The 112,008-nt window shown below is 68.5% G+C and carries 110 protein-coding genes (2 of these 110 running past the window's edge); 54 read left to right on the top strand and 56 right to left on the bottom strand.

The features are described from left to right. Nucleotides 1–318, top strand: partial view of an HAD family hydrolase gene (locus ACGFH6_RS11940; protein WP_393382839.1) — the 3' end only. It extends 651 nt beyond the left edge of the window; only the last 318 of its 969 coding nucleotides appear in the window; the start codon falls outside the window, past its left edge; it ends in the stop codon at nucleotides 316–318. 18 nt (nucleotides 319–336) lie between these two features. Here ACGFH6_RS11940 and ACGFH6_RS11935 read toward each other — a convergent pair whose 3' ends face one another. The 3 genes from ACGFH6_RS11935 to ACGFH6_RS11925 all read right to left on the bottom strand — a co-directional run bounded on the left by ACGFH6_RS11935 (nucleotide 337) and on the right by ACGFH6_RS11925 (nucleotide 2,093). Next, complete coding sequence (locus ACGFH6_RS11935; RefSeq protein WP_393382837.1) at nucleotides 337–1,008, bottom strand: GAP family protein; 672 nt, start codon at nucleotides 1,006–1,008, stop codon at nucleotides 337–339. Nucleotides 1,009–1,100: 92 nt separating this feature from the next. Beyond that, a complete protein-coding gene (locus ACGFH6_RS11930) occupies nucleotides 1,101–1,577 on the bottom strand; it encodes a hypothetical protein (RefSeq protein ID WP_393382836.1) in 477 nt (158 codons plus the stop codon). Nucleotides 1,578–1,592: 15 nt separating this feature from the next. Further along, nucleotides 1,593–2,093, bottom strand: coding sequence for a DUF1269 domain-containing protein (locus ACGFH6_RS11925; RefSeq protein ID WP_393382835.1), 501 nt, complete (start codon nucleotides 2,091–2,093; stop codon nucleotides 1,593–1,595). 120 nt (nucleotides 2,094–2,213) lie between these two features. Between ACGFH6_RS11925 and ACGFH6_RS11920 the strand changes: the two genes are divergently transcribed. The 6 genes from ACGFH6_RS11920 (at nucleotide 2,214) to ACGFH6_RS11895 (ending at nucleotide 6,595) form a co-directional block, all read left to right on the top strand. Then, on the top strand, nucleotides 2,214–2,630 hold the full coding sequence (locus ACGFH6_RS11920; RefSeq protein ID WP_393382833.1) for a hypothetical protein: 417 nt from the start codon (nucleotides 2,214–2,216) through the stop codon (nucleotides 2,628–2,630). An 87-nt stretch (nucleotides 2,631–2,717) separates the two neighbouring features. Further along, on the top strand, nucleotides 2,718–4,019 hold the full coding sequence (locus tag ACGFH6_RS11915; protein ID WP_393382832.1) for a hypothetical protein: 1,302 nt from the start codon (nucleotides 2,718–2,720) through the stop codon (nucleotides 4,017–4,019). Between the two features lie 32 nt (nucleotides 4,020–4,051). Beyond that, complete coding sequence (locus ACGFH6_RS11910) at nucleotides 4,052–4,876, top strand: hypothetical protein (protein ID WP_393382831.1); 825 nt, start codon at nucleotides 4,052–4,054, stop codon at nucleotides 4,874–4,876. Further along, nucleotides 4,851–5,510 carry a hypothetical protein gene (locus tag ACGFH6_RS11905; protein WP_393382829.1) on the top strand — a complete coding sequence of 220 codons (660 nt, stop codon included), beginning with the start codon at nucleotides 4,851–4,853 and terminating at the stop codon, nucleotides 5,508–5,510. Before ACGFH6_RS11910 ends, ACGFH6_RS11905 begins: the two co-directional genes overlap by 26 nt. A gap of 145 nt (nucleotides 5,511–5,655) precedes the next feature. Beyond that, nucleotides 5,656–6,090, top strand: coding sequence for a hypothetical protein (locus ACGFH6_RS11900; protein ID WP_393382827.1), 435 nt, complete (start codon nucleotides 5,656–5,658; stop codon nucleotides 6,088–6,090). A 22-nt stretch (nucleotides 6,091–6,112) separates the two neighbouring features. After that, on the top strand, nucleotides 6,113–6,595 hold the full coding sequence (locus ACGFH6_RS11895; protein WP_393382826.1) for a hypothetical protein: 483 nt from the start codon (nucleotides 6,113–6,115) through the stop codon (nucleotides 6,593–6,595). A 33-nt stretch (nucleotides 6,596–6,628) separates the two neighbouring features. Here ACGFH6_RS11895 and ACGFH6_RS11890 read toward each other — a convergent pair whose 3' ends face one another. Next, nucleotides 6,629–7,345 carry a hypothetical protein gene (locus tag ACGFH6_RS11890; RefSeq protein ID WP_393382824.1) on the bottom strand — a complete coding sequence of 239 codons (717 nt, stop codon included), beginning with the start codon at nucleotides 7,343–7,345 and terminating at the stop codon, nucleotides 6,629–6,631. Nucleotides 7,346–7,587: 242 nt separating this feature from the next. Here ACGFH6_RS11890 and ACGFH6_RS11885 point away from each other — a divergent pair, with 242 nt between their 5' ends. From ACGFH6_RS11885 to ACGFH6_RS11870, 4 genes are all read left to right on the top strand, one after another. Beyond that, nucleotides 7,588–7,791, top strand: a complete 204-nt coding sequence (locus ACGFH6_RS11885) for a response regulator transcription factor (protein ID WP_393382822.1) — start codon at nucleotides 7,588–7,590, stop codon at nucleotides 7,789–7,791. A 9-nt stretch (nucleotides 7,792–7,800) separates the two neighbouring features. Further along, nucleotides 7,801–9,105 carry a cation:proton antiporter gene (locus tag ACGFH6_RS11880; protein ID WP_393382820.1) on the top strand — a complete coding sequence of 435 codons (1,305 nt, stop codon included), beginning with the start codon at nucleotides 7,801–7,803 and terminating at the stop codon, nucleotides 9,103–9,105. A 101-nt stretch (nucleotides 9,106–9,206) separates the two neighbouring features. Beyond that, a complete protein-coding gene (locus tag ACGFH6_RS11875) occupies nucleotides 9,207–9,485 on the top strand; it encodes a hypothetical protein (protein WP_393382819.1) in 279 nt (92 codons plus the stop codon). Between the two features lie 130 nt (nucleotides 9,486–9,615). Beyond that, a complete protein-coding gene (locus tag ACGFH6_RS11870) occupies nucleotides 9,616–11,307 on the top strand; it encodes a SulP family inorganic anion transporter (protein WP_393382818.1) in 1,692 nt (563 codons plus the stop codon). On the opposite strand, the gene ACGFH6_RS11865 is transcribed toward ACGFH6_RS11870, so the two are convergent. Next, the gene (locus ACGFH6_RS11865; protein ID WP_393382816.1) at nucleotides 11,301–11,885 is read right to left on the bottom strand and encodes a hypothetical protein; all 585 of its coding nucleotides are present in this window, start codon (nucleotides 11,883–11,885) and stop codon (nucleotides 11,301–11,303) included. The genes ACGFH6_RS11870 and ACGFH6_RS11865 overlap by 7 nt on opposite strands. Nucleotides 11,886–12,061: 176 nt before the next feature. On the opposite strand from ACGFH6_RS11865, the gene ACGFH6_RS11860 reads away from it, so the two are divergent. From ACGFH6_RS11860 to ACGFH6_RS11850, 3 genes are all read left to right on the top strand, one after another. Continuing rightward, nucleotides 12,062–12,970, top strand: coding sequence for an NADP-dependent oxidoreductase (locus tag ACGFH6_RS11860; protein ID WP_393382814.1), 909 nt, complete (start codon nucleotides 12,062–12,064; stop codon nucleotides 12,968–12,970). A 39-nt stretch (nucleotides 12,971–13,009) separates the two neighbouring features. Beyond that, nucleotides 13,010–15,007, top strand: coding sequence for an NAD-dependent DNA ligase LigA (ligA, locus tag ACGFH6_RS11855; RefSeq protein ID WP_393382813.1), 1,998 nt, complete (start codon nucleotides 13,010–13,012; stop codon nucleotides 15,005–15,007). Between the two features lie 113 nt (nucleotides 15,008–15,120). Continuing rightward, entirely contained in the window at nucleotides 15,121–15,876 is a 756-nt protein-coding gene (locus ACGFH6_RS11850; RefSeq protein WP_393382812.1) for a hypothetical protein, read from the top strand. Between the two features lie 56 nt (nucleotides 15,877–15,932). Here ACGFH6_RS11850 and ACGFH6_RS11845 read toward each other — a convergent pair whose 3' ends face one another. Beyond that, nucleotides 15,933–19,748, bottom strand: a complete 3,816-nt coding sequence (locus ACGFH6_RS11845; RefSeq protein WP_393382810.1) for a S8 family serine peptidase — start codon at nucleotides 19,746–19,748, stop codon at nucleotides 15,933–15,935. Nucleotides 19,749–20,037: 289 nt separating this feature from the next. On the opposite strand from ACGFH6_RS11845, the gene ACGFH6_RS11840 reads away from it, so the two are divergent. Next, nucleotides 20,038–21,636, top strand: coding sequence for a DHA2 family efflux MFS transporter permease subunit (locus ACGFH6_RS11840; RefSeq protein ID WP_393382808.1), 1,599 nt, complete (start codon nucleotides 20,038–20,040; stop codon nucleotides 21,634–21,636). Between the two features lie 7 nt (nucleotides 21,637–21,643). On the opposite strand, the gene ACGFH6_RS11835 is transcribed toward ACGFH6_RS11840, so the two are convergent. Together ACGFH6_RS11835 and ACGFH6_RS11830 are read right to left on the bottom strand one after the other, a co-directional pair. Then, on the bottom strand, nucleotides 21,644–22,519 hold the full coding sequence (locus ACGFH6_RS11835) for a hypothetical protein (RefSeq protein WP_393382807.1): 876 nt from the start codon (nucleotides 22,517–22,519) through the stop codon (nucleotides 21,644–21,646). Nucleotides 22,520–22,566: 47 nt separating this feature from the next. Then, nucleotides 22,567–23,397 carry a serine/threonine-protein kinase gene (locus ACGFH6_RS11830; protein ID WP_393382805.1) on the bottom strand — a complete coding sequence of 277 codons (831 nt, stop codon included), beginning with the start codon at nucleotides 23,395–23,397 and terminating at the stop codon, nucleotides 22,567–22,569. A gap of 302 nt (nucleotides 23,398–23,699) precedes the next feature. Here ACGFH6_RS11830 and ACGFH6_RS11825 point away from each other — a divergent pair, with 302 nt between their 5' ends. Both ACGFH6_RS11825 and ACGFH6_RS11820 read left to right on the top strand, forming a co-directional pair. Continuing rightward, nucleotides 23,700–24,692: a calcium-binding protein gene (locus ACGFH6_RS11825; protein ID WP_393382803.1), complete on the top strand. Its 993-nt coding sequence runs from the start codon at nucleotides 23,700–23,702 to the stop codon at nucleotides 24,690–24,692. A gap of 123 nt (nucleotides 24,693–24,815) precedes the next feature. Beyond that, nucleotides 24,816–25,037: a hypothetical protein gene (locus tag ACGFH6_RS11820; protein WP_393382802.1), complete on the top strand. Its 222-nt coding sequence runs from the start codon at nucleotides 24,816–24,818 to the stop codon at nucleotides 25,035–25,037. On the opposite strand, the gene ACGFH6_RS11815 is transcribed toward ACGFH6_RS11820, so the two are convergent. Continuing rightward, nucleotides 25,015–25,641 (bottom strand): hypothetical protein, encoded by a 627-nt coding sequence (locus ACGFH6_RS11815; protein ID WP_393382800.1) that lies wholly within the window; start codon nucleotides 25,639–25,641, stop codon nucleotides 25,015–25,017. The two genes, ACGFH6_RS11820 and ACGFH6_RS11815, sit on opposite strands and share 23 nt — an antisense overlap. Next, nucleotides 25,638–26,525 carry a CPBP family intramembrane glutamic endopeptidase gene (locus ACGFH6_RS11810; RefSeq protein ID WP_393382798.1) on the bottom strand — a complete coding sequence of 296 codons (888 nt, stop codon included), beginning with the start codon at nucleotides 26,523–26,525 and terminating at the stop codon, nucleotides 25,638–25,640. Before ACGFH6_RS11810 ends, ACGFH6_RS11815 begins: the two co-directional genes overlap by 4 nt. Before the next feature lie 139 nt (nucleotides 26,526–26,664). On the opposite strand from ACGFH6_RS11810, the gene ACGFH6_RS11805 reads away from it, so the two are divergent. From ACGFH6_RS11805 to ACGFH6_RS11795, 3 genes are read left to right on the top strand one after another with little or no spacing between them, the layout of a single operon-like run. Further along, entirely contained in the window at nucleotides 26,665–27,954 is a 1,290-nt protein-coding gene (locus ACGFH6_RS11805) for a sensor histidine kinase (RefSeq protein ID WP_393382796.1), read from the top strand. After that, complete coding sequence (locus ACGFH6_RS11800) at nucleotides 27,951–29,981, top strand: hypothetical protein (RefSeq protein ID WP_393382794.1); 2,031 nt, start codon at nucleotides 27,951–27,953, stop codon at nucleotides 29,979–29,981. The genes ACGFH6_RS11805 and ACGFH6_RS11800 overlap by 4 nt, the downstream gene beginning before the upstream one ends. Next, the gene (locus ACGFH6_RS11795; protein ID WP_393382792.1) at nucleotides 29,978–30,652 is read left to right on the top strand and encodes a response regulator; all 675 of its coding nucleotides are present in this window, start codon (nucleotides 29,978–29,980) and stop codon (nucleotides 30,650–30,652) included. The genes ACGFH6_RS11800 and ACGFH6_RS11795 overlap by 4 nt, the downstream gene beginning before the upstream one ends. Here ACGFH6_RS11795 and ACGFH6_RS11790 read toward each other — a convergent pair. The 5 genes from ACGFH6_RS11790 to ACGFH6_RS11770 form a co-directional block, all read right to left on the bottom strand. Beyond that, nucleotides 30,627–31,271, bottom strand: coding sequence for an alpha/beta hydrolase (locus ACGFH6_RS11790; RefSeq protein ID WP_393382790.1), 645 nt, complete (start codon nucleotides 31,269–31,271; stop codon nucleotides 30,627–30,629). The two genes, ACGFH6_RS11795 and ACGFH6_RS11790, sit on opposite strands and share 26 nt — an antisense overlap. Then, a complete protein-coding gene (locus ACGFH6_RS11785) occupies nucleotides 31,268–32,236 on the bottom strand; it encodes a ring-cleaving dioxygenase (protein ID WP_393382788.1) in 969 nt (322 codons plus the stop codon). Before ACGFH6_RS11785 ends, ACGFH6_RS11790 begins: the two co-directional genes overlap by 4 nt. Nucleotides 32,237–32,330: 94 nt before the next feature. Continuing rightward, complete coding sequence (locus ACGFH6_RS11780; RefSeq protein WP_393382787.1) at nucleotides 32,331–32,630, bottom strand: hypothetical protein; 300 nt, start codon at nucleotides 32,628–32,630, stop codon at nucleotides 32,331–32,333. Nucleotides 32,631–32,659: 29 nt separating this feature from the next. After that, the gene (locus ACGFH6_RS11775) at nucleotides 32,660–33,913 is read right to left on the bottom strand and encodes an MFS transporter (protein WP_393382785.1); all 1,254 of its coding nucleotides are present in this window, start codon (nucleotides 33,911–33,913) and stop codon (nucleotides 32,660–32,662) included. Beyond that, nucleotides 33,910–34,437: an ArsR/SmtB family transcription factor gene (locus tag ACGFH6_RS11770; protein ID WP_393382783.1), complete on the bottom strand. Its 528-nt coding sequence runs from the start codon at nucleotides 34,435–34,437 to the stop codon at nucleotides 33,910–33,912. The genes ACGFH6_RS11775 and ACGFH6_RS11770 overlap by 4 nt, the downstream gene beginning before the upstream one ends. 107 nt (nucleotides 34,438–34,544) lie before the next feature. Between ACGFH6_RS11770 and ACGFH6_RS11765 the strand changes: the two genes are divergently transcribed. The 4 genes from ACGFH6_RS11765 to ACGFH6_RS11750 all read left to right on the top strand — a co-directional run bounded on the left by ACGFH6_RS11765 (nucleotide 34,545) and on the right by ACGFH6_RS11750 (nucleotide 38,536). Further along, nucleotides 34,545–36,095, top strand: a complete 1,551-nt coding sequence (locus ACGFH6_RS11765) for a mucoidy inhibitor MuiA family protein (RefSeq protein ID WP_393382781.1) — start codon at nucleotides 34,545–34,547, stop codon at nucleotides 36,093–36,095. Between the two features lie 19 nt (nucleotides 36,096–36,114). Continuing rightward, a complete protein-coding gene (locus tag ACGFH6_RS11760; RefSeq protein ID WP_393382780.1) occupies nucleotides 36,115–36,708 on the top strand; it encodes a GNAT family N-acetyltransferase in 594 nt (197 codons plus the stop codon). Nucleotides 36,709–36,827: 119 nt separating this feature from the next. Beyond that, nucleotides 36,828–38,069 (top strand): MFS transporter, encoded by a 1,242-nt coding sequence (locus tag ACGFH6_RS11755; protein WP_393382778.1) that lies wholly within the window; start codon nucleotides 36,828–36,830, stop codon nucleotides 38,067–38,069. Beyond that, the gene (locus tag ACGFH6_RS11750; RefSeq protein WP_393382776.1) at nucleotides 38,069–38,536 is read left to right on the top strand and encodes a winged helix-turn-helix transcriptional regulator; all 468 of its coding nucleotides are present in this window, start codon (nucleotides 38,069–38,071) and stop codon (nucleotides 38,534–38,536) included. Before ACGFH6_RS11755 ends, ACGFH6_RS11750 begins: the two co-directional genes overlap by 1 nt. A 213-nt stretch (nucleotides 38,537–38,749) precedes the next feature. Here ACGFH6_RS11750 and ACGFH6_RS11745 read toward each other — a convergent pair whose 3' ends face one another. The 4 genes from ACGFH6_RS11745 to ACGFH6_RS11730 are packed head-to-tail and all read right to left on the bottom strand — an operon-like array spanning nucleotide 38,750 to nucleotide 41,230. Continuing rightward, nucleotides 38,750–39,328, bottom strand: coding sequence for a dihydrofolate reductase family protein (locus tag ACGFH6_RS11745; protein ID WP_393382775.1), 579 nt, complete (start codon nucleotides 39,326–39,328; stop codon nucleotides 38,750–38,752). A gap of 53 nt (nucleotides 39,329–39,381) precedes the next feature. Further along, a complete protein-coding gene (locus ACGFH6_RS11740; RefSeq protein ID WP_393382773.1) occupies nucleotides 39,382–40,080 on the bottom strand; it encodes a helix-turn-helix domain-containing protein in 699 nt (232 codons plus the stop codon). Nucleotides 40,081–40,130: 50 nt separating this feature from the next. Next, complete coding sequence (locus tag ACGFH6_RS11735) at nucleotides 40,131–40,919, bottom strand: XdhC family protein (protein WP_393382771.1); 789 nt, start codon at nucleotides 40,917–40,919, stop codon at nucleotides 40,131–40,133. Continuing rightward, complete coding sequence (locus tag ACGFH6_RS11730) at nucleotides 40,916–41,230, bottom strand: XdhC family protein (RefSeq protein WP_393382770.1); 315 nt, start codon at nucleotides 41,228–41,230, stop codon at nucleotides 40,916–40,918. The genes ACGFH6_RS11735 and ACGFH6_RS11730 overlap by 4 nt, the downstream gene beginning before the upstream one ends. Nucleotides 41,231–41,404: 174 nt before the next feature. Here ACGFH6_RS11730 and ACGFH6_RS11725 point away from each other — a divergent pair, with 174 nt between their 5' ends. From ACGFH6_RS11725 to ACGFH6_RS11690, 8 genes are read left to right on the top strand one after another with little or no spacing between them, the layout of a single operon-like run. After that, nucleotides 41,405–42,295, top strand: a complete 891-nt coding sequence (locus tag ACGFH6_RS11725; protein WP_393382768.1) for an FAD binding domain-containing protein — start codon at nucleotides 41,405–41,407, stop codon at nucleotides 42,293–42,295. Beyond that, the gene (locus tag ACGFH6_RS11720; protein WP_393382766.1) at nucleotides 42,292–42,816 is read left to right on the top strand and encodes a (2Fe-2S)-binding protein; all 525 of its coding nucleotides are present in this window, start codon (nucleotides 42,292–42,294) and stop codon (nucleotides 42,814–42,816) included. The genes ACGFH6_RS11725 and ACGFH6_RS11720 overlap by 4 nt, the downstream gene beginning before the upstream one ends. Further along, entirely contained in the window at nucleotides 42,813–45,206 is a 2,394-nt protein-coding gene (locus tag ACGFH6_RS11715) for an aerobic carbon-monoxide dehydrogenase large subunit (RefSeq protein WP_393382764.1), read from the top strand. The genes ACGFH6_RS11720 and ACGFH6_RS11715 overlap by 4 nt, the downstream gene beginning before the upstream one ends. A 7-nt stretch (nucleotides 45,207–45,213) precedes the next feature. Then, nucleotides 45,214–46,104: an XdhC family protein gene (locus ACGFH6_RS11710; protein WP_393382762.1), complete on the top strand. Its 891-nt coding sequence runs from the start codon at nucleotides 45,214–45,216 to the stop codon at nucleotides 46,102–46,104. Between the two features lie 5 nt (nucleotides 46,105–46,109). After that, on the top strand, nucleotides 46,110–46,691 hold the full coding sequence (locus tag ACGFH6_RS11705; protein WP_393382760.1) for an NTP transferase domain-containing protein: 582 nt from the start codon (nucleotides 46,110–46,112) through the stop codon (nucleotides 46,689–46,691). Continuing rightward, complete coding sequence (locus ACGFH6_RS11700; RefSeq protein WP_393382758.1) at nucleotides 46,688–47,566, top strand: AAA family ATPase; 879 nt, start codon at nucleotides 46,688–46,690, stop codon at nucleotides 47,564–47,566. Before ACGFH6_RS11705 ends, ACGFH6_RS11700 begins: the two co-directional genes overlap by 4 nt. Beyond that, nucleotides 47,563–48,279 (top strand): SRPBCC family protein, encoded by a 717-nt coding sequence (locus ACGFH6_RS11695; RefSeq protein WP_393382756.1) that lies wholly within the window; start codon nucleotides 47,563–47,565, stop codon nucleotides 48,277–48,279. Before ACGFH6_RS11700 ends, ACGFH6_RS11695 begins: the two co-directional genes overlap by 4 nt. Beyond that, nucleotides 48,269–49,456, top strand: coding sequence for a VWA domain-containing protein (locus ACGFH6_RS11690; RefSeq protein ID WP_393382755.1), 1,188 nt, complete (start codon nucleotides 48,269–48,271; stop codon nucleotides 49,454–49,456). Before ACGFH6_RS11695 ends, ACGFH6_RS11690 begins: the two co-directional genes overlap by 11 nt. Here the strand turns inward: ACGFH6_RS11690 and ACGFH6_RS11685 are convergent. Then, nucleotides 49,440–50,393 (bottom strand): LysR family transcriptional regulator, encoded by a 954-nt coding sequence (locus ACGFH6_RS11685; RefSeq protein ID WP_393382753.1) that lies wholly within the window; start codon nucleotides 50,391–50,393, stop codon nucleotides 49,440–49,442. The two genes, ACGFH6_RS11690 and ACGFH6_RS11685, sit on opposite strands and share 17 nt — an antisense overlap. A 59-nt stretch (nucleotides 50,394–50,452) precedes the next feature. Further along, nucleotides 50,453–50,581, bottom strand: coding sequence for a hypothetical protein (locus ACGFH6_RS11680; RefSeq protein WP_393382751.1), 129 nt, complete (start codon nucleotides 50,579–50,581; stop codon nucleotides 50,453–50,455). A gap of 84 nt (nucleotides 50,582–50,665) precedes the next feature. Between ACGFH6_RS11680 and ACGFH6_RS11675 the strand changes: the two genes are divergently transcribed. Then, nucleotides 50,666–50,812 (top strand): hypothetical protein, encoded by a 147-nt coding sequence (locus ACGFH6_RS11675; protein ID WP_393382749.1) that lies wholly within the window; start codon nucleotides 50,666–50,668, stop codon nucleotides 50,810–50,812. A gap of 85 nt (nucleotides 50,813–50,897) precedes the next feature. On the opposite strand, the gene ACGFH6_RS11670 is transcribed toward ACGFH6_RS11675, so the two are convergent. Beyond that, nucleotides 50,898–51,194 (bottom strand): WhiB family transcriptional regulator, encoded by a 297-nt coding sequence (locus ACGFH6_RS11670; RefSeq protein ID WP_393382748.1) that lies wholly within the window; start codon nucleotides 51,192–51,194, stop codon nucleotides 50,898–50,900. A gap of 349 nt (nucleotides 51,195–51,543) precedes the next feature. On the opposite strand from ACGFH6_RS11670, the gene ACGFH6_RS11665 reads away from it, so the two are divergent. Next, nucleotides 51,544–52,293, top strand: coding sequence for a serine/threonine-protein kinase (locus ACGFH6_RS11665; RefSeq protein ID WP_393382747.1), 750 nt, complete (start codon nucleotides 51,544–51,546; stop codon nucleotides 52,291–52,293). A gap of 6 nt (nucleotides 52,294–52,299) precedes the next feature. Here ACGFH6_RS11665 and ACGFH6_RS11660 read toward each other — a convergent pair whose 3' ends face one another. The 4 genes from ACGFH6_RS11660 to ACGFH6_RS11645 all read right to left on the bottom strand — a co-directional run bounded on the left by ACGFH6_RS11660 (nucleotide 52,300) and on the right by ACGFH6_RS11645 (nucleotide 56,200). Next, on the bottom strand, nucleotides 52,300–53,571 hold the full coding sequence (locus tag ACGFH6_RS11660; protein WP_393382745.1) for an MFS transporter: 1,272 nt from the start codon (nucleotides 53,569–53,571) through the stop codon (nucleotides 52,300–52,302). 44 nt (nucleotides 53,572–53,615) lie between these two features. Further along, nucleotides 53,616–54,701 carry a serine hydrolase domain-containing protein gene (locus ACGFH6_RS11655; RefSeq protein WP_393382744.1) on the bottom strand — a complete coding sequence of 362 codons (1,086 nt, stop codon included), beginning with the start codon at nucleotides 54,699–54,701 and terminating at the stop codon, nucleotides 53,616–53,618. Next, nucleotides 54,698–55,594, bottom strand: a complete 897-nt coding sequence (locus tag ACGFH6_RS11650; RefSeq protein ID WP_393382742.1) for a CPBP family intramembrane glutamic endopeptidase — start codon at nucleotides 55,592–55,594, stop codon at nucleotides 54,698–54,700. The genes ACGFH6_RS11655 and ACGFH6_RS11650 overlap by 4 nt, the downstream gene beginning before the upstream one ends. Before the next feature lie 114 nt (nucleotides 55,595–55,708). Further along, the gene (locus ACGFH6_RS11645) at nucleotides 55,709–56,200 is read right to left on the bottom strand and encodes a MarR family winged helix-turn-helix transcriptional regulator (RefSeq protein ID WP_393382741.1); all 492 of its coding nucleotides are present in this window, start codon (nucleotides 56,198–56,200) and stop codon (nucleotides 55,709–55,711) included. 119 nt (nucleotides 56,201–56,319) lie between these two features. Between ACGFH6_RS11645 and ACGFH6_RS11640 the strand changes: the two genes are divergently transcribed. The 4 genes from ACGFH6_RS11640 to ACGFH6_RS11625 all read left to right on the top strand — a co-directional run bounded on the left by ACGFH6_RS11640 (nucleotide 56,320) and on the right by ACGFH6_RS11625 (nucleotide 59,891). Beyond that, complete coding sequence (locus ACGFH6_RS11640; RefSeq protein WP_393382739.1) at nucleotides 56,320–57,156, top strand: alpha/beta fold hydrolase; 837 nt, start codon at nucleotides 56,320–56,322, stop codon at nucleotides 57,154–57,156. Then, a complete protein-coding gene (locus ACGFH6_RS11635; RefSeq protein ID WP_393382737.1) occupies nucleotides 57,143–57,538 on the top strand; it encodes a low affinity iron permease family protein in 396 nt (131 codons plus the stop codon). Before ACGFH6_RS11640 ends, ACGFH6_RS11635 begins: the two co-directional genes overlap by 14 nt. A 1-nt stretch (nucleotide 57,539) precedes the next feature. Continuing rightward, nucleotides 57,540–58,022 (top strand): AAA family ATPase, encoded by a 483-nt coding sequence (locus ACGFH6_RS11630; protein ID WP_393382735.1) that lies wholly within the window; start codon nucleotides 57,540–57,542, stop codon nucleotides 58,020–58,022. Nucleotides 58,023–58,136: 114 nt separating this feature from the next. Then, nucleotides 58,137–59,891 (top strand): BTAD domain-containing putative transcriptional regulator, encoded by a 1,755-nt coding sequence (locus ACGFH6_RS11625; RefSeq protein ID WP_393382733.1) that lies wholly within the window; start codon nucleotides 58,137–58,139, stop codon nucleotides 59,889–59,891. A gap of 85 nt (nucleotides 59,892–59,976) precedes the next feature. On the opposite strand, the gene ACGFH6_RS11620 is transcribed toward ACGFH6_RS11625, so the two are convergent. Both ACGFH6_RS11620 and ACGFH6_RS11615 read right to left on the bottom strand, forming a co-directional pair. Continuing rightward, a complete protein-coding gene (locus ACGFH6_RS11620; RefSeq protein ID WP_393382732.1) occupies nucleotides 59,977–60,456 on the bottom strand; it encodes a hypothetical protein in 480 nt (159 codons plus the stop codon). Between the two features lie 132 nt (nucleotides 60,457–60,588). Continuing rightward, complete coding sequence (locus ACGFH6_RS11615) at nucleotides 60,589–60,783, bottom strand: hypothetical protein (RefSeq protein ID WP_393382731.1); 195 nt, start codon at nucleotides 60,781–60,783, stop codon at nucleotides 60,589–60,591. A gap of 111 nt (nucleotides 60,784–60,894) precedes the next feature. Between ACGFH6_RS11615 and ACGFH6_RS11610 the strand changes: the two genes are divergently transcribed. Then, nucleotides 60,895–62,499, top strand: a complete 1,605-nt coding sequence (locus tag ACGFH6_RS11610; protein ID WP_393382729.1) for a RecQ family ATP-dependent DNA helicase — start codon at nucleotides 60,895–60,897, stop codon at nucleotides 62,497–62,499. 52 nt (nucleotides 62,500–62,551) lie between these two features. On the opposite strand, the gene ACGFH6_RS11605 is transcribed toward ACGFH6_RS11610, so the two are convergent. Further along, a complete protein-coding gene (locus tag ACGFH6_RS11605; RefSeq protein ID WP_393382727.1) occupies nucleotides 62,552–64,060 on the bottom strand; it encodes a DUF4832 domain-containing protein in 1,509 nt (502 codons plus the stop codon). An 80-nt stretch (nucleotides 64,061–64,140) separates the two neighbouring features. Then, nucleotides 64,141–65,274, bottom strand: a complete 1,134-nt coding sequence (locus ACGFH6_RS11600; RefSeq protein WP_393382725.1) for an ROK family protein — start codon at nucleotides 65,272–65,274, stop codon at nucleotides 64,141–64,143. Nucleotides 65,275–65,366: 92 nt separating this feature from the next. Between ACGFH6_RS11600 and ACGFH6_RS11595 the strand changes: the two genes are divergently transcribed. Beyond that, entirely contained in the window at nucleotides 65,367–66,254 is an 888-nt protein-coding gene (locus ACGFH6_RS11595; RefSeq protein WP_393382723.1) for a carbohydrate kinase family protein, read from the top strand. Beyond that, nucleotides 66,247–67,182 (top strand): pseudouridine-5'-phosphate glycosidase, encoded by a 936-nt coding sequence (locus ACGFH6_RS11590; protein WP_393382721.1) that lies wholly within the window; start codon nucleotides 66,247–66,249, stop codon nucleotides 67,180–67,182. The genes ACGFH6_RS11595 and ACGFH6_RS11590 overlap by 8 nt, the downstream gene beginning before the upstream one ends. On the opposite strand, the gene ACGFH6_RS11585 is transcribed toward ACGFH6_RS11590, so the two are convergent. Genes ACGFH6_RS11585 through hpnC form a run of 8 tightly spaced genes read right to left on the bottom strand, consistent with a single transcriptional unit; the run spans nucleotide 67,154 to nucleotide 77,462 of the window. Further along, on the bottom strand, nucleotides 67,154–68,932 hold the full coding sequence (locus ACGFH6_RS11585) for a 1-deoxy-D-xylulose-5-phosphate synthase (protein WP_393382720.1): 1,779 nt from the start codon (nucleotides 68,930–68,932) through the stop codon (nucleotides 67,154–67,156). The two genes, ACGFH6_RS11590 and ACGFH6_RS11585, sit on opposite strands and share 29 nt — an antisense overlap. A gap of 28 nt (nucleotides 68,933–68,960) precedes the next feature. Continuing rightward, entirely contained in the window at nucleotides 68,961–69,959 is a 999-nt protein-coding gene (gene hpnH / locus ACGFH6_RS11580; RefSeq protein ID WP_393383026.1) for an adenosyl-hopene transferase HpnH, read from the bottom strand. 2 nt (nucleotides 69,960–69,961) lie between these two features. Continuing rightward, entirely contained in the window at nucleotides 69,962–71,425 is a 1,464-nt protein-coding gene (gene ispH, locus ACGFH6_RS11575; protein WP_393382717.1) for a 4-hydroxy-3-methylbut-2-enyl diphosphate reductase, read from the bottom strand. Continuing rightward, on the bottom strand, nucleotides 71,422–73,362 hold the full coding sequence (gene shc, locus ACGFH6_RS11570; RefSeq protein WP_393382716.1) for a squalene--hopene cyclase: 1,941 nt from the start codon (nucleotides 73,360–73,362) through the stop codon (nucleotides 71,422–71,424). Before shc ends, ispH begins: the two co-directional genes overlap by 4 nt. Then, on the bottom strand, nucleotides 73,359–74,405 hold the full coding sequence (locus ACGFH6_RS11565; RefSeq protein ID WP_393382714.1) for a polyprenyl synthetase family protein: 1,047 nt from the start codon (nucleotides 74,403–74,405) through the stop codon (nucleotides 73,359–73,361). The genes shc and ACGFH6_RS11565 overlap by 4 nt, the downstream gene beginning before the upstream one ends. After that, entirely contained in the window at nucleotides 74,402–75,754 is a 1,353-nt protein-coding gene (gene hpnE / locus ACGFH6_RS11560; protein ID WP_393382712.1) for a hydroxysqualene dehydroxylase HpnE, read from the bottom strand. Before hpnE ends, ACGFH6_RS11565 begins: the two co-directional genes overlap by 4 nt. After that, on the bottom strand, nucleotides 75,751–76,635 hold the full coding sequence (gene hpnD, locus ACGFH6_RS11555) for a presqualene diphosphate synthase HpnD (RefSeq protein WP_393382710.1): 885 nt from the start codon (nucleotides 76,633–76,635) through the stop codon (nucleotides 75,751–75,753). Before hpnD ends, hpnE begins: the two co-directional genes overlap by 4 nt. After that, entirely contained in the window at nucleotides 76,632–77,462 is an 831-nt protein-coding gene (gene hpnC, locus ACGFH6_RS11550; RefSeq protein ID WP_393382708.1) for a squalene synthase HpnC, read from the bottom strand. Before hpnC ends, hpnD begins: the two co-directional genes overlap by 4 nt. Before the next feature lie 196 nt (nucleotides 77,463–77,658). Here hpnC and ACGFH6_RS11545 point away from each other — a divergent pair, with 196 nt between their 5' ends. Then, on the top strand, nucleotides 77,659–78,849 hold the full coding sequence (locus ACGFH6_RS11545; RefSeq protein WP_393382707.1) for a PucR family transcriptional regulator: 1,191 nt from the start codon (nucleotides 77,659–77,661) through the stop codon (nucleotides 78,847–78,849). Here the strand turns inward: ACGFH6_RS11545 and ACGFH6_RS11540 are convergent. From ACGFH6_RS11540 to ACGFH6_RS11520, 5 genes are all read right to left on the bottom strand, one after another. Beyond that, nucleotides 78,805–80,187: a wax ester/triacylglycerol synthase domain-containing protein gene (locus tag ACGFH6_RS11540; protein ID WP_393382705.1), complete on the bottom strand. Its 1,383-nt coding sequence runs from the start codon at nucleotides 80,185–80,187 to the stop codon at nucleotides 78,805–78,807. The two genes, ACGFH6_RS11545 and ACGFH6_RS11540, sit on opposite strands and share 45 nt — an antisense overlap. A gap of 76 nt (nucleotides 80,188–80,263) precedes the next feature. Then, entirely contained in the window at nucleotides 80,264–81,046 is a 783-nt protein-coding gene (locus tag ACGFH6_RS11535; protein ID WP_393382703.1) for an SDR family NAD(P)-dependent oxidoreductase, read from the bottom strand. A 190-nt stretch (nucleotides 81,047–81,236) separates the two neighbouring features. After that, on the bottom strand, nucleotides 81,237–82,424 hold the full coding sequence (locus ACGFH6_RS11530; protein WP_393382701.1) for a patatin-like phospholipase family protein: 1,188 nt from the start codon (nucleotides 82,422–82,424) through the stop codon (nucleotides 81,237–81,239). 150 nt (nucleotides 82,425–82,574) lie between these two features. Then, entirely contained in the window at nucleotides 82,575–82,934 is a 360-nt protein-coding gene (locus tag ACGFH6_RS11525) for a cupin domain-containing protein (protein WP_393382699.1), read from the bottom strand. Nucleotides 82,935–83,021: 87 nt separating this feature from the next. Then, on the bottom strand, nucleotides 83,022–83,678 hold the full coding sequence (locus tag ACGFH6_RS11520) for a BTAD domain-containing putative transcriptional regulator (protein WP_393382697.1): 657 nt from the start codon (nucleotides 83,676–83,678) through the stop codon (nucleotides 83,022–83,024). A gap of 536 nt (nucleotides 83,679–84,214) precedes the next feature. On the opposite strand from ACGFH6_RS11520, the gene ACGFH6_RS11515 reads away from it, so the two are divergent. Genes ACGFH6_RS11515 through ACGFH6_RS11480 form a run of 8 tightly spaced genes read left to right on the top strand, consistent with a single transcriptional unit; the run spans nucleotide 84,215 to nucleotide 94,059 of the window. Further along, nucleotides 84,215–86,341, top strand: a complete 2,127-nt coding sequence (locus tag ACGFH6_RS11515; protein ID WP_393382695.1) for a hypothetical protein — start codon at nucleotides 84,215–84,217, stop codon at nucleotides 86,339–86,341. Next, nucleotides 86,334–87,590 carry a hypothetical protein gene (locus ACGFH6_RS11510; RefSeq protein ID WP_393382693.1) on the top strand — a complete coding sequence of 419 codons (1,257 nt, stop codon included), beginning with the start codon at nucleotides 86,334–86,336 and terminating at the stop codon, nucleotides 87,588–87,590. The genes ACGFH6_RS11515 and ACGFH6_RS11510 overlap by 8 nt, the downstream gene beginning before the upstream one ends. A 26-nt stretch (nucleotides 87,591–87,616) precedes the next feature. Beyond that, nucleotides 87,617–88,138: a hypothetical protein gene (locus tag ACGFH6_RS11505; protein ID WP_393382691.1), complete on the top strand. Its 522-nt coding sequence runs from the start codon at nucleotides 87,617–87,619 to the stop codon at nucleotides 88,136–88,138. A 19-nt stretch (nucleotides 88,139–88,157) separates the two neighbouring features. Next, nucleotides 88,158–89,474, top strand: coding sequence for a hypothetical protein (locus tag ACGFH6_RS11500; RefSeq protein WP_393382689.1), 1,317 nt, complete (start codon nucleotides 88,158–88,160; stop codon nucleotides 89,472–89,474). Nucleotides 89,475–89,479: 5 nt separating this feature from the next. Then, nucleotides 89,480–90,340: a trypsin-like serine peptidase gene (locus ACGFH6_RS11495; protein WP_393382687.1), complete on the top strand. Its 861-nt coding sequence runs from the start codon at nucleotides 89,480–89,482 to the stop codon at nucleotides 90,338–90,340. Further along, entirely contained in the window at nucleotides 90,337–91,662 is a 1,326-nt protein-coding gene (locus ACGFH6_RS11490) for a D-alanyl-D-alanine carboxypeptidase family protein (RefSeq protein WP_393382685.1), read from the top strand. The genes ACGFH6_RS11495 and ACGFH6_RS11490 overlap by 4 nt, the downstream gene beginning before the upstream one ends. Beyond that, nucleotides 91,659–93,812, top strand: a complete 2,154-nt coding sequence (locus tag ACGFH6_RS11485; protein WP_393382684.1) for a hypothetical protein — start codon at nucleotides 91,659–91,661, stop codon at nucleotides 93,810–93,812. Before ACGFH6_RS11490 ends, ACGFH6_RS11485 begins: the two co-directional genes overlap by 4 nt. Before the next feature lie 31 nt (nucleotides 93,813–93,843). Beyond that, complete coding sequence (locus tag ACGFH6_RS11480) at nucleotides 93,844–94,059, top strand: hypothetical protein (protein ID WP_393382682.1); 216 nt, start codon at nucleotides 93,844–93,846, stop codon at nucleotides 94,057–94,059. On the opposite strand, the gene ACGFH6_RS11475 is transcribed toward ACGFH6_RS11480, so the two are convergent. From ACGFH6_RS11475 to ACGFH6_RS11455, 5 genes are all read right to left on the bottom strand, one after another. Next, entirely contained in the window at nucleotides 94,056–94,379 is a 324-nt protein-coding gene (locus ACGFH6_RS11475; RefSeq protein ID WP_393382680.1) for a hypothetical protein, read from the bottom strand. The genes ACGFH6_RS11480 and ACGFH6_RS11475 overlap by 4 nt on opposite strands. 2 nt (nucleotides 94,380–94,381) lie before the next feature. Further along, nucleotides 94,382–97,126: a hypothetical protein gene (locus ACGFH6_RS11470; protein ID WP_393382679.1), complete on the bottom strand. Its 2,745-nt coding sequence runs from the start codon at nucleotides 97,124–97,126 to the stop codon at nucleotides 94,382–94,384. Nucleotides 97,127–97,499: 373 nt separating this feature from the next. Then, on the bottom strand, nucleotides 97,500–98,507 hold the full coding sequence (locus ACGFH6_RS11465) for a hypothetical protein (RefSeq protein ID WP_393382677.1): 1,008 nt from the start codon (nucleotides 98,505–98,507) through the stop codon (nucleotides 97,500–97,502). Nucleotides 98,508–98,587: 80 nt separating this feature from the next. Beyond that, nucleotides 98,588–99,514: an RNA polymerase sigma-70 factor gene (locus ACGFH6_RS11460; RefSeq protein ID WP_393382675.1), complete on the bottom strand. Its 927-nt coding sequence runs from the start codon at nucleotides 99,512–99,514 to the stop codon at nucleotides 98,588–98,590. After that, nucleotides 99,511–100,443 (bottom strand): NAD-dependent epimerase/dehydratase family protein, encoded by a 933-nt coding sequence (locus ACGFH6_RS11455; protein WP_393382673.1) that lies wholly within the window; start codon nucleotides 100,441–100,443, stop codon nucleotides 99,511–99,513. The genes ACGFH6_RS11460 and ACGFH6_RS11455 overlap by 4 nt, the downstream gene beginning before the upstream one ends. Before the next feature lie 171 nt (nucleotides 100,444–100,614). Between ACGFH6_RS11455 and ACGFH6_RS11450 the strand changes: the two genes are divergently transcribed. From ACGFH6_RS11450 to ACGFH6_RS11435, 4 genes are all read left to right on the top strand, one after another. After that, nucleotides 100,615–101,436 carry an SDR family NAD(P)-dependent oxidoreductase gene (locus ACGFH6_RS11450; RefSeq protein ID WP_393382671.1) on the top strand — a complete coding sequence of 274 codons (822 nt, stop codon included), beginning with the start codon at nucleotides 100,615–100,617 and terminating at the stop codon, nucleotides 101,434–101,436. An 88-nt stretch (nucleotides 101,437–101,524) separates the two neighbouring features. Beyond that, nucleotides 101,525–102,295, top strand: coding sequence for a CPBP family intramembrane glutamic endopeptidase (locus ACGFH6_RS11445; RefSeq protein WP_393382669.1), 771 nt, complete (start codon nucleotides 101,525–101,527; stop codon nucleotides 102,293–102,295). A gap of 12 nt (nucleotides 102,296–102,307) precedes the next feature. Further along, nucleotides 102,308–103,426: a sensor histidine kinase gene (locus tag ACGFH6_RS11440; protein ID WP_393382667.1), complete on the top strand. Its 1,119-nt coding sequence runs from the start codon at nucleotides 102,308–102,310 to the stop codon at nucleotides 103,424–103,426. Further along, entirely contained in the window at nucleotides 103,423–104,091 is a 669-nt protein-coding gene (locus tag ACGFH6_RS11435) for a response regulator (protein ID WP_393382665.1), read from the top strand. The genes ACGFH6_RS11440 and ACGFH6_RS11435 overlap by 4 nt, the downstream gene beginning before the upstream one ends. Nucleotides 104,092–104,094: 3 nt before the next feature. Here ACGFH6_RS11435 and ACGFH6_RS11430 read toward each other — a convergent pair whose 3' ends face one another. From ACGFH6_RS11430 to ACGFH6_RS11395, 8 genes are all read right to left on the bottom strand, one after another. Next, the gene (locus ACGFH6_RS11430) at nucleotides 104,095–104,550 is read right to left on the bottom strand and encodes a hypothetical protein (protein WP_393382663.1); all 456 of its coding nucleotides are present in this window, start codon (nucleotides 104,548–104,550) and stop codon (nucleotides 104,095–104,097) included. Continuing rightward, on the bottom strand, nucleotides 104,547–104,852 hold the full coding sequence (locus ACGFH6_RS11425; protein ID WP_393382661.1) for a hypothetical protein: 306 nt from the start codon (nucleotides 104,850–104,852) through the stop codon (nucleotides 104,547–104,549). The genes ACGFH6_RS11430 and ACGFH6_RS11425 overlap by 4 nt, the downstream gene beginning before the upstream one ends. A gap of 74 nt (nucleotides 104,853–104,926) precedes the next feature. Next, the gene (locus ACGFH6_RS11420) at nucleotides 104,927–106,432 is read right to left on the bottom strand and encodes an arylsulfatase (RefSeq protein ID WP_393382659.1); all 1,506 of its coding nucleotides are present in this window, start codon (nucleotides 106,430–106,432) and stop codon (nucleotides 104,927–104,929) included. A gap of 10 nt (nucleotides 106,433–106,442) precedes the next feature. Then, nucleotides 106,443–108,119 carry a hypothetical protein gene (locus tag ACGFH6_RS11415; RefSeq protein WP_393382657.1) on the bottom strand — a complete coding sequence of 559 codons (1,677 nt, stop codon included), beginning with the start codon at nucleotides 108,117–108,119 and terminating at the stop codon, nucleotides 106,443–106,445. 45 nt (nucleotides 108,120–108,164) lie between these two features. Continuing rightward, nucleotides 108,165–109,577 (bottom strand): sulfatase, encoded by a 1,413-nt coding sequence (locus tag ACGFH6_RS11410; protein WP_393382655.1) that lies wholly within the window; start codon nucleotides 109,575–109,577, stop codon nucleotides 108,165–108,167. Further along, a complete protein-coding gene (locus ACGFH6_RS11405) occupies nucleotides 109,574–110,467 on the bottom strand; it encodes a carbohydrate ABC transporter permease (protein WP_393382653.1) in 894 nt (297 codons plus the stop codon). Before ACGFH6_RS11405 ends, ACGFH6_RS11410 begins: the two co-directional genes overlap by 4 nt. Further along, entirely contained in the window at nucleotides 110,464–111,369 is a 906-nt protein-coding gene (locus ACGFH6_RS11400; RefSeq protein ID WP_393382651.1) for a carbohydrate ABC transporter permease, read from the bottom strand. The genes ACGFH6_RS11405 and ACGFH6_RS11400 overlap by 4 nt, the downstream gene beginning before the upstream one ends. Continuing rightward, nucleotides 111,366–112,008, bottom strand: partial view of an extracellular solute-binding protein gene (locus ACGFH6_RS11395; protein ID WP_360447534.1) — the final stretch only. 761 nt of this gene lie beyond the right edge of the window; 643 of the gene's 1,404 nt are visible here — the last part of the coding sequence; its start codon lies off the right edge, out of view; it ends in the stop codon at nucleotides 111,366–111,368. Before ACGFH6_RS11395 ends, ACGFH6_RS11400 begins: the two co-directional genes overlap by 4 nt.

Here is a 112,008-nt window from a genome sequence, read left to right as displayed (position 1 = left end):
AGTGGAGGATCGGTCGTCTACCAGGCGGAGATGGACGTCTTCGACGACGGGCCGATGAAGCCGGTCCGGATCTGGAGCCGGATCGGCCGGCGGCCGGTCGTTGCCGGCGGCAACTCGAACGGCGACATCCAGATGCTCCGGTACGCCGGGCATCCGTCGCGACCCGGGCTGCGGTTGCTGATCCTGCACGACGACGAGGAACGCGAGTTCAGCTACACCGCCGGGGCCGAGACGTCACTCGAGCAGGCTCGCAGCCAGGACTGGACCGTGGTCAGCATCAAGAACGACTGGGCAACCGTCTTCGCCGACAAAGCCTGAGGCACGGCCGGGGGACGGCTAGAAGTTCCCGATCCCCTTGCCGATCATGACCACGCCGATGACGAGGAGAAGGACCGCCATCACGACCGCGTTCTCCCGGACCAGCCACGTGCGCAGAGACTCGAGCGGATGGGCCATCCTGTCGGCGGCGGCAAGGTAGGCGATGACAGGTACCGCGACCGAACACGCGGCGATCGCCGTGAAGACAACGATGACGACGACGGTCTGACCGTTGCTGAGATTGCCACCACCGATCACGATGCCCGCCCCGGCGGCCATGATCAGGTTCTTGGGGTTCAGCGCCGACAGGAGAAAGCCGAGGCCGAGACCCTTGACCGGGGTCATGGTGTCGATGGCGGACATCCATTTCGGCAGCTCGGGCGCCATCTGGCCGCGTGGACGGCCGCGCCACTGCTTGGCGGCCAGAAGAATCAGCAGCACGCCGAGGACGATCTTGATCGTGCCCTGGACCGGATTCGAGGCGTTCGGGTCCTTCTCGGGCAGGACGGCCGAGAGCAGGGTGAAGGCGACGGTCGCGACGACGATCCCGGCGATCCAGCCGACGAGGAACCCGACGCTGGTCTTCTGCGCGTTCGGCGACAGCAGCATGAGAATCGCCGCGATGATGGGGATCGGGCTGATCGCGACGCCCAGCGCCAGCGGAAGGATCTCGCCGATCACGCCGCCCATGCCTGACCCTCCTCGCCGGCGATCAGCGCGAGGTGCGGGTCCGCGACCGACGGACAGTCCTTCATCGCAGCGCTCCTTGTGACGGCCGGCGGTCAGCCTGCTGGACAGCTCTGGGTCAGCGTTGTCGCCAACGACGAGGCCGCCGTACCGACTTGGCGCAGCGCGGTGCTGATCGCCGGAGCCTTCTGCTTGAGGTTGTCGGCGCTCAGGCCACTGGCCGCGGTTTCCAGCTCCGAGAACGCCGTCCGGACACCTTCGACGGCGGGCTGCAGCGTGGCTGATGCCGAAGCTGCCGCGGCTCCCAGGCTGGTCTTGACGCCGGCCATGGCGGTGGTCAGCGCGTTGAGACCGTCCTGCACCGGCTTGACGTTCCCGAGGGTGTCCAGCGAGGACTTGAGCGCCGACAGGGCAGCGCAATCCGCCGTCGGCTCCCCCGTTGCCGGCGCCGCGGTCGGTGACGGATTCGTCGTACCCTCGGTCGAGCTGTCACTGCAGGCCATCGGTACGACGAGCAGCGCGACCGTGACCAGCGCGGCGACGACCGATCGACGTACGCCGGTTCGCGGCACGGGTTCGCCTCGCGACTAACCGGCCGCCTTCTTGACCTCCGTCGCACTGTCCGCGTCGACCTCGTGCTTGGTCACCTTGTCCGCGTGCGACAGGGCCTTGTCGACATCCGTGACCCACGTTTCCTCGAAGAGCGCGACGATGCCCGAGCTGTTGAGCGGCAGGGTGTCCTCGACGTCAGCCTTGATCGCCTTCTTCTCCCGGTGGGACTTGAGGCCACCGATACCGAGACCCGCACCCGCACCGACCGCTGCGCTCGCCAGCAGGCTGGGCGGGAAGATGAGGCCGATGACCGCACCCCCGACCGCTCCCCAGGCCGCACCCTTCGCCGCCGTGTGGAAGTCGTCGTCGACGTTGATCTTGCCGTCGGAGTCGCGGCTGACGAGAACCAGCCCGTCGACCTTGATCACGTCGTCCGAAGCGGCTTGCTTGATCGCGTCCCAGTCACCTTGCGCTGCCCCGGCGTCCGGGTAGGCGGCGATGTACAGATCGACTGGAGCCTTGCTGTCAGATCCCACGGGTCTCTCCTCTGGATCGGGCGACCGCGACCGCGCGCGGTCCGACGGACCTCTCGTGCTCACCATTCCGCCGGCCCCGGCGGAAAGCCTCACCCCGCGCGGACTAGGTCGTGTCTGGGCGTGACCGCCCGGGTCAATTCATCCGGCACGGATGATGCTCACCGGAGGGCCTCGCGCAACGATCCAAGTCGGCTGTCGGCCCGTTCGGGGCTACCAGTGCTGCGCGAAAGGAATGACATGGGGTGCTTGTTCGCCTTGTTTGCCGGGCTCTTTCCGCGTCTCGGCCTGTTCATCGTGTGGGTGGCGCGCCCCAATCTGGTGGACAACGCCTTCGACACGTGGATCTGGCCGCTGCTCGGCATCATCTTCCTTCCGTTCGCGACGCTGATGTACGTCATCCTCTACACCGGCGGCGGCCTGTCCGGCTTCGACTGGTTCTGGATCGTTCTCGCGGGCCTCCTCGACATCGCTCATTGGGGCGCCGGCTGGACCCAGCGCCGCCAGGCACCCGGCTATCCCGGCACCGCCACGGCGTGATCCCGAGGATCATCCGCGCGGGGTGAGGTTCCGTTCGCCCGCGGCAGAGACGATCGATCCCTTAGCCGACAGGCGAGGAGGCGCAGCATGTCTGTCCCAGACTCCACGCAGTCCGGTGGTCCAGAACGCAGCGTGCCCGTCCAGGCGCCCGAGGTGAACCGGCCGTCCAAGGGGCGTTCGGCCGCGGTCATCATCTGCTTGGTGCTGGCGGCGTTGCTGACGACGCCGGCGGCGATCGCGTACTGGGGCCAACGAACGCTGAACGACACCACGCGCTACGTGAACACCGTCGGCCCCCTGGTGAACTCGCCGGAGGTCCAGGCCGCCATCGCGACGAAGGTCACCGACACGATCCAGGAACAGGTCGACATCGAGGCGATCCTCAACGACGCGTTCTCCGGTGTCATCACCGACCGGCCGCGTCTGCAGCGACTGGTGGGGCCGCTGTCTGCCGCGATCAACAGTCTGGTCGACCGCCAGGTGCGGGAGTTCCTCGCCTCGGACGAGTTCGCCGACCTCTGGACGGCCATCAACACCAGGGCCCAGCAGTCCCTCCAGCGCCTGCTGAAGGGTGACGAGTCCGGGGCCGTGTCGCTGCAGGGTGACCAGATCGTCCTCGACGTCTCCGATGTCATCGATCGGGTCAAGCAACGCCTGGTCGACCGGGGACTCACGATCCTGCAGAACGTGCCTGTCCCCAACGTCGACAAGCAGATCGTGTTGATGGAAGCGCCGCAGCTGAAGCAACTCCGGACGATCTACGCGTTCGCGAACCCGCTGGCCCAATGGCTGATCGTGCTGGTGGCGGGGCTCTACCTGCTGGCGCTGGTGCTCGCCCGTCGACGTCCGCGGGCGACGGTGATCATCGGAGTCCTGCTGGCCGCGAACGCGCTACTGGTGGCGCTGGCGCTGACGATCGGACGGCAGTTGTTCATCGACGCCTTGGCGGGTACGACGTTCGGTCCGGCCAGCGCGGTCTTCTACGACACGCTGCTCGCCTACCTCGATCGCGGCCGGCAGGTGTTCCTCTGGCTGGGCCTGATCCTCGTGGTCATCGGCTGGTTCGCGGGACAGAACAGGTATGGCACTGCCGTACGTACGGTCGTCAACGATGCTCTGGAAAGCGTCGGGGCAGCCTTGCCCGGCCCGGTCGGCAGCGCCGGCGGATGGGTCGCGTCCAACGTCCGGTGGTTGCGCGTGGCGGTCGGTCTGCTGGGTGTCGTCGTACTGCTCTGGGGCAACGACGTCTCGCTGTCCAGGCTGTTCTGGTCGCTCGCACTGGTGGTCGGACTGCTGGCTGTCCTGCAAGTCCTGGTCGGTGCCGGCCGGGCAACAGCCGCCTCGCGTCCCGTCCCGCCGGCGGAAGCCGTGCCCGGAACCGCGAACTAGCCGGCTGTGACAGCGGCGGCAGGCAGGCTCCCATGAACCTCGTCTTTGCCGCCGTGATCATGGCCGTCGCGACCGCGGTCACCGTCACCGCGATGCTCCTCGTGCGCAGGCGGGCGCCGGAGGGCAGCTACTTCAGTGACGGTGACCGCGCCTCGGGTGTCTTCGGTGTGCTGGCCACCGGCTTCTCCGTGCTGCTCGGTTTCATCATCTTCTTGTCGTTCACGTCCTACGACCAGTCGCGGTCCGGCGCCGAGTCCGAGGCGACGATTGTGGCCCAGCAGGTCGAGACGGCCCAGTTCCTGCCCGACCAGACCGCTGCGGAGCTCAGCGGCGAGCTGATCTGCTACGCACGGTCCGTCGCCGGGGTCGAGTGGGATGCGCTGGACACCGGCACGCTCGGGAACTCCCTCAACCCCTGGGGCGCGGAGATGTTCCGGACGATCTCGGCCGTCAACCCGCAGACGCCGGTCGAGCAGTCGGCGTACGACCGCTGGATGGATCAGACCGCCAACCGGGAACAGGCACGCGTCGACCGGGTGCACGGGGCGGAGGGGATCATCCCGGTGCCCTTGTGGCTGGTCCTGGGGGTGATCTCGGTGGTGATCTTCGTGTACCTGCTGTTCTTCGCCGACCCGTCCGAAGGCCCGGTGACGCAGGGCGTCCTGATGGGCAGCGTCACGGTGGTCATCACGCTCCTGCTGTTCCTGCTCGTGTTCTTCGACCATCCGCACGGCGAAGGGGTGGGCAGACTCCAGCCCACCGCGATGGTCCGGACCATCGGCCTGATCGATTCCGAACTCCACATGATCGGCCTCGATGTGACACCTCCGTGTGACGACCGTGGCAACCGGCGCTGACGAGCGGACCGAGCACGGCCGCACCTGGCAGGAGGTGATCGTCACCATCCTACTGGTGGTCGCCGCCCTCGGGACCTCGTGGAGCAGCTACCAGGCCACCCGGTGGAACGGCGAACAGGCCAAGGCGGCCGGCCGCACGAACGCGATCAGGATCGACGCCGCCCGGGCCCAAGGCCAGGCCCAGGCCCAGAGCCAGGTGGACGTCGCCACGTTCATCGCCTGGGTGGACGCGGATCGCCGCGGCGAGGCCGAGATCGCCGACTTCTACGCCGCCCGCTTCCGCCCGGAGTTCCGGCCCGCGTTCGACGCCTGGATGGCAACCCACCCGGTCACGAACCCGGATGCGCCGCCGACGCCCTTCGCCATGCCGCAGTACCAGCTCGCGTCGCGACAGGAGGCCGAACGACTCGACGCGGCCGCCGAAGCGTCCGCGGCCGAGGTTCGTCGCGACCTACAGATAGCCAGCGACTATGTACTCACCGTCGTTCTGTACGCCGTGGTGCTGTTCTTCGCCGGTATGAGCACCAAGATCGCCCGCCGCCGGCTGCGCTGGATCCTCATCGGAGCCGGCTGCCTGGTCTTCGTCACCGCCATCGCCTGGATCGCCACCTTCCCGATCAGCGTCGAGATCTGAGCACACGGTCAGGCGGCCGCGTCGGAGAGCAGTGTCGATCGTCCCCTGGGGATGATGCCCGGCCCGAGGTGACTCGTCAGCCTGGTGTCATCGTCCGCGCCAGCGGAGGAGTTCGATCACGGTGTGCACTAGGGAGTGAACGACAGTGGCACAAGGGGCAGCAGCATCGCACTACGAAGGCGCGAGCGAGGAACACGAGGTCAGCGGCTGGGCCGTCGGCTTCATCCTGTTCGCCGGCGTCATGATGATCATGGCCGGGGGCTTCCAGGCATTTTCCGGTCTGGTGGCACTTTTCGAGAACGAGTTCTACGTCGCCACCCGCAACTACCTCTTCCAGTTCGACGCCACCGCGTGGGGCTGGATCCACCTGCTGTTCGGCATCGCGGTGATGCTGGCCGGCTTCGCGGTCATGGCGGGCCAGACCTGGGCGCGGGTGGTGGCCATCGTCCTGGCGGTGTTGAGCGCTCTGGCCAACTTCACCTTCATCCCGTACTACCCGTTCTGGGCGCTGACCATCATCGCCATCGACATCTTCGTCATCTGGGCGCTGGCCGTACACGGTCGCGATGTCAAGGCCTGACGGCCATCGAGAGGAGAACGAGATGGCTGAGAAAAGAGGTGGAGCCGCTCTGGCCGGCATCGTTGTGTTCGCCGGCTCGCTGCTCCTGATCGTCGGAATGGTCAACGTCTTCCAGGGATTCATCGCCCTGTTCACCGACGAACGTCTGGCGATGACGCGGGAGCACCTCGTCGTCGTGGACACGACCGGCTATGGATGGGTACTGCTCATCTCCGGGCTGCTCCTGCTGGCGGTGGCCGCCGGCCTGCTCGCGGCGCAGACGTGGGCAAGGTTCGCAGCCATCGTGGTCGTGTCCCTGCACGCGGTGACGCAGATCGCCTGGCTGGGTGCCAACCCCGTCTGGTCTCTGCTGATGATCGCGCTGGACACCGTCGTACTGTTCGCGCTCACCGTCCGGTGGTCCGACGTCCACGAGCGGATCGGCGGGCAGGGCGACGTGGACTGGAACGAGCAGGAAGAGATCCAGCTCCGAGCCACCGAGCAGCGAATCCCACCGATGGTCTGAGTGACGGCGCGGCGCCCCAGCTGGGTCCTCGACTCAGCTGGCTCGGCGCCGCGCATCGTCGACGTACGGGAGCGGGTTGCCGGAGGCTCGTGCGCCGGAGGCGAGCCAGGCCGCGAGTCCCTCCGGAGATCGCCGCTGGAGCTCGTCGAGGTACTGCTGACGCTTCTTGACGATGGCGAGGCGCTCCGCAGCCGTCGTGGCAGTCTCCAGCAGGCGGAAGCTCCGGCGCCAGGCCAAGCACAACGCCTCGTCGCCGAGGGAACTGAGCTCCGGCGCCGGGGCGGCAGCGGAACTGTCGGCAAGCGACGTCACGGACTCATAGGGTGTCGTCGGCTCCGGCCGTACGACGGGACGATCCCCCTTGGCCTTCCGTCGCGCCTGGTACAGCGAGGTGAGAGCCGGCGTGGTCACTGCCAGGATCACCACGACCAGGACGCCGGCGATCTTGGCGACCGCGATCAGGCCCACGGCGGCAGGCGTCATCAGCCCGGCACCGAGCGTGACCCGGACGACCCTGGCCACCGCGACCCGTCCGTCGCCTCCCCACATGGACGAGGCGACCACCGCTACCGCCATCGCGACCACCACCACACTGATGACGACCCCGACCAGACCCCACGTGGCGATCGCGCAGACGAGCCCGACTGTGGTGGCAAGATAGACACACCACGACCGGATCGTTCGGCTCGTGCCGTGGGATGTGCCGGGATCGGGTAGATCTGCGCCGGATGACCGCCTCAGCTCGCTCACGTTCTCAGTCCTTTGCCCCGGTTCTCGATCGCGTTCTTCCGCCATCGAGCTCAGCGTCAGCATGCACCGGGCCGGCAGATCCTCGCCTCCTCCTTCCAGGGTGAAACGGGTCAGGGGGTTCATGACCGCGCGCGATCATCCGTCCGGCAGTTGGCACAGGCAGTGCCGTCTCACCCGGGTGGGGTGAGCTACCGCCATCGGTCCTGGGGCAGCATGGTTCTACCGAATCGCCGGGAGGGGATATGCCGGGCGAGCAATCGAGTCGGAGCCGCTACGAACTCGTCGTCACCAGCACCTTGAGCAGCAAGGAGCACGAGGTGCTGGACCACCTCGCCGAGTTGCTGACGACCGAAGAGATCGCCGGCATCATGTACGTCTCGGTCAACACGGTCCGCAGCCACGTGCGGAGCATCCTGCGCAAACTGAGCGCCCGCCCCGAGGCCTGAGGCGGGGCGGTGACAGAGGGCACGTTCGCGGCGCTCGCGCTTCTCGTCCTTGCGTGGGCAGTGACCTCGGATCTCCTGGCCCGCTGGAACATCACCGGTCCGCTGGTGTTCGCGGTGGCCGGCTATGCACTGGGGAACCCTGACTGGGGCTTGCTCTCCGTCGACGTCGAGGCCCCATCCGTGCATCTGCTCGCGGAGCTGACGCTGGCACTCCTGTTGTTCTCCGATGCGGCCAGAGTCAACGTCTCGAGGCTGAAACACGACATCCGCCTGCCCGGCCGCCTGCTGGCGCTCGGCCTTCCCCTGTCCGTGATCCTGGGCTCGCTCCTGGCCGCCTGGCTCTTCGACGATTTCACCTGGGCACTCGCGGGCTTCGTCGGCGCCGCGCTGGCTCCCACCGACGCTGCCCTCAGCGCGCAGGTGATCAACGATCGCCTCATCCCCATCCGCCTGCGGCGCGCACTCAACGTGGAAAGTGGACTCAACGACGGCATCGTCACACCGGTCGTCACGTTCACACTGGCTGTCGCCGCCGGCCAACTCGGGATCGAAAGTCACGACGGCGCCGCCGACCACGGCGGTGGCGCGCTACTCGAACTCGCCGTCGGTCTCATCGCCGGCCTGGCGGTCGGGACAGTGAGTGCCTGGCTCTTGACGGTCGGCACACGTCGGCACTGGATGACGACGAGCGCACGGCGACTGGGAACACTTGCGGCCGCACTCAGCAGCTTCGCCCTCGCCGTCACGTTCGGCGGCAACGGATTCATCGCCGCGTTCGTGGCCGGCATCGCCTTCAGAGCAGCTCTCGACGAGCAGACGATCGACGCCGACACCGCCGTCGAACTACCCGAGTTGCTCGGCGAGGTCCTGGCCTTCGCCGTCTGGTTCCTCTTCGGAGCCGCGCTGGTGCCGATCGCCCTTCACAACTTCGACCTCACGCTCCTCGCGTACGCCGTACTGAGCCTGACTGTGGTCCGTATCGCTCCGGTCGCCCTGTCCCTGCTCGGCGCGGGTCTGGACCGCATGACCGTTGTGTTCGTGGGATGGTTCGGGCCGCGCGGCCTGGCATCGGTCGTGTTCGCGCTGCTGGCGGTGGAGCAGCTCGGCGAGATCCCGGTGGTCGAGCGGGTCGTCGCCGTCGTTGCGCTCACTGTGTTCCTGAGCGTCGTACTCCACGGTGTCACAGCCGGTCCGCTCGGACGCCGCTACGTGCACCTCGAGCAGGCCGACGAGGGCCAGAGCGGCGGACCCCGATCACGCCGTACGTCGAGAGGTCTCCGCAGCCCTGACGCCCTTCGCCGCGACCAGCCGTGACCACGACACCCGCCCGGTGTCGCGGTCGCCGGTGTGGGGTTATATTCGCCTCTGGAATTCGGTTACCACCATGCCGCTTACCAAGCAGAAGGTCTGAAATCATGGGCTTCCAGCCCGGCGACGGAATCGATCCGCGCCGAAGCGACGATCCCGAGACGGCCGCGCTCAGAGAGCAGGCCGCCGACGTCCTCGCCGCCTATCACCACATCGAGTTGGCCGAGGCAGCCATGCTCCTGATCGTGCTGGCCGAATATCGCGACTGCTCGGTCGATGCACTGGCCGCCGAGGTACTGCGCACGGCAGTCACGCACCCTGCGGGGATCGACGAACCACCTCAGTGCGGCGACTTCTCTCCGGAACGAAGCCGCACACCGGAGTAGCCGCTCTGTCCGTCGGATCGTCCGGCCGGGATGAGGTCGCGGCGTTCGCCGGTCCCTAGGCTCGACAGCGCCGGGACAGGATGAGGCCCTTTCTGGATGAGGCGGGCCCTTCTGAAGGAGGCGACCCGACGTGGGCGCACATCCCGTACGCCGTTGGCTGCGGTCGGAGCGGCCGAGCGTGCGCGCCGATGTGGTCGCCGGGTTGCCGGGCGCGATCAGCAGTGTGCCGGACGGGATGGCAGCCGCGGTACTCGTCGGCGTGAACCCGATCCACGGCCTGTACGCGTGTTTCGCCGGTCCGGTCGCAGGAGGGTTGTCGTCGAGCACCCGGCTGATGGTGATCACCACGACCACGGCGGCGGCGCTGGCGGCCGGGTCGGCGCTGTCGGGCGTGGATCCCGCGGACCGGCCGGACGCCCTGATCCTGCTGACTCTCATCGCCGGTGTGGTGATGATCCTGGCGGGGATCGCGAAGCTCGGGCGGTACACGCGGTTCGTGTCGCACTCGGTCATGATCGGCTTCCTGACCGGGATCTCGGTCAACATCTTCTGCGGCCAGATCTCCGCCCTGACCGGCGCGCCGGCCAGTGGCGGGTTCGCGCTGGCCAAGGCGGCCGACATCGTGACCCATCCGTCGCGGATCAACATCCCGTCCCTGCTGACAGGGCTGGCGGCGCTCGGCATCCTGGCCGGCCTGTCCCGGACCCGGCTGGCTCCGGTCGGCGCACTGGTCGCGCTCGTCGTCCCGACCGCGGTGGTGATCCTCGCCGGCGCCGATTCGGTGGCACGTGTGGAGGACGTCGGGGAGATTCCGCCTGGTGTGCCGGTGCCGGACCTACCGGACCTCAGCCTGCTGTCGTTCTCGTTGGTGACCGGTGCGCTGGCCGTCGCGGCCATAGTCCTCGTCCAGGGCAGTGGGGTCGCCGAGGCCGCACCCAACCGTGACGGAACCGTCTCGAACGCGAACCAGGACTTCATCGCCCAGGGCGTGGGCAATCTCGCGGCCGGCTTCTTCCGCGGTCAACCGGTGGGCGGTTCGGTCGGCCAGACCGCTCTGAACCAGACGGTCGGCGGCCGCACCCGGTGGGCTCCGATCTGTGCGGGCCTGTGGATGCTGGTGATCCTCGCGGCCTTCTCCGGCGTGGTCGGAGTCGTCGCGATGCCGACCCTGGCCGCCGTACTCATCTTCGCGGCCGTCGGTTCGCTCAGGCTGGGTGAGCTGAAGACGATCATGCGCACCGGCCCGACCTCGCAGATCGCGATCGTCTCGACGTTCCTCGCGACGTTGTTCCTTCCGATCGCCGCCGCCGTCGGGCTCGGCGTGACGCTGTCGCTGCTGCTGCAACTAAACCAGGAGGCGATGGATCTCAAGGTCGTCGAGCTGAAGCCCGCCGGCGACGGCCGGTGGATCGAGCACCCGGCTCCCGAGCGGCTGCCGAGCCATCAGACGACCGTGCTCGACGTCTACGGCAGCCTGCTCTACGCCGGTTCCCGCACCCTGGGCGCCCGGTTGCCCGACCCGGCCGGTGCCGAAGCACCCGCCGTCGTACTCCGGCTCCGTGGCCGGACCTCCGTCGGCGCGACCTTCGTCAAGGTCCTGGCCGACTACGCCGCCGCCCTGCACACGGTAGGCGGCCGCCTGTACCTCAGCGGTGTGGACCACGGCCTGGCCGAACTGCTACGCCGTACCGACCGAGTCGACGTCTCCGGCCCAGTCACCGTCTTCGAGGCCAGCGAACTGGTCGGGGAATCAACCGAAAAGGCCTTACACGAAGCAGAAACCTGGGCAGTAGGCCATCGCACCGACACCCCGGATCAGTGAGCGTCGAGGGGGTTCCCGGCGATTCTGCTGGTGAGCCCGGACTGGATCGCGCGGGCGGCGGAACTGGTGGGCTTTCGGTCGGCTTGGGCCTGGAAGCAGGCGAGGAACTCGGCGGTGAGATCGAGGCGGGGGTATTGCTGGAGTACGTCGGCTCGGAAGGCGGGGGTGAAGTCGTCGATGTTCTTTCCGACGATGTCCACTGCTGCGGCGCGCGACAGCAGGTGACCCTCGGGGTCGTCGGCCGGGTCGACCTCGGGCCACATGTGCCGCACGATGACTTCGCCGAGGCGTTGGCGGCGCTCGCTCGGCCAACCGGCGCCCGTGGCGAACACCCGGGCGACGTGGCCGCTGGCCTCCTCGAAGGAGACGGTGTGGCTGTCGAACTCCGCTACCAGACTGATGTCATGGAACATCGCAGCCGCGAACAACAACTCAGCGTCGTACTGGATGCCCTGCTGCGTGCCGTACTCGGCCGCCCACACGTAGACGCGGTGCGAATGGCTCAGCAGGGCGGGTGACAGATACGCGGAGGCGACCTCCAGAGCCGCTGACGACGCGGCCGTACCAGGAATGATCATGCTTCGACGGTACGGCGCGAAAGGCCCGCACCATTGGTCCAATCCGGCACCACGGTCGTGGGCCATCCACCGCGGAAGCGGCCCATCACCGCCGCGCTCAAATGGCCCACCGATCGCGGGCCGCGAGCGCGTACGGTCGATGTCGAACCATCACAACGACTACCGCAAGGATCTTCATGCGTGCCATCACAGCCCGGGACCGCGCGGCCGGCGTCGGCGGACTGACCCTGACCGATCTCCCCTATCCGCACGCCTCGGAGAACGACGTCATCGTGCAAGTGCACGCCGCCGGCTTCACCCGTGGCGAGCTGGACTGGCCAGGGACGTGGACCGACCGCGCCGGCCAGGACCGCACACCAACGGTCCCCGGCCACGAACTGTCGGGGGTCGTCGCCGAGCTCGGCTACGGAACCACCGGGCTGACGGTCGGCCAGCGGGTCTTCGGACTGACCGACTGGAGCCGCAACGGAACCCTCGCGGAGTTCACCGCCGTCGAGGCCCGCAATCTGGCCCCGCTCCCAGCGAACGTCGACCACGTCACCGCAGCCGCTCTGCCGATCTCCGGCCTGACGGCCTGGCAGGCGTTGTTCGACCACGCCCAGCTGAAAGCGGGCCAGATCGTCCTCATCCACGGCGTCGGTGGTGCCGTCGGCTCCGTCGCCGCACAACTGGCCCGCGATGCGGGAGCCCACGTCATCGGCACCGGCCGGGCCTCCGACCAGGCCATGGCCTCCGATCTGGGCGTCCACACCTTTCTCGACCTCGATGGCGAACGCCTCGAGGACGCCGGGGCAGTCGACGTCGTCCTGGACGTCATCGGCGGCGACATCCGCGACCGCTCCACGGCGCTGCTGCGCCCGGGCGGCACCCTCGTCACCATCGCCGATCCACCCACCATCCACCCGCAGGACGGCCGGGCCGTCTTCTTCGTGGTCGAGCCGCACCGCGAACAGCTGGCCCAACTGGCGACCCGCCTGCACGAAGGCCGGATCGTCCCCCTCGTCAGCGCCGTCCGTCCTCTGGCCGACGCTCCCGCCGCCTTCACCGAACGCGGCAGAACGATCATCCAGGTGACCTCGGACTGATCCAACGGTTTGTCGGGACGCGCCGGTAGTGTCCTGCCCGTGGACGTTGGGGAGCGCATTCAGGAACTTGCCGATCAGATCGTCGTGCTGCGGGACGCCTACTACCGCGGTTCGCCGTCGGTGGCCGACGCGGAGTACGACGCGATCGAGGACGAGCTGCGGACACTGATCGACGCCAGCCCGGAGCTGGCGCCCGACCCGAACCCGTTGGACCAGGTGGGTGCGCCCGCGGTTCTGCATGCGCCGATCCGGCACTCGCGGCCGATGCTGTCACTGGAGAAGGCGACGCGGCCCGAACAGGTCGAGGCCTTTTTCGGTCGCTTCCCCGGCCAGTCGGTGGTGGTCATGCCGAAGCTGGACGGCCTGTCACTGGCCCTCGTCTATGAGAACGGGCGCCTGGCACGAGCTATCACCCGCGGCGACGGGACCACGGGCGACGACGTCACCCCGCTAGTGCGGGCACTGGCGGACGGAGTCCCGGACCGGCTCGACGTACAGGACCGCACCGAGGTCCGTGGCGAGGCGGTCATGTTGCGCTCCACCTTCGCCGCCTACAACGCCGCCCACCCCGACAAGCCTCTGATCAACCCACGAGGCGCCGCCGCCGGCACACTCCGCGCCAAGGACCCGGCCACCGTCGCCGAACGACGCCTGCAGTTCCTGGCCTTCGACCTGCTCAGCGACCGCGACAGCGCCGACGCCGATCTCGAGCGCGCGCTGCAGACGATGGGATTCACCGTCGCCGACATGCGTCACTGCGACGACGCCGCGGCGGCGCAGGCGGTGATCGCCACGATCGAGCAACAACGCAACGAACTGGACTACGACCTGGACGGCGCCGTACTGCGGCTGGCCGATCGGGACGCCTTCGCCGCGGCCGGCACCCGTTCCAGCTCGCCACGTGGCGCGCTGGCGTACAAGTTCGCCGCCGAGGAGAAGACCACCGTGCTGGCCGACGTGGTCTGGGACGTCGGCAAGACCGGCAAGATCGCGCCGGTCGCCTGGCTGGAGCCCGTCTTCGTCGGCGGTACGACGGTCACCCGCGCGACGCTGGCCAACCAGGAGGTGATCCGTGCCCGCGGCATCAAGATCGGTGACACGGTCCTGGTACGCCGTGCCGGCGACGTGATCCCGTTCGTCGCCGGCGTACTCGACGCGTCCAAGCGCACCGGCGCCGAGCGGGACATCGTGCCGCCGGCCGTGTGCCCGTCGTGCGAGCAGCCCCTGATCGAGCAGGGCAACAGCCGCGAGCTGTTCTGCACCAACGTCGCGTGCCCAGCCCAGACGGTACGGCGGTTGATCCACTGGGCGTCCCGGGCGGCCGCCGACATCGACGCCATCGGCGGGGTCTGGATCGAGCGCCTGGCCGAGGCCGGGATCCTCGAACACCCGTCGGACTTCTACCACCTGACCGCTGAACGGCTACTGGAGTTCGATCGCATCGGCGACATCTCGGCCGCTCGCATGATCGAGTCGATCGACGCGAGCCGCCAGGTCGGCCTCCGCCGGGCGATGATCGGCCTCGCGATCCCGATGGCCTCCGAAGGCACCGCGGCCAGGCTGTGCCGCGCGGGATTCGCTTCCCTGGAAGAGGTGGCCGACGCGGGCGTCGACGGGCTCGTCGCCGTCGACGACATCGGTCCCAAGGTCGCCGCCTCCCTGATCGAACACCTGACCCGGCTACGGCCTGAGCTCGAACGGCTTCGCGCGGCCGGCGTCTCGCTCGACGTACGCGAGGAGGACCTGCCACCGGTCGTTGCGGCCGGCGCACCGCTGGCCGGCAAGACGGTGGTCGTCACCGGCTCCATCAGTGACCCCCGCTCCGGTGAGAAGGTCGCACGCCCGGCCTTCCAGCGACTCTGCGAGAAGGCCGGCGCCACCATCGCCTCCTCGGTCTCGGCCAGCACCGACTTCCTCATCACCGGCGCCGACGTCGGCGCCGCCAAACTCACCAAGGCTGAGAAACTCGGCGTCACCGTCGTCGACCAATCCGAGATCTGGCAGCAACTCCAAGCCGCCGACCTCCTCAACCGCTGACCCAGCAGGCCGCCTAGGTGAGAGGACTCTAATCCTCGCTTAAGGTTCGGCGCGTGCTTCCGTTGCTAGCTTCCGATGACCATCGGCAGAGACGGAAGACCGTGCGGACCACCATGCAGCTATCGAAGCCCCATGACGTGATCATTGCTCCAGTGGTCGCCCGGGTGGATGCGCGGTACGCGGTCGGTCGGGTGCTGTTGCCGATCTGTGCGGCGATCATGGCGCTGCACGTCGTGGCCGTCGCGGTGCGGATCCTCCTGCGTCCGGGCGGCGTACTGGCGGATGTGCTGAGCCTGCTGAATGCCGCGCAGGAGCGCTCGCTGGCGAGCTGGTGGACGTCGGCGCTCCTGGTGACCTGCTGCCTGGTAGCCGTCGCCGTCGCCCGACTGGCCGGAGCGGACTCCGGCACTGGTCGCGCCGGGCGGTCCTGGATGGTTCTGGCTGTCATCTTCGCGCTGCTGTCGATCGACGAGGTTGTCTCGCTGCACGAACGCGGCGCCAAGTGGACCTCTGGCGTGTTCGAGACCGGCTCGCTGCTCGGGCGCCTCGGGTGGACGATCCCGGCCGCTGCGGCCCTCGTCCTGTCGCTCCTCTTCCTCGTCCCGGCGTTCCGTGCCATCCCGGCCCGGTCCCGAGCACTGATCCTCGCCGGCCTCGCGACGTCGATCGCGGGAGCCTTGGGCCTGGAGGTCGTGAACGTCCTGCTCACCGACGCCGGCGCCCGATACCTGTGGCGGCACCTGGCGATGGCCGTCGAGGAGGCCGCGGAGATGGTCGGCGTGGTGATCGTCCTGCTCGGCGTTCTGACAGCAGTGCGAGTACGCCGCTCCGACCGCCGGCTGACCGTGGCCTACGAAGACGACAACTGACCCCTCCCCCAATGCCGCTCAGCCCGGCCGTCGCGACGGCCGGGCTGAGCGGTGGGTCAGTAGCGGAACTGCTGCAACTGCCGGCCGTCGACGGAGGGCACCCACCCGGTGCGGGTGCTCGGGTCCAACTGGACCGCGCGTTCGGTCTGCGAGTTGTACTCGCCACCGAACGGACTGCTGACGAAGTTCAAGCCGGACACCACCGAGACCTGCTGGCCCGTCGCCAGATCGATGACCGCGAGCTGGCTGGTCGCGTTGCTGTCGGTGACAACGCCGCCGACGCGGCCGAACTGCGACAGCACCGGCGGAGTGCGGAAGGCGACCAGCCCGAGGTGGTGCACGCTGTCGATCGCGAGGTACGCCGCCTGCTGCTGCCGGACCGGGATCGTCGGTGCGGCGGTGGTCATCGTGTCGCCGGCCAGCACGCTCATGCTCGTCGTCCCGACGATGTTCAGGCTGACCGAGCGGTAGGACAACTGGTAGAGCCGGTCCGCTCCCTCGTCCAGAGCGAGGCCGTTGGCGCAGACGCTGCCCGAGTCCGACAACCGCAGAGCGCTCGTATCGAGGTCGACGCTCACCGCGGAGCCTGCCCCGCCACCGATGCAGATCAGGCTGCTGCTGGTCCGCGACAGGTACACCGTGCCGGTCTGCCGGTCGAGCTCGATCATCTTGAACCCACCCCGCACCGCACCCGGCGGATCAGCGGCGATCGCCGGAGCCAGCGTGCCGGTCGCGAGGGTGAGCGGGAGAACGACGTCAGCACCATCTTCGTTGCGCAAGGCAAGGATTGCGGCGCGGTGCCGGACGGAGTCGACGCGTCCGCCCCGGACGGTGTAGCCGTCCATGGCCGCCGTGGCGATGCGCTGCTTCGTGGTGGTGTCGTAGGTCTCCAGCGCCGAGCCGGTCGGCGAGAAGTGCAGGAGTACGACGCGCTGCGCCTGTGGATCCGCGCCGAGGATCTGGTAACCACTGTCCGGCGACGGATCGGTGGTGATCGTGCCACCGTAGGTGCCGGTCGCGGCGTCGTACTCCAGTACCGACTCTCCCCCGCCGGGGGTCCGGAGGGCGGCGTACGACGTACCGCCAGGCTGGGCCGCGAAGCTCGTCACTCTCCCGTCGCCGGGCGCGAGGCCGTCGTCGACCGTCAGCAGCGAGGACGCCGACGCCTGGCCGAGGATCCGGCCGGCTCGGTCGGTCCCGAAGACCCGGACGTTGTACGCCACCGAGCCGCCGAGGCCAAGTTCGGCCGCGTTCAGAGACGCGACACCCGAGCGGGCCGGAAGGGCCTGATACGCAACGGATCCCGCGTTGACTCCGTTCTGGTCGCGCGAGTCACCGTTGGCGTTGGTGAAGGTATTGAGCGCGTTGTAGAGCGTCGGCGCGGGCGCGGAGAACTCGACCGCCGCTCCGGTCGCGCCGGGAACCGAGCGGACGTCGTACCGCAGCGAGAAGCGCGGCTCGGCTCGCCGGATCTCCAGCCTGTGGTCGGCCCGCGGACCGAGAGTCGGCGCGGGCGGCCGGTGGTCTGCTGTACCGCCGTCGACCCGGATCGCGGTGAACTCGCCGTACGTCGGTGTGCCGGCCGAACCGGTGACGGACCGCTGGACGATCCCGATGCCGTAGATCCCGCCCCCGCCCGCGAACGCGCTCGCCGGGACCACGACGTCGCCACTCAGATCGTTGAGCGGAGCAACGAACCCGGTGCCGAACAGTGGTGCCGTGAGCGGGTTCCAGTGCCCGAGCGTCGACACCACGAGCTGCGGGTTCGACAAGTTCCGGACGCCGGTCACGTCGTAGTGGACCGTGACCGCACTGTCCGCGCGGACGGTCGCCGGAGCGACGGGTGCCAGCGCCTCGGCGTACGTCCCGTCCGTCGGTCCGACCGTGAGTGTCTTGACCGCCGACGCGACCGTGTGCTTGCCGTTGCGTACTTCGAACGTCACGGGGACATCGCGGTCTCGGTCGGACACCACGGGCAGGTCCGCAGCACCCAGCAGCTCACTCGGCGTCAGCCGGACCGCCGGTACGGACGAGTGGAACTCGTGCCCATTGACAGTCAGTACGTAGTCGGTCTTGCCGGTGGTCGAGCCGACCACGTCGGCGCCGATCGTGACCGGTCCCACAAGGCCTTCGCCAGTGCCGCCGGTCTGCAGATCGATCCGGTCCGGGTCGCTGGACTCGAGGAACGAGCCGCCGAGGCCGCCGGTGACGACGCGATGGGCGACGGACAACCGCGCGATCCGAGGCTGCGCATGTCCCTTCTCCAGCACCTCGTTGACCGCGGCGGTGACGTCGAGCTGTGGTCCGACAGCGACCTTCCGGTCCATCTGCGGCGGGCTGGCGACCGCACGGCCGGTACGTTCCAGCAACGCCCGGACATCCGTCGGGCTGAGCCGGTGTCCGGTCAGTTCCGAGGCCTGCAGTACGACGGCGGCGGCCGCGGCGACCATCGGGGCGGAGGCCGACGTACCGCCGTTCAGTACCGGCGTGACCTCCTGCGCAGCCCCTCCTCCGGTGTGCTCATACACCAGGATGCCGTCGCTGGGTGCGGACACGTTGAGACGCGTGCCGAAGCCGGACGAGAACGTGGTTCCGCCGTTCGTGCGCGTGGCCGCGAAGGTCGGGTTGTGCGACGACGGCTCCGAAGCGATGTCGTCGAGGGTGGTGCCGCCGACGGCGATCGCACCACTGTCCGGGACTCGTGTCGGTGTGGTGGACTGCGCGACGTCATCGATGGTCGTCGCGGCCTCGTGGGGCGAGACCAGGTCGGTGGGCGTGCTGCCGCCGTCCGGGCCGACCGCGGTCGGCGTGTAGAGCCGGGTGCCGTCGTTCGACGAGATGGTCACGACGATGTGGTACTTGTGCACGATCGTGCTGACGACGTTCCGGATCACCGGGTCGTCCTCGAGGTACCGGCCCGGGAAGCCCTGGGTGTCGGTGCCGAAGCCGAGGCTCGCCGTGATCACGTCCGGCCGCGGGGTCTGCCGGGCCGCGGCCAGCAGCGCCACCGCGATCTGGTCGAACGTCGGCTGCTTCGGGACGACGAGCCGGTACTGCGCGCCCGGCGCGATGCCGAGGAGATCGGTGAGACCGTCGCCGGTCGCCTCAGGCCGCTGCTTGTCGTGCGGCAGCGGCGCCATCACCCCGAAGTCGAGCAGCACCTCACCGAGCTGGGCGTCCTGTCCCTCGGTCGAGCCGACCGGGTCCAGCTTGCCGTCGGGGCCTGCTGTGTACGTCGGAATCAGCGGCATCGCCGGCAGGTCGAGGTAGCGCTGTCCGTCACGGACGATCGTGGTCGGGCCGTGGGAGCGGACGTAGTTGTCGCCCGCATCGGCCATCGCCTGGTCGGTGAGATCGCCGATCGAGACGTTCGTGATGATCTGACCGGCACCGGGCAGTTGGCCGAACCGCTCCTGGAGCGTGCTGAAGGCGCCGACCGCGTTCGTGCCGCCGGCGTTGAGGAAGCTCTGCGCGGACGAGGTCAGGCCGTAGTTCGTCGGCAGGGCCGCTGGCGACGTCTTCGCTGCCTTCGGGGTCGCCTTGCGAGCTGCACTGACCGCTTCCGCCGGCACGGGCTTCGGGCCGGTGGACATCGCCGAGACACGCTGCCCGGGCTGGGCGGTCTGCTGTGCGAAGGTGGCGCGCACCGCCTCGTCCGTGGGGGCCCAGTCGCCACCGACTGCCGACGTACCGTCCGGGATCAGGATCGTCGTACGGCCGAGCACGTTGCCTCGAGCGTCGGTACGGGTAGCCGCGCCGTCGGGGCCGAGGGCGATGTGGCCACCGTCCGGCATCGACACCTGACGGGACGGACCGGCTTCTGGTGGTGCCGCCGCAGCCGGTCCGGCGACAAGAAGGCCGGCCAAGGTCACAGCGGTCAGAAAGCAAACACACAGACGACGGTGCGGAAGGGCGGAGGGCACGACGGCCCCTTTCTCCGTGGCGGTAGGAGGAGTGCTGGACAATTACGCACCACCCGCGGCACCCCGCCACACCCATTGACCGAAACCCGCCACTGGCCATTCCCTGCCACCCGTGCACTGTCCGTAGTCGCCGATCACACTCGGAGACCATCCGGCTGGTTCAGGAATTTGCTCGTATCCGGCCCGGGTTCGCGCGTAGGCTCGCGACAAGCAGACCTTGTGCTCAGGGGGGATCACGTTGAGCCAGCCAGCGACCCAGTCCGACTACCCGGACCACATTGATGCCGCTGTTCTGAAGATCGCCGGCGTCGTGGTGCTGGGCGCCATCATGTCGATCCTCGACATCACGGTGGTCAACGTCGCCCTGCCGACCTTCCAGCTCGAGTTCGGCACACCCGAGGATCCGGTCACGTACGCGCACGTGGCCTGGACGGTGACGGCGTACACGCTCGCGCTCGCGACCGTGATCCCGCTGACCGGATGGGCGGCCAACCGGTTCGGCACCAAGCGGCTCTACATGGCCGCGATCTTCCTCTTCACCGCCGGCTCCGCGCTGTGTGCGACCGCCTCGAGCATCGACATGCTCATCGGTTTCCGCGTCCTGCAGGGACTGGGCGGCGGCATGCTGATGCCGCTCGGCATGACCATCATGACCCAGGCGGCGGGACCGCACCGGATGGGCCGGCTGATGGCCATCCTCGGCGTACCCATGCTGCTCGGACCGATCCTGGGACCGATCCTGGGCGGCTGGCTGATCCAGGTGGCGAGCTGGCACTGGATCTTCCTCATCAACGTCCCGCTCGGCGCGATCGCGCTGGTCTACGCCTGGTTCGCCCTCGCGAAGGACCACGCTGAGCCGTCCGAGTCGCTCGACGTCCTCGGAGTGGTCCTGATGTCGCCGGGGCTCGCCCTGTTCCTCTTCGGGATCTCTTCGCTGCCCGCCGAGGGCGGTGACTTCACTGCGCCCCGGGTGTGGGTCTCGATCCTGATCGGCGTGCTGTTGATGGGGGCGTTCGTCTGGCACTCCTTCCGGCCGGAGCATCCGCTGCTGGACCTGCGGCTGTTCCGCGACCGCAACCTCACCGTCTCGATCATCACGATGTTCCTGTTCGCCGCGGCGTTCTTCGGCGGGCTGCTCCTCGTGCCGACGTACTTCCAGGAGATTCGCGGCGAGTCCACGCTGCATGCGGGTCTCCTGGTAGCGCCGCAGGGACTCGGCGCCATGGCGACCATGCCGATCGCCGGGCGGTTGGTGGACAAGATCCCGGTCGGCCGGATCGTGCCCGTCGGTCTCGGACTGATCGTCATCGGCATGTTCGGGCTGACCCAGCTCACGGCGACCACGCCGTACCCCGTGATCATCGTCATGCTGGTCGTGATGGGCTTCGGGATGGGCGGCACGATGATGCCGCTGTTCACCACCGCGCTGCGGACGCTGCGCGGTCCCCAGGTAGCGCGCGGCTCGACCCTGCTCAACATCACCCAGCAGATCGCCTCGTCCTGCGGGGTCGCGACGATGTCGGTCATCCTGACCAACCAGCTCAACGACTCGCCGATCATCCCTGGTACGCAGAACGTCGCCGGGCTGGGCGAAGGGCTCAAGGAGACCCAGGCCGCGATCCTCTTCAACACCCAGCCGAAGAGCCTGATCCCGCTGCACATTGACCCGGCCGCCATCGCCCGCGGACTGGTCGAGGCCGCCGGGGCCTTCGCCAATACCTTCTGGGTCGCCTGGGTGCTGGTGACGCTGACCTTGATACCGGCCCTGATGCTCCCCCGCAAACGCGCGGCCGCCCGCCCCGTGGACGAGGGCGCGCCTCCCGCGGTGGTCGACTGACCGCCGGCTAGCGACGACGTTCGGGCGGCAGCAGGCGCTGGGCCACCCTGAGAATCGACGACTCCGGGGCCTGCCAGACACTGCGGTCGGCTGCAGACCAGGCGTAGGTCAGGGCGCCGGCTTCGATGCAGTCCAGCAGTCCCGGAGCCGCGAGTTCGTACGCCGACCAGTCGTAGATCTGCTGCAGCCGCGGCAGGATCACGCCGAAGTCCAGCAACCGGCCGAGCCCGCGCTCGTCCTTGAGATAGGACTGCACACTGTCGCGAAGCGGATACTCGTCCGGCAGGACGCGCGACAGCTGAAGGAAGATCCCGGCCATGCCGAGCCTCGGATCACCGAGCAACGGAGCGAGCGGACGCAGCCATCCGAGCGCGATCCGAGGGGCCGCGACGAGCGTGTGCGTGTACAGCACCCGGCACAGTACGACGTTCATGAAGAAGCGCTCGGCGGCAGTCTCCGCCTCCGCCAACTCGCGATGCTCGATGTAGCCGGCCACGATGCTTCCGTTGTGCGCGCGCCACCAAGCCCGAGCGGTCGGGTACTGCGCGAACGACAGCCAATAGTCGACCGTCCGTGACGAGGCCGCGCCGGGCAGATCTCCGCTCAGGGCCACGGCTTCACAACCGTCCCGTAGTACGCGCTCATTCACCGCCCGCCACCACGGACTGCCAGGACTGTCACCGAACAACGGCTGCAGTACGCCGCGCCGCAACTCCCACTGCATCGCGGACATGGCCGCACGACGATACGGAAGATGACGAGGCGCCTTGCCGAACGGGCCGTAGTAGCACCGCTGCATCAGCGCGAGCCGGCCGGACGGATCGTCGCGAACCGCGGCCACCTGCTGATCGGCCCACGCACCGGCAGTCATCCCAGCTGTCACCGGCTCAGGATCGCACCCACACCAACGCGCCGCACCAGCGCAAGACTTCAGTTGGTGTGCAGAGCTGTAGTGGCTTGCGTGACGGTCAGGCGATCGGAGGGATCTTTGGCCAGCAGGGCTTCGATGATCGGGCGCAGCGGGCCGGCGTTCACGAAGCCGGCCGGCCGGGCTTCAACGACCGCTACCAGGGTGCTGAACGGGTCGCCGGCGCCAAAGGGGGACTTCCCCTCGACCGCCGCGAACAGGGTCGCGCCCAGCGAGAACAGGTCGGATGCCGGGCCGACCGCGTCGCCGCGGGCTCGCTCCGGTGACATGTACGCCGGGCTGCCGGCCATGGCCTCGCTCGACAGCGTCTCCTCGTCGTCGACCGCGGTTGCGATGCCGAAGTCCATCAGGACAACCCGTCCGTCGTCACACAGTTGGACGTTCGCCGGCTTGACGTCCGAGTGCACCAGACCTGCCTGATGGACGGCCCCTAGCGCGTCGACCAGGTGCAGCGCGATCCGCCGTACGTCGGCAAGCGGCAGCGGCCCGTCCGACGCCAGCGCGTCGGCCATGGTTCGCCCTGACAGCGGTTCCATGACGATCCAGTGATCGCCGCCGTCCTCGACAACGTCGTACACCTTGACCACATTGCGGTGATCAACTCGTGCCACCGCGCGCGCCTCGGCCAGCGCACTGGCGCGAACGTGCTCGGACGCGCGGCCGGGAAGCACGACCTGCTTGATCGCGACTTGCCGCCCCAGCAACTCGTCATCAGCCAGCCAGACCCGGCCCATACCGCCGCGGCCGAGCAACTTCATCAAGCGGTATCGACCAGTCACAAGGCGATCCGAGCCGACGACCGTCGGTGCTGACTCCACCGCGACTGTTGTCATGATCGCCTCCCTCTGCCGGCCTTCCGTGCTCCCTATACGGACCCCGAGCCACATCGGTTCGATGCTTCTTGATCGTCCCTGTCAATCGTGCGCGGCACATTGTGGATGACCCCGGGTCGAACCCCGGATCTCCACTCACCACACCCTGATTGGGTTTAGATGCCTCTGGCAACCACATCGAACGGATGCCGGAATCCACCGGAATTGGTTTGAACCGGCCGGGGTCGGCGCGCGTGTAGCCCCCCATAGACAGCACGGCGCGTCGACTCGAGACCGCCGTACCCATTGGGAGGGACAAGATCATGAGTAGTGTGACAAGGCGTCTCCGGCGAGGTCTGAGCGCGGCAGCCGCCGCGGCCATCAGCACCGGCATCGCCGTGAGTCTGGCAGGCACGGCATCCGCGACCCCGTCGAGTGGCGTCGTCATCGATACCGGCCAGCTGATCGTCACCGGCACGAACCACGCGGACAACATCACGCTGACCGTGCCGGCGACCAACACGTCGGTTCTCGAGGTCGACTTCGGTCCTGGTACGACGAAGCGCACGGTCAACCGCAGCGACTTCACCCAGATCCTCGTCACCAGCCGGGGCGGCAACGACGTCGTACGGATCGACTACGGCGCCGAGGTCCAGCCGTTCACGATCATCGACACCGGCGACGGCAACGACTCCGCCTTCGGGGGCAGCGGCAACGAACTGTTCCGTACCGGCGCCGGCAACGACACCGTCGACGGCAACCGTGGTACCGACACAGCGCTGCTCGGCAGTGGCCGCGATTCGTTCACCTGGGATCCGGGAGACGGCAGCGACGTGATCCAGGGCGGCCGGGACCAGGACACCATGGTGTTCAACGGTGCGGCCGCGGCGGAGAAGTTCGTTGCCGCCGCCAACGGTCCGCGACTGCGGTTCACCCGGGACGTGGGCAACATCGTGATGGACACCGACAACGTCGAGCGGGTCTCGCTGAACGCGCTCGGTGGCGCCGACACGGTCACCGTCGGCGATCTGCGCGGTACCGATGTCAAGAACGTCGATGTCGACCTCGGTGCGCAGCTCAACACCAGCGGCGGTGACTCAGCGGTCGACGCTGTGACCGTCACGGGCACTGCCGGAAGGGACCACATCCGGGTCTCCGGCTCCGGTGGGGACGTGCGGGTGTCCGGACTGAAGGCCGACGTACGGCTGAAGGACGCGGAACCGACGGACCAGCTGACGATCGACACGCTGGCCGGCCGCGACGATGTGAACACCCGACGGCTCGCTCCGGGCACCATCGGGCTCAGCATCCTTTGATCGCACGACCCGGCGTCCGCCGTACGGCGGACGCCGGCCGCCCCGCAACGATGCGGCCATCCGACTCCCGGATCGCTACGAACGCTGGCGGAATCCCGATGAAGCCCGCACGGAGTCACCACCATGAACCTCAGAATCCACATCCACCAGGCCTTCACCGGCGGCTGGTGCGCCGACATCGACGACGACCACGACCGGCAGCCCGACGACCCCTACTGGTGCGTCGACCAATGGCCCACCCTGCAAGACGCCATCACCGCCGCCTGCGTCCAGTTGGCCGACCTCAACGCGGCCGTCCAGCGAACCCAACCGCCACCACGCATCAGCGGACAGACTGCTGCATGACCTCGGCGTCCTGCCGTTGGCGCGTCCAACGATAGGCAGCTGCGGCAAGCGCGAGGAGGCCGAGGGTTCCTGTTGGGGGTGGGTGCATGGCGAACAACAGCGAGGCCCCCATCAGTGCGACGGTGATCCGGTCGGCGCCGGCCCGGCTCAGTGCCACGGCGGAGCCAAGGGCGATGACCAGCCAGCCGAGACCGGCAACGATTCCAGCGACCGACAGGTTGCCGGTGAGCCAGTTCTGCTCGAACAGTTCCCTGATCGCCCGTACCGAGGCCGCCTGCTCGTCGCCGACGTGCCCATGCGCGGCGTGCGCCATCCAGCCCGTCGCCAGTCCGGAGACGCCGTCGAAGGCGGAGAAGAAGGCCAGCCAGACCGGCACCGCGAGCCGGGCGGCAGTGGCCGCCCGGCTCTGAAGGCCGTCGAGCAGGAGCCAGACGCTGATGGCGAGCAGGACGCTGAGCACCAGTTGCAGCAGGTGTACGGCGATCCATCGGGACACGCCACCACTGCCCAGCTCCGCCGGATGGCCCATCGGGTGGAAGACCGACACGCCGGCGAAGACCACCGGCGTGCCGACCATGAACCATCGCCGGCCGAGCCCGGTCATGGCAGCTCGACCTGCTTCTGCCGCGTGCGGGACAGTTGCGCAGCGCCCGTTGCGATGACCACGACCGTGGCCGCGACGACCATCAGGCCGACGAAGGTCAGGAACGCCGGCGCCATGTCCTTGCCGAGCGGCGCGATCAGGATCGTCACCGGCAGGTTGGCCGTGGCGTGGAACAGTACGACGATCAGCAGGCTTCCACCGGTGCCGTTGTACATCCACGTGCACAGCACGGACATGCAGATCACGGACACCACGAAGGCGGCGAACAGGCTGATCGGATGAGACTCCTGCCCGGTCAGCCACAGCGGGAGGTGCCAGGGCCCCCACACCACGCCGATCAGGAGGCTCGCACGCAGGGCGCTCTGGCGGCTCTGGAGCCTGGGCAGGACGAAGCCACGCCAGCCGAGCTCCTCGCCGAGCGCGCTCCCAGGGAAGATCGAGAACAGGAAGCTGATGACGACTGCGACGACGGTGGTGTCGAGCGCCGGGCGGCTACCGCCCAGCAGGATGGTCAGGCCGAGCGCGATGGGTGCAAGCAGCGACAACCCGATCACAGCGACGTACCAGCGAACTCCGACACGTCCCTTGAGTAGCCGGCCGAACAACCTCCGTACACCAGGCCTGCCGTGCAGCTTGGCCACGAACACCACGGCCAAGCTCGAGGGCACCACGGTTCCCAACATGATCAGAATGGCCCCCAGTCCCTTGGGCATGCTGTCCTGGAAGATGACCAGTGGTGCCCAGAAGGCCCAGGCCAGTGCATAGGTGAGCGCCAGGAACAGCCCCACCGGGTGGCGTCGTAGCAGGGTCGAAGAGTTGGACAGCGGTTCGCGCCGGGCGTGGTCGACATCAGGGCTCCTAAGGTGAGGCTTCTCCCAGGACACCGCTCGACGCATCCGTGGCCCAGAGTGCTGCTTGCACAACCCTGGAGGGTTTCGGCACCGATCCCGGGACCTAGCCCTCCCCAGCAGGTGAGGCCAGCCACCCCTTCCCTCAGCACAGCACCACCCGCAGACTGAGGAAGTGAGCGGGTGGTGGCCGCCTGGTCGGCGGCCGACCCGACGGCGCTTGTGGGGGGACCTGCTGGTACTGGCGGGACTGATGGTGTTCGTCGGCGGGGTCTACCTCGTGGTCGTGGTTCTCGTGGGGAGGTTCGTCGGCCGCTCACACTCGCCCAGCCCCGGGTTGTCGGTGCTGGCCACGATCATCGTCGGTGTGGGATTCGAGCCCGTGCGCCGGACCCTGCGCGGTTGGGCGAACGAGCTGACCCATCGCTCGGCGCCGTACGACGTACTCGCCCACTTCGCGGCGGACAGCCAGACTCCGGCACGCATGGCGCAGGTTCTCGGTACGGCGCTGAACGCCTCGACCGTGGAGATCTGGCTGCTGGCAGGTGGCCGGATCCAGCTCGCCGCGGCCCATCCTGCCGACGGCGACGCGCCCGCAGTGCAGCCGGATCTCACGGACCCGGCGCCTGGTCGGCACCTGCGAGCCGTACGGCACAGCGGCGACCTGCTCGGTCTGCTGGTCGTCGAGGAACGTGCCGACGAGCCGCTGACACCGGTGGACATCGAACTGCTCGACAGCCTGACGGCACAAGCAGGTCTGGTCGTTCGCAACCTCGGGTTGACCGCTGCACTGCAGGACCGGCTCCGAGATGTCTCGGCCCGCGCGGACCTGCTGCGCGAATCCAGACGCCGGGTGGCAGAGTCGGAGGACGTCGAACGCCGGCGGCTCGAGCGGGACCTGCACGACGGCGCGCAGCAACAACTGGTGTCGCTCGCGGTCAACCTCGGCCTGGCCCGCACCCTCGTCGTACTGCGTCCTGACCAGGCACACGAGCACCTCCACACCCTGGACGTGTCGGTCGAGCAGGCGGTGACCGATCTGCTCGATGTCATCGGCGGGCGGCCCCGGCTGCTCGCGGAGACCGGATTGACCGCGGCTCTCCGCGCCGCAGTCCAGACCAGTCCCGTCCCGGTCGAACTCGTGAGCGCAGGGCTCGGGCGGTACCCGACCGAGGTGGAACACGCGCTGTACTACTGCTGCCTGGAGGCACTCCAGAACGCGGCCAAGCACGCCGCCGCCCACGGGGTGGTGATCGAGCTGTACGGCGACAACCGTGCCGTCAGCGCCTGCATTCGCGACGACGGGAAGGGCTTCACCACGGCGCCGGACAACGACGGCGGCCTGACCCATATGGCCGAACGCATCCAGGCGGTCGGTGGAGTCTTCACGATCAACTCGGTCCCCCGAGCAGGTACGACGGTGCGCGCCGAGATTCCGCTCGCTGTTGTGAGCCGAGTGCCATGATGCCTTCGGCAACAACAGGTCTCGCCTGGTCGTTGCTCGCCGCGACCGCGACGCTCGGCGTCGCCCACGGCGTCCTGGTCCTGTCCGGATCCGGTGGGCTGATCCACGCGGACGCAGGTCTCAACGCGTTCCCGATCATCACCATCGGCTGCGTGCTGAGTGCGTTCGTCGGCGCCTTGATCGCCACGCGACTCCCCCGCAACCCGATCGGCTGGTTGTTCCTCGTCGGGCAACTCGGCACCGGTATCGGGCTCGTCTGTCAGGCCTATGCCTTCCGCGTCCTGGAAGATGGCGAGCTCGGATCGCAGTTCACCGGCCAGGTCGCCACAGTGCTGTCCTCCGCGCTCGGTGCCAGCTGGGCGCTGTCGGTGCTGGCAGCTGTCTTCCTGTTGTTCCCCGACGGATCCCTTCCCAGCAAGGCCTGGCGAGCTGTGTTGTGGGCGCTTCCGGTCCCGCAGGCGGTGGCGATCCTCAGCACGGTCCTGCTGGTCCCGATCGACACCATCACCTCGTCCGTCGAGCTCAACCCGCTCGTGACAGCCATCGGCGCCGTGGCCGCGATCGTGAACATCGCGTTGCTCCTCCTCGCCGTCGTGGCGCTGGTACTGCGGTTGCGCCGCGCCCGTGGTGAACGGCGGCAACAGTTGCGATGGCTCACCACCGCGGCATTCGCGCTCGTGGCCGGTTTCGTCCTCGCCCAGGTCCTCAGCCTCGGCCCGGACAACGCGCAGGTGTGGAGCGTCGTACCGCTCTTCGTCGCCTTTGCCAGCGTGCCGGTCGCCGCAGGACTCGCGATCCTGAAATACCGGCTGTACGACATCGATCTGGTCATCAACCGTGCGGTGGTCGCGGCCGTGGGCCTGATCTTCGTGACCGCCGCATATGTCTCGGCCGTCGCGTTGCTCGGTGCGGTGATCGGTGGCCAGGTCTCGGAACGGTACCTGGTGTCGGTGATCGCCACCGCCCTGGTGGCGTTGGCGTTCCAGCCTCTGCGGAGCGGGATGCAGCGCGTCGGCAACCGTGTGGCGTACGGACGTCGCGCCGCGCCGTACCAGGCTCTGGCCGATCTCTGCCGCCACCTGTCCCGGGCGGTGTCACTGGATCAGATCATGCCGGGCGTGGCCGAGGTGGCCGGGCGTAGCGTCGGCGCCGAGCACAGCGCAGTACGGCTCGCGGTGGCCGGGGCCGACGACATCGTCGCGCAGTGGCCCGGCCCTGCCGGCCTGTCGCGGATCGCGTACTCGGAGCCGGTCTGGCACAACGCACGGCAACTTGGCGAGATCAGTGTGAGTATGCCGGCCGGTCGGCAACTGTCGAGGGCAGATCGAACGCTCCTGACCGACCTCGCCACCCAAGCAGGTCTGGGACTTCGCAATGCTCAACTCGCGGCCCGGTTACAGGCCCGGGTGGATCAGACCGGCGTACAGGCTGAGGAGCTCGATGCATCCTGGCGCCGGCTGCTGGCCGCACAGGAATCCCAACGTCGACGGCTGACCCGAGCGGTCACCGTCGAGGTACTCCCCCATCTCGAACGCATCCGCGGTCAGCTGGCGAGGGCGGATGCCGACCCGGCTGTCGTCGGCAGGTCGTTGGACGAGGCAACGAAGGCAACGAGCCGGGCGCTGGCGGCGCTGCGGGACGTTGCCCGCGGCGTCTATCCGGCGACGCTGACGAACAAGGGATTGGCTGCAGCCCTGAGCCTTTACGCCGCACACGCCGGCGGGCGGGTCCTGGTGAGCATCTCGCCGACTGCCGAGCGAGCGCGATTCGCCTCGCACATCGAGGCGGCGGCGTACTTCTGTGCTGTGGAGACGCTTCGAGGGCTCGGCAGCTCGGCACTGCTCGAGTTGCGGCTGGAGGGACACGAGCTCACGCTGACCATCAGCGGCGACCGACGCTCCGAGTGGGACCAGCCCGAGGTCGACCGGGTGCTGGCCTGCGGTGGAACCGCGGTCGTCGATTCGTCGGGGCCGGCGGTCGTCCTGCGTGTGAGCATCCCCGTTGCGGACGGGGAGCTGCCGACATGACCTTGCGGGTCGTCTTTGCCGATGACAACTACCTGATGCGGGAAGGTGTGTCCGCTCTGCTCGCCGGTGCGGACGACATCGACCTGGTCGGTCTGGCCATTGACGGCGACTCGCTGCTGCGGGCGGTCGCCGATCATCGACCCGACGCCGTACTGACCGACATCAGGATGCCACCGACCCACACTGTCGAAGGCATCCACGCCGCGAAGCGTATCCGCGCGGACTTCCCGGAGATCGGCGTCGTCGTACTGTCGCAGTACATCGAGGACGAGTACGCCCTTGAGTTGCTGGAGGACGGTGTCGCCGGACTCGGCTATCTGCTCAAGGAGCGGGTCGCTCAGGTCGACGAGTTGGTTCGCGCGCTCCAGGAGGTCGCCCGAGGCGGCTCGGCCCTCGACCCCCTGGTGATCGAGGAGCTGATCTCCCGCAAGCTGACCGATGCGGGTACGCCTCTGCTCGGGCTGACCGACCGGGAGCGTTCGGTGCTGCAGCAGATGGCGACGGGACGCAGCAACGCCGCCATTGCCAACGTGCTGTACCTGAGTGACCGTGCGGTCGGCAAGCACATCGGATCGGTCTTCCAGAAGCTCGGTCTGGCCGAGGAAAGCGAGACGAACCGCCGCGTTCTGGCGGTGCTCGCCTTCCTCAAGGCGACTCGTTCGTCGGGTTGAAGGTGTCGACGAACTGTTTGACGCGGGGCAGTTGGGCCGGGTCGATGGTGTGGCCGCCGGCGAAGGGCAGGAGCTCCACGTCGGCGGCTCGGCGGCGGAGCTGGGCGCTCAGTCGGGTGGTTTGTTCGGCGGTCGCCATGGGGTCGGTGTCGCCGTTGACGATGAGGACTCGTTTGCCTGCGAGGGCGTCGTCCGCGGGCTCATCGGCGGCGAACGGGACCATGGCGGCCAGCAGCACCGCGCCGGCAAGGGACTCGGGGTGACGCAGGAGCAGCGCGGATGCCATGTTGGCTCCGTTGGAGAAGCCGACCGCGACCCAGGACCCGGCGGGTACGTCGTACTTCTGCTCGGCAGCCGTGAGGAAAGCAGCGAGCTCGTCGGCGCGCAGTCGCAGATCGTCCTCGTCGAAGACGCCCTCCCGGTGCCTGCGGAAGAACCGAGCCATCCCTTGCTCCGACACTGTTCCCCGCGGCGACAGCACGGGCGCGTCGGGCGCCAGGTACTGCCGCAGGACGAGCAGGTCGTACTCGTCTCCGCCGGTGCCGTGCAGCAACAGCAGTGGCGGCGCGGACGTACCCGGTTGCCAGACATGCGGCCGCTCGAGCGGGTCCTCGCTCATCGGTCGACCTCGTCCGGGGCCGGCGGTACGCGCAGCGATGGCAACGAGGCCTGGATCTGCTCGCGGTTCGGTTCGAGCCAGGGCGGCAGCTTCAGATGCTGACCGAGTTCCAGCAGCGGTTCGTCGACGGTGAAGCCCGGCTGGTCGGTCGCGATCTCCAGCAGGACCCCGCCCGGTTCACGGAAGTAGATCGAGGTGAAGTACTGCCGGTCGAGGATCTCGGTGACCTGTACGCCGGCCTCGATCAGCTCGAGGCGCCACTTGGCCTGGGTCTCGCCATCAGGCGCCCGGAACGCGATGTGGTGAACCGTTCCGGCCGCCTGCACACCGCGCGAGGACGTGCTCGGCTGGACGTCGACCGCCGTACCCTCGGCTCCCCCGGACATGACGAACCGGGAGCCGTCGGCCGAGTCCTGACCGTGCTGCATGCCCAGCATGCCCGCGAGCATCTCGGCCGTCGGGTCGAGCAACTGCTCCGTCATGGTGACCGAGAAGAGGCCGCGAACGGCGTTGTCGTACGGGATGGCGGCGACGCCGTCCCAGCCGGACCGGGTGTCACCGTCGGAGGCGACCAACTCGATCACGAGGCCGTCGGGATCGCGTAGCCGCAGTACCTCCTCGTCGGAGCGGGCGACCGGCGCGTCCGCGTCGACGCCGAGGCTCTGCAGCCGCTGCTGCCACCAGCCGAGCGACTCCGGCGGCACGCTGAACGCGGTCGCCGTGGTGAGGCCGGTTCCCTGCCTGCCGAACGGCGCTCCCGGCCACGGGAAGAACGTCAGGAGCGTAGACGGCCGGCCCGAGGAGTCGCCGTAGTAAAGGTGATAGGTGTCCGGGGCGTCGAAGTTGACGGTCCGCTTGACCAGGCGGAGGCCCAGCACCGTCGTGTAGAAGTCGACGTTGCGCTGTGGATCCTCCGCGATCGCTGTGACGTGGTGCAGCCCGTGCGGTGCGACCGAGTCAACCATTGCTGTGCCCTCCCAGTCCGCAGACCCGGGACGACGTCGGCCGCCCCTCCTCGACACTACGACTGGATGCCGCTCGCCACTACGGGCCGACGGCTCACAGCACGTAGAAGCCGGTGACAACGGTTGGGAGGAGGCCGACGATGAGCCAGAGCGACAGCAGCGAGCGCCGGAAGATCGCCAGGATGCCGGCGGCGGTCAGCAGGCCGATGACGCCGGACATGATCCACAAGCCGACGCCCTTGCCGTAGTCGCTGTCCGCCACGCCGATGCTGTAGACCGCGAGCGTGACGGCGGGAACGCTGCCGACGTGGAAGAGGATGGCCGACGCGACCCATCGCTGGACCGTCTCGATGTTCATCGGAGCTCTGCGGCTCCTGGTACGCCTGGTCGCCATGGCTCAAGTGTAGGCGAATGATTAGTGCACTAACTATCTTCCGGACGTGACGTTGCACTCACCGCCGCCGTCGCTCGTGGCAGGTCGCGCACCGACCGTGACGCCAGGGTCACCAGGGCGACCACGACGTACGCCACGCCGGCGATCACCATGACACGCTGGACGCCGAAGGCCAGCCCGATCGGACCGAACAGCAACTGGCCGACCGGGATCGCCACGAACGAGCCGAGCATGTCGTAGGAGTAGGCGCGCGAGAGCATCTCGTCCGGCACGTGCTCCTGCATCGCGAGGTCCCAGCCCAGGCCGAAGACCTGGCTGCCGAGGCCGGCCAGGAAGGCGCCGATCATCGCGGCCACCAGCACGGGCTGCAGGCCGAGGACCAGCATCGGGATCCCGTTCAGAGCCACCGCGGCCATACCCCACAGCAGCGGCCTGCGGAAGGAGATGCGGATCAGGACCAGCGAGCACACCAGGAAGCCGACCGCCTGGGCCGAACGGATCAGCCCCCAGCCGGCCTCGCCGATGTCCGTCTGGGTGGCGAGCACCGGGCCGAGGGTGTTGAACCCGCCGCTGCTGATCGCGTTGAGCAAGGAGAACGAGGCGACGACGACCCAGAGCCAGGTGGTACTGCGGAAGTACGTCCACCCCTCGCGCAGGTCGGCGATGGCGCCCCCGCGCTGCTGCCCGTCGGCCGGCCGGGGGATGCGAACCTGCGTGAGGACAAGCATCGCGAGCAGGTACGTCGCGCCGTCCACGGCCAGCGCCCACCCCGGTCCGACGACGGCCACGAGCACGCCACTCACGGCCGGGCCGAGCACCATCAGTGCGTTCTCGGGCACCGCGAGTACAAGGTTCGCCGGCTTGAGTTGATCGCGCGGGACGAGCTGAGGCATCACGCCCGCCAGGGCCGGCATCCCCGCGGCCGTGGCGGTGCCGTTGAGCGCGGCGAGCGCCGCCAACTGCCAGACCTCGGCGGTGCCGGTGATCACCAACGCGGCCGTGGCCAATTGGCTGAGGCCGGACAGGACGTTGCTCAGCTGGATCACCAAGGTCCGGCCGAACCGGTCGGCCAGTACGCCACCGGCCAGCAGGAACACGACCATCGGGATGCTGTAGGCGGCCAGGACCGTGCCGAGAGCTGTCGGCGAATCGCTGACCTCGAGCACCGCGAAGGCGAGCGCGACGCCGGCCATCGTCGTACCGGCCCGGTCGATGAGCCGGGACAGCCAGTAGTACCGGAAGTTCCGCTCGCGCAGCGGGGCGAGCGCCGAGCCTTCCTTCATGACCGCGGCTTCTTGGTCATCTGGAACGTCCAGGACGTGGCGCTGACATGCACCGTGCCGGGCGTCCGCGGCGGCTGGTTGTTGTCGTGCATCAACGCGGACGCCTCCATCAGTAGTTCGCGCACCCGCGCCCAGACCTCGGGCGGCACCCATCCGTCGAGGTCGCTGAGATGGTTCGGCGACTTCGGCTTGCGCTGGCTCATCCGTCGCTCCAGCTCGCGCCCCAGCGCACGCACCTGGGCGATCCGGCTCTCCGTGGTGAGCCGGGACCGAGGCTCTCCTGGGTCCTCGTGGGGATAGCGGTACCGCTTCGCGACCCCACCGCGGATCCGCTCCTCCCCCGCCTCCACGATCGTGCCCGACTCGAGCAGGATCCGCAGATGGTACGACGCGTTCGCATGCGTCAGATCAAGCTCCCGGGCCACCTCGGCGGCACTCATCGCGGTCCCGGTCAGCAACGACAGAATCCGCAACCGCACCGGATGAGCCACCGCCCGCAGCTCCTTGACATCGTCCTCAGTCATCTCACTCCCCAACAACCCTTGGGGAGCACAATGCCCCAAAACCCCCCAAACCGTCAAACACTTATTGGGCAGTCTTGAATGTCCCTGCGGGCAGCTAGTGTCGGGGCATGGTTGAACTTGTGGTGCGGGCTCCGATCACTGCGGTCACTGTTTATCCGGACCGGGCACGGGTTACTCGGCGCGGCAAGGTCACTGTGCCGGCGGGCGATCAGACGGTGTATGTCGAGCCGCTGCCGCTCGTGTTGCAGGAGGACTCCGTGAGGGTCTCCGGCCGCGGACCGGCCACAGTGCTTGGCGTCGACCTGGCGACGCGCCACCATCCGCAGGCGCCGGACGAGACTGTGGCCGAGCTGGAGCGGCAACGCCGCGAGGCTCAGGCCGAGGTTTCGGAACTGAGCGACGCCGACGACGTCCAGGCCCAGCTCGACACGTTCCTGGCGCAGCTGGCGCGGCGGGCCGGCGGCAGCTTCGCGAAGACGCTGGCCTCCGGCGGGACAGTCGCCGAGCTGGGCGGGTTCACCGAGTCGCTCGCCGCCCGGCTGACCGCCGTACGGGCGACGCGCAGGGAGCTCGCCACGCGACGGCGCGAAGCCGAGGAACGCGTCGCCGCCGCCGACCGACGACTTGCCGCGGTCGCACAGCAACGCACTCCCGACCGCCGTTCCGCTGCCGTCGGGCTGGCTCTGGACGCCGAGGCCGAGGTGGAGATCGAGCTCTCGTACGTCGTGCCGCTCGCCGGCTGGACCAGCTCCTACGACATCCGGCTCGTGGGCGATCAGATCACGCTGAGCTGGTACGGCGTGATCACCCAGCAAACCGGCGAGGACTGGCCCGAGTGCGACCTCGCGCTGTCGACGGCCCGGCCGACGACTGCCGTGAAGGTGCCCGAGCTTGACCCCTGGTACCTCGACCGCGTCCACCCGCCGGTACCGACCGCCCGCGCGGCGACTCGCGCGTCCAGGCCGGCCGCGTTCACCGAGCAGCTCCAGTCAGCCGAGGCGCCTGCCTGGGTCGACCAGCAGGCGGCCGTCGAGCAGGGCGTCACTGCCGCGACGTACACCCCGCCCCGGCCGGTCGCCGTCCCCGCGGACGGCGCCTCCCACCGCGCGACCATCGCCTCGATCGACCTCGAGGCCGAGTTGGACTACATCACGACGCCCGTCCGTTCAGCCGACGTCCATCTGCGGGCCACGGTCGTCAACTCGTCCGCCCACACGTTGCCTACCGGGAAGGCCGCCGTCCTCCACGAGGCGGACTTCGTGGGCTCGGCCGTGCTGCCGATGTGGGCCCCCGGCGAGGATGTCGAGCTCGCACTCGGCCTGGACGACCGGATCCGCGTCGAGCGGAAGCTGGTACGCCGTACTGCAACGAAGGTGACGCTGGGATCGACGCGCCGGCGCGAGGTCGAGTACGAAACCCGGATCGAGAACCACACGCCACGCGCCGCCCGCATCACGGTGCTCGACCAGTTGCCGGTAGCGCGCGACCACGAGATCACCGTCAAACCGACCACCACCGAACCGGCACCGGCCGAGACCACAGACCTCGGCGTCATCACCTGGAAGCTCGACCTGGCCGCCGGCCAGGAGACCAAGATCAAGCTCGGCTTCCGCGTCGACACCGGCAAGTCGGTAGACCTCACCGGCTGGCGCGAATAGTCGGTGGAAAGGAGGATTCGTGGGCAAGTCGAAGGCGGCGGACGTTGAGCTGTCGGTTCGGCCTTTGGACGTGGACACCTGGCCGGCGTTCGCGCGGCTGGTCGAAGCGAACAACGGCGTCTGGGGTGGCTGCTGGTGTATGGGCTTCCACGTCAAGTTGGGCAAGGATCGGACCGCGGCGCAGAACCGCGACGAGAAGGAGCAGCGCGTTCGCGACGGCCGCACCCACGCGGCGCTGGTGTTCGCCGACGACCAATGCCTCGGCTGGTGCCAGTTCGGCTCGCCCGACGAGTTGCCGGAGGTCAAGAGCCGACGGCTGTACGAGAAGGGCCTGACCACCCTGCCGGAATGGCGCGTCACCTGCTTCTTCACCGGCAAGGGTCTACGCGGTCGCGGAGTCGCCGACGCGGCACTCGGCGGGGCGCTGGCCGAGATCGCCCGCCTCGGCGGCGGCACCGTCGAGGGCTACCCCGAAGAGACCGACGACCGGAAGGTGTCGGGATCCTTCCTGCATACCGGGCCGATGGCCGCGTTCGAGAACCACGGATTCACGCGCACGCGACCGATCTCCCCGCATCGCTGGGTCGTCACCCGCACAGTCGCCCCGGCCTGATCGGAGTACCCCGCCCGTGCGGATGTGACGGAGGTCATGCAGGGCGCTGGATTGTTGTGAGCAACTCAGGTGTTCTGGGTTTCGAAGCGCAACTCAGCTACCTGCCGAAGGACGTCTGCATGACCGCCGTCGATCTCCCCGCGACCACCTCCGCACCAACCCGCCGTACCCTCAGCCGCCGGGCCAGTTTCTGGGTCGCGGCTGCGGTCGCGGCCATCAGCCTGTGGACGAGCGCCGCGCCGACCACGGCCTATCCGCTCTACGCCTCGACCTGGCACCTCACTCCCACCGCGACCACCGCGATCTTCGCGGTGTATCCGGTCGTACTCGTGGCGTTCCTGCTGATCTTCGGCCAGGTCTCTGACTACATCGGCCGCCGGGAGACGATGCTGTACGGCGTCGGCGCGTTACTCGCCGGCGTACTCCTCTTCGCCGTCGCCCCTTCGGTCGGGTGGGTGTACGCCGGTCGTGCCTTGATGGGCGCCGGTGTGGGTCTGGCGCTGACCCCGGCCACCGCTGCCGCGGTCGAGTTGAGCGCCCGCGGAAAGGCGAGCCGGGCCTCGTCCATCACGACGGCGGCGACAGCGGTCGGACTGGCACTGGCGACGATCGTCGGCGGCGGCCTGATCGAGTACGCGCCCGCGCCACTGCACCTGGACTTCTGGGTGCTGCTCGCAGTGATCGCAGTGGTGTTCGCCGCCGTCTGGCAGATGCCTCGGCACATCAAGGACGAGAACCAGGCCCGCTGGCGGCCGCGCCCGATCATCGTTGCCAAAGGCATCCGAATGCTGTACCTGGCGGCCGCCCTCGCGGTCACCGCTGCCTACGCGTTCGGCTCGGTGTTCCTGGCGCTCGGTGCCGAGATCATCCGTGATCTGGTTGGCACCGGCAACATCTTCGTGATCGGCCTGCTGCTGGCGATCTTCTCGGCAGCGACGGGCGTGACGGCGATCGCCGGCCGCCGGTTCTCCGCTAGCCGGCTGGTGCCGCTCGGCGCCGTCCTCACTCTTGTCGATCTCGGTCTGCTCGAGCTGGCGTCGACCGAGCACTCCCTGCCGTTCTTCGTCGCCACGACGGTCGTCGGAGGTACGGCGTACGGGCTGCTCTTCTCCGGTGGACTCGGGCTGATCGCCACCCACGCGCCCACCCACCATCGCGGCGGCACCGTCGCGGCCGTCTACCTGGTCGCCTACCTCCTGCAAGGGGCGATCGCGCTGACCCTCGGGCTCGTGGCGACGGCGTCGGGGTTGAGTACGGCGCTGCTGCTCGGCGTGACCGTCATCGGTACGCTGGCGTTGCTGGTGATCCTGGCCGCCGGCCTGCTCGCGGCGCGCGGCCGCGGTCCGGCGAAGGAGGCCTGATGACAGAGACCCAGCCGAACTGTTCGATCGCACGGACGCTGGATCTGGTCAGCGATCGCTGGACCTTCCTCATCCTGCGCGAGGCGCACCTCGGGACGACCCGGTTCGCCGACTTCCGCGACTACCTCGGCATCGCCCCGAACATCCTGGCGAACCGGTTGGCCGCGATGGTCGAGTCCGGCCTGCTGGAGAAGCACGAGTACCGCGCCGAGGGCGAGCGGACCCGTTCGTCCTATCACCTGACCCCGGCCGGCGACGACCTCAAACTGGTCCTCGCAGCCCTCCAGCAATGGGGCGACGCCCACGTCCCCCGCGAGGCCGGCCCCACCGTCCTCCGCCGGGACAAGCGTTCCAGCGACCTGGTGAACGTCGGCTTCACCGGCCCAGACGGCAACGCCGTACCAACCGAGGACGTCACGTTCGAACCAGTCCCCAAAGGCCCCGCCGACCGAACCAACTGGCGCTGACATCGCTCGTCCCGCGTCCTGACTCGGGACGGGCCGAAGTCATCGATTTGGGGAACTCCGGCCCAGATGTGAACTTTTCGGCGTGGATGTTGCTCTTAACAATTGAGAGGAGCAAGCCATGCGCCAGATTCAGATCCGCCGGAGGCCGGTGCGACCTCGCCGTGACACGCGCTCGCTCGACCTCCGCACGCCGTCCGGCCGGCCGCTGCCCTTCTAACCGCCGGCGGCCTTGCAGTACAGCGCTACTGCGCCGCTGTCGAATGCCGTTGAGCTGATCAAGTCCAACGGCATCTGCGACTCCAGCTCCCCGTACCAGGTGGCGCCGGGTGAATACGTCGGGAACACGAAGAAGCGAAACTCGTCGACCAGGCCGAGACGGACCAACGTCTGCGCGAGCTTCGCACCACCGGACAAGTGAATGTCCTTGCCTGGCTGGGCTTTGAGGTCCTCGACGAACGATCGGATCTCGTCGTCGGTCGACACGACCACCGGCTCCGCGTTGTGCCACTCGACGCTGAGCGAGGGGTCCTTCGTGAACACGAGCTTCCTGTACGAGTGCATCTTCTCGGCCATGCCCTTGTGCGAATCGCCGGCACCCTCTTCGTCGGCGGCAGTGGGCCAGTACTCGACCATCTCCGCGGCGGTCACGCGACCGACCAGAATGGTGTCGAACGTGGCGTAGCCAGTGTTGATCTCACGGTAGTGGTCCTCGCTCAGCCCGGTCACCCACTCGTCCGGAGCGTCCAACCGCCCGTTCAGCGTGGTCATCATCGCCAGCACAACCTTGCGCACCTGTCGCCTCCTGATCTCGTTCGTCGTTCGGGACGCTACGTCCCAGCACGCGGTCAGGTCTTGTACAGAAGGGACAGCTGGCCGGACGTCCCGTCGCGCAGCGCGGTCGCGGTGTGCCCGATGAAGCGATCCAGCGATCGCGCGAGATGTGGCTGGTCGTAGTACCCGAGATCGTGCGCGACATCCGCGATCGGCGCCCCGGTCCGGATCAGCGCCGCGGCCGTCCGGGCCCGCTCGATCTGCCGTACGGCGCCAGGCGTCAGACCGGTCACGCGCGCGAAATGCCGTCGGACAGTCCGGTCGGTGACGTCAGGCAACCACCCACCCAGTACGTCGCGCACCAGGGGGTCGCGCACGACGACCCCGGCTCGAGCCATTCGTCGTACCAGATCCTCTGCGTCGTCGTACCCAAGCAACGGCACGGTGTGCCCGAAGATCCGCACCGAGTGTCGCGACACATCAGCGAACTCCGCACCACCGTCGACAAGCCGCCCGGTCGGCATTGGCTCGAACGTCGTACCCAGAGACAGCCTGATCCCGACGAACTCCGTCTCCGTCGGCACCCGAGCGGTCGTCGCACCACTCTCGGGCCCCTGCGCCGCAACCCGCCACGCAGTACCGGCTCGCCAAGCGACCAACGTCCAGTGCGCGGTCGCGATCGACGTCATCCGGTCGACGCCGTCGCTCCGGCTCCGCCAGACCCGCTCGATGTACGGCGACTCCGACGTCCGATCATCGAACTCGATGCCCACCCCACGACCCTCGCACACCCCGGCCCCACCGTCGAATGACGTCTGTGAGGTCAGTGGTGGATCGGTGTCTTCACCTGTCGCAACGGGCGGACGACTTCCAGGCCGGCGCGTTCGGCGATGATTTCGGCGCAGATGGAGACGGCGGTCTCCTCGGGAGTCAGCGCGCCGATGTCGAGGCCGATCGGGGCGTGCAGGCGGGCCAGGGCCGCCTCGGGGACGCCTGCGGAGCGAAGGCGTTCCAGCCGATCGCGGTGGGTGTTGCGGCTACCCATGACGCCTAGGTAGCCGACCTCGGTGCCCAGCGCGGCCACGATCGCGGGTACGTCGAACTTCGCATCATGCGTGAGGACACACACCGCGTCGCGTGGCGTCAGGCTCGCACCGATCCGGGCGAGCAGTCGCTGGGGCCAGTCGACGATCACCTCGTCGGCCTGCGGGAATCGGGCGCGGGTGGCGAAGATCGGGCGTGCATCGCAGACGGTCACGGCGTACTTGAGCAGCTTGGCTGCCTGTGTCAGCGCGGCGGCGAAGTCGACGGCACCGAAGATGATCATCCGCCGCGGTGCCGTGAACGATTCGATGAAGACGGTGAGGTCGGTCCGCTCGGGCTCGCCGTGCCGGCCGAAGTGCCGCACGCCGGTCAGCCCTGCGGCCAACGCACCCAGTGCGTCCCGCTCCACCCGATCGTCCAGCGCCGCGTCGCCCAGGCTTCCGGTCCGCTCCCCCTCCGCTGTGATCAGCAGCTTGGCACCGGTTGACGGGCCGTCGACCACGGTGACGAGGACGACGGGTTGCCTCGTCCGCAGCGCCTCGGCGAGTTCGGCGTACACGCCCGTCACCAGTCGAGCGGCTCGACGAACACGTGGATCGTGCCGCCACACGTCAGGCCCACGGCGAACGCCTCGCCGTCGGAGTACCCGAAAGTGTGCACCGACCGCTCACCGGTCTTGAACACCTCCTCGGCGGCGGTCACCAAGGCACCCTCGATACAGCCACCGGACACCGAGCCAGTCACCTCCAGCCGATCGTTGACGGCCATCGCGGCGCCCGGACCGCGCGGCCCCGAGCCCTCCAGGTCCACGACCCGGGCCAGGACGACGGCCCGACCGTCGGCTCGCCACCGGTCGATGTCATCGAGCAGATCGCGCATCCACCGCCTCCTTCCGGTACGTCGAAACTAGCCCCGATCGACCCCGTGGGAGCCCGCGATCGATTGGTCGGTGCGATTCCCGCCTGCGCACCTAAGGGATGGCTTAGGTAGCCGTTGACAGTGGAGTGCCGGCGCGGTGCCATCAAGGTATCCGCGTCGACGAAGGAGCCCGGCATGCAGGTTCCAGCACCATTCGAGTACGAGCGCGCCACCAGTGTCGACAACGCCGTCGAGTTGCTCGACCGGCTCGGCAGCTCGGCCCGCCTGATCGCCGGCGGGCACAGCCTGCTGCCGATGATGAAGCTCCGGCTGGCCAACTTCGAGTACCTGATCGACATCAACGAACTGCACGACGAACTCGGCCGGATCACGGTGACGCCGGACGAGGTGCGGGTCGGCGCGATGACCCGGCACCGCGAGCTGCTGGAGTCGGCCGAGCTCGCGGAGCTGTTCCCGATCTTCGCCGACGCCGAACGGGTGATCGCCGATCCCGTGGTCCGCAATCGCGGCACGATCGGCGGCTCGCTCTGTCAGGCCGATCCGTCCGAGGATCTGTCCGCGGTGTGTACGACGCTGGACGCGAGCTGTGTGATCCGGGGAACGTCCGGAACCCGGGTGGTCAGCATGGACGAGTTCTACCGTGGCCCGTACGAGACGGCCGTCGGCGACGACGAGATCCTCACCGAGGTGCGGTTCCCGATCCGGCCGGGCGGCTCCAGCGCGTACTACAAGGTCGAGCGCCGAGCCGGTGACTGGGCGGTCGTGTCCGCGGGCGCCGCGGTCTGGATCCGGGACGGCGTGATCGCCGACGCCCGGGCCGGGCTGGCCGCGGTGGGACCGAACACGACCGGTATCCCGGCGATCTCCGAGACGCTGCGCGGCAACCCGCCGTCCGAGGAGCTGTTCCGGCAGGCCGGCGAACTCGCCGCGGCGGCGAGTGAGCCCGTCACCGACATGCGCGGCAGCGCCGAGTACAAGCGGCATCTCGCCGCGGAGCTGACCACCCGGGCCTTCCGAACGGCGGTCCAGCGGTACGACGAACGCTCCGGACAAGGGAGGGCATGACCATGCAGGTGACGATGACCGTCAACGGCGAAGAGGTCTCGGCCGAGATCGAGGGCCGCACGCTGCTCGTGCACTTCCTCCGCGATCACCTCCGGCTGACCGGGACCCACTGGGGTTGCGACACCAGCAACTGCGGCACCTGCGTGGTCTGGATGGACGACGAGCCGGTCAAGTCGTGCACCGTGCTGGCCGCGATGGCCGGCGGTCACGACGTACGCACGGTTGAGGGCCTGGAGACCGAGGACGGCCTGGACCCCGTTCAGCAAGGCTTCATGCAGTGCCACGGACTGCAGTGCGGCTTCTGTACGCCGGGAATGATGATGACCGCCCGAGCACTGCTCGACCGCAACCCGGACCCGTCCCCGCAGGAGATCCGCGAGGCGATCTCGGGCCAGATCTGCCGCTGCACCGGCTACGCGACCATCGTCCGGTCGATCCGCTGGGCCGCGACCCACTCCGACGGCGCGCAACCCGCCGACGCCACCGAACCCGCGCCAGAGACCGCCGGGAGCCCCGCATGACCGCCACACCGACCCGCCCGACCGAGACCTTCGACAACAACGACCAGAAGCCGCTCGGCCACGGCCGGATGCTGCGCAAGGAGGATCCACGCTTCATCCGCGGTCTGGGCAAGTACGTCGACGACATCCAACTGCCCGGCATGCTGCACCTCGCGGTCCTGCGCTCACCGATGGCGCACGCGCGGATCGCGAGCATCGACGTCACCGCCGCCCAGGCCCATCCGAAGGTGAAGGCGGTCATCACCGGCGCCGATCTCGCCGCCCAGGGGCTCGCCTGGATGCCGACGCTCTCGAACGACGTACAGGCCGTACTGGCCACCGACAAGGTCCGGTTCCAGGGCCAGGAGGTCGCGGTCGTCGTCGCCGAGGACCGGTACGCCGCCCGCGACGCGCTCGAACTGATCGACGTCGACTACGACCCGCTGCCCCCGGTCGTGGACGCGCGGACAGCGCTGGCGGCGGACGCGCCGGTCATCCGCGACGACCTGGACGGCAAGACGGACAACCACTGCTTCGACTGGGAGACCGGCGACGCCGCCGCGACCGAGGCCGTGATGTCGCGGGCCGATGTCGTCGTGAAGGAGGACATCGTCTACCCGCGCGTCCACCCGGCCCCGATGGAGACCTGCGGGTGCGTCGCGGACTACGACCGCGTCGACGGCAAGCTCACGCTCTGGACCACGAGCCAGGCACCGCACGCACACCGGACCGTCTACGCACTCGTGTCCGGCCTGCCCGAGCACAAGATCCGGGTCATCGCCCCCGACCTCGGCGGCGGCTTCGGCAACAAGGTGCCGATCTACCCCGGCTACGTGTGCGCGATCGTCGCGTCGCTCGTGCTCGGCAAGCCGGTCAAGTGGATGGAGGACCGGTCGGAGAACCTCACCAGCACCGGCTTCGCCCGGGACTACATCATGCGCGGCGAGATCGCGGCGACCCGGGACGGCAAGATCCTGGCGATCCGGACCAACGTGCTGGCCGACCACGGAGCCTTCAACGGTACGGCGGCTCCGGTGAAGTACCCGGCCGGATTCTTCGGGGTGTTCACCGGCAGCTACGACCTCGAGGCGGCGTACTGCAAGATGACCGCCGTCTACACCAACAAGGCGCCGGGCGGTGTCGCGTACGCCTGCTCGTTCCGGATCACCGAAGCGGTCTACCTGGTCGAGCGGCTGGTCGACTGTCTCGCGTACGAACTCCAGATGGATCCGGCAGAGCTGCGACTGCGGAACTTCATCCGGCCCGAGCAGTTCCCGTACCAGAGCAAGACCGGCTGGGTCTACGACTCGGGCGAGTACGAGAAGACCATGCGGCTGTCGATGGAACTCGCCGGGTACGACGAACTCCGCCGCGAGCAGGCCGAACGCCGGGCCCGGGGCGAACTCATGGGCATCGGCGTCTCGTTCTTCACCGAGGCGGTCGGCGCCGGCCCGCGCAAGGACATGGACATCCTCGGCCTCGGCATGGCCGACGGCTGTGAACTGCGGGTCCACCCGACCGGCAAGGCCGTGGTCCGGCTGTCGGTGAAGACGCAAGGCCAGGGGCACGAGACGACGTTCGCGCAGATCGTCGCCGAGGAGATCGGCATCCCGCCGGACGACATCGAGGTGGTGCATGGCGACACCGACAACACGCCGTTCGGCCTCGGCACCTACGGCAGTCGCTCGACCCCGGTGTCCGGCGCGGCCGCCGCGCTGGTCGCCCGCAAGGTCCGCGACAAGGCCCGGATCATCGCGTCCGGCATGCTCGAGGTCTCGGTCGCGGACCTGGAGTGGACCAAGGGTTCGTTCCACGTGAAGGGCGATCCGGGCACCGCGGTCACCATCCAGGACATCGCGATGCGGGCGCACGGAGCCGGTGACCTTCCCGAAGGAATCGAGGGCGGTCTGGAAGCCCAGATCTGCTACAACCCGGAGAACCTCACCTATCCGTACGGCGCCTACATCTGCGTCGTCGACGTCGATCCCGGCACCGCGGTGGTCAAGGTACGGCGCTTCGTGGCGGTGGACGACTGCGGGACCCGGATCAACCCGATGATCATCGAGGGCCAGGTGCACGGCGGCCTCACCGACGGGGTCGGAATGGCCCTGATGGAGATGATCGCCTTCGACGAGGACGGCAACTGTCTCGGCGGATCGCTGATGGACTACCTGATCCCGACCGCGCTGGAGGTCCCCGACTGGGAGACCGGCTACACCGTCACTCCGTCCCCGCACCACCCGATCGGTGCGAAGGGCATCGGCGAGTCGGCCACGGTCGGGTCACCGGCCGCCGTCGTCAACGCCGTGGTGGACGCACTGAAACCGTTCGGCATCCGTCACGCCGACATGCCGCTGACACCGTCCAGGGTCTGGGACGCCATGCAGGGCCGGCCGCGGCCGCCGGTGTGAGGTGCAGATGAACACAACCGTCACCGAACGGATCGCCGAACTCACCGGCGCGCGCGTGCCGTTCGTGCACGCGACCGTCGTCCGCGCCGAGCACCCGACCTCCGCGCGGCCGGGTGACGACGCGGTCGTGCTGGCGAACGGATCGCTGGAGGGATTCGTGGGTGGTATCTGCGCCGAGGGTTCGGTCGTGTCGGCGTCACTCGCGGCTCTCAGCGCGGGCCGCGCCGTACTGCTGCGTGTCGTCCCCACGCCGGCGGACGCGTTTCCGGAGGTTCCGGGCGCCGTGGTGGCGACCAATCCCTGCCTGAGTGGTGGCTCGCTGGAGATCTTCCTGCAGCCACAGATCCCGCCGCCGCTGCTCGGTATCTCGGGCGCGACGCCGATCGCCGAGGCGATCGTCGCGGTCGGAACCGCGGCCGGCTTCGCCATCGAGCGGCTGGACGGGACCCGGCCGCCGTCGGCGGGCACGCTCGCCGTGGTGGTGGCGGGGCTCGGCCGGGACGAGACCGGTCCACTCCGGGCAGCGCTGGACGCCGGTGTCGGCTTCGTCGGATTGGTTGCCAGCGGCAAGCGTGGTCACGCGGTGCTGGCCGAGCTCGGCCTGACCGACGAGGAGTCGGCCCGTGTCCGGACACCGGTCGGCCTGGACCTCGGCGCGGAGACCCCCGGGGAGATCGCCTTGTCCGTGCTCGCGGACGTCGTGCGCTCGATGCGGCAGGACGGTCTCCGCCCCGCCCAGATTCCGGCGGAGGACATCGCCGTCCAGGTCGTGGATCCGGTGTGTGGGATGTCGGTGCTGATCAAGTCCGATACGCCGTACCTCGAGGTCGACGGCACCACCTACTGGTTCTGCGGCCAGGGGTGCCGTGACGCCTACGCTGCGCAGGTCGCGGGTTGACCGGCATGTTCGTGACCGGACTGGTGCTCGCCGCGGGTGGATCGCACCGACTGGGTCAGCCGAAGCAGCTTCTCCCGTACGGCGGTTCGACGCTGCTGGACGCCGTACTGCGAACCGCGCGGGACTGTGCGTTCGACCAGCTGCTCGTCACGCTGGGCGGTGCGGCCGAGGACGTCCGCGCGACAGTCGACCTGAGCGGGGCGACAGTCGTCCTGAACCCGTCGTACGGCAGCGGCTGCTCGTCCTCGATCGTCTCGGCGCTCGAAGTTGTCGAGAATCGGACGACCGGAATTGTGCTGATGCTCGGCGACCAGCCCGGAGTCCGGGTCCGGTCCGCGCGGTCGGTGATCCACGCGGAAGCGCCGATCGCCGTCTGCCGCTATCGCGGCGGGATCGGTCATCCGTTCTGGTTCGCCCGATCGGTGTTCCCCGAGCTCGCGAACCTGCACGGGGACAAAGGGGTCTGGAAGCTGATCGAGTCGGGCCGTCATGCCGTTGCCGACGTACCGGTGGACACGGAGGTGCCGGCGGACGTGGACACCTGGGAGGACTACGAAAGTCTGCTGGCACAAGGGATCGAGCGATGACGGCACCGTTCCGCGACATCGAGGAGGTCGTCACCCGATTCGACCAGGCCGGCCACCTTCTCGACGAAGGGACCGCGACGGCGCTCTACCTCGCCTGCACGCTCCCCCGCCCGCTGCTGCTCGAAGGCGAGCCCGGTGTCGGCAAGACCGCGTCGGCGCTCACTCTGGCGAACGTTCTCGGCACGTCCCTGATCCGGCTGCAGTGCTACGAAGGGCTGACCGCACGCGAGGCGCTGTACGAGTGGAACTACCAGCGCCAGCTGCTGGCGATCCGGCTGGCCGAGTCCAGGCACGACAGACTCGAGGACGCCGACCTCTTCACCTCCGAGTTCCTGATCGAGCGTCCGATCCTGCGCAGTGTCACGGCGACCGGCCCGGTGCCGCCGGTCCTGTTGCTCGACGAGATCGACCGGGCCGACGACGAGTTCGAGGCGCTGCTGCTGGAGTTCCTCGGCGAGGCGTCGGTGACGATCCCTGAGCTCGGCACGTTCGCCTCCGCCCGGCCGCCGTACGTCGTCCTCACGTCGAACCGGAGCCGCGAGCTCCATGACGCGCTGCGGCGCCGTTGCCTCTACCACTGGATCGAGTTCCCCTCGCCCGGCCGCGCGGTGCGCATCGTCCGGCGCCGGATCCCGGCCGCCGCCGAACCGCTGGTGCGCAGTGTCACCGACTTCGTCGGCCGGGCGCGGCAGCTCGACCTCGACAAGCCGCCCGGGCTGGCCGAGACGATCGACTGGGTTGCCGCGTTGAGCGCGCTCGGGGTGACCTCGCTGGGGCGCGACGACGCGCTCCGAACGCTCTCGGCGATCGCCAAGTCGCCCGATGACGTGGACGCCATGACCGAACTGTTCGAACCGAGCGAGGGGACAGCATGAGGATCACCCACGAGTTCACCGTGAGCGTGCCGCCCGCCCAGGCGTGGGCTGTGCTGACCGACCTCGAGGCGATCGCGCCGTGTCTGCCGGGTGCCCGGCTGACCGGGTTCGACGGCGAGAACTACCAGGGCAAGGTCCGGGTCAAGCTCGGTCCGGTGGTGAGCGACTTCGGCGGTACCGCGCGGTTCGAGACCAAGGATGACGCGACGTACCATGCGGTGATCGATGCCAAGGGCAAGGATTCGCGGGGGTCCGGGAACGCCGCCGCGCGGATCACCGCGGACCTCACGCCCGACCCGGCCGGCACCCGGGTGAGCGTCGACACCGACCTGAGCATCTCCGGCAAGGTCGCCCAGTTCGGCAGCAGCATGATCAAGCAAGTCTCGGAGAAGCTCCTCGGAGAGTTCACCACCTGCTTGGAAGCCAAGCTGGCAGCGGGCGCCCTGGGCGCCGACCACGTCGCCGCAACCGAGCATGTAGCCGCAGCCGAGCCCGCGCCCAGCCGAGTCGGCGGGGATGGACAGGCCGGCGATCGTGCGGTCGATACGGTGGCGCCGGACCAGGCGGACTCGCCGCGAGCCTCGTCCAGCAGCACCGAGCCTGCTCCGCTCGACCTGATGCACCTCGCCGGTGGCTCGGTGGCACGGCGGTTGGTGCCGGCGCTGGCCGTCGTCGTGATCGTGGCGGTGGTGATCTACTTCCTTGTCCGATGATGCTGTCCTCTTCCGTGCGGTCGACCGCGCGTCGTTCGCCGTGGCGTTCTCCGAGCGACTGCGCACCGCGGGCATCTCCGTCGACCTGACCGCGACGGAACTCTTCACCGAGGCGCTGACGGTTCAGGCGGCTGACAATCAACGCCGTCTGTACTGGCTCGGCCGAGTCACCTTGGTACGCCGCAGACAGGACCTGGACAGGTACGACGCAGTGTTCGCCGCCGTCTTCGCGGACACGGTCGTCGCAGTCGATCCGCAGTCCCGGCGCCGGCCGCTCGACTCCGCCCCCGACCGCGCCACCAGCCATGGGATCCCACCATCGGCCATGGTTCAGGACGGCGCGGGCCTGCCCTGGATCACCATGCCCACCGCCGCTACCGGCCGTGCCGAAGACGCGAACACCGGCCTGGCCGTGCCCGAACGACTGCCGAGCGCACTCACCGGTCTGCGCGACACGCCGTTCGACATGCTCGACCCGGTGCAACTCGCGGAGGTGGGTGCCTGGCTGGAGAGTGCTCGCGAGCACTGGCCGACCCGTCGCACCCGCCGCTTCGCAACCCGCAGCCGCGGCACGATGATCGACCTTCGGGCCACGATGGCACGGTCGCGCAGCACGGGCTGGGAGCCGACCGAACTGGTTCGCACCGGCCCGGTGCACAAGCCGCGGCGCCTCGTCATGCTGTGTGATGTCAGCCAGTCGATGCAGGCCTTCATCACGCCGTACCTGCATCTGATGCGGGCGGCAACGATCAGTGCCGGAGCGGAGGTGTTCGCGTTCGGAACGACCTTGACGCGGCTGACCGCCGTACTCGCACATCGCGATGTCGCGGTCGCGGTCGATCAGGCGTCCACCCTGGTCGCGGACCGCTTCGGTGGAACCCGCATCGCCACCAACGTGGCCGGCCTGCTGAAGTCCAGGTACGGCGCACTCGTCCGCGGCGCCGTGGTGATCATCGCCTCCGACGGTTGGGACAGCGACGACCCCGAGCAGTTGGCCCGGACGATGGCACGACTGTCCCGGCGCGCCCATCGGGTGATCTGGATGAATCCGCGCGTCGCGGCTCCCGGCTACCAGCCACTCACCGGCGCACTGGTCGCGGCCCTGCCGTACTGCGACGCCCTGCTCCCGGGCAACACCCTCGACGCGCTGGCCGAGGTGGTCAACTCCACAAGGTGACGTGGATCGACGGCCGGAAGTGCCCGATCGTCACGCCCGATCCCCGCAACATCGCCTGGGTGGCGCGCGGCGTGGTGATGAAGCGCGTCAACTCGGCGGCGGCGGGTACGACGGCGTGCGCCGGCAACGTCATCGCCGACCAGACCCCGCCCATCGTCAGTCCACGACCGGTGACGATCGTCAACCGGCCGTTCGACACGTCGCCGGCGACCGCGGACGACAAGGCCACCGCAACTCCCCCGTCACGTTTGGCCTCCTCGATCGCCGCCGCGTGACTCTGAAAGATCCGTTGCCTCTGCTCCGGCACCTCGAGCTTGCGCAACATCGCCGCGACCGCGCCGTCGGTGACCGCCGAGGGGCCGAGCAACCACGTCTGCTCGCGCAGCATCGCCGGCCGGGCCGGCCCGATCGCGGCCGGATGCCCGCTGTCGGCGACCACCACGAGCCGGTAGTTCAGGAAGGGGACGCGCCGGATCGACTCGGGCAGGCCGGCCGGAACCGGGCCGAGGGCAACGTCGACCGAACGCTCGGACAACAGTGCCGCGAACTGGCGCGGATGGTGCACGCTCAACTCGACGTCCAGGTCATCGGCCCGGCCGGCGAACAGTTCGATCAGGCCCGGGGCGGCGTACTCGGCGAACAGGGTCGAGGCCGCGATCCGCATCAGCCTCCGGCCGCGCCCGGCCTGGCTGACCTCCTGGATCGTCCGGTTCTGCAGTCCGAGCAACTCCACGGCACGGCTGGCCAGCCGCAACCCGCCGGGAGTGAACGCCAGCCCTGACGCCGTCCGGGTGAACAACTGGTCGCCGAGTTCCTTGCGCAGTTGGGCGACGTGCAGGGACACGGCCGCCTCGGTGACCTCGAGTTCAGCGGCGGCGGCCTTCACCGAACCGAGGCGCACGACCGCGGAGAACGCACGAAGCTGAGTAGGCGTCATCGTGTCGCCATCGTAGAACCGCGCGCCAGCTTTCGCCGCCTGCCAGCCTGACTGGCGGCTCAGGAGCCCGGACGGTACAGCCATCCGGCGGTCGCGACCTGCCGGAAGGTCCGGTGGCCACTCACCTTGGCCAACTCGTCGACGTCGGCCGGGTTGTAGGTGTAGCCGTGGTCGTCGTACGACGGCACGGAGAGAATCGTCGACCGGTCCGGACGGTCGTCAGGTGACCCGGTCCGGTGTACTTACTTGCCTCAGGCAATGAGCCCCAACCGGTGGGTCAACCGGCGGCAGCGTTGGCGTTCGTCGACGTGCTGGCGCCGGCGAACGCAGGTACAGCGACGGCTCCCGCCGGCAGTGCTGCGATCGCCAGTACGGCGAACGCGGTGCGGATCGGTCTGCGGATGTGGATGGTGGTGTGAATACATTTCACGATGCCCCCTTGGACACCAGTTAGATGCGCCCGGCGAGATCAAAGTTGGTCAATCGCCACGACGCTGTTCCGATTCAATCGAACACTTGACGGAGGTCGCGCCGCCGCTTTTCGATCCTGCGTTGCCTCAGGGCGCGGCGCTCCTCCTCGGACAGCCCGCCCCAGACCCCCGCCTCCTGCCCGGTGTTCATCGCCCAACGACGGCACTCGTCAAGAACACCGCAGCCGCAGCAGATCCGCTTCGCCTGTTCGATCTGCACGATCGCGGGCCCCGTGGTGCCGATCGGGAAGAACAACTCCGGGTCCAGGCCCGCACACGCGGCGCTGAACATCCAACTCCCGGACGTCGCCCCGGCAGCGGGCAGGTCCATCGAGAGACTCATCGTGCGGCTCCCTTCTCCGCGGGACTGCTCATTCCAGCCAGAGTGGCCTGCCCCTGCCCACGTGTCGTCGCAGCCAGCACCCGGCGCGCATTGCAGCCAGCAGGAAGAACCCATCGCCCGCTGGCACCGCCATCAGACTCTGCCCGCTGTGGGGGGACGGCGCCGACCCGCGGCCGCTTACCCGCTGACCGGTAGCCGGGACTGATGCTCACCGGGATGCCGGGGCCGAATCACTCAGCCGATCGTAGGTCTCGTACCACTGCCGCGCCCCGGTCAGGCACCCATTCGAGGAGGAACTGGTGAGATCAGTCGGGCAGCGGCCGTAGGCCCGGGCCAGGTGGTCGCCGACCGCTACCGCGTCGAGTCCTCCCTGCTTGGTGGTGGCGGCCTGGCAGAGGACGAGGTGCTCCAGCGGTCGGTGGTGTTGAGGAGTTACCACGTGTGCGAGCCGGATCGGGACGACGCGGGGCTGCTCAACGAGGCTCGCGCGGTTGCCCTCGTCGATCATCCGGGTCTCGTCCGGATCTACGACATCGTCCGTCAAGGCGAGGTGCTCTGGATCGTGACGGAACCGCCGTCCGGACACTCGCTCGCGCAGATCCTCTCCGCCGATGGCCCCCTGCCGATCCACCGGGCGACCGACATCGGTCTGCGGCTGCTCGACGTACTGAAGGCTGTGCACCAGGCGGGGATCGTGCACCGAGACGTCAGACCGGCCAACGTCCAGGTCTGCGCGGACGGCAGAGTCGTCCTCACCGGCTTCGGCATCGCGTCGTTCTCGGGCGAGCCCACCGGCACTCGGTCCGCGCCTCTTGGCTACAGCTCGCCGGAGCAGGCCCGGGGGCGCAAGCCGGATCCTCGAGCCGACATGTACTCCTTCGGCGCGACCCTGTTCGCCGGCGTCGAGGGCCACCCGCCGCACAGCCGGGACTTCCTGACGGCACTCCGGGGCACGCCCACGCCACCCCGGACCGGGCGCCTGCGCCCGATCATCGACGGACTGCTCGCCGAACACCCAGAACGCCGACCGACCGCCGATCAGGCCAAGGCCGCCCTCAGCGAGATCCGTCAACTGGACGGCGAATAGCCGGAGTCAGCGGACGCTCTTCACGGGCAGAATGGCGAACGCCCCGATGATCGCGCACACTCCGGCAACGCCGTACAGCACGCCGTAACTGCCGCCGCCGACCGCCAGGATGGCCGGAGCGACCGCGGCCGCGACCGAACCTGGGAGCGCGCCGGCGATATTGAGTACGCCGAGGTCCTTGGCGGCGTTGGCCTTGTCCGGCAGTACGTCGACGACGAGCGCCAGGTCGACGGCCATGTAGATGCCGAATCCGAGGCCGCCGATCGCCATCCCGATGAGGTAGCCGTTGACGTCGCCGGCGGCACCGATGACCAGCATCGCCAGCCCGTAGACGATGGACGCGCTGAGGACGAAGACCTTCCGCCGGCCCGTCCAGTCGGACAGCCGGCCACCGATGAGCGAAGCAACGACGATGACGCTGGACTGGATGAGCGTGCCGAGGAAGATCTGTCGCGGTACGTCGGCCTCGGCGCTGCCGATCTTCTCGAGCAGGTAGTACGCCTGGTAGGTGAACAGGAAGGCGTACGCCAGCACGAACAGGAACCGGCTGACGAAGGCCCAGGCGAAGTCCGGGTTCTTGCGCGGTGAGACGTAGAACGTGCCGGCGAACTCTCGCAGCGACCAGGGCGGCCTGTCCGCCTTGACCAGGCGCCGATCGTCGAGGACCACCGCGAACAGCAGGATGAAGAACCCGCCGATCACGCACGGGGCCAGGAACATGAGGACTTGATTGCCGGTGAACAGCTTGACGAGGAAGGTCCCGCCGACTGACGCGATCGGCAGGCAAACGCCCAGTACGCCGGCGACCACGCCGCGTTGCGCCGTTGGGACCTGATCCGGCAGGACCGCCACTTGGACGGCGAGCAGTGCGTTGAAGAACAGCTGGGCAGTGCACCATCCGACGAGCACGATCAGGATGTTCGGCGCTACCGCGACCACGAGAATGCCTAGCGAACCACCGACCAGGCCGATGACCATCCACGGCCGCCGCATGCCCAGCCGCGACGACGTACGGTCGCTCAGCTTGCCGAACAACGGATTGCAGACCATCGCGACCAGGCCACCGATCCCGGCGACCAGGGCCAGGCTGCGCGGCGCCTGCTCGATCCCCACCAGCGAGTTCACCTTCAACGCCAAGGTGACCAGCAGCGGCGCGATCAAGACCAAGCAGGTACTCAGGTACGCCAACGTGTACAGCAGGATGAAGCCCCACCCCACCCGACGTACCTCGGCGTCTGCAGTTCGGGCGCTCCCCGCCCGGCCGGAAACCACTGACATCCGCACATCCCCCCTCCCCAACGTCCACCCACCGGGAGGTCCGGTCAATGGCAGGAGGCCTGTCGCAGCTGCTCGAGTCGGGTGAAGAGGTTGTCGAAATCCCACCTGAAGGTCGTGTTGGTCATGGCAACCATCGCAAGTCGCCGGTGCGGGTAGATCCGCATGGCGTTCCAGAAGCCGCATCCCGTCCCGTAGTGCTCGACGTACACCGGAGTCCGGTCGGCGCCGGCCGTCGGACGAAACCAGCCGATGCCATGGTCGAACGGCTTCCCGGACGCGCTGACCGTCCGCATCGCCTCCACCTGCTCGTAAGGCAGAAGGGGGTGATCATCCGATGGGCCTACGCAGTGGGCGGCTGCGAGCAGTGCCGCGTCGGTCACCGTCCCGACCAGACCACCGTACGCCGGGCCGCTGACGAGGAATGGGCGCAGAGCCGTGTGGCCGGCAACGCGGTTGCCGACGATCCCGCTGGGCAACGCCCAACGAAGTACCGGAACCGCCGCAGGGTTGAGGCGGACGTAGCCGATGGATCGAGGACCGCTCGCCTGGAACTCATAGCCGGTGTTCTTCATCCCGAGTGGCTCCAGGACAGACCGGTGGACATGGTCCTGGACCGACTCCCCCGTGACAGCCTCGATGACCTTTCCTGCCAGCAGATACCCGATGTTCGAGTACGCCGCTCGACCTCCGACTGATCTCCTGGGCGATCCGTGCTTCCCGACGATCCGGTCCAGCAGCGCCGGGTCCTCGCGATCACCCTCGGGCCGGACCCAACGGATCGGAAGCGGGTTCGCCAGGCCCGCGGTATGAGTCAGCAACTGGCGCGTGGTTGGGTGCCCCGTCTTGGCAGACGGCCGGTAGCCGGGGAGGTAGGTGCCGATCGGTGCGTCGAGGTCCAGTCTGCCGTCGACGTGCAGCCGTACGACGGCTGTCGCCGTGGCGATCTTGGTCATCGAGAACCACGGGTACTGGTCGTCGATGGTGGACTCCCGGCGCTCCGCGAGGTCGGCGTACCCCACTGCCCCGGCGTACAGAATTCCCTCAGGTCCGGCGACGGCGAATGACAGCCCGGGCACCTTTCCCTTCGCGGCGACGTCTTCGGCGATGCGTTGGGCAAGCTCGGAGTTCATGACCGCCTCCGCGACACGATCGCGACCACCGCTGTCAGCACGAGCACGGCGACCAATCCGGCCAGCTTGCGCCCGTCGCCCTCGAGAAGCCCGGCGACGACGCCTTCGTCGTTGTTGCTGCGGTTGAAGATGGTGTGACCGACTGCGACCGCAAGAATGCTGCCACCGGTCCCGCGCAGGTACACGCCGATCATCAAGCGGACGAGGGCACAGATGACGAGCAGCGCAACCAGGGCGCCCGCGAGCGAGGCGAGCGAGAAGTCGCCGATGAGTTGCAGCGGCAGGTGGATCAGCGCGAACGGCACGGCCGTGAGCAGCGCCGCTCTGACCAGGCCGTGACGTCGCTCCAGCCGCGTCTGCACGACCCCCGACCATGCGGTCTCCTCCCAGAGGTTGATCAGGACGAGATTCACGACCAGCCCGACAATCTGGCCGATCACGAACGGCGCGACGTCGACCCGCTTGAACGTGTCTCCCGACAGCAGCGCCAGCGCGAGTGTGAGCGTCGGCAAGCCGGCCAGGATGACAAGCCACCAACCTGTCCCGACGCGCCACCGGAACATCCGGTCCACCAGGACCCGGACTCCGGCCGGTCCGTCCGCGGCCCACGTCGTCCACAACGCGGCCGGGACAAGCGCCACGAACACCATCAGTACGGACGCGATCCGCTCTGCGCCGACACCCGGTATCGCCGGCATCCACCCATCGGCGATCACACCGTGCGCGGCCAGGATCGGCAACGACATCACCGGACAGGCGATGGCGAATGCCAGAGCCAGGAACGCCGTCACCGGGTGCCGGGCCGTCCATCCACGCAGCCGCATCACCCGGCTGGAACGCTCACGCCTGCCGATCCGTCCTGGGGCTGCCTGTTCGACGCCAATGCTGTTCATGAACCATCCGCCCTTCACTTTCACCGAGCCTCAGGAAGGCTCGACGAGTACTACGATCTCGCAGTACATCGATACTGCGATCTCGTAGTACTCTTGTCAAGGGCTGGACTGCGGTCAGGTCCCGGGGTCGTGCCGGATCTCGTCGAGAACAGTCCGGAGGGTGAGCAGCGCGTCACGCACCTGCTCCTCCCGTCCACCAAGCCCCTGCTCCACGCGCGTTCGCAACGGGACGAAGAGCTTGGCCGCCGCCGAATGCGCGCGCCGGCCCGCCGGCGTCAGCTTGATCCGGTAGGAACGCCGGTCGGTGGGGTTCGGCTCGCGCTTCACGTGCCCTCGCGCCTCGAACCGCTTCACGTAGCTGGACACCGTCGTAGGTGGCCCCGCCATCCAGCGCGCCAGCTCCGTGGGAGTGATCGACGGCGCCGCAACCAGTACGGAGTAGATCGCGAACTCGTCACTGTCCAGTCCCGCCGGCGCCAGCGCCGCGTCGAGAAGATCGGCAGTCGCTCGCGACGTCAACCACACCATGAACGTCACGTCCACCCCCTCGACCAGCACCTCAGCAGCCGAAAGCCCATCCACAGTCCCCTTGCGTTCACGCACCATCCACCGATAGTACTGCGAAACCGCAGCACCTCGTCGACGGCCGGCGTCGGTGCCCTGCGAGCTCGGGCGGTAGGTCTCGGATCGCGGGTCATGACCGGTTCGGCGCCTAGGATCCGGGGATGCTGCCGATACACGTGACGGTGTGGGACGACGGTGAATCCACGGCTGACCAGGTGATCCTGATTCACGGCACGTTGTCCTGGGGACAGGCGTCGTACGCAGGGCAGCGGGAGCTTGGTCGGGATCGGCGGATTCTTGCCGTGGACCGGCGGGGGTTCGGGGAGAGTCCGGACACGGAGATGAGTGACTACGACGTCGACGCGGACGACATCACCGGGCTGATGGACAGGCCGAGTCACCTGGTCGGGCACTCGTACGGCGGCGTGGTCGCGATGCTCGCTGCCACCCGCCGACTCGAGATGGTCGCCTCGCTGGCCTTGATCGAGCCGGCGGCGCTGGCTGTCGCGACCTCGGATCCGGTGGTTGCGAAGGCACTCGAAGGCAACCGCCGCTACTGGCCGAGTACGCAGTCGCTGACGGCGGAGGAGTATCTCCGGGTTGTCTGGGGTGACCAGCCGGTTCCCGAGCCGTACGAATGGTCGCTGCGCGCCGCTGGTTCGGCGCTCCACGAGCGGCCGTGCTGGAACGCCGACGTACCGCTGGAGCCTCTCCGCTCCGCGACGTATCCGAAGCTGGTCCTGGCCGGCACCTGGGAGACAGCCCCGGCTGACTACCGCGCCGCGGCCGGCGAAGCGCTGATCGCCACTTCGAGGTTCATCGCCGCGCACACCGGCGCCACCTTCATCCAGGTCGAGGGTGCTGACCACTCCCCGCACCAGCAACGCGCCGACGAGGTGAACGCACTCCTGCTCGACCTGTGGCGACAGGCCGACGCACCGCCGGGCAGTGGCACCACGCAGCGCAGCGCACTACGCTCCGACGATGGAACGGAGTGAGGCGGCCGAGACTCGCGAGCAAGGCGACCGGCGGTCGCCGTTCGATCGGTTCGTGCAGACGGCCTACCTCCGCGTCAGCCAAGCCCCCTTCTTCTTTCTCTGTGCCGGGATCGTCGTGGTCTGGCTCGCGAGTCTGCCGTTGTGGGTGGATCTGAAGTCCTGGCAGGTCGCCATCCACACGGTCGCCAGTGTCGTCACCCTGCTCCTGCTGGTCCTGCTCGAGAACGCCGCCCGCCGGGCCGAGGAAGCCTCCCAGGAGAAGCTCAACGTGATCGCCGAGGCCCTGGCCGAACTGATGGCATCACAGTCCCGCACCGATCCCGACCTCGAAGAAGCCACCCAGAAACTCCGCGACGCCATCGGCCTCGAAGCCCGCCACTGACATGCCGAACCACTCCACAGGCCGAGGCCTGCTGGTGCTGATGTGCGGTACGGCGTACTCCGGCAAGAGCACCTATGCGCGGGCGCTCGCGGCGAAGGTCGACGCGGTGGTGGTCAGCCTCGACGAGATCAACGAACGCCGTGGGCTGTGGGGCGGTGACGGGATCCCGGTCGAAGAGTGGATCCGCACCCACGAGCTCGCCGGCGCCGAAGTTCGCGCTCTGCTCGCCGCCGGTCGGACAGTGATTGTCGACGACACCAGCTCGCTGCGCTCTCTGCGCGACGGCTGGCGTTCCCTGGCCGCCGGCGCCGGGTTCGTGCCGATCTACCTGGACGTTGACCACCCGACGATCCGCCGACGCCAAGCGGGCAACCGGGTGAGCGCGGCTCGGCGGGACGTGGCGGACGCGGTCCTGGAACAGCACCTGGCCGACTTCGAACCACCGGGCTCCGATGAGAATCCGGTCCGGGTCGCGTCGGTTTGAGCGTTTGAAGGCGTATCAGGATCGGGACCCTCTGCATCCAGTCGGTGAGCGCGCGTTTGCGCGGAGGGGGACGCATCGCCATGAGTCGCACGACTGACGGGCCGGGGTAGACCTATGTACCTGCCGCCGGTCCTTCGCCCCCTGGCCGCCGCGAGCGCGATCACCCCAGGGGTGCGGCGCATCGCGGAGGCTCCGATTTCCGTGGTTCGCGGGGTACCGGGTTCCTACGCCGCCGAGCGGCTGGCCGGCGTGGTCGACAGTTGGCAGCGGCTGCACGACTGCGTCTGGTTGCGCGCCCACGACGTACGCCCGACGGAACTGGCGCAATCCCTGGCCGCGGCCTGCAAACATCGCTGGTCACCCGTCGAGCCGGAGACCGGACGACTGCCGGCCGTCCGACTCGGCGACGAGATCCAAGGAGCACCGGAAGGCGCCGTCATCGTGCTCGAGCTCGGCGGCCGGATGACTCCGGGCGTCGCCCGGCTGGTCAAGGCGATCCGGCCGGCCGTCATCGATCGGGGCGTCAGGATGGTGGTGGTCACCGAAGGCTGGCTGCATCCTCAGCTCGGCCGCGGACCGGACTGCGTGGTGCCCGCGTCCGATCTGGTCGACGAAGCCGCTCTCGAGGAGTACTGGTCCGCCCAGAGCCGGGCACGACTACTCAGGTACGCCGGTCGCCACGCGGCTGTTCTCGGAGACGTACTGACCGCCGCGCAGCTATGGTCCCCGGACGCCGTCGACGAAGCGCTCGCGACCTCACACAGCCTGTCGTCGCTACTCGGCCGCCTCACCGCGGGACTGCTCGACCAACTGACGCCAGATCAGCGGAGCGCCCTCCAGGTCGCGCTGACCGTCGGCTATTGGCATCCGCAGATGGGCACCGGCCCGATCGCCTCCGGCCAGCTTCGACCGTGGTTGGTCCCGATGGAGCAGCAGTGGGGTTGGTTGCGCCCGATCTGGCGTCCATCACTTCAGCGAGAACTCACCCGGCCGACGGAGACCAAGCGACGCTGGTTCAGTAGCGAACGACCGGCGCCGGCGTACCCAGAGAGCGTGCCCAGCTCCCCCGCCGTCCGGACGGCCCCGCGCCAAGGTCTGCTCGAGGCGCGGCTGCTCGGCTCTCTCGAGGTGCGGGTCGATGGCTCGCCAGTGACGTCCTGGAACGGCCAGAGAGGTACAAGCGTCCTCCGGTATCTGCTCTCCCGCCGGCATCACGCCTGTGCCAGGGACGAGTTGCTCGAGGAGTTCTGGCGCGACGTGCCGACCTCGGCCGCACGCAACCGGCTGCAGGTGGCGGTCAGCGGCCTGCGTCGCGCCTTCCTCGACGTCACTGCGCTCAACCTTGTGGAGTACGCCGACGGCCGGTACCGGCTCAACCCGGACCTGCTCGTCCAGGTCGACGTCGAGACCTTCGAGCAGGGACTGCGGACCGCCGCCGCGGCTGAGCGGGCGCACCTTCACGAGGAGGCCAGAACGGCGTACCAGCAGGCGATTGCGCTCTACAGTGGCGATTTCGCCGCGGATGCGCCGTTCGAGCAGTGGACCTTGCTGCCGCGGGAGAGCCTGCGCATCAAGCTCGTCGACGCACTGGACCGGCTGAGCCGCATCGACCTGGCCGACGGGCGAGTGGATGACTGCATCGCCACCGCGCATCGGATGCTCGACATCGACCCATGCCGCGAGGACGCGCACCGACTGCTGATGCGGTGCTATGCCGCCCAGGGACGGACCTATCAGGCGGTGCGGCAGTACGAGTTCTGCACGCGGATCCTGCGGGTCACGATCGACGCCAGCCCTACGCCCGACACCACCGTTCTGTACGACGTGATCCGGAACGGTTCCGCGGCGGAACTCGCCAAGCTCCGCTGACCGGGTCGTGTCCCTGGCTCGGGGACACGACCCGGTCTGCTACGCCGGCATCAGAGCCGGCGGCCGTTCGGTCTGCGGCCCACGGTCAGTTCGGGTCCTCGATCTGGATGATCGGACCCTCGTTGAACCCGATCATGTCGAAGCCCGGAAGCCCGATCGGGCTGTCGAGGAACACCGAGACCACCAGCTTGTAGATGCCACTGGTGTTGCTTCCCGGATCGCCCTCGTCCAGGGCGAGCGCCGCCACGTTGAGCGTCACCGAGTAGTCGGAGACGTTGAACAGAGGCTTCACGGTGTCGTCCCGCGCCAGCAGGATCTCCGGACCGCCGCCGAGAGACTCCGCGAACGCCTGCACGTTCCAGCTGCTGTCGCGGAGCGCGAACAGCCACAGCGGCGAGAGCGGACCGGTGACGTTCCACTCCACGGCGATCTCGAACGGCTTCTTGCGGTCCAGGACCCGGTTGCCCGCCTCGAACGGCGGGAAGGTGCTGGCGGGGTCGATGACCTTCACCGCCGTGACGTCGCCCTGGATCAGGCCGGGAATGTTGGGATCGAACTGCTGCATGACATCTCCCCAAGTGGGTGGGCGGCCCCCGATGGGCTCGCCTCACGGAGAGACTGCAGGGCAGCGCTGAGTGAACCGCCGCAGTAGCGCTGAGCGGCGGCGCTCAGTCTTGACTAAGCGGAAACGCGCAGGTCAGCCGCCGATTCCAGCCTCGATCTGAAGGCCCTCGGTGCCGCCGGAGTGCAGCGCGAAGAAGTCACCTCGGTCGAGCACGGTCAGCCCGCCCGACCGCTTGAGCACCAGGCGACGACCACAACCGTCGTACGGGCAGACGAAGAGAAGCTCCGCTCCGTTGTCCGCCTCGACAACCATCCGATGCTGGTTCATAGTCACACCTCCTGGGCATGGCGATCACTGCGAGCCACTGACCGCCCATCCAGGACATGTACCCGGGAACGTTCGCCAGCAGTCCTCACGCCGGTGATGGATGATGTGCGGGTGTCTGTTGATGTTGCCGCGCTGGCGCGGGAGCGATTGGCGTTCGACTCGTTGCGGCCGGGGCAGGAGGAGTCGGTCCGGGCTGTGCTCGAGGGGAAGGACACACTCGCCGTTCTGGCCACGGGGACCGGCAAGACCGCGATCTACCAGTTGGCGGGGCTGGCGCTGGGTGGAGTGACGATCGTGGTGAGCCCGTTGGTGGCACTCCAGCGCGATCAGCTGCGGGCCTTGTCCGAGCATCCCGCGGGTGTCGAGGTCGCCGAGTTGAACGCGAGCGACTCGGCCGGTCGCCGGACGGCCCGCGACATGCTGTCCAACGACCGGCCCGGATTCGTGCTCCTGTCGCCGGAGCAGCTCACGCATCCCGACGTACTCGATCTGTTGGCCGCGTCCCGGCCGCGGCTCGTGGCCGTCGACGAGGCCCACCTCGTGAGCGAGTGGGGACAGGACTTCCGCCCCGACTACTTGCGGCTCTCCGCCGCCATCCGCGCGATGCAGCGGCCCCCGGTCCTCGCGTTGACCGCAACTGCTGCCCCGCCGGTGCGCAAGGAGATCATCCACCGGCTGGAGATGCGCGACCCAGCCGTGGTGGTCGGCGGTTTCGATCGGCCGAACCTCAACCTCGCGGTGTTCACCTTCGCCGACGAGGAGACCAAGAACCGCCGGCTGCTCAGCCATGTCCGGTCGTCGCGCGGACCAGGCATCGTGTACGTCGCCACCCATCGCCACGCGGAGGACCTGGCGCACGAGTTGGCGATCGCAGGCGTCCCGGCGCAGGCGTACCACGCGGGTCTGTCGGCCAAGCAACGTCGCGAGGTGCAGGACAGTTTCCTCGCTGACCAGTGCCGGGTCGTCGTGGCCACGATCGCCTTCGGGATGGGCATCGACAAACCGGGCATCCGCTGGGTCAGCCATGCCGAGGCACCGGGCTCGATCGACGCGTACTATCAGGAGATCGGGCGCGCCGGCCGCGACGGTGAACCGGCCGACATCGAACTCTTCTATCGCCACGCCAACCTCGGCCTCAACCGGTTCTTCGCCTCGGGAGGGGTGACCGACGCGGACCTGCTCGCCGTGGCCACGGCGATCCACGAGCACCGCCCGGCGGACATCCCCGAACTGGCCGCCGCGAGCGGCCTCAGTCCGGCCCGGGTCGAACGCGCTCTCGGCCGGCTGACGGATGCCCGGATGGTTGCCATCAGCCACCGTTTCCACCTGGCCGCCCGGGTCGACGTCGACCGGGCCGTCGCTGCCGCCTCGGCAGTCGAGCACGATCGCCGCGAGGCCGCCCGTTCCCGCGTCGAGATGATGGCGGCGTACGCGGAGTACGGCGGATGTCGTCGCGAATGGCTGCTCAGCTATTTCGGCGAGCAGTACGACGGCCCGTGCGGCAACTGCGACAACGACCTCGCCGGCCGCACCGCGACCCCAGCCGCCGACCAGCCCTTCCCGGTCGGCAGCAGAGTCACCCACCCCACCTTCGGTCCCGGCCAGGTCGAGCACTACACCGGCAATGCGATGACGGTCCTCTTCGACCGAGTCGGCTACAAGGAACTCCGAACCGCCTTCATGATCCACAACCACCTGCTCAAGCCCGAGTCCTGAGCGGCGACGCGGTCCATCCCCCCGCAGGGGCAGGGATGGACCTACGCCGGCCTCAGCGGATGAGCTGCGGTGTCGGAAGGTTGCCGCAGCCGCCGGAGTTGTGCTGAGGAGTGACCGTCAGGGTCTGGCCGAGATCGTTGTAGCCGGTCGCGGCCTGCCAGGTGCCGGTGTTGGCCAACTGGATCGCATACGCCGAGTTGTACGTCTGGGTGGAACCCGGCAGGGGGTCCTGGGACTGGAGCCGGGGCGCCGGGTCGGCGAGGTTGAGCAGCAGACGGTACTTACCGGGCACGGCCGGTGCACACACCTGCTTGTCGAGCGTCGTGGTGGTGCCGGCCGGCCAGCGACGCGGGTCGGCGGGCAGGTTCACGCGGTAGCTGTGCTTGTCACCCTGGAAGATCAACTGGACCTGCCGCGGGTTGTACGGCGCCGCCCAGCCGTCGTTGCGGATCTTCAGGCCGACGTCGACGGTCCCGCGCGGCCGGGTCGTGTTCGTGACCGTGCTCTGCTGGAGGGCGAACCGGTAGCCGAGCCGCTGCTTGGCGATCGTGATGTTGTCACCCCAGCTCGCCAGCACGTCCGGGTGGTAGTCGGTGTTCAGGAAGGAGAAGTGCAGCCTGGCCATCTCCTCCGACGCCGAGGCCCAGTCGGACCGCGGCGAGTTCACTGCGCAGGTCTCACCGCCCTCGGGCACATACTTGGTGTCCTGGGCAACGAATTCCTTGTCGAGCTCGATCGGGTCACTGAGGTAGGTCCCGAAGTCGTCCGGACTGGCGAGGAAGCAGTCGTTGTGATGACCGACCCGCGCCACCGGCGACCCGTTGTACGCCTGCTCCGCGGTGAGACCGCCTGCTGCCCCGGTCGGTACGCCGAGCATTCGCTGCTTCATGTACGGCGTACGCACCTGGATCATCCGGTCCTTCGGAAGGGCCTTGAGCAGGGCCATGATCACCGCGCGACGGTCCGCCCAGTTCTGGTCCGAGACCTGGCTCGGGTCCTGCGGGTCGGCGAAGTAGTCGGTGTAGTACCCCTCACCCCAGAGCCCGACGAAGCCGGACTGGACGACCGCGATCACGTCGGCGTTCTCCCGCAGGATCGGCGTCAGTTGGGCGATGTGCTTCTGGACGCGCGCCAGCGGTGCGTCGCCGTACGGGATGGTCGGCGGCCAGCCGGGCGGCTGGGCGTACGCGAACCGGACGATCGCCTTGATGCCGGCCGCGCGGATCGTCCGGAAGTCGGCTCGGACCAGGTCGAGGTACGCCTGGTCGAGCGTGTCCTGGCCGGCGAACTTCTCCAGGTAGAACACCCGGAGGATCTGGGTGACGTTCTCCTGGGTCCGGAAGTTGCGCAGCGTCGCCACGTTGAGTGGCACGTAGCCCGAGCCGTCGGCGCGGTAGTGCGTCTCCGTGTGGTGGTAGAAGCCGCGCTCCTGGTTGGGGATCACGGCATCGGTCGACGCATAGTCGCGGGTCGTGACCGGCCCGGTTCCGTGGGCCGCGGCGGCGGCCTGTGGCGCGAAGACCAGACTGACGAGGGCGATGATCGTAACGAACCGTCTCATGGGCGGGGCCTCCCTGACGCATCCTGCGACCTGGGAATAATCATGGAGTCCAGGAAAACTATGTCAAGAGCTCGGCGCGGTCAGATCGCCGAGACGGGCAGTTTCCCGTCGTACCGGGTGGCCTCGACCTGCTCGAGGGCCAGCCGGACGGCACCCAGCGCGACTCCCTCGGCTCCGAACTCCGACACCCTGATCTCGGGGGTCCGCAGACACCAGCGGTCGAGCTCGCGACGCAGAGGTTCGACCAGTACGTCGGCCGACCGGGAGAAGCCGCCGCCGATCACGACGAGCTCCGGATCGAGGGTGAGAACCAGCGCCGACGCGCCGACCGCGATGTCGCGCACGTACCCGCGGACGGCCCGGAGCGCCGTCCGGTCCCCGTCCCGGGCGGCGAGGAACACGTCTTCCACGTCGTCGCCGCCACCCAGCCAGTCGTACAGATGCTGCGGAGCCCTCAGCCAACCGGCCGCCGGCAACGCGCCGATCTCCCCCGCGGCGTTGCCGAACCCTCGGTGCAGCTTGCCGTCGATGATCAGACCGGCACCGGTGCGGAGGCCGGCGAGCAGGAACACGACGTTCCCGGCGTACCGGGCGACACCACGCCAGGACTCCGCGAGTGCGGCCAGCTTGCAGTCGTTCTCGACCCGGACGGGACCGGGGACGAGTCGGCGGAAGTGCGCGGCCAGGTCGACACCGGTCCACTCCGGCACGGCGTCGGACAGCATCACCTTGCCGGTGCCGTCGACGAGACCGGTGGAAGCGACACCGGTCGACCAGATCTGATCGGGGGTCACGCCGGCTCCGGCGAGGGTGGTGGTGACGCAGTCGTCGAGCATTGCCAGGCGCTCCCGGCGTCCGATCCGCGGGCTCACCGCGACCCGGGTCTGGTTCAGCACCACACCCTCGAGATCGGTGACCATGGCAAGGATCTTGTGGCCGCCGATGTCGACGCCGAGGATCCGGCCCGCGTCGGCGCGGAAGCGGTAGCGACGGGCGGGCCGGCCGACGGTGCCCACGGTCGGGGCCAACTCGGTCACCCAGCCACGCGCCAGCAACTCGCGGGCGACGTCCTCGGTCGAGGCCCTGGACAAACCAGTCCGCTTCGCCAGCTCGGTCAGCGTCAACGGCTTCTCGTCGCGCAGGACTCGCAGCACGCTCAGTGCGTTGAGCTGCCGCAGCCGGGACAGATCGCCACCGCTCGGCTCATCGGTCATCGCGACCCCCGGAGTTCGGATGGACTCCCTGATAACTATAGGCAGTTCCGCGACGGGTAGCGTCGTACCACCCGGACTGGAGGTATGAGCCTGTGACGAGCGCCGAGGGTCGCCTGGTGTGTATCGGCGATCTGGTTGAGGACGTTGTGGTCTGGTCGGAGGGTGCGTTGCGGACCGGGACGGACAACTCGGCGCGGATCCGGCGCGGGCGGGGTGGAGGAGCGTCGAACGTCGCCGTGTTCGCGAGCAGCCTCGGTACGCCGGTCCGGTTCATCGGCCGGGTCGGGGACGACGCCGTCGGCGAGGCACTCGTGCGGGAGCTGACGACGGTCGGCGTTGACGCCAAGGTCCAGCGACAGGGACGAACGGGCACGATCGTCATCCTCGTGGATGCGGCCGGAGAGCGAACGATGTTCCCCGATCGAGGTGCCGCGGCCGAGCTGGCCGACGTTCCGGACTCGTGGATCTCCGGTGCCGCGGCGGTCCACCTCTCGGCGTACTCGCTCACCGGACTGTCGTTGCCTGTCCTCCACCGAGCAGCGGAGATCGCTCGGGACGAGAGCGCGATCCTCACGATCGATGCGTCGTCGGTCGCTCTCATCGACTCGATCGGACGGGACAACTTCCGCTCGCTCCTCGGAGCGCTCCAGCCGACGTACATCTTTGCCAACGGCATCGAAGCCGACCTCGGCTCCCTGCGAGACCTCGCCAGTTCCGGTACGACGGTCGTGGTCAAGAACGGCGTGGAGCCCACCGAGGTGTATGCCGGCGGCAACAAATCGGCGACCGTCCGGGTGCCGGCGATCGACGACGTACGCGACACGACCGGAGCCGGGGACGCGTTCGCGGCGGGCTTCCTGTCCGCGGTGCTCAATCACGCCGGGGTCGTCGACGCGGTGGAAGCCGGCCACCGGCTCGCCCGGCGGGTTCTCACCGAACCCGGCGCCACCTTGACCACAGAGGGAGCTACTCGTGACTGACAATGGCAGGGTGCAGACCTTCCAGCCCATCGTGGCCGACGACGTAGCGCAGGCTCTCGACGAGGGACGCGCGGTCGTCGCGCTCGAGTCGACCATCTTCTCGAACCTCGGTCTGCCTGCCCCCGCGAACGCCGAGGCCCTCGAACTGTGCAAGCGAGCGGTCCTCGACCAAGGCGCCGTACCGGCTGTGACCGCGATCCTCGACGGCCGGCCCCATGTCGGGCTCTCGCCGGACGAGGAGAAGCGTGTGCTGCAGGGCACGCGGAAGGTCGCCGAGCGCGATCTGGCCGTGGCGCAAGCACAAGGATGGGATGTCGGCGTCACCACAGTCTCGGCCACGGTGACGCTGGCGCATGCCGCGGGCATCTCGGTGTTCGCCACCGGCGGCATCGGTGGTGTGCACCGCGGATCGGAGGTCAGCGGGGACGTCTCGGCCGACCTCGACGCGATCGCCAACCACCCGGTCGTCACTGTGTGCGCCGGGGCCAAGGCGTTCCTCGACCTGCCGCGAACGCTCGAGTACCTCGAGACCGTCGGCGTCCCGGTCCTGGGCTGGCAGCACGACTGGTTCCCCGCGTTCTACACCCGGTCGAGTGGACTGCCGGTTCCGCACCGGGTCGACGACGAGCAGGTGGTCTGCGACGTACTCCGGTTCCGCTCGCGGCCGAACACCGGCGTTCTGCTGACCGTCCCGATTCCCGTCGAGGACGAGATCCCGGAGTCACGGATCACCGACGTACTCGCCGCTGCTCTGGCGGCAAGTGCGAGCGCAGGAGTCACCGGGCCTGCCGTCACGCCGTACGTCCTCGAGCGCATCGAGAAGGAGACGGACGGCGAGAGCATTCCGGCGAACCTCGCCCTAGCCCGAAACAACGCGGGTGTCGCCGCCCGGGTAGCCGTCACCCTCGCATCACTTGGACAGCAGTGAGGACGGTGTGGGCTAGGCCGTCCGCGTCCAGGCCGTAGGAGTGCAGGAGATCCTTGCGGGAACTGGCGGGGACGAAGTCGGCCGGCAGGGTGAGGCTGTGCAGTTGGGTGGTGGCGCCGGCTTGGCGTAGTTCTCTGGCCAGCGCGTCGCCGAAGCTGCCCGACGGTGCGTTGTCCTCGATGGTGAACACGGTCCGGAAGCGTCCGGCGGCTTGCACCAGCGCTGGGTCGAGCGGTTGCAACCAGCGCGGGTCGGCAACAACCACCGGTACGCCGTGTCGCCGCAACTCGTCAGCCGCGTCCACAGCGGCCTCCGCGAGCGGTCCGACCGGCAGCAGCAGGACTTGGGCATCCGGCTCGGCGCGCAGTACGGACGCACTCCCCCAGCGTCCGACCGGCGCCAAGGTCCGTCCGCTGTCGCCTCGCGGAAAGCGCAGTACGGTCGGTCCGTCGTCACACGCGACGCACTCCCGCAGCAGGACGCGCAACTGGTCCGGATCACGCGGAGCCGCGACCCGGGCGCCCGGCACCAGCCCGAAGAGGCCGACGTCCCACATGCCGTGGTGCGACGGGCCGTCCGGACCGGTGATGCCTGCGCGGTCGAGGACGAATGTGACTGGAGCGTGGTGCAGTGCCGTGTCCATCAGCACCTGGTCGAAGGCGCGATTGAGGAACGTCGAGTAGATCGCCACGACCGGGTGCAGGCCCGCGCCCGCCAGTCCGGCCGCCGACACCACCGCATGCTGCTCGGCGATGCCGACATCGAAGATCCGGTCGGGGAACTCCACAGCGAACGGGTACAGGCCTGTCGGCCGCAGCATCGCCGCAGTGATCGCGACGACGTCCGGCCGCTGCCGGCCGATCTCGAGCATGGCGTCGCCGAACACACTCGTCCAGGACGGGCCGGACGCCGCTGACGATGCGGACGGCGAGACTGTGTGCATCCGATCCGCGTCGTCCTCCTCGGCAGCCCGATAACCCTTGCCTTTGGTCGTCACGCAGTGCACGACGACCGGGCGACGCAGTACAGCGGCCGCCCGCAACGCGGCTTCCATCGCTGCGAGATCATGTCCGTCCACAGGCCCGACGTACGCGAAGCCGAGATCCTCGAAAAGGTTGCCGCGGGCCACATTGTCGCGCAGTTGCTGCAAGTGCCGTGGCAGGTACCCGGCCGTGGGCTCGTAGGAACGCCCGTTGTCGTTGAGCACCACGACGACCGGCCGGCTCGGCGCAGCGGCGAGGTTGTTCAGTGCCTCCCAGCACATGCCGCCGGTGAGGGCACCGTCGCCGACGATCGCGACGACGCGCCGATCACAGTTCCCGGCCAGCTCGAAGGCTTTGGCGATCCCATCGATGTAACCAAGCGCCGTGGACGCATGGGAGTTCTCCACCAGGTCGTGCATGCTCTCGAGCCGGTTGGGATAGCCCGAGAGTCCACCGGACTGCCGGAGTGTGCCGAACGCATCCCAGCGGCCCGTGAGCATCTTGTGCACGTAGGCCTGGTGCCCGGTGTCCCAGACGATCGCGTCGGCGGGTGACTGGAAGACCCGGTGCACCGCGATCGTCAGTTCGACCACGCCGAGATTCGGTCCGAGGTGTCCGCCGGTGCGGCAGACGTGCCGGATCAGCTCCGCACGGATCTCATCGGCCAGCGTGGGCAGGGCGTCGGCCGGCAAGCCGCGCAGGTCCTCGGGACCACGCAGACCGGGGAGGAACCGCGCCGCCGCGCCGGCACCGAGCACTGTGCTCATCGAAGCCACCCCGCGCCGCCGGGCATCGTCATGCCCCGACTGCTGCGCGCAGGGACTGTCGCAGCGACCCCATCGTGGCAACGACCGCCGTCGGCTCGTAGCCGCAGTGCGCCATGCAGTTGGCGCAGCGCGGATCCTTGCCACGCCCGTACGAGTTCCAGTCCGTGTCGTCGAGCAGTTCCCGGTACGTCGCGACGTACCCGTCGTCCATCAGGTAGCACGGCCGCTGCCAGCCCTTCAACGAGTAGAGCGGGATCGCCCACGCCGTACAGTCGAAATCGACCCGGCCTTCGAGGAAGTCGAGGAACAGCGGCGAGTGGTTGAGCCGCCACTTCTTCCGCCGCCCGTCGGCGAACGCCTTGCGGAACAGTTGCCGGGTCTCCTCCGGACCGAGCCAGTGCTCCTGGTCGGGCGCCTTCTCGTAGGCGAACCCCGGCGAGATCTGCATGTTGTCGATGCCGAGGTCGTCGTTCAGATAGTCCAGTACGTCGATGACGTCCTGCGGACTGTCGGTGTCGAAGAACGTGGTGTTCGTCATCACCCGGAAGCCGGCCTGCTGCGCCTGCTTGATCGCCGCGACCGCCTCGTCGAAGACGCCGTCCTTGCAGACCGACTGGTCGTGCCGCTCGCGGAGGCCGTCGATGTGCACCATCCAGGCGAAGTTCTTGTGCGGCGTGAACTTGTGCAGATGCTTCGGCATCAGTACGGCGTTCGTGCACAGGAAGACGATCTTGTTGCGCGCCAGCAGTTGCCGGACGATCTCGTCGATCTCCTTGTGCATCAGCGGTTCGCCGCCGGCGATCGAGACCATCGGCGCGCCGCACTCCTCGACGGCGGCCACCGCCTGCTCGACCGGCATCCGCTTCTTCAGCCAGTCGTGCGTCTGCTGGATCTTCCCGCAACCCGCGCACTTCAGGTTGCACGCGTACAGCGGCTCGAGCTCCAGCAAGATCGGGAACTTCTCCCGCCGGAGCAGCTTCTGCTTCATCAAGTACCCGCCCAGACGGACGGACTGCCGCAGCGGCATGCTCACTGCTGGGTCACCTCTTTCGGTAGTGAGAACCGGACGTCTTCTGTGACCGCCCCGCTCTCGGTCACGGTCACGGACCCGAGTCCGGACAGACTGCGGACCAGATCGTCGACAAGGGCCGGCGGCGCCGAGGCGCCCGCCGAGATACCGATCCGCGCCGCGCCGGCCAGCCAGGCCAGCCGCACCTCCGCGGCGTCGTCGACGAGTACGGCGCGGGTGCCTTCAGCTTCGGCGACCTCGGCGAGCCGCTGAGAGTTGGAGGAGTTCTGCGATCCGATCACGATCACCAGGTCCGAGCGGCGGGCGATCTCGCGGACTGCCGCCTGACGGTTGCTGGTGGCATAGCAGATGTCGTCCTTGCGCGGACCGGCGAGAGCAGGGAACCTGCGCCGCAGCACAGCCGCAGTCTCGGCAGCCTCCTCAACCGCAAGCGTCGTCTGCATCGCGTACGCGACTCGGCCGGGATCGGGCACCTGTACGGTCTCCGCCTCGGCCGGGCCGGGGACGACGATCACGTTGTCCGGAGCCTCACCCGTCGTACCGACGACTTCCTCGTGGTCAGGATGGCCGATCAGCAGCACGGTGCTGTCGCGTACGGCGTACCTGCGGACCTCGTGGTGCACCTTCGACACGAGCGGGCAGGTGGCGTCGACCACGCGCAGCCGCCGTTCGGCAGCCTGCGTATGCACGGCCGGCGCGACTCCGTGGGCGGCGAGCACCACCACGCTGCCCTCGGGGATCTCGTCGACCTCCTCCACGAAGACGGCACCCCGTTGCTCCAGATCGCGGACCACATGGAGATTGTGGACAATCTGACGCCGTACGTAGACGGGTGAGCCGAACCGCTCGAGCGCGCGCTCGACGATCTCGATCGCTCGTTCGACACCGGCGCAGAACGACCGTGGCGCGGCGAGCAACAACTCGCGGTCGCCGGTTGCGGCGGCCCAGGCATCCAGGACGGGTGCCGCCCGGCGCAGCGAGGCGAGCGCCTTGATCCCACGCAGCGGCATTCCGGCACGCGCCAACGGTCGCCCGGGATTGTCGACAATCGCACGGACGACAATGCACCGGCCCTCGTCTCCAGCGATCAGAGCAGATTCGGTGTCGACGACGATCGCACCGGATGCGGCCAGCGCTCTGCGCTCGTCGGCGGAGTCGACGACGTGGTCGGTGGTGAGCAGCGGCCCGGTGTGCACCCTCAACCCGGCGCGGCGAAGTTCACCCGCGACCAGGACCCCTGCGTGACTCGGCACGGTCCGGTCGTCACGGCGGATCTCGGTCGCCACGACGAGGTCGCCGGGGGCAATCCGGTCGGTCAGTGCACCACCGACCCCGGCGACGAGAACTGGATCGTCGCGGACCGTGCCAGACGCCCGCCCGGTGCGGATCAGCGGCGCGGTGAGCTTGTCGCGCAGCGCAAGCCACTCGACGTACAGGGGCGTGCAGACCGTTCCCAAGGTCATCGTGAGACCGCCCCCTCGTGATGCGGACGATCTCTGCCGAGGTAGCGACCGAGCGCCCAGATCGGGAACACCAGTCGGTACAGGTGGTAACCGATGTAGAAGTCGCCAGGGAAACCCGTCCCGGTGTAGCAGTGTTCGTCCCAGCCGCCGTCGGGTCGCTGAGTGTCGACGAGGTAGCCGACGCCCCGCAGGACCGTCTCGTCCTGTTCATCGGCGGCCAGCAGGGCGAGCAGGGCCCACGCCGTCTGCGACGGAGTCGAGTCACCACGGCCTATCCAGCTGGGATCGACGTACGAGCGCAGATCCTCACCCCAGCCGCCGTCGGGATTCTGATGGTCCGCCAGCCATCGGACAGCACGGCGGATGACCGGATCATCGGTGGAGGTGCCGGCCGCGATCAAAGCCGGTACGACGGCTCCGGTGCCGTAGACGTGGTTCGTGCCCCAGCGGCCGAACCAGGACCCGTCCGCTTCCTGGGAATCGAGCAGCCAGCGCACTCCGCGGCGGCACGCGTCGGTGCCGGTCTTGCCCTCGGCCGCGAGCATCTCCACGACATGAGCGGTGACGTCGGCCGACGGCGGGTCGATCACCGCACCGAAGTCGCAGAAGGGCAGCCGCAACGGCGTGGTGTCGGTGTTGTCGGCATCGAAGGCGCCCCAGCCACCGTCGGCGGACTGCATGCCTGTCGTCCACTCCACCGCGTCGTCGAGGGCCGCCCGGAGCACCTGTGGCTCCGGATGGACGACCCGGCGGAGAGCCAGCACGATCTCCGCGGTGTCGTCGGTGTCGGGGTAGCCGTCGTTGGCGAACTCGAAAGCCCACCCGCCGGTCGTCAGCGTCGGCCGCCGTACTTGCCAGTCGCCGGGTGCGTCGATCTGCTCGTCGAGCAGCCAGTCGGTGGCCTTGAGCACGGCTGGGTCGTCCGGTGCGACGCCCGCATCGAGCAGGGCGCCCACCACCAGCCCGGTGTCCCAGACCGGCGACTGACAGGCCTCCAGCCAGCGCACCGGACCGTCTGCGGTGTCTGCGTGAACCGTGAAGCCTTCAAGCCCGCGCAGGCCGGCGGCCATCACCGGATGATCCGTGGCGTAGCCCATCAGGTGCAGTGCGATCAGCGAGTACACCCACGGTGGCTGGATGCCGCCCCAGCCGCCGTCGGCCTCCTGCCGAGCGACGATCCACTCGACCGAACGTCGCATCGCCAGCCGGCGGATCCCACCGAGCGGGCCGCGAGGCCCCCAGCGCGTGTAGGCGTTCAGTACGACGTCCAGCCGTTGGAAGCCACCGTCGAGAGTCCACAGCCCCGCTTTGCGCGCGGCCGGCGTACCCGCGCGAAGTTGGTCGACGCGGAAGTCGACCGGCCGGACCGGACGGAGCGCGCTCACGATCGTCAGCGGCACGATCGTCTGCCGCGCCCAGCAGGCCCAGTTGTAGACATTCAAGGGCGCCCAGCTGGGCAGGAAGATCAGCTCCGGCGGCAGGTCAGGGCAGTCGTCCCACTCCCACAGGCCGAACAGCGCGAGCCACAGGTGCGTGAAGACTCGCGCCTTCTCGACTCCACCCGCACCGCGGATGAACTCCGCGGCCTTGGCCATGGACGGCTCGGCAGGGTCGTCGCCGGCCATCCTCAGCGCCACCCACGCCTCGACTGTCGTCGACAGGTCACCAGGCCCACCAGGGAACGTCGCCCACGTCCCATCGTCGCGTTGCTGGGACCGGATCCACCGCGCCGTCTCCGAGTCGGTCTGAGCTGTGGCCACACCGAGGAATCGCCGCAGCATCAGATCCTCGGCATCCATGGTCACGTTGGTGGCGAGATCTCCCTTCCACCAGCCGTCCTCGTGCTGCAGAGATCGCAGGTACTCCACGGCCGCGTCCAGACTGTTCTCGGCGCGGACGTCGGACTTCTCGTCCTGAGCAAGCCGTTCGGCCGTCACAGCTGTCGCTCCGCCACGAACTGCGCCAGTTGATCGAGCTGGTCCCGGTTGGCCGGTGCGACGCCCGCGGCGTCGAGTGCCTTGCCGGCCTTGCGAACCCGTTCGTCCGCCTCGGCCGAGGCCCACTCGCGGCCACCTGCGCGTTCCATCAGTACGGCGGCGTGCCGCAGGCTGTCCTCGGTCGGTGCCGCGGGGTCCGCGAACCAGCCCGCGAGCTCACGACCGGCCGCACCGCCGTACTCGAGCGACCACACCACCGGCAGCGTCTTCTTGTGCGCACGCAGATCCGAGAAGACCGGCTTGCCGGTGCGCTCGGGGGCTCCCCAGACGCCAAGGAGGTCGTCGACGAGCTGGAACGCCAACCCCAGCTCCCACCCGTAGGTCCGGAACGCGTCGGAGGTCGCCTCATCGGCACCGCCCAGGATCGCGCCCAGTTGCGCCGACGCACCCAGCAGTGCGCCCGTCTTGCCGCCGGCCATGTCGAGGCACTCGGCCAGCCCGACATCGTCGCGCCGTTCGAACGCGACGTCGAGGACCTGCCCGCGGATCAACTCCCGGGTGGCCACGGCGAGCGCACGACCGGCGCGGCGCGCGGGCGGGGCCTCGCACTCGGCCAGTACCTCGTCGGCCAGGCAGGCGAGCGCATCACCGACCAGGACCGCCGTAGCGTCACCCCAGATCGCCCAGACCGTACGCCGGTGCCGTCGCTGCGCGTCCCGGTCCATCAGGTCGTCGTGGATCAGCGAGAAGTTGTGCACCAGCTCGACCGCAACGCCGCCTGGGATTCCCGGCCCGGGCGACCCGCAGACCGCCTCGGCCACGAGCAGCACCAGGCCGGGCCGGATCGCCTTGCCGGACCTGCCGCTGGCCGGCCTCCCCTCCTCGTCGCACCAGCCGAGGTGGTACGACGCGACGAGCCGGGTGTGGTCGTCGAGACGAGCCACAGCCTCACGGAGTTGGGGTTCGACCAGGTCCCGGCTGCGGGCGAGCAGCTCCAGCACGTTGCTCTCCGCCGGCATGGTCGAGGGCTGGACCGCCGTCACGACAACACGTCCTCGGACGGCAGCGACGGGCGAAGGGGCGTCCGCAGTACCGAGGCAGCGGCCGACTCTCCGCTGCGTACGGCGCCCTCCATGGTGGCCGGCCAACCGGTGGCAGTCCACGCACCGGCCAGGTGCAGGCCCGGACGTGCTGTCGTCGCGTTGGGCCGGAATCGACCGGAACCCGGTGCCGGCCGGAAGGTGGCATGTCGCTCTCGGGTCACGAAGAACTCCTTCACACGTGCGTCGGCAGCCGCGGGCAGCAGCTGCCGGAGTGCGGGCACCAGCACCTCGCGCAGCTCGGCAACTGGCATGTCGATGAAGTCGTCCGCGGCCGACAGCGAGATCGCGAGGTACTGCTCGCCGTCGGTGTGGCTTGCGAGGCTCTGCGGCGTACGGTCGAAGACCCACTGCAGCGGGCTGTCCACACCGGCGACGAACGGGCCTTCGAGAGCGACCCGGTCGAGAACCACGTGTGCGTTGACGATCGGCGAGCTGCCCAGCGCATCTGCCCACCCGGTCGGCAGGTCGACCGCGTCCTCGGGAAGCAACCGCTCCGCCTCCGACGGCGGCACCGCGAGTACGACGTCGTCGTACCTCTCGGCGTCGATCTGCCAGCCGCCTTCCACGTGCTCGAGCGACTTCACCCGCGCATGCAGGCGGACGTCGACACCTGCGGCGGCGAGCGCCCGAGCGGCGGCATCGCCATGCAATTGCTGCAGCGGAACGAGCGGCCAACCGATGTCGGCGGCATCGCTCTGCTCGAGCAGACCGACCTGGAAGACAGTGGCCGCGACCGCGAGCGAGGCAGCGTCGGCGCGTGCGTTCAGGGTGGCGACACCGATCAGCTCCCAGAGCGCCTCCACTGCGCGGGCGTCCTGCCCATGCGCGGCCAGCCACGCACCGAACGACTGGGCGTCAGTGGCCAAGTTCTCCCTGTCCACCCGGTCCAGCGCGAGCGCGGCACGCACCGCCTGGATCCGTTCCGCCATGCTGAGCCAGCGGTACGTCGCCAAGGCCGGCCCGAGGTGCAGCGGCGCCGGCATCTTGGTACGCCGGATCCGCCCGACACCAGCATGCCGGCCGCTGCGCACCGGTACGTCGAGACGCGGCTGCAGGTGTACGTGGTCGCGAACACCGAGCCGATCGAGCAGCCCGAGGTACGACGTACAGCAGCGGAGGAAGACATGCTGGCCGTTGTCGATCCACCGGCCGTCGCGTTCGAACGAGTGGGTCAGCCCGCCGAGCTTCGGCCGGGCCTCCAGCAGCTGCACCTCCCGGCCGGCGTCCGCGAGTGCGAGAGCGGTAGTGATACCGGCGAGGCCACCCCCGACGACAGCCACCCGACTCATGAACGTGCTCCCGCCAGTGACGCGAGCGCGACCTGCGCCTTCTCCCCCGCCGACAGCGACAACCGGCGGTCGTACACGAGCACCGGGTTGGCCGCGATCCGTCGCAGCAGGTGGTGGTAGATCCCCGACATGGCTCGGCAGGACGCGCCGCTTCGCCAGTCCAGGTAGGGCAGCAGCCGCCAGCCCAGCGAGTACCAGTCCTGCGCCCGTCCGGCGGCGAAGCGGATGTACGCGGCCAGGCGGCCTTGCGGATCGTCGAGATTGCCCCGCTCGTCGAAGGTCAGCCGGACTCCGAAGCGCTCGAGCTCATCGGCGGGCAGGTAGATCCGGTCGTTGCCGAGGTCCTCGCGGATGTCACGCAGGATGTTGGTCTGCTGCAGCGCGATGCCGAGCTGGTCGGCGTACAGCGACAGGGTGTCGAGGTCGGCGTCGGCTTCGGTCGGGCCGAAGATCGACAGGCAGAGCCGGCCGACCGAGCCGGCGACGCGACGGCAGTAGACGACCAGCTCGTCGAAGTCGGCGATGCGGACCTGCGACAGGTCGGTCTCGACCCCGTCGACGAGCTCCTCGAAGGCCCCGATCGGCACCGGGAACCGGCGTACGGCGTCGGCAACGGCCACGTAGACGGGCTCGTGCAGGTCGTCGAGGCGCCCGAGGTTCTTCCGGATCCGATGCAGTGCCGTTCGCTTGTCCTCGAGCGGCAGGTCACCGTCGCCAATGTCGTCGATCTGTCGCGCCAGCGCATACAGCGCACACAGCGCGTTGCGCTTCTGCGGGGGCAGCAGCCGGATGCCGTAGTAGAAGTTGCGGGCTTCGGTCCGGGTGATCTCCGCACAGGCGACGTACGCGTCCAGAACCGTGGGGCTCCCCGTCATCGTCATCGAGCAACCGCCCCGGCGACCAGTCGTAAGGCTCGGGCAGCGGTATCCAGCCTGGACGGACGAGCAGATCGGGCCAGGACGTCACCACCGGTACGCCGCAGCGCGCGGACCGTGGACTGACCCCCGGCGACGAATCCCGCCACACTCACCCGAGCCCATCCGTCGAGCCTTGTCACGATCGCGGCCCCCTCCTCGAGCAGCGCGGCGGCGCGCTCGATCTCGAAGTTCATCAGCGCCCTCAGCTGCGGTGTCGCCTCGCGGCTGTCCAGGTCGGCCTCGGCGACGGCGTACGTCTGGAGATCCTGCTGCGGCAGGTAGATCCGGCCGGCTCGCCGGTCCTCGGCCACGTCCTGCCAGTGCTCCAGCAGTTGCAGCGCGGTGCAGACCCGGTCGGACAGCCGCTCGGTCTCAGCGTCGTGTACCTCGAAGACACCGAGCACCACGCGGCCGACCGGATCGGCCGACAGCCGGCAGTAGCCCTGCAGGTCCGCAAAGGTCTGGTATCGCGAGACTGTCTGGTCCTGCAGGTTGGCCTGCACCAACTGGTGGAAGGGTTCGGGGCTCAAGGCGTGGTCGAGGATGATCGGGCGTAACCGGCGCAGTACCGGGTGATCGGGCTCGGTTCCGGCCCAGATGTGGTCGAGGTCGGCCGCGAAGGCGCGCAGCGCAGCCGTCCGGTCGCCCGCCCAGCTGTCACCCAGCTCGTCGACGGTCCGGGCGAACCCGTAGACGGCGTGCAGCGCCCCCCGATGCCGCGCCGGAAGCAACCTCAGCGCCACCGGGAAGTTCTCGCCCTGCTCCCTCCTGCCCAGTGCCCGTTCATCCACCCGGTCCGATGGGACCCTCTGCACTCCTTCAGGATGCACGTTTCCATGATGGGAAGCGGTTTCATGCCAACTCTGCCCCACTGGACCACATTCGTCCGGCAAGAATTTGTCACGGGGATACAGTTACCCGTGGGATGACGTATCCGTAGGACACCTGTCTCGCCGGCGTTCGGCAAGGAACGCGTGGGAGTCTCACATGACCGTCGCCACATTCGACCGTGCCCGCCTCGAGGAGGCCTTGCTCGAGGGGCTGCCTGGCCTGCTCTCCGAGGTTCGCGACCGGCTTGCGGAGCACTGGCCGGACTACGCCGCGTTCCTCGATGCCGAGCGCGACGCGGTGGTGGAACCCGCCGCCCTGTTCGTGCATCGGCTGCTCGACATGTCGATCGCCGACCTGTCCAGCCCGGAGCGGGCGAGCCTCGATCGTGCCGACGAGACGGTACGCCTGGTCTTCGAGGAGATCGGTCGCCGGCAGCAACAGGTCGGCAACGACCTCACCCGGCTGCTGACCGCCTTCCAGCTCGGTGCCCGGATCGCCTGGCGGCACGTCGCCGCGACCGCGCTGCGACTGGAGTTCGCACCGGACAACCTGGCCGCGCTGGCCGACTCGGTCTTTGTCTTCGTCAACCAACTCTCGTTCTCGGCCGCCAACGGCTACGTGCAGGAGCAACTCGACGACGCGCTCGCCCGCGAGCGCCGCCGGGAGGAGCTCGCCAACCTGCTGCTGTCCGGCCGGTCCAGCACCGAGGCGATCCGTGCTGCGGCGTTGCAGGCGGCGTGGCGAATCCCGGAGACGGCCGCGGTGGTGATCTACATCGACGGCGACCACGAGCTCGCCCGCACGATGGTCAGCCGGCTCGAGCCGGGAGCACTCCCGATCCGTCGCAACGGCGTGGTGTTCGGCGCGATCATCCCCGAACCGTCCGGCCCCGGCCGCCGGCTTCAGCTGAGCCGGGAGCTCACCGGTCTGGGCGCCGTGGTCGGCAACCCGGTGCCACTGGCGGAGCTGCCCCGCAGTCTCGAGATCGCCCGGATCGCGGCCCGCCTGCGTAAGACGGGAGTGCTGACCGACGACCCGGTGTTCGCCGACGAGCACCTCGATGCCTTGATCGTCTGGCGTGACGAGTCACTGGTGGCCGCGCTGCGCGAGGAGATGCTGGCTCCGCTGCAGGGCGAGACCGAGGCCGCCCGAGCACGGCTCACCGAGACGCTCGCCAGTTGGCTGCGGCAGTTCGGGGACCGCCACGCGATCGCCGAGGAGCTGCGGATTCACCCGCAGACCGTGCGGTATCGCATGGCGCGGCTCCGGGCCTTGTTCGGCGACCGCCTGGACGACCCGGAGTCACGGGCTCGGCTCTTCCTCGCCCTCGAGTGGCCGGCTCCCTGAGACCGGCACGGGACTGCTCTCCCGCAACCGCGCCAACGTGGCGTCGAGGTGCCTGGCCACCGCCGCGGCGTCGAGCAGTTGCGGATCGGTCGCCAGCCCGATGCCCAGCACTCCGTTCCAGCTCAGCGCGCCGACAGCGAGCGGAGTCTCCGGCACCAACGGCAGGATCGGGTACGTCGGTCCCGTGCCGACCCCTGCGAATGTCAGCGCGACCGTCGGCCCCGGCATGTTGGACACCACGGCGTGCAGGAAGCGCGGCCCGTACACGGTCCGTGCGAACCATCGGGCGAATGGCTCAGGCACGAGCTGCAAGCCAGTGGCCATGACGAAGCGGGACGCCATCGCCCGGGTGGGCCGACGGAGCCGCCGGGTGCGGGTGGCCACCTCCACGAGCAGGTCGTCGAACGGGCGGCCATCGACCGGTACGTCGACGATCACCGCAGCCGTCGCGTTCCCCTCCGCCGCGCTGTCCGGCGTGCGCACCATCGTCGTCACGGAGAACCGCATCCGGCCGTCCACCGCTCGCGCGAGTTCGGGTGCCACGGCGTACACCGCGTCGGCGAGCAGAGCGATCACCACGTCGGTCACGCGCACTCCGTGAGCGGCAGCGGTACGACGTACCACTTCGAGCTCGACGTCGGCGACGCCGAACCCGCGCTGCGCTGAACTCGGTGGCAGCGACGCGGCGGTGCCGTCGGTGGCCAGTTGCGCGAGCCCCACGGCCACTGCAGCGGCGCGCCGGAGCCGGCTGGGAGCGCGTCCGGACGGTACGGGGAGCGTGGCTCGGGGCTCGAACAGACTGAGGGCCTGCAGCACCGTTCCGATGCCGTCGGCGATCGAATGGTGGACGAGCACGACCAGTGCGTCGGCGCCGCCCGGCCCGACGTCGCGAACGATCGCCACCCGCCACATCGGCCGGTCCCGGGGCATCGGGCTCTCGGCGAGCTCCCCGAGGATCCGCATCAGCCCGGCCTTCCCGTCCCGGGAGTGGAGCTCGGTGACGTGCCAGTCCAGATCGACGTACTCGGCCTCGATCCAGCGCGGCCGTCGCCACCGTGACGTCGGAGCGAGGCGCTGGTGCATGCGCGGCAGCCGGGCGAATCCGTCGCGGACCAGCGCCCGTACGTCGTCGATCGACGGCCGGTCCTCAGTCGGCTCCAGCATCACCAGGCCGCCGACGTGCTGTGCGGCCCTCGTGCTCTCGATGTGGAGGAAGAACGCGTCGCTGGACGGTACGACGGTGCCCGGTGTCTCGCGCAGCCGCGCGGCACCGAGCAGATACTGCTTCGCCGTCCCCATCACGACGAACACGGTAATCCCGACCTGGACGGCCCTCACCACCTGAACCCGGCGAGGCGCGGTGATCCTGGCGAGTACGACGCCGGACGGCGAACCCCGGCCAGGTTGACGAGCCTCACTGACCCCCGGGTCGGGAGATGACCTGCTCGCCGAAGCGGGTCGCCAGCCGCCGGTAGAGGCCCGGGGCCAGTGCGCGTACGGCGGGGGCCACGCGGAGCCAGCCGGGGATCCACACCTCGGCGCGGTCAAGCGCGATGGCGCCGACGAGTGCCTTTGCCACGTCGGCGGCGGGGACTGGGCGCGGGCGTCGGCGGTCGTAGGGTCTGCCGCGGGCGGCGAAGAAGCCGGTGTCCACGACGCCTGGAACCGTCAGGCTCACGGCTACGCCGGTACCTCGCAGCTCCGGCCGAAGGCTCTCGGCGAACACGTCGAGCGCAGCTTTGGTAGCGGCGTACACGGCCTCACCGGCGACACCGGTGCGCCCGGCGATCGAGCCCACGAGCGCGATGTGGCCGGCTCCGCGGTGGAGCATCGGCGGTAGGAGGCGGCGTACGAGCTGAAGCGGCGCCAGGAGGTCGAGCGTTACCAGGCGGTCGATGTCGGCGGCGGTCATCTCCGCGAACGGGCCAGACCAGCCGAGGCCGGCGTTCGCCACGACGATGTCGATGTGGCCGTGGACATCGAGGGCGGCGTCGGCAAGCTTGGTTGCCGCGCCGGGGACAGCGAGATCACCGAGGAGCGACATGCCCCCGGTCCGCTTGGCGACCGCCTCGGTGCGCTCCTCGTCCCGCCCGTGCACGATCAGGCGGCCCCCCGCCCCGGCCAACTCCTCCGCGACCGCCGCCCCGATCCCCGCAGACGCACCGGTCACCAACACGACCCTCCCACCAAGTCGCATCCCCATCACCTCCCGCCCCATTCCAGCACGCGTCCACGGCAAGAAGCCCTCAGGACATGGCTGCCCGCTGGCGGGTTGTTTGCCCGATGACCGGCAATATGCCGCCAGCGATCACATAAGCCGTCAGCGGGTCAGCAGATGCGGGCGCTCCCCGGACCCGAAGTCACCGGCGTCATGTCGCCAGAGGTTGTCAGAGTTTTGTGAGTGGGTTGTCGGGATAGGGCAACGTCCCGTCGCCGGGGGGCTTGCCCAGGTGGGCGCGCAGGCCGGTGTCGCAGATGACGTAGCCCCAGTTGATCAGCTGTTCCTGGACGGTGTCGTCCATCGCGTTCAGCCGTGTCGAGATCCCCGCGAGCCTCGCCGCTACAGCGGGATCCGACGGCAGCGGGTCCGCCAGCGGGAAGTCGTCCACATGGCTGCGGATCCCGATGTACATGCCGGGGCGCTTGTTGCGGAAGGCATCGATCACCTGACGTTTGCGCAGCGACCGGACCTGGTTGTCGATGACCTTGAGAACGCGGATCGTGTGCTGGACCCAGTCCACCGGCGGGTCCGCGACCGCACCGAGGTGACCGCCCGCGTCGCTGACCAGCACCGTCTCGTACCGCTTCCAGGCGGTCTCCAGCCCGAGGTTGTCGTACACACCGCCGTCGCTCAGCCGGATCTCGTTGCGGAACTCCGGCGACGTCAGGTCGTTGCCTGGTTGCGTCACCCACTGCTGCCGATCGAGGTCGACCGTGCAGGGCGAGAGGACCGGCGGGAACGCCGACGAGGCCGCCACCGCGACAGCCAGCGGCACCTCCGGGTTGTTGATACGGCCGACGCGATAATCGGCCAGATACGGCTTGCTGAAACGCATCAGTACGCCGGACTCCACGTTCGTCGCGTTGATCACGAACGTCGGCTTGTCCGGAAGGTCCTGCAGCGTCTTCTGACCGAACAACTGCTTGCGCAACGCACGGACGACCCGGTCGGCCACCGAGGTGAACGGGAGCCCGATCCCGGTGAGGACGGCCGGAAGATCCACATGCGTGCTCGCCATCGCACGAATCGGCTCGACGACCTGATCCACGAACTGCTTGGTCACGCCCGCCTGATCGAACTGCAGTTCGTTCCAATTCATCCCGAGTACGCCGGCCGTGATCGAACCGCCGGAAACACTCGAGACACGATTCAACTCGGGCAGCATCCCGGCCTCGTTGAGACGCCACAGAACACCGACGTGGAACACCATCGCCCGATAGCCACCGCCCGACAGGCACAAGGCGATCCCCGGCTGAGGCTTCCGGGCGGCATCACCAGGAATCCGCCGTACCGGCTCACCAGCAACGTGCACCTCATCCGGTGCCGACGCAGGACCCGCGGCCACCTCGCTCATCGGTCTATTCCCCAGCTGTCCGACCCGCCCACGGGCACGCCGGAAACACTCGAATGCAACAACATGTTTCCCCCTGAAGATCTCCCCTTACCTAGAGCGTCCTCCCGCTCACAACCATTTGCAAGAAGTCACCACAGGGATCAAACAGTGTCAGGACTTGGCGTAGGTCTCCGCCGCGTGCGACTCGAACTCCAGTCCGATCGCGGGCTCGTCCCCGACAACCCACGCGTCGTGCCCAGGCTCGATCAGGTACGCGCCACCGGCCACGAGTCGCGCCTTGCTGCCGTCGTCATGCACGACCTCGACCTCGCCCGAGAGAAGGGTGCCGACATGCCGGACCTGGCACGAATCGCCACCGACGACAGGACGAATGCACTCCGACCAGCGCCAGCCCGGTTGGAAGGTGATCTTCGCGACGCTGGCGCCGGGAAACTTCACCACGTTGACGACGGTCTTGTCCGGCGTCCTCTGCTCATCGGGTTCGTCGAGCGACTTACTGTAAACGGCCATGCTCCGGCCCCCTCGATCAGGAAAGAATTATTTTCGACAATGACCCGGACGATCCACCGTGAACAGAGCCCGCCGCTTATGGCGCGCTTACGGGTCAATCTCGGGAATCAGGTCGGCGAGGTGGGTGGAGGGTGGGAGGCCGGTTTCGGCGGCCAGTTGGCGGGTGTAGGTGTGGAAGTGCCTGATCGCCTCGGTGCGGTTTCCTTCGGCCATGTGGGCGCTGATCAAGGCTGCGTGCGCCGTCTCGTGGAGCGGTTCGACCCGGATGGCCGCGCAGGCCACGTCGATCGCGCGGGCGAACAGGCCGCGGGCCGTGAGCAGACCGCTCAACGTCTCCAGGGCATGGATCCGCAACTGGCGGTACCGCTCGCGCTCGATCAGCAACCACTCCTCGTCCCATCCCGGCAGCAGATCGGCCTCGAGACGATCCGGTTCGAGCGCGGTGACGACATCGTGGCGTACGTCGTCGGCGATGAGTTGACGCGCCTGCGTCGACATCTGGTCGTAGTCGACCTCGACGGCATCGTCGAGGCGCACCGAGTCCCGGCACGCGCGAACGATGGCCGGATGGGCCTGCCGCACCCGCCACAACGCGGTCCGCAGGTTCGACATGGCTCGCTCCGGTGCTGCCGCCGGCCACAGGTGCGTCGCAACGGCGTCCCGACGCTGCTCGAGACCGGCGACCGCGAGGAAGCCCAGGACCCGCTGCCCATTGCTGGGCAGGGCGACCGAACGATTGTCCACCCGCACTGCGAATGCGCCCAGCAGTCTGATGCTAGGTGGTGCGGCGCCCGTCGGCGCGCACACAATTGACGTCGTCATACCGACCCCCCGGGATTTTCCGACCTTCTGTCCATATCAGTCGCCCGTCTCCGGACCGTCAATGTTCTGTCGCCGACGACTTCCCGGCGATTGACGGCCGAGCGACCTCTGCGCAGACGCCGCGACGACATTCCGGCGTACGGCGACGATGCACTGTGGGTCCGCGATGACCGAGCAGCTCTGGCACACGATGATCGTCCGCGTATGGCGTGACCGCGACGGACTCAAGATCCGTTTCACCGCCGAGGATCGTCAGCAGCCACCGCGTTCGGTGGCGGTCGAAGGTTCGGTCGCCGCGGCCTGTGAACGATTCCATGCCTGGTTGGAGACCGTCGTTCCGAGCCCGCCCGATCCGGTACGACGACGTAGTACACAGCACGACGACGGACAAGAGACGGGCGAGCAGACAACGGCTCCCTAGGGTCGCAGAGGACGACTGATCGGAGTCCGCAATGTCCATGACCGACACAGAGGCCGGACCCTTCACGGGCGGTGGGCTGAGCTGGCAGGAACCGGCCGCGATGGAGACCGCCGGTACCGCCTTGGTGTCGCCGTTCTCCGGCGGCGTCGCGGCCGCCGGCGAGTACGACGCCGGACGCGGCGACCTCGAGGCGCTCGTCGGCGAGCTCGACGACGAAGGATTCCGCGAGGCGATCGAGTCGCTCGTCGACGAAGTCGCCGGTCGCTACCTGACGACCGCCGCGCGCTGGCCCGACGACCAGCAGAGCGAAGCCGTGGCCGAGGCCGAGGCCGGAACGTTCGTGCAGACGCTCGCGGACAGCGTCGACCGGGGCCTGGGCGAGCTCGAAGCACGCTACGAGCACCGGCGCGTCGACTCGATCACCGACGACGAGATCGATGCGGTGCTCGGCGAGTACTCCCGTGATCCGGATTCACTCAGCGAGCAACTCTTCGGCGGTCTGATCAAGAAGGCGTTCAACGTCGCGAAATCGGTCGCCAAGGGCGCGGTCAAGGGATTGACCAAACTCATCCCGATGGGCCCGGTCTTCGCCGTACTGCGCAAGCTCGTCCAGCCACTGCTCAAGCGAGTGCTGGGCAAGGCGATCAACCGGCTTCCCGTCGTACTCCGTGGCCCGGCCACTCAGCTCGCCGCCAAACTCGGCATCTCGGAAGCAGAGGCCGAGCCCGACCTGAGCGAGGAATTCGACCGCCAGTACGCCGAGATGCTGTTCGCACCCGCGGACGCCGATCAGGCCGAGATGCTCTTCGAGTACGACCAGGAGATGCCAGGCCCCGCGGAGATCACCGCGCTCGACGATGCTCGCGAGACGCTGGCGTACCAGCTCGCCCGCGCCGAGCCCGGACAGCCGCCGACGGCTCAGCTCGAGCAGTTCATTCCGGCGGTGATGGCCGCGATGCCGTTGATCCGGACCGGCGTACGCATCGTCGGGCGCGACCGGATCAAGAACTTCCTGGCGCGTCAGCTCGCCGGTCTCATCCAGGGCTACATCGGCCCGGAGGCGGCGAAGGCCCTGGCGCCGCGGATCGCGGACGCGGGCCTGCGACTGCTCTCGCTGGAGGCGGAGTCACCCGAACAGCTCGGCACGGAAGCTCTGGTGAGCACACTCGAGGAGACCGTCACCCAGGTCCTCAGTCTGCCGTCGGAGGCACTGGAGGAGCCGCTCAGGTTCGAGGCGGAAATCCAGGAGGCACTGGCGTCCGCTGCCGTCCATCACCTCCCTCAGGAGCTGCTGCGGGACGACCTGCCCGGCTACGAGACCGATGCCGGTACAGGGCCGTGGATCGCGATGCCCCGCCGGACGAAGCACCGCCGCTACCGCCGATCCGCACGCCGGTACGACGTACAGATCACCCGGCCGCAGGCGAGCAGCGTCGAACTGCCTGGTCCGGAGACCCTCGAGGACCGTCTCCTCGACGCCGGCGTGTCCGCCTGGCCGGTATCGGCCGAGGTCGAACTCTTCGAATCCATGGTCGGCACCCAGGTCGGGTACCTCGCGGGCGACGACGCCGGGCCTGCCGAGTTCGAGGAGCTGAGCCCGCGAAACGCCGCGCTGCTGCTCGGCCGTCCCGCGCTGGGTACGCGAGCTGTCCTCGGTGGGCCGATGACGAGACGCTACTTCCGGCTCGTCGTACCGGGCCGGAAGGTTGTCCGCCGCCGCCATCGCGTGTATCTGCGGCTCCGGGCGCAACAGGCTCAACCCGAGCTTCGAGTCCACGTGCGACTCGGTGAACGGCTCGCCGCGCAGGTCGCGACGATGCTCGCGCGCAACAACCAGGCCGAGGTCGTCGCTCTGATCGGCCGCCTGCTCGGGCCACGGGTCCAGGAGCAGATGGCGAAGCGGCTGACGGTCCTCCTAGGGCGTACTGCACCAGCGGCCGCCGCTCGTGGCCAGCAGCTTGCGACCAACGTGCTGGAGCAGCTCAAGACGCACTTGGCGAAGGAACTACCGGCCTCCCAAGAGGCCCTGAGCGCGGCGGCGAAGGATCCGGCGGCAGGGCTGACGCTGACGTTCGCGTTCTCGTTCGCCGACGCCGCGGCGCTGGCATCGGGCCTGCCCGGCGCTCCCACCCTGATCATCAGGCCAGGTGCCCACAATGACTGAGACGGCAGCACGCCGGCAGCTGCGGTCGGAGCTGGCTCACTGGCGCGGCGCGATCGCCCAGCTCGCCGACCTCGACGCCGTCGCAGCTCCGCAGGCGTGGGCCGAACTCGAGGACTACCTGCGGTTTCGGCTGCGCGAGCGGCTGCTCTCCTCCATCCGGACCCTGGAAGCCGAAGGTGCCGCCCTGGCCGTGCACCTCGACAGCAGCGAGCGGCCGGAGCAAGCCCGGACGGCGCTCCTGCAGTTGCGCCGGCGCTACCTCGCGGTGGAGGCCACAGTCGAGTGGTACGGCGACGCCGTACAGCAACGCACCACCCCACGGCTCGGAGCGGTACTGCGGGGACTGGACACGATCGCGGTCGACGCGATGGAGGCGATCCTGCGGCCGCTCGGTATCGAGACACCACCGGCGCTGACCTATCCCGATAAGGGCCTCGGCGCAGCTGTCCTCCGAGCCGGTATCCGGCTCTGGGACCGTGGCGGCCTGTCTCCGGTCGCGGCGATCAAGATCACCCGGCACAACCTCGCGCACCCGACCGCCCTCGTGCACGAGACCACCCACCAGGTCGCGCACCTGTGCGGCTGGAACGCCGAGCTGCGCGACGTCCTGCGGTCGGTCGTCGCGCCGCGATCCGTCGTACTGGCAAGCCTGTGGAGCACCTGGGCCACTGAGATCGCCGCCGATGTCGGCGCCTTCGCTCTGGCCGGTTGGTCGCCCGTACCGGCGCTGGCCAACGTGGTGGACGGTACGACGTCCGCGGTGCACCGCCTGAGGCCGGGCGACCCACATCCTCCGTCCTGGATCCGGGTAATGTTCAACGTGCAGCTGTGCCGGAGCTGGTTCGGTCCATCGGGTCCGTGGAGCGACCTGGCCGATGCTTGGCAGGCCCGGCACGATCCTCGCGCCTCGAACGACCCCGACGCGCAGATCGCCGCCGCCAGCATCCCGCTCCTCGCGTCGATCGCCGACGCCTGCACCCGGCGAAGCTTCAAGTCCTTCGGCGGCCGACCGCTCAATGCGATCGCCGATCCGAATCGCGTGTCGCCGTCAGCACTTCAGGAGCTGCGCCGTACGTCGGCCGACTCGCTCCTCACCTCGACTTTCCTGGCCCGGAACGAGTCGTTGCGGATCCTCGCTCTGCTCACGTCCGACCAGCCTCTCGACCCGGCCGCGGCAACGGCCCGTACGGCGCGCCTGCACGACTGGCTCGCCCGTCTGGCCCCACTGCCCCTGCCGAGGGCCGTCTGATCGCTTAGTGCGGAAGGGAAATCATCGTGGCCACAACCGGCGGGACAACGCCCCCGTTCGACGACCTGCTCGCCGCGCTCCGGGCGATCGAGCAGGCCCTCAAGGACCCGAAGTCTCGAGCCCTCAGCACCGAGGTGCCGATCGACGTCGCCTCCAGCCACCTCGACTACTTGGCGATCCGGGAACTGATGGGCCGCGACCGCCGCCCACCCGATCCCGAGAACACCTTCGTGTTCACAGCGAGCCGGTCCAGCCGGGCCAACAGCTCGAAGTCGGTCATCACGATCTTCGACCCGCCGGCGGTCGCCGACAAGCTGGCCGTCTTCACGTCGGCCGTGGCGGCCCCCGAGGTGGTGGACATACCGGGCGGAGTCGACCGGCGCAGCGGACGACGAGGCGGCAGTGGTGGTAGTGGCGGTGGTAGTGGCGGCAACTCCGTCGACGTGAATCTCGGTCAGGTGACCAACGACCAGCCCATCGTCCGCCTGGAGCTGCGGCGCGACGACGGCTACCCCGTCCGCCTGGGTCCACGCCTGGCCCCGATCTGAGGAATTCGAGAGGACGATCATGTTCCGCAATCTGGCCCGTCTCCTGCCCGCACCCGAGCAGCTGTTCGACATCCATCCACTCCAGCTGAGCCGGTGGCTCGACGAGGCCTGGGCGGCGGGCTCGACCGTGCCGGACATCGGCATCGACCCGCCGTCGCCCTCGACACCGGCGCTGGGCGACCCGGGCATCATCGCCGCCATCGACCTGCCACTCCCCTCGCCGACCGGCGCGCCGTTCCCTGTTCCGTCGGGCATCACCACCGGATCGATCGACACGTTCTCCGGGGTGCCGTTCCCGTTCCCGGCTCCACCCTCCCCGTCCGCACCCGGCCTGATCGCGGACCACCTGATCTACGCCTACCTGCTGGAGTGCACGGGTGTGGTCGAGATCATGGCGGAGGTCGTACGTCGTTTCGCCGTCGGCGAGACGCTCAATCCGGTGTCGCTCGCCTCGACCCGGTGGCTGCGAACCACGGAAGAACTCTTCTTCCGCGAACCGCCGCTGTACTCGATCCAGGGCATCGTCAGCGAGATGCGTCCCGACCAGCGAGTGAACCGGCGCAACGCGTACTGGCGGATGTTCGGTCTCGAGCCGCCGCACGCGATCCCGTCCCGGTGGACCCGGCCGGGCATGACGCCGGAGGTGTGGAAGCAGGACGTCGGCGGGGGCGTCAACAGCGGCTTCCGGGAGAAGTGGACCGAGCTGCTGCGTCAGGTCTGGCTCGGCATCGAGAACGCCAACAACGGCGTCGGTCCCAACGCCACCGATCGGGAGTACGTCGCGTTCCTGTGCACCGCGCTGCGCGACATGCTGGCGATGCGACGCCGTGGCGCGATGCTGGCGCGCGAGGAGTTCGCGTACGTGTCGTACCTCAGCTACTTCCACACGACGCTGGACTCCGACACGCCGATCGTCATCGATCTCGACGCCCGCGGCCCGGCTCCCGCGGAGCGACTGGAGAAGATCGCCGCGAAGGTCGGGATGACGCCCGCGGCGAGGTCGCGCGAACTCTTCGACCTGGCCGACCTGATGTCCGGCTTGTTGCGCGCGATCGAGCTCAACGTGTTCTCCACCGGCGCTCAGGCCGAGCTGTTGTACCTCAACCTCGGCACGAATGCGGCGTTGCTGCAGGACATGAACCGCATCATCGATCTGTGGCAGTCGGCCACCGGCGATCGGGTCAAGGACCGTCCGTCCGGGACCCGGCCACAACCAGTGCGGCTCCCGAATCCCGCCTCCCCCGGCGTCCCACCATCACCGTTGACGGCAGGCCCGGGCATCGTGCCGTCCGGCGCCCCCGCGCCGGCCCTCGCGGCGCAGAACGGTCAGGGGTAGCGCTGATGCGCTCGCCGTTCGTCACCGAATGGTTCACCCCGGCGGCTGGTCCGCCGGAGTACGAGGTGATCCCTCCGGACGAGCGGGTCCGGATCCGGGACACGCTCCAGGTCCCGTTCCGCTGGGTGTGCTCGCTCGATGTCACTCGCGGGAGCACGCTGTCCCGCGGGTCGGGTCTCCTGGTCGGGCCACGCCAGGTGCTGACCGCGGCGCACAACATCTACAACGCCCGCGGTGAAAGGCCCGACACCGTGTACGTCGCTCCGGCCCGCAACGGCGCGGATCTGCCGTTCGGCCGGTTCAAGGCCGCCGCCTTCACGGTGAGCAGCCGCTACCTCCAGCAGCCGCGGCCCGGTAGCCGATTCGACGTAGCGCTCGTCACTCTGGAACGCGATGCCGCCGCGATCCGGTCCCGGGCGCTCGCCGGCGCCCAGCTCGGTCACTGGGGAAGCCCGGACAACGGAGCTCTCACCGATCTGTCACCGCTGGACAGTGGCTTCCTGAGCGGACGGCCGGTGACCGTGTGCGGGTTCCCTGGTGACAAGTGCGACGGCGACCCGTGTGACCCGGCGCGAGGGTGGACCCGCGAGCAGCAGGCCAACACGATGTGGTCCCACTTCGGCAGCGCCAGCTTCAGCGCTGCCCGGCCCGGGATCATCCTCTACACAGCGGACACGTCCCCGGGCCAGAGCGGGTCACCCGTGTGGATCCGCTTCACGAGCGGGCGGCGGTCACTCGTCGGCGTACACGTCGACGCCCAGCGGGTCACCGACGCCACCACCGGCCAGGTCACTGTCACCGCGAACCGTGGCGTCTTCCTCGACAAGGATCTGATGGCCCTGGTTCGCGGCTGGTTGGGGCGATGACGATGAGCCAGACGTTCGCCTTCGAAGAGCCGACGGCGGCGGGCTCGCCGTTCCGGCTGGGCCGTGTCGCGAACCTCGGCGAAGGCGGGTACGCCGAGGCCGAGGTGCCCGACCGTGAGCTGGAGCTCTTCGAGTTGTTGCAGGCCCATCTCGAGTCCGAAACCGGCGAACCGGAAGCCTTCGAGGACGAGGACGACGAGGGGCCGGAGTACGAGGGACCGGAGGCTGCGGAGTACGAGCTCGACGATCCGGACTACGAGGAGCCCGCTGCCGGCGAGGCGGAGAATCCGGTGGCGAGGTTCTTCCGGCTGCCGATCGACGCGATCGATGCCCTAGGCAAGGGTTCGTACGCCGCGGCCGTCGCACTGCTGGGGACGGCCGGTCATCGCAGCGAGAACGACCTCACCAACGTGATCTTCTACTTCCGCCATCCGGAGGTGCTGGGACGCAAGATCCTGCCGCACGAGCGGGAGCTGCAGCGCGATTGGCTCCAGATCAGGAACACCATCGTGCGGCCCATCCTGCAGCGCCGGACGACTCCGACAACCACGCCAGGTACGCCGGGACGCACGTCGATCTCCTCGGCCGGCTTGCGCTGGTACGGACCCGGCGACGCGACGCCTGAACTCCTGACCTTCATGCGAGCCGTCTACGATCGCCAGGTCGCGCTGTCGCAGGGACCGTTCGTCGACACGCTGCCCGAGTCCGCCGTGAAGCGGGTCGAAGGCGGGCACCGGGCGCTCGCAGCAGCCGCCGATGCTGCGATCAGCATGCTCGCAGCGGCCCGAGCCGACCTGGCTACGGAGGGCCGCACCGATCTCGCCGTCGGCATCACCAGCGCCTACCGCTCGGCCGCCGAGCAGTACGCCATCTGGCAGGGCAAGGGCCACGGTGGCAAGCGAGGGTTCCCGTACTACTACCGCCAGACTGAGCGGGCGCGGCAGGCGGCGCCCGGCGGCGAGCACGGCCCGGCAGCCGTGCTCCTGCTCGCCAAGCTGATGAAGAAGTGCATCGCCGCGCCCGGCTACAGCAACCACCAGGACGGCCTGGCCTTCGATCTCGGCATCGCCGAGAAGGGCCGCCCCCTCAAGAAGATCAACACCGACGCCTGGTTCCACCAATGGCTGGTCAAGAACGCCGCCCGCTTCGACTTCCACCCCTACCCCACCGAAGCCTGGCACTGGGTCTACCGCCCAACCCCCACCAGCACCGACGAATCAGAATCCTGGCACCCCGACGACCCGTCATCCCCAGCCGACGAAGAGCTCTACCCCCGCGAGGACCCCGACCCGGAACTCCCAGACGAAGCTGAGGCGACATGACCGAGGTGTACGTGACCCAGCCGGCGGTCCCCGGGAACCTCGAGGGTGGAGACGGCAGTCAGCTGCAGCCGTTCCACTCGGTGGCCCGCGGCATGGAGTTCCTGAAGGCGAACGGAGGCGGGATCGTCCATGTGTCCGGTGGTCAGTACGTCGAGTCGGTTCGCCTGCAGGACTTCGGCGACACCGGGGACAAGATGGTGGTGCGGGGCGTGGGCGACGACGAGGTCTTCATCGACTCGATGCTTCCCGAGTTCCTCGTGCCTCAGACGCCCGACGACCACTGGTTCGAGGTGACGCCGCCGGACGGCGGTGATTCCCTCGGCGAGTACTACTGGCGGCGGCCGTACCCAGCGCCCGGCACCGACGAGGACGCGGGAGGCGTGCAGCTGGGCGCGTTCCTGGAGGAACCCGTCCACACCCGACTGGTCAGCTACGACCGGATCGAGGATCTGACCGCCACCGATGAGATCTGGCCCGATCGGCCGACGGCGGGCAACCGGGTGTGGCGGCAAGTGCAGGGCGAGCCGGGCATGTACACACCACAGACGGATCCGGGGAAGGTGCATTTCCGGCCCTGGGTCTACATGGGGCCTGGCATCTGGTTCGACACGACAGTGCGCGAGGACTCCGACGACCAGCCGGGTGGGCGCCGGGTCCACATCAGGCTGGCGCCGACGGCGAACAACATCCCAGGCTGGCCGGACTACGACCCACCGACGACCGACCCGAATCAGGTCCGTCTGGCGCTGTGCCGACGCGGCGACTATGCGATCTTCCTCCGCAGGGTCAGCCACGTCCGGTTCGAGAACCTGACGTTGCGGTTCGGCAACCCCGACACGATCCGGCTGAACAGCTGCACCGACATCGTCTTCGCCCACTGCCGGATCCGATCCGCCAGCCGGGCGTTGTTCCTGGTTTCCGATCATGGGCCGAACGCCGACATCAAGCTCAAGCACTGCGTGATCGACGGAGGCATACCGACGTGGCTGTTCCGAAGCGACCGTAAGGACAGCTACGTCTTCAGCACCGACGATCCATCGGCCGGCACCATCCGCCCCCTCGCCGACCTGCAGCAGAACCGCCTCGGTGCCTCCACCAGCGGAGTTCAGCTGTCAAGCAGCAGCGAGGACTGCGTCGGGACGGTCGTCCACCACTGCGAGATCTTCAACGCCCACGACAGCTACGTCTTCGGCGACCGGATGGAGTTCCACCACAACTGGGTGCACAACCTGAATGACGACGGAATCGCGCTGTCCGGCACGGCGGACACCAAGAACGCACGGATCTACTGCAATGTCATGACGCAGTGCCTGACCGCACTCAGCTTTGCCGCGGGGCGCAAACTTGGAGACATCCACATCTACGCCAACCTGTTCGACCTCCGCGAACCGACGCTCGGGCGGCGACCGAGCGGCGGGGCCGTCCCGGATTCGCTGCGGCAGGGCCACTTCTTCAAGGACGGCTCGGACGAGGGACCGATCTACTTGTTCCACAACACCTGCCTGGTCTTCGACCCAGGAGCCAGGGGCGACGACCGGGTCGATCTGAACCGCGCCGGCTACTCGTACTACGCGACCATCGGCAACAGCAAGCCCCGGCCGGCGTACAACAACATCTTTGTGGCGGCGTTCACACCCACAGCCGAGCTGAAACCGATCGCCTACCTGCCACCGATGGACTTCGGCCCCACCGACGGCAACACCTATCTGCGGATCCCCCAGAACCACCCGGAACCCAGCTTCATCGTCCGGCGCGCGGTAGGCCAGGACGTGACCGACTCCTTCTTGTTCTTGGACCTCAACGAGTACCAGCAGCAGTACTGGCCGAACGATGAAGCCAACGAGTACGAGCATGACGGCCAGCTTCTCGATCCCGGCTTCAAGTCCTTCGACGTCGCTGCCGGCCACCCGCACCGAGGTGACGACCTGCGACTTCGCCTTCACCCGCCGAGCCCCGCGAGGGGCACAGCGGTCGAGATGCCGGCGAACCTCACGACGATGTACACAGACGCTACGGACTCGCCGCCGGCGGACCGAGGGTGCTTCCCGTCCACCGGCGCGCGCCTCCACGTCGGTGTCAACGGTCGCTACATCTATCCACGGCCGCTCCCGGAAGGACAATGCGAACCAGAATTCCCGCCGGCCGACTGACGCTCCCGGGTGAATTGACAGTGTGGGGATCATGGACACCTTGATCATTCAGACCGCGATCGGTCTTCTGCTCATCTTTGTGACGTCCTCGGCTCTGGTTTCGGTGCTCACCGAAGGGGCCTGGCCCGAGAATCGTCGGCCAGCCCATGGTCTCCCGATCGGCCGAGAAGGGTTCGACGCCTTGTCCCGCCTGGGAAGCCTCCGATCCACCGGCCCGGAATCAGCCAGCACCGAGCTGCCGCTCTAGTCTCCGAGCAGGGTGCTGCGGGCGGTCTGGGGCGATTCAGACTGATCGCCGAGAACTGTGGGTATCGGGTCGCCAGGCTTCTTCGGCCGCTCGTAGCGGAGTCGCAGGACGAGGAACACCACCATGCCGGCGAGAAGCCCGATGGCGTACCAGCCGAACAAGTTGCCGTCAGCAGGGTCGAAGACCTGGGTCACAACGCCTCCACCCAACGCCGCGATGACGGCGGCGAGATCGGAGATCGACGAGGTGTCCTTCCGCACGAGCGTGCGATAGGTGATGTAGCCGGTCACGATGCCGAAACAGAGCGCACCCAGACTCATGATCACGATGTTGCCTCCTGTAGTTGCTTGCCGGCCGACGTCGCGGCAAGCGCGGGTACGTGCGCCTCGGCACTGCCGAAGCACGTGAAAAGCAGGCCGAGCGGATTTCCCTCGGCCATGAGTTGAGCGCGCCAATCCCGCAGCCCTTCTCCCACCCCGACGGTCCCCAACGCCGGCACCATCGTCGCGGCCAGCGATCCGGCAAGACTGGTGTCGATCTTCTCCTCGGTGGCCACGATTGCTGCCGCGCCCGATGCGGTCAGGCTGTTGACGAAGCTGAACACCTCGTCGAGACCGGACGATCCGGTGTCGCAACCAAGCAGGAGGACGATGGGTCGTTGCGGCTGTGTCCATCGAGAGGGTGCGCGCTTCCTTCTGGCTTCGCGCAATCCCTCCGTGTCGAGCCAGCGTTCCGCGGCGCGGATGTAGATTCGCGTGCCCGGTGGCTCGTCAGGTTTGGGCGTCTTGGTGAGGTGCCCGACCACCACGAGCACGGCCGGCCTACGCCCCGTCTCCCACATTCGGGGTAGCAGCGGAGTCTCGGCCGTCAGGTCCTCGAATCCGGCCTCACCCAGTTCGGCTGCCAGATGCTTCACCATGGCGTCCGCCCACGCGTCTCCGGTAACGCCCACGGTGGACAGGACAGCGGGCGACCCGAGACCTCCCTGCACGGTATCGACGCACTCGTCCACCTCTCGACGGCTCATCAACTCTTCGATGACCAGCCGGATGCCCCAGAATCCCCGCACGCACACTCCGCCCGTGGTCGGTCCGCAGTCGCACGTGGTCGAACCGTTGCGACCACGGCAGACCGTGGCATTCTTCATGTCCCTCACGGTGTCCGGAAGCCGCCAGTCGTACAGCGCACTCCATGGGAAAGCGAAGTGGTGATCGAGACGGAGCACCTGGACGGTGCCATGCTCGGCATTGCTGACCCGGTCGAGCATCTCGACATACGTGTCCGAGGCGCCAGGATCGTCGTACAGGGATCCCCACCGGTCACGTCCAACTCTGGCGAGAGACTTGACGACTCTGTCGAACGAGCCCGCATCGACGCTTCCGTCGGAGTCCCGATGGTCGAACGCATCGGCCAACTGTGCTCGGAACTCCTTGCGGACGGAGGTCACCAAAGTCTCGGTGAGCGCGAGGGACTCCCCGGATGAGCCGAACATGAGCCGGTGCGTGGATCGGGAGCTGTCCTCGTTCGCCGCGACACAAAGCAGCCGCGGAGGTACTGCATCCAGGTCGCGGAGCTGACTCTGGCGACTGAATTCGAGCTCGGCGCGTAGCGCCGGCTCCTCCAGGCTGTACGTCTCGATGGCGCCCAGCTTCACGTAGAGGGTGAAGGCCTGCACGATGTGCTGGCGGAAAGAGATCAGGACCCGGATCCGGGACGACTGCCGGTGCGGCATGCGGACCCGGAAGGTCACCGGGTCGGTGGGGCCGATCCGGCCGAGGCGCAGCTTCTGTGCCGCCGGCCCGTCGATCCGGGCCGAGTCGCTGAAGACGGCGACGTCGAGCACATGGCCTTCGGCTGGGGTCGGCGGCAAGATCGGATCGACCGGCGGGGTGCCGGGATCCACGAGGTCGGTGGGTGTGTGCAGGCCGATCCCGACGTTCAGGTTGTACGTCTGTCCGCGGGCGAGAGCGGTCCGTTCGTTGATTTCGTCGAACCGGAGTGGCGAGGGTTGGGTCAGGTCCTCACTGATCCAGATGTTGACGCGCCGATGCTGTGTGGCGGCGAGGTCGTCAACGAGATCTGGCTGGCGGAGGATGGCCCGCGCGGCGGCTTCCATGGCGCGCAGGTCAGGCTCGGCCACCGCCCGGGCCGCCTCCGCCCGCGCCATCTCGGACAGGCCCGAGGACTCGCGCATGAAGTTGTTGCGCGCCTCTCGAACGAGGCCTGCTGCCCGATCCACGAGTTCCGAGGACCGCACGCCGGCTTCCAGGGCTGCCGGCCCCGCGAACGCGCCGACCGAGAGGTAGCGCTGGAGGTCCCGGGTGCGTTCTTGGAACTGCTCGAAGGCAGTCGACAGTCTGAGGCGATCCAACCCCGAGGCGGACGTGTAGAGCGAGTACGCAAGCGGAACGTCATCGGTATCCCGCAGCGACGCGACGGCAGTGGCCGTAGCCTCGTGCAGCGGAAGATCGTGGGTGAATTCGCGCAGCAGTGCCAGCACGAAGTTGGTGCGGTCGGCCGCCACCCGTGGCTGGAAGGTGATCACGGAGATCCCCGCAGGCAGCGCATCGGGCTGGATCAGGCCGCTGCCGCGGCCATCACTGTCATCCGCGACAATGAGACGCGGAACTGCGGGGCTCCGCATGGCCGGCAACGACCGCAGTAGATCGAGGGTGGAGGTGACCAGAACATCTCCGGGATCGGTCGGCGTGAGCAGTGCAGATGGAGCAGGCCGGACCCGAACTGCGTACTCCACCTCGTTCGGCAGCAGATTGCCCAGCATGCGGCGAACCCCGGCGGTCAACTCGTTCTGATCCGGCAGAGTGGTGACCACGTCGAACGGCAGCCTGAAGGGCGCTGCGGCCTGCTCCCTCGTCTGGTTCGCTACCACGCTTCGTGTCGCGCTGAGCCCGACCACTTCGAGCACCGATCGGGTCAACCCTTCGTACGCCTGATGCCACGGCAGTCCGATCGGTACGTCGAACAACACCGCAAGGGCCGTCGGATGGGTGTTGCCATCGGCATCACGCCGTACGGTGGGGAGGTCAGCGGCAAGGCCGAGAAGCATCCGGGTCGCTCGTACCGGCCACATCACCGTCTGAATGCCGGTGACCCCAGGCCAAGCACCACCGATGCCTGCCACCGGCAGGGCTTCCCAACCGCGTCTGCGCCCAGATCGATGTGGACCCCCTGGTGGGGCCACCCGACGGCCGCGACTGTCGTCGTACCCGATGTAGAGCGCACCCTCCCACATCACGTAGGTAAGACGCGCCCACTTCGAGCCCCCGGCCACGGTCCTCACCGCCACTCGGCGTGGAACGGCGCGTTTGCAGGCATGCGAACAACAGCCTGGTTCGGCATGGTTTCCCCCCTTGCCGGAATTCCCGTTGCCTAAGAGGGTGCTCCTGAGACCGTGGCAATGCAAGACGTCCGTGGGTTCGTCAGGTGCAGGTGGGGTGGGTGCGGTGGTGGTGGGAGTGGGCGGCGATTGTGAGGGCGGTTCCTAGGGCGGTGAAGGCGGTGCCGCCGAAGAGGATCATGGTTGCCAGGCCGTTGGGGGTGAAGGGTGCGGGATCGGTGTCGGTGGGGGCGATGCCGGTCAGGGTGAGGGTGCCCCAGATGGTCAGGGGTACGCCGTACAGCGTGAGGCTCACCGCGGCGGCGGCAGCGGGGAACAGCAGGATCCAGCGCGGGACGCTCGCGGTGTGCAGGAGCAGGAGGATCAGGGCGGCTCCGGCGATCGCGGCGAGGACAGTGATGTCGATGCCGGCTCGCGACAGCTCGCGACTCAGCCAGGACTGGTCGCTCGTCGACGTCGTGGCCGTCCACTCGGTCGCAGTCACGCCCAGCGCGGATCCGCCGAACATCCACACGGACTTCACGGTTGCCCAAGGCAACAGGAGGAGCAGGAGGAGGTACGCCGTACGCCGGGTGCGGGGTGCTGACGGGCGCGGCCTGGGACGGATCAGCGGTGACTCGGGACGCGGCGGAAGCGGATGGTGACGGCCGCACCGTGGGCACCGGGATCGGCGGCGGCGCGACTGCACCTGGGCGGTCGTGCTGAGGAGGATCGCACCGACGAGAGCCACTGACTGGGCGATCAGTGCGAGCGGACGCTCAATGGTGCCGGACGCAACGATTCCCACCGCGCTCAGAACGAGGCCGAAAGTGCCCACCGCGGCAGTCGCAGTCGCGAAGACGAGACCGCCCACTGCGATCCTCGATACCGATCGCGCCAGCACCAGCGCGGTGACACAACCGATCGCCAGCACGACTCCAATCGCCTTGGCAGCGACCGGTCCGCCCGCCGGATCGCCCTCGACGTTCGCGATCGGAAAGCCTTGGCGCCCACCGGCGATCCAGTAGCAGGCCATGGCGCCGTACACCACGGCCCACGCCCGCGCAGCAGTGCCGACCCACTCCGGCCACCGGCGAAAACGTCCGATCATGCTTGCAGCATTGCCTCACCACGGCCGCGCGACATCACCCGCCGGAGGGATCGGCTTCCATCGATCGGGTGAAGTGTCGGCTAGGAGTTCGGCGAGCGACGGGACTGCTTGGTTTCGCGGAGCACTGACCACGCGTCGGCCACTGGGCCGACGTGGGTGAGTTTGTCGGGGTTGAGGACGGTGCGGATGGTCTGGATGTGGCCGTCGAGGATGTCCAGCGTCCAGGTGTTGATGACCTTGCTGTCGCGGTCGCGGAGGATGGCGCCGGGTTGGCCGTTCAGGGCGTGGGGTTCGACGGTGCCGCCGATCCGGGTGAAGGGGGTGACCATGGAGACGAGTAGGCGAGCCACGTTGTCGGCGCCGGTGATGCCGGTCCCCCACTGTGGGGCCTTGCCGCCGCTGTCGCTGACCATGCGTACGTCGGCCGCGAGCAGTTGCTGCAGACTGTCGACGTCCCCTTCGCTGAAGGCGTCGAAGAAACGTGAGGCGAGTACGTCGCGCTCGGCGCGGTCGGCCTCGAACCGGGGCCGGCCGGCGTCCATGTGATGCCGCGCCCGCACCGCGAGCTGACGGCACGCCGTCTCCGACCTCTCCACCGCAGAAGCGATCTCCGGAAAGCCGAACCCGAACACGTCACGCAGCACGAACACCGCACGCTCGAGCGGACTCAGCCGCTCGAGCAGGAGCAGGGCTGCCATCGACAACGAGTCGGCCAGCTCCGCCGCGCGCTCCGGATCCTGGTACGGATCCGCCATCAACGGCTCAGGGAACCACGGTCCCACGTACGTCTCCCGCCGGACCCGGGCCGACCGCAGGACGTCGATCGAGATGCGGGTGACCACCGCGGACAGGAAGGCCTTGGTCGAGGCGGGCGCTGTCGGCGAGGATTCCCAACGCAGCCAGGTCTCCTGGACCGCGTCCTCGGCCTCGCTCACGCTGCCGAGGAGCCGGTAGGCGATCGAGAACAGCAGCGGTCGCAGCTCTTCGAACTCCTCGGCACGCGTCATGCCAGCTCTTCCTTGAAGCCCTGCCGCCAGGACGGGTAGCGCAGTTCCCAGCCGAGCTCCCGCTTGGCCTTGGCGTTGGAGAACCCGCGGCCCTCGGTCATCATCATCACCGCCACGTCTCCGGCCAGCGGCCGCGCGAGCCAGGTGGGGAACCGCATCGGCCGCTTCGCTCCCGCAGACTCGGCCAGGTAGGGCAGCCACACGTTGGCCGGCACCGGCTCATCGTCGACGATGTCGAACACTCCCTTGGCCTGCTGCTCCACAGCCAGGACTGTAGCGCTCGCCGCATCGTCGAGGTGCACCCACGAGCAGTAGCCGTCTCCTCCCCCGACGACCGGGAACTGCCGCTTGCGCACCGGCTCGACCAGATCCTCCATGGCACCAGGCCCGTAGAACCAGCCATACCGCAGTACCGCGCCACCGGCCTTGACCACCACGTCCTCGACGTGACGGATCGCCGCCATCCCGGGCTCCGCCGGCGTACCCGTCATCGGGTCCACTGGATCCTGCTCGGTCTTCACCCAGCCGCCCGTCCGGATGCCGTTCCAGGCGCCGTACCCCTGCGCGACGAAGTTGGTCACGCCGGTCGCCTCGGCGGCGGCGAGCAGGTGGTCCGTCCCCTCGGTCCGCAGCCGGTTGGTGCCGGCGAACCACCGATCCATGTGCTTCATGTCGGGCTTGCCCGCGTGCGCCACCGAGATCGCGGTCATCTGGTGCACGATCGCCTCCGGCCGGGCCTTGGCCACCGCCTCCCCGACCGACGCGGCGTCCAGCCCGTCCATCACGACTGCCTCGGCACCCAGCTTCTCCAGCAACCCCAGCTTGGCCGAGCTCGTGGTGGTAGCCGTCACCTGGTGTCCCCGCGCCACCAACTGCGGCACCAGCCGCCGCCCGAGCACTCCGGTTCCACCTGCCACGAACACCCGCATGATCATCACCTTCCGACTTCAAGACTGTTCCTCAAGCCCGAGACGAGACAGGACCGCCGGCAGTGACATGCCTTCTGGGGTGGCGCTCGTCACGTTGCCGAGCTGTCACGGAGGTCGATGCCGTCGGCATCTGGTGGTCGTTCAAAATCGCCGAAAGAACGGAAACACCCCATGAGCAAGGTTTGGTTCGTCACTGGTTCATCACGCGGACTGGGACGCAGCTTCGTCGAAGCCGCGCTGTCCCGGGGCGACAAGGTGGCCGCGACCGCGCGGAAGGTCGCTACCCTCCATGACCTGGTCGTCAAGTACGGCGACGCGGTGCTCCCGCTCGAGCTGGACGTGACCAGCAAGACCGCGGTCTTCGAGAGCGTGGAGCAGGCATGGCAACACTTCGGCCGCCTTGACGTGATCGTGAACAACGCGGGCTACGGCCTGTCCGGCGCCGTCGAGGAACTGACCGAGCAGCAACTGCGCGATCAGTTCGAGACCAACTTCTTCGGCGGGGTGTGGGTCGTCCAGGCCGCACTCCCCCACCTGCGCGAGCAGGGCGACGGGCACATCATCCAGATCTCCTCGGTCGCCGGCGTCTCCGGGTTCCCGCTCGGCGCCGCGTACTGCGCTTCCAAGTGGGCCCTCGAAGGCCTGAGCGAATCCCTCGCCCAGGAGGTCGCCGACTTCGGCATCAAGGTGACCCTGGTCGAGCCCGGCGGCTATGCCACCGAGGGCAACGCGGGCGCCGACCACGCTCAGCCCGACCCGCGGTACGACGGTCTGCGCGAGTCCTTCGCGGCATACGCGAAGACACTCGACCTCGGCGACCCGGCGGCCGCGGGCCAGGCGATCCTGAAGCTCGCCGACGCCGACAACCCGCCACTGCGAGTGTTCTTCGGCAACCAGGGCAACGCGATCGTCCAACAGGTGTACGCCGACCGTCTCGCGACCTGGTCCGACTGGCAGGACCTTTCCTTGGAGGCCCATGGCCGTACCCCCTGAGGGGTGTGCCGACTGACCCCGTTGGGAGGACGTACGTCGTACTGCCTGACGCCTACCGTCCTTGCATCAGACGCAAGGAGGAGGGGCCATGCAGACAACAACAAGCCTGACACAGACCGGTGTGGCTGCGATCCCGCAGTACTCACGCCGAATGGTGCTGGCCGTCTGGGCCGCGGCCGCCGCACCGATGGCTGCCCTGGCCTGGGTGGTGGCCCCGGCCATCGTGGGCGACGGTGCGTCCTCCAGGCGGTTCTTCATCACGCTGCTGTCGGCACTGACGTTCGGACTGCTGTGGCAGGCCGTCCTGGTCGTGATCCTGGTGCTGCGCGAACGGCGCGATCCGTCATGGACCAATGTCCGTGACCGCCTGTGGTTGCGACCACCACAGACAGCATCGAGGCGCGGCGGCCGGCTGTGGTGGTGGGTCCTGGTCTACGCCCTGGCCCTCGCGGCGCTGGACATGCTGCCGTTCGGGCCGAGCGGCCCCGACGGGCGGAACTTCGGTCACTTCCTGGAGTCGGGCGCCGGGCAGGCGACGTTCCATCACGCATGGTGGCTGTACGCACTGGTCGCGTTCGAGCTGTTCCTGAACACGGTCATCGGCGAGGAGTTGCTGTTCCGCGGGCTCCTCCTGCCGCGGATGGGCAAGGCGTTCGGGCGGGCGGACTGGATCGTGAACGGCGTGCTGTTCGGCGTCTACCACCTGCACGAACCGTGGGTGATCCCGAACGCGATCGCGACCGGGTTCCTCACCGCGGGACCGAGCAAGAGATATCGCAGCTCGCTGATGGGAATCGCCATCCACTCGGTAGAGTCGGTGTTCTTCCTGGTGGTGTTGCTGCCCATGGTGATCAGCTAACCGAGGGGTGCCATGAACTCCTCTCGATCGATGGTCCGGCGTCTCGCCCGCCTCCGTGCGGTCCCGGCGCCGGCCGTCGACGCGGCCATCGCCGTCGTCTTCGTCGCGGTGGTCGCGGTGGACCGGACCCAGGAACCGGTCGACGGCGGGGCGGCCATGGTCGCCCTGTCCGTCGTCCTGACGCTGATGATCGCGGGCGGTCTCGTCGTACGACGCTCCTTCCCGTTGGCCGGGTTCGTCGCGGGGACCGTGGGGTTGTCGGTCGAAGCGTTGGCCGGCATCAGCAGCGCGGTGTCGCCGTACGCCAACCTGATCGGGATCTACTCGCTGGGCCTGTATGCCACGAGACGGCGCGCGCTCCTCGGACCGCCGCTGGCTGTGATCGGTACGGCGATCTACTTCGCCGGTAACAGCGATACCGCAGCCTTCGAGGGAATAGGCGTGCTGTTCTCCTGGATCGCCACCTGGGCGGTCGGCTACAGCAATGCCCGGCGGCGTGAGGAGCAGGAGCGCGCCCGGCGTGCGGCCCGGCAGCAGGCAATCGCCGAAGAACAGATCCGGGTGGCACGCGAACTGCACGACGTGGTCGGCCACACGGTGAATCTGCTCATCGTCCAGGCCGGCGCGGCCAGACTGCTGCTGGACACCGACCCGGCCAAAGCCCGCGAGCTCCTGGCCGGGATGGAGCAGACCGGTCGGGACTCTCTCGCAGATCTGGACCAGGCGCTCGGCAACTTGCGTCCGGCGTCGCATCCCGCTCCCGGATTGGCGCAGATCCCCGGCCTGGTGGACCGACTCACCGACGCCCGGGTCCGAGTGGTCCTGAGCCTCGACCCGGCGCTGCGACTGCCTCGCACCCTGGATCTGTCGGCGTACCGGATCGTCCAGGAGGGACTGACCAACGTCCTCAAGCACGCGGCCCCGTGCGCCGCCACCGTCGACGTCCATCGCGACGGTGACGCCGTGGTGGTCGAGATCGCGGATGACGGGCCTGGACTGCCCGACCAGCACGTCCCGGGACGCGGACTCCTGGGGATCGCGGAGCGGGTCTCGCTCTGCGGAGGCGTGCTGGAACAAGGCCGTGGTCCGGGACGTGGGTTCACCTTGAGGGCGGTGCTTCCGCTGCCATGACGATCCGGGTGCTGCTCGCCGACGACGACGCCCTGCTCCGCGCGGGACTGGCCGTCGTACTCGGAACCGCGCCGGACCTCGACGTGATCGCCGAGGCCGAGGACGGGTTGCAGGCGGTGGAGCTCTGCCGCGAGCACGCACCGGACGTCGTACTGATGGACGTCCGGATGCCCGGCATCGACGGGATCGAAGCCACCCGGCGCCTGGTCGCGACCAGGCCTGACTCCCGGATCCTGATCCTGACGACGTTCCAGTACGACGAATACGTCTGGGGCGCGCTGCGCGCCGGGGCCAGCGGCTTCCTCCTCAAACGCACCTCGCCCGAACGCCTCATCGACGCCGTCCGCACGATCGCCGCCGGCGAGGCCCTCCTCGACCCCGCCGTCACCCGGGACCTCATCCACCGCTTCGTCTCAGGCCAACCCGGGACCTCCGCCGAGGCTGAGGTCCTCACGGTCCTGACCGACCGGGAGCAACAGGTCCTCGCCCTCGTCGCCGACGGCCTGTCCAACGACGAGATCGCAGACCTGCTGGTGATCGCCGAATCCACCACCAAGACCCACGTCAAACGAATCCTCGCCAAGATCGGCGCCCGCGACCGAGCCCAAGCCGTCGTCTTCGCCTACCGCAGCGGCCTCGTCACCCAGGACCGCCCCCGCAACTGAGTCTCAGGCAGCGCACCAGACCGCGAAGAGCAACCAGCCACCGGCCGCCACTGTCAGCACCGTGCCGCCGCGATAGATCCAGTCGCGCACTCTCGGCGGCGGGTACTTCTTGCGGTCGTACGGATCGGTCTTCTTGACGACGCCGTCTTCCACCAGCCGTTCAAGTCGGGTCGAGGCCCACTCGAAGCCACCGTAGGCAAGACCGAGCAGGCCACCGGCCCCCAGCGCGAGACTGAAGAAGACGGCACGGTAGAAGGGACGATCGTTGAACACACCGGCCGCAACGTCACCTGCGCCGTACAACGCGATGCCGCCGAGACCACCGGTGAAGTAGAAGCACAACCGCATCCGCCGCTGGTACTTCGCGATCTGGCGGCTGTAGTCGCACTCAGTTGCTGCATCAGCGGCAGGCTCCGATCCCCCGGCAGGCTCTTCAGCCGCGGTGGAGTCGGTCGTCATAGCGGGTCGTGCCAGAAGCTGTTCAGAAAGGCGCGCGCCCCCTCGACGTACTGTTCGACCTCGCCGGCGGTCAGGTCGGCTTCGCCGTACTGCTGACGCATGGCGACCGCGATGATCACCTGTTCTGCCATCAACTCCGCCGCCCGCGGCGGAGCGTTGAACAACAGTCCGCCCGCCAAGTCACGGGCAACGCCCTCTGCATCCCCGAGGTACACCGTCATCCCGTGACGCTCGAAGCGTTCCTCCACGAGCTGCCGAGCCGTGCCAAACGGTTCGGGCCCGAACACCACACCACCGCTCACGATTCCCCCCACTCAACCCTCAGGCCTGTGGTGACTGAGCGTAAGACCACACGCCCCGCGGACACCAGAGGCAACTACCGGGACGTCCGCGAGTGAGCCGGGAGTACGTCGAAGGGGAGGCCGCTGGACTCGGAGCGGCAGATGGATTGGAGTTGGGTGTAGAGGGCGGCAACTGTCTCGGGTGCGGTGGACCAGAGGTTGGTGGTTTCGGTGGGGTCGGTGGAGAGGTCGTAGAGCTGGCCGTCGGGGTGGGCGGCGTCCCAGGCGGGGTTGGCGTGGGCCTTGCCGGAGCCGGCGCTGAACAGGGCGCTGATCGACGGTTCCGAGAAGCCGCCGCCGGAGCCGGGCGCGAAGATCGCCTTCCACCGGCCGGAGCGGATCGCGAAGCGGCCGCCGAGGCTGTGGTGGACCACCGGCCGGTCGGCCGGCAACGACTCGCCCCGGGTCAGTGCGCCAAGCAGGTCCTGACCGTCCTCGGCGGCTCCGTCCGGAAGCGCCGCACCGGTCGCGGCCGCGACCGTCGGTAGGACGTCGGTGAGACAGATCGGGGCCTCGAGCAACGAGCCCGCCGGGATCCGGCCCGGCCAGTGGGCGATGAACGGCTCGCGGTGGCCGCCGTCCCACAGGTCGCCCTTCTGGCCGCGCCAATCACCGTTGGGACGGTGCTGCGCCATGTCCCCGTCGTCGTCGAAGATCATCGGCGCACCGTTGTCGCTGGTGACGATGACCAACGTGTTCTCGGTCTCGCCGCGCTCGGCGATCGCCTGCAGAACTTCACCAACAGCCCAGTCGACCAGGCAGACGGCGTCCGCCCGGTCCCCCAGTCCGGAGCGGCCACGGATGAAGTCCGGTGGCACACACGGCCGGTGCGGCGCCGAGGGCGCGACGTAACACAAGTACGGCGTACCAGGCTCGATCCCCCGCAGCCAGTCGACAGCCTCGCCGACGAACCGTACGTCGGCCTCGTCCTCGCGCCAGCCGTCCACCTGCAGCCCCGGCCGCTGCTCGGTCAGGTAGATCTCCTTCTCCCGGTCGGGCACCCCGGCAGTGCGATCGTCGGAGATGAAGGCGTACGGCGGCATGTCCAGCGACCCCGCGATCCCGAAGAACCGGTCGAAACCCAACTCGGTCGGACCACCGGTGACCGCTGCGGTGTAGTCGATGTCGCGCCCGAAGTCGGTCTCGACGTCGTCATGCAGCACCGCTCCAGGCGCGAACGCATCCCGGACCGACCCGTCGCGATGTCGCCAGCCAAGGCCCAGGTGCCACTTGCCGAAGGCACCGGTCGTGTAGCCGGCGTCGCGCAGCACGCTCGCCATCGTCGGCCGGTCCGGCTCGATCAGCGCCGGACCGTGTCCCATCAGCACGAAGTTCTTCAGCGGGCCGCGCCACGCATAGCGTCCGGTCATCAGGGCGTACCGGCTCGGCGTGCAGACCGCGGAGGCCGAGTGACAGTCGGTCAGCCGAGCACCGCCGGCGGCGAGCCTGTCGATGTTCGGGGTCGGGATGGCCGAGCCGTAGCAGCCGAGATCCCCCCACCCCATGTCATCGGCCAGTACGACGACCACGTTCGGTCTCACGAGGTTCCTCTCATCGGTGCGAGCAGGGGGCATGCGCGCTCTTCACGATCCGGACCTGATCCGTCGTCGCCGGATCGATCTGGAAGTTGCCGTCGGCAGCGTTCGCCACACACGTGCCGTTCATCGAGACGTTCATCAGCGTGACGTCGGACACCCGGTGATCGGGATCCCCACCGGTGAAGACATTCGGCATCGTGAACGGCGTCTGCGCGGTGATGTCGCGGAACACCAGGCCGGAGAGCTGGCCGAACCCGAGCGCCGGGTCGTACCACTTCGGATGCTTCTCCAAGATGATGTAGAACAGCCGCCAGTTCGCGTCCTCCACCCGGATGTCCTCGAACAGGAATCTCTGCAGGTGCCCGGGAGTGGCGTGCCGGGCCCGGAAGATCGCTTGCGGCGAGAGCCAGTAGTGCTCGGCGTGAATGACGTCGTTGTCGTAGACGTGGAAGTCGGCCTGGTCGGTGAGGATGTTCCAGCTGATCATGAACGGCGCACCGTTCTCGAGCTGCCAGACGACGTTGTCCCGGATCACCGAGTCACCTGTCATCGGCTTCAGCGCGTCGTCGTTCACCTTGCAGAAGTTGCCCTCGACCAGGCTCGCCGTACCGGCCCAGATGCAGTCGGTGCTGTACCACCAGCTCATCACCTTCAGGTTGTGCACGGTGATGTGGTCACCCAGCACCCGCACGTTGAATCGCGGGCCGTTGACGAAGGTCAGGCCGTCGACCACCACGTTGCTCGAGTTCGACGACCCCGTCGAACAGGCGGCGTGCGGAGGCTGGCCGGGATCGTGACAGTCGATGTCGATCAGCCCGGGCTGGTTCTTGTTCGCGTCCTGATCGCCGGTGTCGAGGTACGTCCCGTCGATGACGCCGCGGCCACGGATCACCACGTTGTGCACGCCGACACCCTTGAACGTCCCCTGCACCCACGCGCCGCCCGCGACGTACACCGTCTGGTTCGAGTGCAACTGCACAGTGCCGAGCTGATGCAGTCCGGGGCCGAGATACAGCACGTTGGGGTCCTGAGCCGGCGGTACGTCGACCTCCGGCGGATTCGCGAACACCAGCATCGGATGCAGTACCGGGTTGGTCGTGTTCGGCGTGAACTCCACCGAGACGTTGGCGGCTTGCGTCAGAGTGAACGCGCACGTGTTGCCGGAGAAGTGCGTGCGGATCCGGGCCGACTCCGGCCGCACCAGACAGCCGGTCGCCGTACCGCTCAGCTTGTGCACCTCAACGGTCACCGGCCCGGCGAACGAGAACGACGTCCAGGACGTGTCCTTCTCCAGGTTGGTGTCGGTCTTGCGCGCCCCGACCTGGTAGACGAAGGAGCTTGTACTCCGTCCCCGCCGACCGACCGTGACGGAGTACTGATCGGAGACCGGGCTGCCGGCCGCCGGTGGGTACGTCGTCAGCTGCGGCCTGGCATGGTGGTCGGCCTCGATCGAACCGTACGGGAGCTTCGCACGTTCGCGGGCCAGGTCGCGCAGCATCGTGTCGGTGGTCCGGGTGATCTGGTTCGCGAGTTGCTCCACCTGCGGCAGCGGGCCGTCGATCGCCTGGCTGCTACCGCCCTGGTCGTACTCCGTCCCGACGTACCGCGGGCCGGGCTGGGCTCCGGCCGGCGCGGCCGCGACCAACCCCGCGACCGAGACGAGCGCGGCGACCACTCGTACGAGCTTCATATGCCTCACCTCTCGACAACGACAACGACAGCGACAGCGACGGGGTCAGCCGAAGCGACGCTGGAACTTGGCTTCGGGGTCCCACTCGTTCAGGCCCGGGCACCCGAACGCGGGCGCGAGCACGTAGTGGTCGTAGGTCTCGACCAACTGGTCCCGCAGCAGCGTGTGGTGACGCCGGAGCTCGTCCACGTGCTTCTCGCTGTCGACCAGGTTGGTCATTTCGTACGGGTCTTCCTCAAGGTCGAAGAACTGCCAGGGCTTTCCACCGTGGGCGTCGCCGAGCACCGTGTACTTGTAGCGACTGGTCCGGAAGCCGCGCCACGTCTCTTCATGGAACGGCATCCCCGGCCGCATCTCCGCGACGAACTCGAGCAGCACCCCCTCGCGGTCGAGCCCGGTCTCGTCACCGCGGGCGAGCGGCGACAGGTCCAGCCCGGGCTTCGGATCACGCGGTACGACGCCGGCCAGTCCGAGCAGGGTCGGGAACAGATCCTCGGTGCTGACCGGATCGGCCACCACCGACGACGCGATGCCCGCACCGGACAGGATCAGCGGGACACCGAGCGACTCCTCCCACGGACGCTGCTTCGCCAGCAGACCGTGGCAGCCGAGCAGTTCACCGTGGTCCGCGGTCAGACCGATCACGGTGTTCTCCAGCTGACCGGTCTCGCGCAGAGCGCTGACCAGGCGCCCGACGTTGTCGTCGAGGTTCTCGATCATCGCGTAGTACACCCGAAGGTCGTCGATCAGATCCCGGCCGTGCGGTCCGCGTTTGTTGTAGTCCTTGCCGACGTCAACGTTCTCCCGCAGGACGATCTCGCGGTCCTTCCAGCGCTCGACGTACTCCGGTGGCGCAGTGAAGATCGGGTGCGGCGGCTCCACCGACAGCACCGTCGCCCACGGCTTGTCCGACGGCGTGCGCAGGTCGGCGATCGCGAGGTCGAACAGGCCGTCGGTCTGGAACCCGTCGATCTTGTGGGCCTGCGGATCGTCCTCGTTCCAGTAGTAGGTGTCCCACGGGTCGTTGCAGATGTCGAAGCCCGCGAACCGCTGGAACCGGCCCTGGTACGGCCGCGGCACCTGGGTCCGCGAGGTCTTCACCACGGTGTGGCCCGGGTAGTGGCCGAAGTTCCCGTACAGGTGCCACTTCCCGTAGAGCGCAGTCTGGTAGCCGGCCCCGTTCAGCTCGTCGGCGAGGGTGCGCTCGGCCGGCGACATCCGCCACTCGATCGACGGGATGAACCGGGTGTGCGCGTACTCCCCCGTCATCAGCGAGAACCGGTACGGCACACAGACCGGGTACGTCGAGCACGCGGCGTCGAAGCGCGTCCCGGCCGCCGCCAGCGCGTCGATGTTCGGCGTGGCGACGTTCGGGTCGCCGTACGCGCCGAGGGCCTGGCGGCGCAACTGGTCGGCGACGATCAGGACGAGGTTCGGACGGGTGTCGGGTGACGTCACTTGAGTCCTCCTGCGGTGAGACCGCTGACGAATCGGCGTTGCAGTACGAGGAACAGCAGCACGACCGGGCCGAGCATGAAGATCGCCGCGGCGCTCGTCATCCCCCAGTCGGTCGAGTGCTGGTCCTGGAAGGCGAGGAAGCTGGTCGCCACCGGGCGCAGCTTCGGGTCGTGGATGAAGGTGATCGCCCAGAAGAACTCGTTCCACGACCACAGCGCGACGATCAGCGCGACGGTCAGGAAGCCCGGCCACGCCAGTGGCAGCACGACCCGGCGGGCGATCTGCAGGTCGGACGCGCCGTCCAGCCGGGCCGCCTCGGTGTAGTCCTTCGGGATCTTCAGCAGGAAGGATCTCAGCAGCAAGGTGGCGAACGGCGCGTCGGTGGCCCAGTAGATGACGATCAGCCCGAACAGGTTGTCGACCAGGTGCAACTGAGTCCAGAGGAAGAACAGCGGCACCAGGAACAACTGCACGGGCAGCGCACTGCCGAGGAACAGGTACCCGACCACGATCCCGCTGCCCGGCACCTGCAGATGACTGAGCGCGTACGCCGCGAGGCCGGCGATCAGGCAGGTGCCGAGGACGGCACCGAGACAGATGATCGCGCTGTTGCGCATGGTGGTGGCGAAGTCGCCGCGCGTCCACGCCTCGGTGAAGTTGTCCAGGCTGATGGAGGTCGGCGGTGCCAGCGGGTTGGTCCCGATCTCCGCGTTGTTCTTGAACGCGTTGAACACCACCGCGACCAGTGGCCCGATCGCGAACAGTGCCAGCACGATCAGCACGATGTACGCCCCGGCGCCTCCACCGGAACGGCGGGACCGCCGCGGACTGGCGGCCGGCGGGCCAGGCGTGCGGGTGGTGGTCGCCGGGTCGATGACAGTGGTGGTCACTCGTCCTCCCATCCCTTCTTGCGCAGGTACTGGTAGACGGCCAGGATCGCGGCGGTGATGGCGGTCATCGAGAGTCCGAGTGCGGCGGCGTACCCGGCGGAGTACTCGTTGAAGGCCTGCTTGTACATCAGCGTCGAGACCACTTCGCTGGAGCCGGCCGGACCGCCCTGGGTCATGATGAAGATGTAGTCGAACGCCTTGAGCGTCCAGATCACCGTCATCAGGATCACGAAGATCATCGTCGGGCGGATGCCTGGCAGGGTGACCGACAGGAACTGCTGCCACTTGCCGGCACCGTCGACGCTGGCCGCGTCGTACAACTGCGGGTCGATGCCCTGCATCGCGGCGAGGAAGATCACCGCGAGGAAGCCCCAGAAGTGCCAGTCGACGACGAAGTTCACGCTGACCAACGACGTGGCGGTGTCACCGAGCCACGAATGATCGATCCCGAACTGGTGACCGATCCCACTGGTCGGCGACAGCAACATCTTCCAGACCGCCGCGTTCACCACACTGGCCACGACGTACGGAATGAAGTAGAGCGCGCGGAACAGGACCTGGAAGCGGCGGACCTGACTGAGCAGGTAGGCGCCCAGCAGACCCATTGCCATCGGCACCGAACCGAACAGCACGAACCAGATCACGTTGTGCAGCAGAGCCTGATGGACATCGGGATCGGTGAAGGCCTTGGTGTAGTTCTCCAGCCCGATGAACTCGGCCGGCCCGAGCCCGGACCAGTCGGTCAGCGAGTAGTACACCGTCGCGATCGACGGACCGAGCACCACCACCAGGTTGAGCACCAGCAGCGGTGCCAGGAAGGCCCAGCCGATCACCGCCGACCGGCGCCGCGCCCGAGCGGCGCCAGGCGCCCGTACGGCGGTGCCGGCGACGGCGGTCGTCATTTGGCCGGGCCCTGGGCGGGCAGGGCGGGGATGGTGCCGTCGGCCTTCTCCTCGGTGAAGAGCCGGTCGAGTTCCTTGCAGTAGTCGGCCGCCTTGATCTTCTTGGTCAGCACCTGCTCGAGCCCCTCGTAGACGTACACGTCCGTCTTCGGTGGCCACCAGGTCCACGTGACGTACCCGTAGTCACCCGTCGAGACCGCCTTGTTCAGCGAGGTCAGCACGCGGGCCGAGCGAGGGTCGATCTTCTTCGGGATGTCGGCGTCGGCGAAGTCGATCGGGATGTTGTACGTCGCCGGTACGTCGGCCATCCGCTGCAGGGCCGCGCCGCGGTCACCGTAGTACCAGTTCATGAAGGTCGCGGCGGCGTCCTTGTTCTTGCTGGCCTCGTTGATCCCGAGCGAACCGCCGATGCCCAGTTCGAACAGCGGGTACTTGACCTCGGACCTCAGCGCCGGGATCGGCATCCAGTCCCACTCGTTGTCGTTCTTCGCCTTGGCACCGAAGTACTGGCCGACCTGGCTCATGAACCAGCCGCCCTGCGGGATCATCGCGACCTTGCCCTTGCCGAAGTTCGCGCCGATCTCCTGCGAGGGAACGGCGAAGTACTTGTCGACGCCGCCGGCCAGCCAGCCCTTGTCG

It is taken from the genome of Kribbella sp. NPDC049227, assembly GCF_043197265.1.
In the GTDB taxonomy this organism is placed as follows: domain Bacteria; phylum Actinomycetota; class Actinomycetes; order Propionibacteriales; family Kribbellaceae; genus Kribbella.
The sequence above is the reverse complement of the archived record's forward strand: the minus strand, read 5'-3'. Positions and strand labels throughout refer to the sequence as shown.

Excerpts from the sequence above, each read along its gene's own strand:
- ACGFH6_RS11935 (WP_393382837.1), bottom strand. The coding sequence starts at position 1,008 with ATGGGCGGCGTGATCGGCGAGATCCTTCCGCTGGCGCTGGGCGTCGCG.
- ACGFH6_RS11915 (WP_393382832.1), top strand. The coding sequence starts at position 2,718 with ATGTCTGTCCCAGACTCCACGCAGTCCGGTGGTCCAGAACGCAGCGTG.
- ACGFH6_RS11910 (WP_393382831.1), top strand. The coding sequence starts at position 4,052 with ATGAACCTCGTCTTTGCCGCCGTGATCATGGCCGTCGCGACCGCGGTC.
- ACGFH6_RS11895 (WP_393382826.1), top strand. The coding sequence starts at position 6,113 with ATGGCTGAGAAAAGAGGTGGAGCCGCTCTGGCCGGCATCGTTGTGTTC.
- ACGFH6_RS11885 (WP_393382822.1), top strand. The coding sequence starts at position 7,588 with ATGCCGGGCGAGCAATCGAGTCGGAGCCGCTACGAACTCGTCGTCACC.
- ACGFH6_RS11875 (WP_393382819.1), top strand. The coding sequence starts at position 9,207 with ATGGGCTTCCAGCCCGGCGACGGAATCGATCCGCGCCGAAGCGACGAT.
- ACGFH6_RS11865 (WP_393382816.1), bottom strand. The coding sequence starts at position 11,885 with ATGATCATTCCTGGTACGGCCGCGTCGTCAGCGGCTCTGGAGGTCGCC.
- ACGFH6_RS11860 (WP_393382814.1), top strand. The coding sequence starts at position 12,062 with ATGCGTGCCATCACAGCCCGGGACCGCGCGGCCGGCGTCGGCGGACTG.
- ACGFH6_RS11850 (WP_393382812.1), top strand. The coding sequence starts at position 15,121 with ATGCAGCTATCGAAGCCCCATGACGTGATCATTGCTCCAGTGGTCGCC.
- ACGFH6_RS11830 (WP_393382805.1), bottom strand. The coding sequence starts at position 23,397 with ATGACAACAGTCGCGGTGGAGTCAGCACCGACGGTCGTCGGCTCGGAT.
- ACGFH6_RS11825 (WP_393382803.1), top strand. The coding sequence starts at position 23,700 with ATGAGTAGTGTGACAAGGCGTCTCCGGCGAGGTCTGAGCGCGGCAGCC.
- ACGFH6_RS11820 (WP_393382802.1), top strand. The coding sequence starts at position 24,816 with ATGAACCTCAGAATCCACATCCACCAGGCCTTCACCGGCGGCTGGTGC.
- ACGFH6_RS11815 (WP_393382800.1), bottom strand. The coding sequence starts at position 25,641 with ATGACCGGGCTCGGCCGGCGATGGTTCATGGTCGGCACGCCGGTGGTC.
- ACGFH6_RS11800 (WP_393382794.1), top strand. The coding sequence starts at position 27,951 with ATGATGCCTTCGGCAACAACAGGTCTCGCCTGGTCGTTGCTCGCCGCG.
- ACGFH6_RS11795 (WP_393382792.1), top strand. The coding sequence starts at position 29,978 with ATGACCTTGCGGGTCGTCTTTGCCGATGACAACTACCTGATGCGGGAA.
- ACGFH6_RS11790 (WP_393382790.1), bottom strand. The coding sequence starts at position 31,271 with ATGAGCGAGGACCCGCTCGAGCGGCCGCATGTCTGGCAACCGGGTACG.
- ACGFH6_RS11785 (WP_393382788.1), bottom strand. The coding sequence starts at position 32,236 with ATGGTTGACTCGGTCGCACCGCACGGGCTGCACCACGTCACAGCGATC.
- ACGFH6_RS11780 (WP_393382787.1), bottom strand. The coding sequence starts at position 32,630 with ATGGCGACCAGGCGTACCAGGAGCCGCAGAGCTCCGATGAACATCGAG.
- ACGFH6_RS11775 (WP_393382785.1), bottom strand. The coding sequence starts at position 33,913 with ATGAAGGAAGGCTCGGCGCTCGCCCCGCTGCGCGAGCGGAACTTCCGG.
- ACGFH6_RS11770 (WP_393382783.1), bottom strand. The coding sequence starts at position 34,437 with ATGACTGAGGACGATGTCAAGGAGCTGCGGGCGGTGGCTCATCCGGTG.
- ACGFH6_RS11765 (WP_393382781.1), top strand. The coding sequence starts at position 34,545 with ATGGTTGAACTTGTGGTGCGGGCTCCGATCACTGCGGTCACTGTTTAT.
- ACGFH6_RS11755 (WP_393382778.1), top strand. The coding sequence starts at position 36,828 with ATGACCGCCGTCGATCTCCCCGCGACCACCTCCGCACCAACCCGCCGT.
- ACGFH6_RS11750 (WP_393382776.1), top strand. The coding sequence starts at position 38,069 with ATGACAGAGACCCAGCCGAACTGTTCGATCGCACGGACGCTGGATCTG.
- ACGFH6_RS11730 (WP_393382770.1), bottom strand. The coding sequence starts at position 41,230 with ATGCGCGATCTGCTCGATGACATCGACCGGTGGCGAGCCGACGGTCGG.
- ACGFH6_RS11725 (WP_393382768.1), top strand. The coding sequence starts at position 41,405 with ATGCAGGTTCCAGCACCATTCGAGTACGAGCGCGCCACCAGTGTCGAC.
- ACGFH6_RS11720 (WP_393382766.1), top strand. The coding sequence starts at position 42,292 with ATGACCATGCAGGTGACGATGACCGTCAACGGCGAAGAGGTCTCGGCC.
- ACGFH6_RS11715 (WP_393382764.1), top strand. The coding sequence starts at position 42,813 with ATGACCGCCACACCGACCCGCCCGACCGAGACCTTCGACAACAACGAC.
- ACGFH6_RS11710 (WP_393382762.1), top strand. The coding sequence starts at position 45,214 with ATGAACACAACCGTCACCGAACGGATCGCCGAACTCACCGGCGCGCGC.
- ACGFH6_RS11705 (WP_393382760.1), top strand. The coding sequence starts at position 46,110 with ATGTTCGTGACCGGACTGGTGCTCGCCGCGGGTGGATCGCACCGACTG.
- ACGFH6_RS11700 (WP_393382758.1), top strand. The coding sequence starts at position 46,688 with ATGACGGCACCGTTCCGCGACATCGAGGAGGTCGTCACCCGATTCGAC.
- ACGFH6_RS11695 (WP_393382756.1), top strand. The coding sequence starts at position 47,563 with ATGAGGATCACCCACGAGTTCACCGTGAGCGTGCCGCCCGCCCAGGCG.
- ACGFH6_RS11685 (WP_393382753.1), bottom strand. The coding sequence starts at position 50,393 with ATGACGCCTACTCAGCTTCGTGCGTTCTCCGCGGTCGTGCGCCTCGGT.
- ACGFH6_RS11670 (WP_393382748.1), bottom strand. The coding sequence starts at position 51,194 with ATGGACCTGCCCGCTGCCGGGGCGACGTCCGGGAGTTGGATGTTCAGC.
- ACGFH6_RS11660 (WP_393382745.1), bottom strand. The coding sequence starts at position 53,571 with ATGTCAGTGGTTTCCGGCCGGGCGGGGAGCGCCCGAACTGCAGACGCC.
- ACGFH6_RS11655 (WP_393382744.1), bottom strand. The coding sequence starts at position 54,701 with ATGAACTCCGAGCTTGCCCAACGCATCGCCGAAGACGTCGCCGCGAAG.
- ACGFH6_RS11650 (WP_393382742.1), bottom strand. The coding sequence starts at position 55,594 with ATGAACAGCATTGGCGTCGAACAGGCAGCCCCAGGACGGATCGGCAGG.
- ACGFH6_RS11645 (WP_393382741.1), bottom strand. The coding sequence starts at position 56,200 with ATGGTGCGTGAACGCAAGGGGACTGTGGATGGGCTTTCGGCTGCTGAG.
- ACGFH6_RS11640 (WP_393382739.1), top strand. The coding sequence starts at position 56,320 with ATGCTGCCGATACACGTGACGGTGTGGGACGACGGTGAATCCACGGCT.
- ACGFH6_RS11635 (WP_393382737.1), top strand. The coding sequence starts at position 57,143 with ATGGAACGGAGTGAGGCGGCCGAGACTCGCGAGCAAGGCGACCGGCGG.
- ACGFH6_RS11630 (WP_393382735.1), top strand. The coding sequence starts at position 57,540 with ATGCCGAACCACTCCACAGGCCGAGGCCTGCTGGTGCTGATGTGCGGT.
- ACGFH6_RS11625 (WP_393382733.1), top strand. The coding sequence starts at position 58,137 with ATGTACCTGCCGCCGGTCCTTCGCCCCCTGGCCGCCGCGAGCGCGATC.
- ACGFH6_RS11620 (WP_393382732.1), bottom strand. The coding sequence starts at position 60,456 with ATGCAGCAGTTCGATCCCAACATTCCCGGCCTGATCCAGGGCGACGTC.
- ACGFH6_RS11615 (WP_393382731.1), bottom strand. The coding sequence starts at position 60,783 with ATGAACCAGCATCGGATGGTTGTCGAGGCGGACAACGGAGCGGAGCTT.
- ACGFH6_RS11605 (WP_393382727.1), bottom strand. The coding sequence starts at position 64,060 with ATGAGACGGTTCGTTACGATCATCGCCCTCGTCAGTCTGGTCTTCGCG.
- ACGFH6_RS11600 (WP_393382725.1), bottom strand. The coding sequence starts at position 65,274 with ATGACCGATGAGCCGAGCGGTGGCGATCTGTCCCGGCTGCGGCAGCTC.
- ACGFH6_RS11585 (WP_393382720.1), bottom strand. The coding sequence starts at position 68,932 with ATGAGCACAGTGCTCGGTGCCGGCGCGGCGGCGCGGTTCCTCCCCGGT.
- hpnH (WP_393383026.1), bottom strand. The coding sequence starts at position 69,959 with ATGCCGCTGCGGCAGTCCGTCCGTCTGGGCGGGTACTTGATGAAGCAG.
- ispH (WP_393382717.1), bottom strand. The coding sequence starts at position 71,425 with ATGACCTTGGGAACGGTCTGCACGCCCCTGTACGTCGAGTGGCTTGCG.
- hpnE (WP_393382712.1), bottom strand. The coding sequence starts at position 75,754 with ATGAGTCGGGTGGCTGTCGTCGGGGGTGGCCTCGCCGGTATCACTACC.
- hpnD (WP_393382710.1), bottom strand. The coding sequence starts at position 76,635 with ATGACGATGACGGGGAGCCCCACGGTTCTGGACGCGTACGTCGCCTGT.
- ACGFH6_RS11545 (WP_393382707.1), top strand. The coding sequence starts at position 77,659 with ATGACCGTCGCCACATTCGACCGTGCCCGCCTCGAGGAGGCCTTGCTC.
- ACGFH6_RS11535 (WP_393382703.1), bottom strand. The coding sequence starts at position 81,046 with ATGCGACTTGGTGGGAGGGTCGTGTTGGTGACCGGTGCGTCTGCGGGG.
- ACGFH6_RS11530 (WP_393382701.1), bottom strand. The coding sequence starts at position 82,424 with ATGAGCGAGGTGGCCGCGGGTCCTGCGTCGGCACCGGATGAGGTGCAC.
- ACGFH6_RS11525 (WP_393382699.1), bottom strand. The coding sequence starts at position 82,934 with ATGGCCGTTTACAGTAAGTCGCTCGACGAACCCGATGAGCAGAGGACG.
- ACGFH6_RS11515 (WP_393382695.1), top strand. The coding sequence starts at position 84,215 with ATGACCGACACAGAGGCCGGACCCTTCACGGGCGGTGGGCTGAGCTGG.
- ACGFH6_RS11510 (WP_393382693.1), top strand. The coding sequence starts at position 86,334 with ATGACTGAGACGGCAGCACGCCGGCAGCTGCGGTCGGAGCTGGCTCAC.
- ACGFH6_RS11500 (WP_393382689.1), top strand. The coding sequence starts at position 88,158 with ATGTTCCGCAATCTGGCCCGTCTCCTGCCCGCACCCGAGCAGCTGTTC.
- ACGFH6_RS11495 (WP_393382687.1), top strand. The coding sequence starts at position 89,480 with ATGCGCTCGCCGTTCGTCACCGAATGGTTCACCCCGGCGGCTGGTCCG.
- ACGFH6_RS11490 (WP_393382685.1), top strand. The coding sequence starts at position 90,337 with ATGACGATGAGCCAGACGTTCGCCTTCGAAGAGCCGACGGCGGCGGGC.
- ACGFH6_RS11485 (WP_393382684.1), top strand. The coding sequence starts at position 91,659 with ATGACCGAGGTGTACGTGACCCAGCCGGCGGTCCCCGGGAACCTCGAG.
- ACGFH6_RS11480 (WP_393382682.1), top strand. The coding sequence starts at position 93,844 with ATGGACACCTTGATCATTCAGACCGCGATCGGTCTTCTGCTCATCTTT.
- ACGFH6_RS11475 (WP_393382680.1), bottom strand. The coding sequence starts at position 94,379 with ATGAGTCTGGGTGCGCTCTGTTTCGGCATCGTGACCGGCTACATCACC.
- ACGFH6_RS11470 (WP_393382679.1), bottom strand. The coding sequence starts at position 97,126 with ATGCTTCTCGGCCTTGCCGCTGACCTCCCCACCGTACGGCGTGATGCC.
- ACGFH6_RS11465 (WP_393382677.1), bottom strand. The coding sequence starts at position 98,507 with ATGATCGGACGTTTTCGCCGGTGGCCGGAGTGGGTCGGCACTGCTGCG.
- ACGFH6_RS11460 (WP_393382675.1), bottom strand. The coding sequence starts at position 99,514 with ATGACGCGTGCCGAGGAGTTCGAAGAGCTGCGACCGCTGCTGTTCTCG.
- ACGFH6_RS11455 (WP_393382673.1), bottom strand. The coding sequence starts at position 100,443 with ATGCGGGTGTTCGTGGCAGGTGGAACCGGAGTGCTCGGGCGGCGGCTG.
- ACGFH6_RS11450 (WP_393382671.1), top strand. The coding sequence starts at position 100,615 with ATGAGCAAGGTTTGGTTCGTCACTGGTTCATCACGCGGACTGGGACGC.
- ACGFH6_RS11445 (WP_393382669.1), top strand. The coding sequence starts at position 101,525 with ATGCAGACAACAACAAGCCTGACACAGACCGGTGTGGCTGCGATCCCG.
- ACGFH6_RS11440 (WP_393382667.1), top strand. The coding sequence starts at position 102,308 with ATGAACTCCTCTCGATCGATGGTCCGGCGTCTCGCCCGCCTCCGTGCG.
- ACGFH6_RS11435 (WP_393382665.1), top strand. The coding sequence starts at position 103,423 with ATGACGATCCGGGTGCTGCTCGCCGACGACGACGCCCTGCTCCGCGCG.
- ACGFH6_RS11430 (WP_393382663.1), bottom strand. The coding sequence starts at position 104,550 with ATGACGACCGACTCCACCGCGGCTGAAGAGCCTGCCGGGGGATCGGAG.
- ACGFH6_RS11415 (WP_393382657.1), bottom strand. The coding sequence starts at position 108,119 with ATGAAGCTCGTACGAGTGGTCGCCGCGCTCGTCTCGGTCGCGGGGTTG.
- ACGFH6_RS11400 (WP_393382651.1), bottom strand. The coding sequence starts at position 111,369 with ATGACGACCGCCGTCGCCGGCACCGCCGTACGGGCGCCTGGCGCCGCT.